112 protein-coding genes, 2 tRNA genes and 1 pseudogene (1 of these 115 cut by a window edge) are annotated in these 113,194 nt (G+C 60.1%); 65 read left to right on the top strand and 50 right to left on the bottom strand.

The features are described from left to right. From Q8K08_RS06845 to Q8K08_RS06825, 5 genes are all read left to right on the top strand, one after another. A protein-coding gene (locus Q8K08_RS06845) for an SLC13 family permease (protein ID WP_370654152.1) crosses the window boundary here: on the top strand, positions 1-432 show its end. 1,350 nt of this gene lie to the left of the window's left edge; only the last 432 of its 1,782 coding nucleotides appear in the window; the start codon falls outside the window, past its left edge; its stop codon occupies positions 430-432. An 11-nt stretch (positions 433-443) separates the two neighbouring features. Next, positions 444-800 carry a hypothetical protein gene (locus Q8K08_RS06840; RefSeq protein ID WP_305249597.1) on the top strand — a complete coding sequence of 119 codons (357 nt, stop codon included), beginning with the start codon at positions 444-446 and terminating at the stop codon, positions 798-800. Positions 801-804: 4 nt separating this feature from the next. Further along, positions 805-2,175, top strand: coding sequence for a phosphomannomutase (locus Q8K08_RS06835; protein ID WP_304797640.1), 1,371 nt, complete (start codon positions 805-807; stop codon positions 2,173-2,175). 70 nt (positions 2,176-2,245) lie between these two features. Then, positions 2,246-2,986 carry a YebC/PmpR family DNA-binding transcriptional regulator gene (locus tag Q8K08_RS06830; RefSeq protein ID WP_305249596.1) on the top strand — a complete coding sequence of 247 codons (741 nt, stop codon included), beginning with the start codon at positions 2,246-2,248 and terminating at the stop codon, positions 2,984-2,986. Between the two features lie 242 nt (positions 2,987-3,228). Beyond that, positions 3,229-3,435, top strand: coding sequence for a cold-shock protein (locus Q8K08_RS06825; protein WP_101922075.1), 207 nt, complete (start codon positions 3,229-3,231; stop codon positions 3,433-3,435). A 95-nt stretch (positions 3,436-3,530) separates the two neighbouring features. On the opposite strand, the gene Q8K08_RS06820 is transcribed toward Q8K08_RS06825, so the two are convergent. Further along, complete coding sequence (locus Q8K08_RS06820) at positions 3,531-4,133, bottom strand: LysE/ArgO family amino acid transporter (RefSeq protein WP_305249593.1); 603 nt, start codon at positions 4,131-4,133, stop codon at positions 3,531-3,533. A gap of 82 nt (positions 4,134-4,215) precedes the next feature. On the opposite strand from Q8K08_RS06820, the gene Q8K08_RS06815 reads away from it, so the two are divergent. The 5 genes from Q8K08_RS06815 to Q8K08_RS06795 all read left to right on the top strand — a co-directional run bounded on the left by Q8K08_RS06815 (position 4,216) and on the right by Q8K08_RS06795 (position 8,361). Beyond that, on the top strand, positions 4,216-5,103 hold the full coding sequence (locus Q8K08_RS06815) for a LysR family transcriptional regulator ArgP (RefSeq protein WP_322573301.1): 888 nt from the start codon (positions 4,216-4,218) through the stop codon (positions 5,101-5,103). Positions 5,104-5,149: 46 nt separating this feature from the next. Next, the gene (locus Q8K08_RS06810; protein WP_305249675.1) at positions 5,150-6,046 is read left to right on the top strand and encodes a DMT family transporter; all 897 of its coding nucleotides are present in this window, start codon (positions 5,150-5,152) and stop codon (positions 6,044-6,046) included. Between the two features lie 99 nt (positions 6,047-6,145). After that, on the top strand, positions 6,146-7,612 hold the full coding sequence (locus tag Q8K08_RS06805) for a DUF2793 domain-containing protein (RefSeq protein WP_305249592.1): 1,467 nt from the start codon (positions 6,146-6,148) through the stop codon (positions 7,610-7,612). Positions 7,613-7,622: 10 nt separating this feature from the next. After that, positions 7,623-7,946, top strand: coding sequence for a hypothetical protein (locus Q8K08_RS06800; protein ID WP_305249591.1), 324 nt, complete (start codon positions 7,623-7,625; stop codon positions 7,944-7,946). Further along, on the top strand, positions 7,933-8,361 hold the full coding sequence (locus tag Q8K08_RS06795; RefSeq protein WP_305249590.1) for a hypothetical protein: 429 nt from the start codon (positions 7,933-7,935) through the stop codon (positions 8,359-8,361). The genes Q8K08_RS06800 and Q8K08_RS06795 overlap by 14 nt, the downstream gene beginning before the upstream one ends. 116 nt (positions 8,362-8,477) lie before the next feature. Here Q8K08_RS06795 and Q8K08_RS06790 read toward each other — a convergent pair whose 3' ends face one another. The 9 genes from Q8K08_RS06790 to Q8K08_RS06750 all read right to left on the bottom strand — a co-directional run bounded on the left by Q8K08_RS06790 (position 8,478) and on the right by Q8K08_RS06750 (position 19,801). Next, on the bottom strand, positions 8,478-9,704 hold the full coding sequence (locus Q8K08_RS06790) for a glycosyltransferase (protein ID WP_305249588.1): 1,227 nt from the start codon (positions 9,702-9,704) through the stop codon (positions 8,478-8,480). Between the two features lie 4 nt (positions 9,705-9,708). Then, positions 9,709-11,028, bottom strand: coding sequence for a glycosyltransferase (locus Q8K08_RS06785; protein WP_305249587.1), 1,320 nt, complete (start codon positions 11,026-11,028; stop codon positions 9,709-9,711). Positions 11,029-11,032: 4 nt separating this feature from the next. After that, a complete protein-coding gene (locus Q8K08_RS06780) occupies positions 11,033-11,893 on the bottom strand; it encodes a sulfotransferase (protein WP_305249586.1) in 861 nt (286 codons plus the stop codon). Positions 11,894-12,035: 142 nt separating this feature from the next. Next, positions 12,036-14,957: a calcium-binding protein gene (locus tag Q8K08_RS06775; RefSeq protein WP_305249585.1), complete on the bottom strand. Its 2,922-nt coding sequence runs from the start codon at positions 14,955-14,957 to the stop codon at positions 12,036-12,038. 169 nt (positions 14,958-15,126) lie between these two features. Then, complete coding sequence (locus Q8K08_RS06770) at positions 15,127-16,680, bottom strand: M10 family metallopeptidase C-terminal domain-containing protein (protein WP_305249584.1); 1,554 nt, start codon at positions 16,678-16,680, stop codon at positions 15,127-15,129. Next, positions 16,620-17,588 (bottom strand): PPC domain-containing protein, encoded by a 969-nt coding sequence (locus Q8K08_RS06765; RefSeq protein WP_305249583.1) that lies wholly within the window; start codon positions 17,586-17,588, stop codon positions 16,620-16,622. Before Q8K08_RS06765 ends, Q8K08_RS06770 begins: the two co-directional genes overlap by 61 nt. Before the next feature lie 47 nt (positions 17,589-17,635). Beyond that, positions 17,636-17,986, bottom strand: coding sequence for a hypothetical protein (locus Q8K08_RS06760; RefSeq protein ID WP_304799954.1), 351 nt, complete (start codon positions 17,984-17,986; stop codon positions 17,636-17,638). A 93-nt stretch (positions 17,987-18,079) separates the two neighbouring features. Continuing rightward, a complete protein-coding gene (locus Q8K08_RS06755) occupies positions 18,080-19,024 on the bottom strand; it encodes a glycosyltransferase (RefSeq protein WP_304799952.1) in 945 nt (314 codons plus the stop codon). Between the two features lie 3 nt (positions 19,025-19,027). Then, positions 19,028-19,801 (bottom strand): ABC transporter permease, encoded by a 774-nt coding sequence (locus Q8K08_RS06750; protein WP_305249582.1) that lies wholly within the window; start codon positions 19,799-19,801, stop codon positions 19,028-19,030. Between the two features lie 804 nt (positions 19,802-20,605). On the opposite strand from Q8K08_RS06750, the gene Q8K08_RS06745 reads away from it, so the two are divergent. After that, a complete protein-coding gene (locus tag Q8K08_RS06745) occupies positions 20,606-21,589 on the top strand; it encodes a sugar transporter (protein WP_305249580.1) in 984 nt (327 codons plus the stop codon). A gap of 41 nt (positions 21,590-21,630) precedes the next feature. Beyond that, positions 21,631-22,287 (top strand): ABC transporter ATP-binding protein, encoded by a 657-nt coding sequence (locus tag Q8K08_RS06740; RefSeq protein ID WP_304800541.1) that lies wholly within the window; start codon positions 21,631-21,633, stop codon positions 22,285-22,287. Between the two features lie 17 nt (positions 22,288-22,304). Here the strand turns inward: Q8K08_RS06740 and galE are convergent. The 11 genes and pseudogenes from galE to rimO all read right to left on the bottom strand — a co-directional run bounded on the left by galE (position 22,305) and on the right by rimO (position 34,106). Next, positions 22,305-23,294 (bottom strand): annotated as a pseudogene (gene galE, locus Q8K08_RS06735) (UDP-glucose 4-epimerase GalE). Positions 23,295-23,369: 75 nt separating this feature from the next. Further along, positions 23,370-24,770 (bottom strand): sulfotransferase family protein, encoded by a 1,401-nt coding sequence (locus tag Q8K08_RS06730; protein ID WP_304800545.1) that lies wholly within the window; start codon positions 24,768-24,770, stop codon positions 23,370-23,372. Between the two features lie 227 nt (positions 24,771-24,997). Beyond that, positions 24,998-26,164 (bottom strand): nucleotide sugar dehydrogenase, encoded by a 1,167-nt coding sequence (locus Q8K08_RS06725; RefSeq protein WP_304800547.1) that lies wholly within the window; start codon positions 26,162-26,164, stop codon positions 24,998-25,000. 31 nt (positions 26,165-26,195) lie between these two features. Next, the gene (rfbA, locus tag Q8K08_RS06720; protein WP_304800549.1) at positions 26,196-27,074 is read right to left on the bottom strand and encodes a glucose-1-phosphate thymidylyltransferase RfbA; all 879 of its coding nucleotides are present in this window, start codon (positions 27,072-27,074) and stop codon (positions 26,196-26,198) included. Next, positions 27,071-27,916, bottom strand: a complete 846-nt coding sequence (gene rfbD, locus Q8K08_RS06715; RefSeq protein ID WP_304800551.1) for a dTDP-4-dehydrorhamnose reductase — start codon at positions 27,914-27,916, stop codon at positions 27,071-27,073. Before rfbD ends, rfbA begins: the two co-directional genes overlap by 4 nt. Further along, entirely contained in the window at positions 27,916-28,176 is a 261-nt protein-coding gene (locus tag Q8K08_RS06710; RefSeq protein ID WP_305249579.1) for a hypothetical protein, read from the bottom strand. The genes rfbD and Q8K08_RS06710 overlap by 1 nt, the downstream gene beginning before the upstream one ends. Beyond that, positions 28,173-29,216 (bottom strand): dTDP-glucose 4,6-dehydratase, encoded by a 1,044-nt coding sequence (rfbB, locus tag Q8K08_RS06705; protein WP_305249578.1) that lies wholly within the window; start codon positions 29,214-29,216, stop codon positions 28,173-28,175. Before rfbB ends, Q8K08_RS06710 begins: the two co-directional genes overlap by 4 nt. Continuing rightward, positions 29,213-29,794: a dTDP-4-dehydrorhamnose 3,5-epimerase gene (rfbC, locus tag Q8K08_RS06700; RefSeq protein WP_305249577.1), complete on the bottom strand. Its 582-nt coding sequence runs from the start codon at positions 29,792-29,794 to the stop codon at positions 29,213-29,215. Before rfbC ends, rfbB begins: the two co-directional genes overlap by 4 nt. Before the next feature lie 78 nt (positions 29,795-29,872). After that, positions 29,873-30,889: a polysaccharide biosynthesis/export family protein gene (locus Q8K08_RS06695; RefSeq protein ID WP_305249575.1), complete on the bottom strand. Its 1,017-nt coding sequence runs from the start codon at positions 30,887-30,889 to the stop codon at positions 29,873-29,875. A 284-nt stretch (positions 30,890-31,173) separates the two neighbouring features. After that, a complete protein-coding gene (locus Q8K08_RS06690; protein WP_304796601.1) occupies positions 31,174-32,589 on the bottom strand; it encodes a mannose-1-phosphate guanylyltransferase/mannose-6-phosphate isomerase in 1,416 nt (471 codons plus the stop codon). Between the two features lie 131 nt (positions 32,590-32,720). Continuing rightward, positions 32,721-34,106: a 30S ribosomal protein S12 methylthiotransferase RimO gene (gene rimO, locus Q8K08_RS06685; RefSeq protein ID WP_305249574.1), complete on the bottom strand. Its 1,386-nt coding sequence runs from the start codon at positions 34,104-34,106 to the stop codon at positions 32,721-32,723. Positions 34,107-34,341: 235 nt separating this feature from the next. Between rimO and Q8K08_RS06680 the strand changes: the two genes are divergently transcribed. Further along, the gene (locus Q8K08_RS06680) at positions 34,342-35,373 is read left to right on the top strand and encodes a hydroxyacid dehydrogenase (protein WP_305249573.1); all 1,032 of its coding nucleotides are present in this window, start codon (positions 34,342-34,344) and stop codon (positions 35,371-35,373) included. Between the two features lie 118 nt (positions 35,374-35,491). Next, a complete protein-coding gene (locus Q8K08_RS06675) occupies positions 35,492-37,510 on the top strand; it encodes an AsmA family protein (RefSeq protein WP_305249572.1) in 2,019 nt (672 codons plus the stop codon). Positions 37,511-37,554: 44 nt separating this feature from the next. Here Q8K08_RS06675 and Q8K08_RS06670 read toward each other — a convergent pair whose 3' ends face one another. Then, positions 37,555-38,592 carry a cytochrome-c peroxidase gene (locus tag Q8K08_RS06670; RefSeq protein ID WP_304800455.1) on the bottom strand — a complete coding sequence of 346 codons (1,038 nt, stop codon included), beginning with the start codon at positions 38,590-38,592 and terminating at the stop codon, positions 37,555-37,557. A 352-nt stretch (positions 38,593-38,944) separates the two neighbouring features. Further along, entirely contained in the window at positions 38,945-39,550 is a 606-nt protein-coding gene (locus Q8K08_RS06665) for a GcrA family cell cycle regulator (protein ID WP_304800453.1), read from the bottom strand. Positions 39,551-39,894: 344 nt separating this feature from the next. On the opposite strand from Q8K08_RS06665, the gene Q8K08_RS06660 reads away from it, so the two are divergent. After that, positions 39,895-41,073, top strand: coding sequence for an aspartate aminotransferase family protein (locus tag Q8K08_RS06660; protein WP_305249571.1), 1,179 nt, complete (start codon positions 39,895-39,897; stop codon positions 41,071-41,073). 118 nt (positions 41,074-41,191) lie between these two features. Further along, positions 41,192-42,118 carry an ornithine carbamoyltransferase gene (gene argF / locus Q8K08_RS06655; protein WP_304801489.1) on the top strand — a complete coding sequence of 309 codons (927 nt, stop codon included), beginning with the start codon at positions 41,192-41,194 and terminating at the stop codon, positions 42,116-42,118. Positions 42,119-42,140: 22 nt separating this feature from the next. Here the strand turns inward: argF and Q8K08_RS06650 are convergent, their stop codons facing one another. From Q8K08_RS06650 to meaB, 4 genes are all read right to left on the bottom strand, one after another. Then, positions 42,141-42,686 (bottom strand): hemerythrin domain-containing protein, encoded by a 546-nt coding sequence (locus Q8K08_RS06650; protein ID WP_305249570.1) that lies wholly within the window; start codon positions 42,684-42,686, stop codon positions 42,141-42,143. A 54-nt stretch (positions 42,687-42,740) separates the two neighbouring features. Continuing rightward, positions 42,741-43,916 (bottom strand): MFS transporter, encoded by a 1,176-nt coding sequence (locus tag Q8K08_RS06645; RefSeq protein ID WP_304801485.1) that lies wholly within the window; start codon positions 43,914-43,916, stop codon positions 42,741-42,743. Positions 43,917-44,152: 236 nt separating this feature from the next. Further along, on the bottom strand, positions 44,153-44,368 hold the full coding sequence (locus tag Q8K08_RS06640) for a DUF1127 domain-containing protein (protein ID WP_304800083.1): 216 nt from the start codon (positions 44,366-44,368) through the stop codon (positions 44,153-44,155). A gap of 263 nt (positions 44,369-44,631) precedes the next feature. Continuing rightward, on the bottom strand, positions 44,632-45,609 hold the full coding sequence (meaB, locus tag Q8K08_RS06635) for a methylmalonyl Co-A mutase-associated GTPase MeaB (RefSeq protein WP_304800081.1): 978 nt from the start codon (positions 45,607-45,609) through the stop codon (positions 44,632-44,634). 160 nt (positions 45,610-45,769) lie between these two features. Here meaB and Q8K08_RS06630 point away from each other — a divergent pair, with 160 nt between their 5' ends. From Q8K08_RS06630 to rpmB, 3 genes are all read left to right on the top strand, one after another. Then, positions 45,770-46,489 carry a DUF3108 domain-containing protein gene (locus tag Q8K08_RS06630; RefSeq protein ID WP_305249569.1) on the top strand — a complete coding sequence of 240 codons (720 nt, stop codon included), beginning with the start codon at positions 45,770-45,772 and terminating at the stop codon, positions 46,487-46,489. Positions 46,490-46,552: 63 nt separating this feature from the next. Continuing rightward, positions 46,553-48,982 carry an ATP-dependent helicase HrpB gene (gene hrpB, locus Q8K08_RS06625; RefSeq protein ID WP_305249568.1) on the top strand — a complete coding sequence of 810 codons (2,430 nt, stop codon included), beginning with the start codon at positions 46,553-46,555 and terminating at the stop codon, positions 48,980-48,982. A gap of 312 nt (positions 48,983-49,294) precedes the next feature. After that, positions 49,295-49,582 (top strand): 50S ribosomal protein L28, encoded by a 288-nt coding sequence (gene rpmB, locus Q8K08_RS06620; RefSeq protein WP_305249567.1) that lies wholly within the window; start codon positions 49,295-49,297, stop codon positions 49,580-49,582. Between the two features lie 198 nt (positions 49,583-49,780). Here rpmB and Q8K08_RS06615 read toward each other — a convergent pair whose 3' ends face one another. Next, positions 49,781-50,092, bottom strand: coding sequence for a hypothetical protein (locus Q8K08_RS06615; RefSeq protein ID WP_304799843.1), 312 nt, complete (start codon positions 50,090-50,092; stop codon positions 49,781-49,783). Positions 50,093-50,460: 368 nt separating this feature from the next. Between Q8K08_RS06615 and lepA the strand changes: the two genes are divergently transcribed. Continuing rightward, positions 50,461-52,260 (top strand): translation elongation factor 4, encoded by a 1,800-nt coding sequence (lepA, locus tag Q8K08_RS06610; protein WP_304799829.1) that lies wholly within the window; start codon positions 50,461-50,463, stop codon positions 52,258-52,260. A 322-nt stretch (positions 52,261-52,582) separates the two neighbouring features. On the opposite strand, the gene Q8K08_RS06605 is transcribed toward lepA, so the two are convergent. Continuing rightward, positions 52,583-53,167 carry a hypothetical protein gene (locus tag Q8K08_RS06605; protein ID WP_305249565.1) on the bottom strand — a complete coding sequence of 195 codons (585 nt, stop codon included), beginning with the start codon at positions 53,165-53,167 and terminating at the stop codon, positions 52,583-52,585. 217 nt (positions 53,168-53,384) lie between these two features. Further along, positions 53,385-53,519, bottom strand: coding sequence for an entericidin A/B family lipoprotein (locus Q8K08_RS06600; protein ID WP_304799833.1), 135 nt, complete (start codon positions 53,517-53,519; stop codon positions 53,385-53,387). Between the two features lie 109 nt (positions 53,520-53,628). Between Q8K08_RS06600 and Q8K08_RS06595 the strand changes: the two genes are divergently transcribed. From Q8K08_RS06595 to Q8K08_RS06540, 12 genes are all read left to right on the top strand, one after another. Beyond that, entirely contained in the window at positions 53,629-53,940 is a 312-nt protein-coding gene (locus tag Q8K08_RS06595) for a hypothetical protein (protein WP_304799835.1), read from the top strand. Between the two features lie 54 nt (positions 53,941-53,994). Continuing rightward, the gene (locus tag Q8K08_RS06590) at positions 53,995-55,245 is read left to right on the top strand and encodes a glycerate kinase (protein ID WP_305249564.1); all 1,251 of its coding nucleotides are present in this window, start codon (positions 53,995-53,997) and stop codon (positions 55,243-55,245) included. 56 nt (positions 55,246-55,301) lie between these two features. Beyond that, a complete protein-coding gene (locus tag Q8K08_RS06585) occupies positions 55,302-56,339 on the top strand; it encodes a LacI family DNA-binding transcriptional regulator (protein ID WP_304799839.1) in 1,038 nt (345 codons plus the stop codon). Between the two features lie 164 nt (positions 56,340-56,503). Continuing rightward, on the top strand, positions 56,504-57,820 hold the full coding sequence (locus Q8K08_RS06580) for an ABC transporter substrate-binding protein (RefSeq protein ID WP_305249563.1): 1,317 nt from the start codon (positions 56,504-56,506) through the stop codon (positions 57,818-57,820). A gap of 69 nt (positions 57,821-57,889) precedes the next feature. Further along, positions 57,890-58,837: a carbohydrate ABC transporter permease gene (locus Q8K08_RS06575; RefSeq protein ID WP_305249562.1), complete on the top strand. Its 948-nt coding sequence runs from the start codon at positions 57,890-57,892 to the stop codon at positions 58,835-58,837. Beyond that, complete coding sequence (locus Q8K08_RS06570) at positions 58,834-59,775, top strand: carbohydrate ABC transporter permease (protein WP_304804877.1); 942 nt, start codon at positions 58,834-58,836, stop codon at positions 59,773-59,775. Before Q8K08_RS06575 ends, Q8K08_RS06570 begins: the two co-directional genes overlap by 4 nt. A 106-nt stretch (positions 59,776-59,881) precedes the next feature. After that, positions 59,882-60,070, top strand: a complete 189-nt coding sequence (locus tag Q8K08_RS06565; RefSeq protein WP_304797225.1) for a hypothetical protein — start codon at positions 59,882-59,884, stop codon at positions 60,068-60,070. A gap of 4 nt (positions 60,071-60,074) precedes the next feature. Then, positions 60,075-61,172 (top strand): ABC transporter ATP-binding protein, encoded by a 1,098-nt coding sequence (locus Q8K08_RS06560; protein ID WP_305249561.1) that lies wholly within the window; start codon positions 60,075-60,077, stop codon positions 61,170-61,172. Then, on the top strand, positions 61,165-62,160 hold the full coding sequence (locus tag Q8K08_RS06555; protein WP_305249560.1) for an ABC transporter ATP-binding protein: 996 nt from the start codon (positions 61,165-61,167) through the stop codon (positions 62,158-62,160). The genes Q8K08_RS06560 and Q8K08_RS06555 overlap by 8 nt, the downstream gene beginning before the upstream one ends. An 11-nt stretch (positions 62,161-62,171) precedes the next feature. Continuing rightward, positions 62,172-63,797, top strand: coding sequence for a dihydroxyacetone kinase subunit DhaK (locus Q8K08_RS06550; protein ID WP_305249559.1), 1,626 nt, complete (start codon positions 62,172-62,174; stop codon positions 63,795-63,797). Positions 63,798-63,903: 106 nt separating this feature from the next. Continuing rightward, the gene (locus Q8K08_RS06545; protein ID WP_370654094.1) at positions 63,904-64,368 is read left to right on the top strand and encodes a GNAT family N-acetyltransferase; all 465 of its coding nucleotides are present in this window, start codon (positions 63,904-63,906) and stop codon (positions 64,366-64,368) included. 30 nt (positions 64,369-64,398) lie between these two features. Further along, positions 64,399-64,475: transfer RNA gene (locus tag Q8K08_RS06540), tRNA-Arg, on the top strand. Positions 64,476-64,734: 259 nt separating this feature from the next. Here the strand turns inward: Q8K08_RS06540 and Q8K08_RS06535 are convergent. Next, the gene (locus Q8K08_RS06535) at positions 64,735-65,250 is read right to left on the bottom strand and encodes a hypothetical protein (protein WP_305249558.1); all 516 of its coding nucleotides are present in this window, start codon (positions 65,248-65,250) and stop codon (positions 64,735-64,737) included. 23 nt (positions 65,251-65,273) lie between these two features. On the opposite strand from Q8K08_RS06535, the gene Q8K08_RS06530 reads away from it, so the two are divergent. Both Q8K08_RS06530 and Q8K08_RS06525 read left to right on the top strand, forming a co-directional pair. Next, positions 65,274-65,612 (top strand): TRAP transporter large permease subunit, encoded by a 339-nt coding sequence (locus tag Q8K08_RS06530; protein ID WP_305249557.1) that lies wholly within the window; start codon positions 65,274-65,276, stop codon positions 65,610-65,612. A gap of 2 nt (positions 65,613-65,614) precedes the next feature. Continuing rightward, on the top strand, positions 65,615-66,346 hold the full coding sequence (locus Q8K08_RS06525) for an aspartate/glutamate racemase family protein (protein WP_305249556.1): 732 nt from the start codon (positions 65,615-65,617) through the stop codon (positions 66,344-66,346). A 319-nt stretch (positions 66,347-66,665) separates the two neighbouring features. Here Q8K08_RS06525 and Q8K08_RS06520 read toward each other — a convergent pair whose 3' ends face one another. Then, a complete protein-coding gene (locus tag Q8K08_RS06520) occupies positions 66,666-68,102 on the bottom strand; it encodes a YfcC family protein (RefSeq protein ID WP_304800630.1) in 1,437 nt (478 codons plus the stop codon). Positions 68,103-68,281: 179 nt separating this feature from the next. Between Q8K08_RS06520 and Q8K08_RS06515 the strand changes: the two genes are divergently transcribed. The 6 genes from Q8K08_RS06515 (at position 68,282) to Q8K08_RS06490 (ending at position 75,427) form a co-directional block, all read left to right on the top strand. Next, a complete protein-coding gene (locus Q8K08_RS06515) occupies positions 68,282-68,938 on the top strand; it encodes a GntR family transcriptional regulator (RefSeq protein ID WP_304800632.1) in 657 nt (218 codons plus the stop codon). Positions 68,939-69,342: 404 nt separating this feature from the next. Continuing rightward, positions 69,343-70,875, top strand: coding sequence for an acyl-CoA carboxylase subunit beta (locus tag Q8K08_RS06510; protein ID WP_305249555.1), 1,533 nt, complete (start codon positions 69,343-69,345; stop codon positions 70,873-70,875). Between the two features lie 62 nt (positions 70,876-70,937). Next, entirely contained in the window at positions 70,938-71,348 is a 411-nt protein-coding gene (locus Q8K08_RS06505; RefSeq protein ID WP_305249553.1) for a DUF6497 family protein, read from the top strand. 979 nt (positions 71,349-72,327) lie between these two features. Continuing rightward, positions 72,328-72,726, top strand: coding sequence for a hypothetical protein (locus Q8K08_RS06500; RefSeq protein WP_304802886.1), 399 nt, complete (start codon positions 72,328-72,330; stop codon positions 72,724-72,726). A gap of 319 nt (positions 72,727-73,045) precedes the next feature. Then, positions 73,046-73,288: a hypothetical protein gene (locus tag Q8K08_RS06495; RefSeq protein ID WP_304802889.1), complete on the top strand. Its 243-nt coding sequence runs from the start codon at positions 73,046-73,048 to the stop codon at positions 73,286-73,288. 138 nt (positions 73,289-73,426) lie between these two features. Next, on the top strand, positions 73,427-75,427 hold the full coding sequence (locus Q8K08_RS06490; RefSeq protein ID WP_305249552.1) for an acetyl/propionyl/methylcrotonyl-CoA carboxylase subunit alpha: 2,001 nt from the start codon (positions 73,427-73,429) through the stop codon (positions 75,425-75,427). 29 nt (positions 75,428-75,456) lie between these two features. Here Q8K08_RS06490 and Q8K08_RS06485 read toward each other — a convergent pair whose 3' ends face one another. Further along, entirely contained in the window at positions 75,457-75,945 is a 489-nt protein-coding gene (locus Q8K08_RS06485) for a DUF4174 domain-containing protein (RefSeq protein ID WP_304798287.1), read from the bottom strand. Between the two features lie 69 nt (positions 75,946-76,014). On the opposite strand from Q8K08_RS06485, the gene scpA reads away from it, so the two are divergent. Continuing rightward, positions 76,015-78,144 carry a methylmalonyl-CoA mutase gene (gene scpA, locus Q8K08_RS06480; protein WP_305249551.1) on the top strand — a complete coding sequence of 710 codons (2,130 nt, stop codon included), beginning with the start codon at positions 76,015-76,017 and terminating at the stop codon, positions 78,142-78,144. 145 nt (positions 78,145-78,289) lie between these two features. On the opposite strand, the gene Q8K08_RS06475 is transcribed toward scpA, so the two are convergent. The 9 genes from Q8K08_RS06475 to Q8K08_RS06435 form a co-directional block, all read right to left on the bottom strand. Further along, a complete protein-coding gene (locus Q8K08_RS06475; RefSeq protein ID WP_304798281.1) occupies positions 78,290-78,655 on the bottom strand; it encodes an AAA+ family ATPase in 366 nt (121 codons plus the stop codon). Between the two features lie 43 nt (positions 78,656-78,698). Continuing rightward, positions 78,699-79,751, bottom strand: a complete 1,053-nt coding sequence (locus Q8K08_RS06470; RefSeq protein WP_304798278.1) for an endonuclease/exonuclease/phosphatase family protein — start codon at positions 79,749-79,751, stop codon at positions 78,699-78,701. Continuing rightward, positions 79,751-80,467, bottom strand: a complete 717-nt coding sequence (locus Q8K08_RS06465; protein ID WP_305249550.1) for a molecular chaperone DjiA — start codon at positions 80,465-80,467, stop codon at positions 79,751-79,753. Before Q8K08_RS06465 ends, Q8K08_RS06470 begins: the two co-directional genes overlap by 1 nt. Positions 80,468-80,498: 31 nt before the next feature. Further along, entirely contained in the window at positions 80,499-80,984 is a 486-nt protein-coding gene (locus tag Q8K08_RS06460) for a GNAT family N-acetyltransferase (protein WP_304802716.1), read from the bottom strand. Continuing rightward, on the bottom strand, positions 80,981-81,589 hold the full coding sequence (locus Q8K08_RS06455) for a VOC family protein (protein ID WP_305249549.1): 609 nt from the start codon (positions 81,587-81,589) through the stop codon (positions 80,981-80,983). Before Q8K08_RS06455 ends, Q8K08_RS06460 begins: the two co-directional genes overlap by 4 nt. Then, on the bottom strand, positions 81,586-83,160 hold the full coding sequence (locus tag Q8K08_RS06450; protein WP_305249548.1) for a Ppx/GppA family phosphatase: 1,575 nt from the start codon (positions 83,158-83,160) through the stop codon (positions 81,586-81,588). Before Q8K08_RS06450 ends, Q8K08_RS06455 begins: the two co-directional genes overlap by 4 nt. Positions 83,161-83,256: 96 nt before the next feature. Then, positions 83,257-85,431: an RNA degradosome polyphosphate kinase gene (locus Q8K08_RS06445; RefSeq protein WP_304802710.1), complete on the bottom strand. Its 2,175-nt coding sequence runs from the start codon at positions 85,429-85,431 to the stop codon at positions 83,257-83,259. 46 nt (positions 85,432-85,477) lie between these two features. Then, positions 85,478-86,155 carry a chromosomal replication initiator DnaA gene (locus Q8K08_RS06440; protein ID WP_304802708.1) on the bottom strand — a complete coding sequence of 226 codons (678 nt, stop codon included), beginning with the start codon at positions 86,153-86,155 and terminating at the stop codon, positions 85,478-85,480. Next, positions 86,152-87,252 carry an AI-2E family transporter gene (locus Q8K08_RS06435; protein ID WP_304802705.1) on the bottom strand — a complete coding sequence of 367 codons (1,101 nt, stop codon included), beginning with the start codon at positions 87,250-87,252 and terminating at the stop codon, positions 86,152-86,154. The genes Q8K08_RS06440 and Q8K08_RS06435 overlap by 4 nt, the downstream gene beginning before the upstream one ends. Positions 87,253-87,840: 588 nt before the next feature. Between Q8K08_RS06435 and proS the strand changes: the two genes are divergently transcribed. The 6 genes from proS (at position 87,841) to Q8K08_RS06405 (ending at position 93,143) form a co-directional block, all read left to right on the top strand. Next, positions 87,841-89,181, top strand: a complete 1,341-nt coding sequence (gene proS / locus Q8K08_RS06430; protein ID WP_304802703.1) for a proline--tRNA ligase — start codon at positions 87,841-87,843, stop codon at positions 89,179-89,181. A gap of 43 nt (positions 89,182-89,224) precedes the next feature. Next, on the top strand, positions 89,225-89,875 hold the full coding sequence (locus Q8K08_RS06425; protein ID WP_305249547.1) for a ThuA domain-containing protein: 651 nt from the start codon (positions 89,225-89,227) through the stop codon (positions 89,873-89,875). Between the two features lie 108 nt (positions 89,876-89,983). Then, positions 89,984-90,616, top strand: coding sequence for a hemolysin III family protein (locus Q8K08_RS06420; RefSeq protein WP_305249546.1), 633 nt, complete (start codon positions 89,984-89,986; stop codon positions 90,614-90,616). A 98-nt stretch (positions 90,617-90,714) separates the two neighbouring features. After that, complete coding sequence (locus tag Q8K08_RS06415; protein WP_304802697.1) at positions 90,715-91,998, top strand: lipoprotein-releasing ABC transporter permease subunit; 1,284 nt, start codon at positions 90,715-90,717, stop codon at positions 91,996-91,998. Then, positions 91,991-92,668: an ABC transporter ATP-binding protein gene (locus Q8K08_RS06410; RefSeq protein WP_304802695.1), complete on the top strand. Its 678-nt coding sequence runs from the start codon at positions 91,991-91,993 to the stop codon at positions 92,666-92,668. The genes Q8K08_RS06415 and Q8K08_RS06410 overlap by 8 nt, the downstream gene beginning before the upstream one ends. Before the next feature lie 61 nt (positions 92,669-92,729). Continuing rightward, positions 92,730-93,143: a cytochrome c gene (locus Q8K08_RS06405; RefSeq protein ID WP_304802693.1), complete on the top strand. Its 414-nt coding sequence runs from the start codon at positions 92,730-92,732 to the stop codon at positions 93,141-93,143. Here Q8K08_RS06405 and Q8K08_RS06400 read toward each other — a convergent pair whose 3' ends face one another. From Q8K08_RS06400 to parE, 4 genes are all read right to left on the bottom strand, one after another. Beyond that, entirely contained in the window at positions 93,144-93,836 is a 693-nt protein-coding gene (locus Q8K08_RS06400; protein WP_305249544.1) for a DUF1194 domain-containing protein, read from the bottom strand. A 108-nt stretch (positions 93,837-93,944) separates the two neighbouring features. Further along, positions 93,945-94,076 (bottom strand): hypothetical protein, encoded by a 132-nt coding sequence (locus Q8K08_RS06395; RefSeq protein WP_304802689.1) that lies wholly within the window; start codon positions 94,074-94,076, stop codon positions 93,945-93,947. A 334-nt stretch (positions 94,077-94,410) separates the two neighbouring features. Beyond that, on the bottom strand, positions 94,411-95,055 hold the full coding sequence (locus tag Q8K08_RS06390; protein WP_305249543.1) for a hypothetical protein: 645 nt from the start codon (positions 95,053-95,055) through the stop codon (positions 94,411-94,413). A gap of 12 nt (positions 95,056-95,067) precedes the next feature. Continuing rightward, positions 95,068-97,023 (bottom strand): DNA topoisomerase IV subunit B, encoded by a 1,956-nt coding sequence (gene parE, locus Q8K08_RS06385; RefSeq protein WP_304802684.1) that lies wholly within the window; start codon positions 97,021-97,023, stop codon positions 95,068-95,070. Between the two features lie 136 nt (positions 97,024-97,159). On the opposite strand from parE, the gene Q8K08_RS06380 reads away from it, so the two are divergent. Then, positions 97,160-98,056 (top strand): NAD(P)-dependent oxidoreductase, encoded by an 897-nt coding sequence (locus tag Q8K08_RS06380; protein ID WP_304802682.1) that lies wholly within the window; start codon positions 97,160-97,162, stop codon positions 98,054-98,056. A 199-nt stretch (positions 98,057-98,255) separates the two neighbouring features. Here Q8K08_RS06380 and Q8K08_RS06375 read toward each other — a convergent pair whose 3' ends face one another. Next, positions 98,256-98,912 (bottom strand): glutathione S-transferase family protein, encoded by a 657-nt coding sequence (locus Q8K08_RS06375; RefSeq protein WP_304802680.1) that lies wholly within the window; start codon positions 98,910-98,912, stop codon positions 98,256-98,258. Between the two features lie 217 nt (positions 98,913-99,129). Between Q8K08_RS06375 and ppk2 the strand changes: the two genes are divergently transcribed. The 7 genes from ppk2 to Q8K08_RS06340 all read left to right on the top strand — a co-directional run bounded on the left by ppk2 (position 99,130) and on the right by Q8K08_RS06340 (position 105,701). Further along, the gene (gene ppk2, locus Q8K08_RS06370; RefSeq protein ID WP_305249542.1) at positions 99,130-100,125 is read left to right on the top strand and encodes a polyphosphate kinase 2; all 996 of its coding nucleotides are present in this window, start codon (positions 99,130-99,132) and stop codon (positions 100,123-100,125) included. A 95-nt stretch (positions 100,126-100,220) separates the two neighbouring features. Next, complete coding sequence (locus Q8K08_RS06365; protein WP_305249541.1) at positions 100,221-100,874, top strand: DUF1007 family protein; 654 nt, start codon at positions 100,221-100,223, stop codon at positions 100,872-100,874. Continuing rightward, positions 100,862-101,827 (top strand): nickel/cobalt transporter, encoded by a 966-nt coding sequence (locus Q8K08_RS06360; protein ID WP_304804028.1) that lies wholly within the window; start codon positions 100,862-100,864, stop codon positions 101,825-101,827. Before Q8K08_RS06365 ends, Q8K08_RS06360 begins: the two co-directional genes overlap by 13 nt. Positions 101,828-101,902: 75 nt before the next feature. After that, positions 101,903-103,240: an MATE family efflux transporter gene (locus Q8K08_RS06355; RefSeq protein ID WP_305249540.1), complete on the top strand. Its 1,338-nt coding sequence runs from the start codon at positions 101,903-101,905 to the stop codon at positions 103,238-103,240. A 120-nt stretch (positions 103,241-103,360) separates the two neighbouring features. Further along, positions 103,361-104,662, top strand: a complete 1,302-nt coding sequence (gene hisD, locus Q8K08_RS06350) for a histidinol dehydrogenase (RefSeq protein ID WP_304804251.1) — start codon at positions 103,361-103,363, stop codon at positions 104,660-104,662. A gap of 72 nt (positions 104,663-104,734) precedes the next feature. Then, entirely contained in the window at positions 104,735-105,226 is a 492-nt protein-coding gene (locus Q8K08_RS06345; protein ID WP_305249539.1) for a UPF0262 family protein, read from the top strand. A 4-nt stretch (positions 105,227-105,230) separates the two neighbouring features. Further along, a complete protein-coding gene (locus Q8K08_RS06340) occupies positions 105,231-105,701 on the top strand; it encodes a low molecular weight phosphatase family protein (protein ID WP_304804247.1) in 471 nt (156 codons plus the stop codon). A 22-nt stretch (positions 105,702-105,723) separates the two neighbouring features. Here Q8K08_RS06340 and Q8K08_RS21955 read toward each other — a convergent pair whose 3' ends face one another. Both Q8K08_RS21955 and Q8K08_RS06330 read right to left on the bottom strand, forming a co-directional pair. Further along, complete coding sequence (locus Q8K08_RS21955) at positions 105,724-106,137, bottom strand: DUF6636 domain-containing protein (protein ID WP_322573296.1); 414 nt, start codon at positions 106,135-106,137, stop codon at positions 105,724-105,726. Positions 106,138-106,183: 46 nt separating this feature from the next. Further along, positions 106,184-106,609: a helix-turn-helix domain-containing protein gene (locus Q8K08_RS06330; RefSeq protein ID WP_304804243.1), complete on the bottom strand. Its 426-nt coding sequence runs from the start codon at positions 106,607-106,609 to the stop codon at positions 106,184-106,186. A 100-nt stretch (positions 106,610-106,709) separates the two neighbouring features. Between Q8K08_RS06330 and Q8K08_RS06325 the strand changes: the two genes are divergently transcribed. The 10 genes from Q8K08_RS06325 (at position 106,710) to Q8K08_RS06280 (ending at position 112,822) form a co-directional block, all read left to right on the top strand. Beyond that, complete coding sequence (locus tag Q8K08_RS06325; protein ID WP_305249537.1) at positions 106,710-107,552, top strand: SDR family oxidoreductase; 843 nt, start codon at positions 106,710-106,712, stop codon at positions 107,550-107,552. Positions 107,553-107,673: 121 nt separating this feature from the next. Next, entirely contained in the window at positions 107,674-108,078 is a 405-nt protein-coding gene (locus Q8K08_RS06320) for a ketosteroid isomerase-related protein (RefSeq protein ID WP_304797878.1), read from the top strand. Further along, positions 108,075-108,683: a GNAT family N-acetyltransferase gene (locus tag Q8K08_RS06315; RefSeq protein WP_305249536.1), complete on the top strand. Its 609-nt coding sequence runs from the start codon at positions 108,075-108,077 to the stop codon at positions 108,681-108,683. Before Q8K08_RS06320 ends, Q8K08_RS06315 begins: the two co-directional genes overlap by 4 nt. Beyond that, positions 108,680-109,561 (top strand): carbon-nitrogen hydrolase family protein, encoded by an 882-nt coding sequence (locus Q8K08_RS06310; protein WP_305249535.1) that lies wholly within the window; start codon positions 108,680-108,682, stop codon positions 109,559-109,561. The genes Q8K08_RS06315 and Q8K08_RS06310 overlap by 4 nt, the downstream gene beginning before the upstream one ends. Positions 109,562-109,727: 166 nt before the next feature. Beyond that, entirely contained in the window at positions 109,728-109,946 is a 219-nt protein-coding gene (gene infA / locus Q8K08_RS06305) for a translation initiation factor IF-1 (protein ID WP_054005112.1), read from the top strand. Position 109,947: 1 nt separating this feature from the next. Continuing rightward, a complete protein-coding gene (locus Q8K08_RS06300; protein WP_304797889.1) occupies positions 109,948-110,523 on the top strand; it encodes a nucleoside triphosphate pyrophosphatase in 576 nt (191 codons plus the stop codon). Then, complete coding sequence (locus Q8K08_RS06295; protein WP_304797891.1) at positions 110,520-111,569, top strand: ribonuclease E/G; 1,050 nt, start codon at positions 110,520-110,522, stop codon at positions 111,567-111,569. Before Q8K08_RS06300 ends, Q8K08_RS06295 begins: the two co-directional genes overlap by 4 nt. After that, positions 111,566-111,745: a DNA gyrase inhibitor YacG gene (locus Q8K08_RS06290; protein ID WP_304797893.1), complete on the top strand. Its 180-nt coding sequence runs from the start codon at positions 111,566-111,568 to the stop codon at positions 111,743-111,745. The genes Q8K08_RS06295 and Q8K08_RS06290 overlap by 4 nt, the downstream gene beginning before the upstream one ends. A gap of 104 nt (positions 111,746-111,849) precedes the next feature. Beyond that, positions 111,850-111,925 (top strand) — tRNA-Phe (locus Q8K08_RS06285). 198 nt (positions 111,926-112,123) lie between these two features. Continuing rightward, the gene (locus tag Q8K08_RS06280) at positions 112,124-112,822 is read left to right on the top strand and encodes a hypothetical protein (protein WP_305249534.1); all 699 of its coding nucleotides are present in this window, start codon (positions 112,124-112,126) and stop codon (positions 112,820-112,822) included. A 263-nt stretch (positions 112,823-113,085) separates the two neighbouring features. On the opposite strand, the gene Q8K08_RS06275 is transcribed toward Q8K08_RS06280, so the two are convergent. Next, on the bottom strand, positions 113,086-113,194 hold a 109-nt coding region (locus Q8K08_RS06275), incomplete at its 5' end, for a transposase domain-containing protein (RefSeq protein ID WP_305249673.1).

The following is a 113,194-nucleotide window of genomic DNA, read 5'->3' as shown; positions in this document are numbered from 1 at the left end:
CGCTTGATGGCGCTGATCTTTGCCATGCTGGCGGTGGGCGCGGGGCTGGATCATTCGGGCGCGGTGCAGCTGATCGTGGGGGCGGTGGCCCCGTTCATGCAGGGCTTGCCACCGTTTTTGCTGATCTTTGTGGTCTACGCCCTGACCTCGATCCTGACCGAAATTGTGTCGAACAATGCGGTGGCGGTGATCCTGACACCGATTGTGATTGGACTTGCGGCGCAGATCGGGGTTGATCCAAGGCCATTCGTGGTGGCAGTGATGTTTGGGGCCTCGGCCTCTTTTGCGACGCCGATCGGGTATCAGACCAACACGCTGGTCTATGGTCCGGGGGGCTATCGGTTCAGCGACTTTCTGCGGATCGGTGTGCCGCTCAATCTGGTGATGATGGTGGCGATTTCGGCTTTGATCCCGCTGTTCTTTCCGTTCTGAAGGGAAAACTGATGCGTTATCTGGTGCTTTTTCTGGCCTTGGCGGGTTGTGTTTCTACCGTGCCGGGCAACCCGGTGCCGCAAGCGGCGCGGCTGTCGGCCGAGGTGCTGACGCTGACCCTGTCGGATGGCACGGTCTGCCGCGCGAACTGGGCGGCGTCCCCTGTCGGGCGGATGGAGACCTGCGGGCCGGGCTATGGTTATGCGGTGCGGGTGATCGACAATCCCAATATCCTGCGGCAAATCTGGACAGAGCTTACAACAGCGCTGGGGGCCGAGGGCGTGGTGGCACCGCTGGCAGAGGTGGTGATCACCGATCCGGCGGGTGTGGACCGGGTTTTTGCATCCCCTCCACCGGTGAAGGAGTGATCTTGTGGCCCCGAAATTTGGAACAAGTGGTCTGCGGGGGCTGGTCACAGAGCTGACCCCGGCGCTGGTGGCCGATTATACGCGCAGTTTTCTGACGGTCTGTCCGGTGGGCACGGGTCTGTGGGTGGGGCGGGATCTGCGTGACAGCTCGCCCATGCTGGCCGAGGTGGTAATTGCTGCGGCGCGCGCCGAAGGGGTCGCGGTGACGGATTGTGGTGCCGTGCCAACGCCCGCACTGGCGATGGCGGCGATGGAGGCGGGAGCGGCGGCCATCATGGTGACAGGCAGCCATATTCCTGCCGATCGCAACGGGCTGAAATTCTATGTGCCAGGGGGAGAAATCACCAAGGCGGAAGAAACCGCCATTCTGAGCGGTCTGGGGCGCGCAGCGGCGGAGCTGACGGGATTGCGGCGCGGCACGTTTCAGACGACTGGCGATTGGGCGGCGCGGTATCGCGGGGCTTTTGGGCGCTGTCTGGATGGGCTACGGGTTGGCGTCTGGGCACATTCGGCGGTGAGCCGTGAGGGGATAGTCGCTTGTCTGGAGGCGCTGGGCGCGCGGGTTGCAGTGCTGGGCCGGTCAGACGTGTTTGTGCCGGTGGATACCGAAGCCGTGCCGTCGGATGTGCGGGCGCAGTTCGTGGCCTGGGCCACAGCAGAGTCTGGTGGGCTGGACGCGATTGTATCGACCGATGGCGATGGTGACCGTCCTTTGGTCGCGGATGCCACCGGGCAGATCGTGCCGGGTGATGTGCTGGGCCAGATCACGGCGGCGCTGGTGGGGGCCGATGTGGTGGTGACTACGGTATCGGCCAATACGGGCGTCGATCTGTCGGGACGGTTTGGCCGGGTGGTGCGCACGCGCATCGGGTCGCCCTTTGTGATTGCCGCGATGGATGAGGCGGGGGGCCGCGTGGTTGGCTATGAACCGAACGGAGGGTTCTTGTTGGGCTTTGACGCGGCGGGGCCTGACGGGCCGTTGCCGCGTCTGATGACGCGCGACAGCCTGCTGCCGATTGTGGCAGCGCTGATTGAGGCAAAGCGGACCGGGTCACTGGCGGCGCGGGTGGCCGAGGAGCCTGCACGGTTCACCGTGACTGACCGGCTGGAGCATGTGCCGGTGGAGGTGTCGCAGGCATTGCTGGCGCGGTTGGCGGCAGGCGGGCTGGACGCGTTTCTGGCCCCGCTTGGCCGGGTTGCGTCGGTGGACCGGACGGACGGTCTGCGAGCCACACTGGCGGGTGGTGGGGTTGTGCATCTGCGCCCATCTGGCAACGCGCCGGAATTCCGGGTCTATGCTGAGGCGGGAACGTTTGAGTCAGCGCAGGCGCTGATGGGGCTGGCCTTTGCTCAGGTAAAGGCCGCGCTGGGCTGAGCCTTGCGGCGGGCAGGCGGGCTGGTGTAAGGGAAACCATCACCGATCAGACGGTTTAGGAGACAGGGTCATGGCTGGCCATTCAAAATGGGCGAACATTCAGCATCGCAAGGGCAAGCAGGACAAGCTGCGCTCTAAGATGTTTTCGAAGCTGGCAAAGGAAATCACCGTTGCGGCCAAGATGGGGATGCCCGACCCGGACATGAACCCGCGCCTGCGTCTGGCCGTGAAGGCTGCGAAAGCGGTTTCGATGCCCAAGGATGTGATCGACCGGGCCATCAAGAAAAGCCAGATGGGCGACGGGGCCGATTACACCGAAATCCGCTACGAGGGTTACGGCGTGAACGGTATTGCGATCATCGTTGAGGCGATGACTGACAACGTGAACCGCACCGCCAGCAATGTGCGGTCGTATTTCAGCAAGGCTGGCGGCAATCTGGGCACCACCGGATCGGTCGCGCACAGCTTTGACCGGGTGGGCGAGATCTCATATCCGGCGTCGGTCGGGGACGCTGATACGGTGCTGATGGCCGCGCTGGAGGCGGGGGCGGATGATGTCGAGTCGGATGAGGACGGGCATTGGATTTACTGTTCGGTCGAGGCGCTGAACGATGTATCGGACGCTTTGGAAAAGGCGCTGGGCGAGTCGACCGAGTCAAAACTGATCTGGAAAGCGCAGTCTTTGACCGAAGTGGATCTGGACACCGCGCAAAAGCTGATGCGGTTGATTGATCTGCTGGAAGAAGATGACGACGTGCAGACGGTCACGCATAATTTCGACATTCCTGAATACGTGGCGGCGCAGCTTTAAGCGCCGATCTGCGGGCCCTTCGGGGACTTTTCTTGGCGGAAGATGGCCGAAGATCGGGGGGCGGATCCCCGAGGCTGCAGACATGTGCCCTTGTAATTACGGCAAAAAGAGCGTAGGTTCGAAGGGCAAAGCTTCTTCTCTTTCGGTCTTCTGTCTGCTTCGGCCCACAGTCACACGATCTAGACGACTCTGGGCCGGGCCACCGCATGTTGTGGGTGGCGTATACTACAGGAGATCTCACGATGGCTAATGGCACCGTGAAATGGTTTAACGCAACCAAAGGCTTCGGTTTTATCGCGCCAGAAGGCGGCCAGAAAGACGTGTTCGTGCACATCACCGCGCTGGAACGCGCTGGTATCCGTGCCCTGAACGACGGTCAGGCTGTGACCTTCGATCTGGAGCGTGACCGCAATGGTCGCGAATCGGCAACCAACCTGGCTCTGGCCTGATTTATCAGGTCGAACCGTTCGGTTTGACATTTGAAGCGGGGGTAGCGCGAGCTGCCCCCGTTTTGCATTTGACGCCAAACGCTCCAGCGCCGCGTTCATGCGCCGAAGATCAACGCTGCTGCGATGATCCACATGGTCAGGCCCACAATCATCTCTAACCAGACCCAAGCCCTTGGGTTGGCAAAAAGTGGGGCCAAAAGGCGCGCGCCAAAGCCAAGGGCGGTGAAGAACGCAAAGCTGCCGGCAATGGCCCCGGTCGCGAAGATCCAGTGTTGTGGTGCATATTGCGCCGAAATCGCACCCAGCAGCACGACCGTATCCAGATACACATGCGGGTTGGCCCATGTCAGCACCAGCACGGTGGTTAAGGTGCGGCCAAGGCTGACCACGGTGCCGTGGGCAGGGCGCAGCGCCTCGCCGCCCCTGAGCGCGGCTTTGAAGCGCAATGCACCATAGACGATGAGAAATGCGGCCCCGGCGTAAAGCATTGCCGTGGTGATCCACGGCGCGAGGGTTGCGAGGGTGCCAAAGCCCGCGACCCCGGCGGCGATCAGCAGGGCATCAGACAGCGCGCAGGCCAGCACCACGAACAGCACATGTTCGCGCCGTAGACCCTGACGCAGAACAAAGGCGTTTTGCGCGCCGATGGCGGCAATCAGGGACAGGGCGGTGAAAAATCCGGCAAAGAGGGCGGTCATGGCTGGGCCTTTTCTGAGATAGCTTGACATAGCCCTTGGCGAACAGATTAATCCAGTTCATCTTTCTGATGATGGATAAGCTGTGCTGATCTTTGATCCCCTGCAACTGGCGGCGCTGGCGGCTGTGCATCGGCGCGGGTCATTCGATCTGGCCGCCGCCGATCTGGGGGTGACGCAATCGGCGGTGTCACAGCGGCTGCGCGGGCTGGAAGATCGGGCAGGGGCCCTGTTGATCCGGCGGGGCAGTCCAAGTGTAGCGACGGATGCAGGATTGCGGCTGATCCGGCATTTTGATGACATCGTTTTGCTGGAGCAGCAGGTTGCCGTGGATTTGCCGGGGGTGCAGGCGGGCAAGGTCGCCCTTCGGATCGCGGTGAATGCCGACAGTCTGGCGACTTGGGTGATGCCCGCGCTGGCGCAGGTGCCGGGTGTGCTGTTTGATCTGGTCATTGATGATCAGGATTTCAGCCAGGACTGGTTGCGGCGGGGTGAGGTGGTGGCGGCGGTGACCGCCCATGCTGGACCGTTGCAGGGCTGTGATACACTGCCGCTTGGGGCGCTGCGCTATATTGCGACCGCCAGCCCCGGCTATATGGATCGGTGCTTTCCTGCTGGCGTGACGGCCGAGGCGCTGGCCCATGCGCCCGCGCTGACGTTTTCGGACAAGGACAGGTTGCAGGCGCAGTGGGTGGCGGCACGGCGGCTGGGGCTGCGCGCCGGGTTTCCCAGTCACCGGATTGCGTCAACTCATGGCTTTGTGGATGCCTGTTTGCTGGGTCTGGGCTGGGGGTTGAACCCGGAGCCGCTGGTGGCCGCGCATCTGGCGGCGGGCCGTCTGGTCGAGATGGTGCCGGACTCGGCATATGATGTGGCGTTGCACTGGCAGTTTGCGCGGCTGACAGCCGGGGCGATCCGGCCCTTGACGCAGGCGATGCGGACTGCGGCGGGCCAGATGTTACGGATACAATAACGCGCTTGTCTCTGGCGTGGCAGGACCGCAGGGTATGGCGATGATCATGCCAAAAACCGATGCCCGCCCCCTGTCGGCAATTCTGTGGATGCTTGGCTCGGGCCTTTGTTTCGTGGGGGTAACCGGAATTGTGCGCTATTTGGGCACCGATCTGCCTGCGGTGCAATCTGCCTTTGTGCGCTTTGCGTGGGGGGCGGCGTTTCTGGCGCCCACCTTGATTGCGATGCTTCGGACGGGCGTGCCGGGCGTGCATGTCCGGCTGCATCTGGGGCGTGGTGTGGTGCATGTGGCGGCGGTGGTGTGCTGGTTTTATGCAATGGCACGCATTCCCGTGGCCGAGGTGACGGCGATTGGATATCTGAACCCGGTCTTGCTGACGCTGGGTACGGTGGTGTTCTTTGGCGAGCGGCTGGCCACGCGCCGGGTGGTCGCGATTGTGGTTGCATTGATCGGAGCGCTGATCATTTTGCGACCCGGCCTGCGTGAGGTGACAGACGGCCATCTGGCACAGGTTTTTGCGGCGGTGTTCTTTGCGGGTTCGTATCTGTTTGCCAAGCGTCTGGCCTCGCTTGCCAGTGCAGGGCAGATTGTGGCGATGCTATCTTTGGTGGTGACGCTGGCGTTGGCGCCGTTGGCCTATTGGGTCTGGGTGCCGATCAGCTTGTCACAACTGGCATGGCTGGCCGTGGTTGCGGCCTGTGCAACGGGTGGCCATTACTGCATGAGCCGCGCCTTTGCCGCCGCTCCGATTGCGGTGTCGCAACCCGTTGTGTTCTTGCAATTGGTCTGGGCCACGATCCTTGGATCGGCGGTGTTTGGCGAGGCGATTGACCCGTTCGTGCTTTTGGGCGGTGCGGTGATCGTGGGCGCGGTCAGTTTCATCGCATGGCGCGAGGCGGTTCTGGCGCGGCGGTCAACGCTTGGAGTGCCGGGGCCGATTTAGGGGCGTGTTGCGGTTCGGGCCGGACCAGCGCGCGGACGGGTCAGAGTGTATTGAGCAGTTCGAAGTAGCGTCCGTCTCAGCCCAATTGTGGAGATGACGATGCCCGATGACAGCCCGATTTTGTCGATGCCTTATATCCTGCCTGCTCAGGCACAGAAACATGTGACACATAACGAAGCCCTGCGCATTCTTGATGTGATCGTGCAAATGGTGGTTCAGGACCGAACGCGCACCGAACCACCTGCCACGCCGCTGGAAGGCGACCGGCATATCGTGGCAATGGCAGCGACAGGCGCATGGTCGGGGCAGGTCGGCAAGATTGCCTTGCGTGAGCATGGGCAATGGTCGTTCTTTGCGCCCTTGGCGGGGTGGCGGGCGCATGTTCTGGCGGAATCGCATCTGGTTACCTTTGATGGCACAGACTGGCGGTCAGCGGCGCAGCAGCCGCTGGAGGTGACGCAACTGGGGATCTCGGCGACAGCGGATCCTGTCAACCGTTTGTCTGTCAATGCGGCGGCAACATTGCTGAACCATGCAGGCGGCGGGCATCAGGTAAAGATAAACAAGGCTGCTGCGGTGGACACGGCCAGCCTGCTGTTTCAAAGCGGGTTTTCCGGGCATGCTGAAATGGGGCTGGCCGGGACCAATGATTTTGCGCTCAAGGTCAGCGCCGATGGGGCAAGCTGGACCGAGGCCTTGCGCACCGATGCCCTGTCGGGGCGGGTCAACCTGCCTGCGGGGGCATCGGTGCCAAATGGCAGTGCAGCGGTCCCGTCGGTCAGTTTTGTCGGTGATGGTGATATGGGGCTGTTTCGTCCTGCGGATGACCAGATCGGCATGGTTGCTGGCGGCGTGACGCGGGCGCTTTTGTCGGCTTCAGCGTTCCAGATTAGTGTGCCGGTTTCAGGATCAGCCGTGACGCAGAGCACGACTGACATTGCCGCCGGACGGCTGCTGAAGGTGGGGGATTATGGGCTGGGGGCATCTTCGGCAGTCTATGCGACAGACATCGACGCCATCACAGTCAACGGCGGGTATCGCCTGAGCACAGGGGCCTTTTCGACGGCCTCGCCTACACCGTCCTTGGGCGCGGGGTGGTATCTTGATCACAGGCAGTGGGACGGAAACACCGCGTTTCAAACGTTGGAGATTCCGAGCGGGGACCGTTTTTCCCGGCGCAAGACAGGCGGCACATGGCAGCCATGGCGTCGCAGATATAACGCGCAGACAATCGTTGGTGCGGTCAGTCATGCGGGCGGGGTGCCTGACGGGCGGATTGTCGAGCGCGGGGCCAACTCTAATGGTGACTATGTGCGCTTTGCCGATGGCACGCAAACATGCTGGCGCACATTGGCAGCTTCGTCGAGTGCGGGTGTCAACTGGACGTTTCCTGTCGCCTTTATTGTGGCCCCGGTTGTCACGGGCAATGCCTTTGCGGCGGTGCAATCCGTCGTGATGCTGGACGCGGCCCCAAGCGCCACTGCTGTCACGGTGTCGGCGCGTGGCACAAATGACGCCCGTCGCGCCGATGTAATGCACATTATGGCCATTGGTCGCTGGGTCTGAGGAGATGACGATGAAACTTACCCTTTCCCCGGTGCGTATGGACGTGCCTTTGACTGCCTCTGTCGTGGGCGATGTTCTGACCTTGAATGGTGAGGACTTTGATTTTTCGCCCTTGCCGGAGGGTGCCGTTCTGCCGCGCGATGCGGTGGATTGCGAATGGCTTGCTTCGGATGTGAAGCGGCACGCTGGCAGGTTGGAGATGACGCTTATTTTGCCGCACGGGGCAAATGCGCCATCTGACACGCTGTTTCCCACCCCGTTGGACGTTGAGGCGGACGGCGTGCTGGAGTTGCCGCTGTATGAAATTGAGGAGGTCTGCAATGTCGAAGATTGATTTCAAGCGCATTATTTCGGCGGATGAGGTGGAAACCGGCTTGCTGTTAGCGGCGCGTCAGGATGCTGTCCAGACTGTGACCAAAGCCGTCGAGGTGGCTATGGCACGGCACACTGCGCAGGTGCCCTTGGCGGAAATGCTGTCTTGGGGGGAAAAGGAACAGTCGGCCCGCGCCGTCTTGGCAGACCCGGATGCACAGCCGGATGCTCTGTTGATTTCCGAGGCTGCGTTTACGGACGAGACCGTTACGGATCTGGCCCTGCGCATCGTGAACACCGCCGAGACGCAGAGGGCTATGGTTGGCGCATTGACCGGATTGCGCCGCAAGGCGCTGGCCGAAATTGCGGCGGCCAAGGGGCCAGAGGCAATCGCCACTGTGCTGGAGGATGCCCGTCGCCGGATTGCCGCAGTCTAGCGCGTGTCGCATTCGATTTTATACCGCCCCCCGATTGCTTTGCCTTGGGGGGGCGGTGTGCGTGTCTGAACCCAAGCAAACGCGATGAAGCTTGGCTGGACCTGTGACAGCCCCTGTCAGGTGTTGGCACCTTTGGCGGCGGTCATCACACTCTGCGCCAGCCTGACCAGAGCATCCGACTGTTGCCGGTATGTGTGGACAGCAACCGGCGCCGGATGGGCATCTGGCGTATCAAGAACGCGGATGAGTTCTGCCTTTAGCCGGTTGGTCTGCTGGCCCAGCGGGATCAGGCGCAGTGGATCGGCCATAGGGTGATCAACGGTGCCACCGCTGTCGGTCTGGATCACGCGGATCCCGCGGGAGATTGCCTTGCGTATGGTAAGGCCAAATGTTTCTTTCCATTGCGAAAGAAACAAAAGGCAATCTATTCCGGCGAAGAAATCGTCGATCCGGTCTTGCGAAAAACGTGGGATGATGCGGGTTGTGCCATGCAGTTTGGACAGATCATGGCCGTCCCACCAGTTGCTCCAAGGGGAGCCATTGACGATGTGGAACTCAAAATCGTCGCGGCCCAGTTCCAGCATCGCGCGCCGCAACATAGGCCAGCCCTTTGCATCTGAAGGCCCCCCGAGATAGCCGAAGGTAAAGGGCTTGCCCGCTGCGCGATGCGCGGCCTGCTTTGCGGCGAAATCCGGGCCGGGGGGCTTGATGCCATTTTCCAGCACCACAGAGCGCGACGGATCACCAAGACCGGACCGAAGACACAGATCCATGGCGAAATGGGTAGGATAGGTGATCAGATCGCAGGACGCAGCCACCTGGCCCAGCATTGCGTTTCGGGCATGCGTGCGGGTCACATCGTCAACGCAGCCCCGGCAACGGTCAATCCTGATCGGATCCTGGCCGCAATACTGGCCGTTGGGGCGTATCATGAACTGGCGCTCGCAGACCCACCAGAAATCATGCACCGAAAGGACCACCGGAATCCCGGCCGCCTTGAGCGCGGCCAAGCTGGCGGCGCCAAGGTCTTGCACGCAATGCACATGTGCAATGTCTGGTTGCACGAATTGCACGATCTGGGAAACCCGTTCCGCAACGCGCGGATTTGACTCGATTTCCTGAATGGTCCGCGCCCAAGGCAGGTTGATCATGAAATGGGCCATGCCCTGCACTTCAACGCGCTGAATGGCATATGCCGGAAGATCCGGACGCGAGACGGAGGAAATCACAAAAACCTCGGCCCCGTGATGGGTACGAAGCGCGAAGGCGAGCTCTTCGGCAACCACGGTCGCCCCACCATAGGTGTAGGGTGTGAAGTGGACGTTCATCACAAGAATACGCATGCCGCTATTCCTTTACCCAGCCCACCAGTTCCGTATCTATGATTGGCTGCGACGCTCGGGCCGACCAAAGGTCTTCGAGGACAAGACGAGCGTTGCGCCCCATTTGGGCTGTGACAGCTTTATCGGTCGCCAGTGTCTCAAGCGCACCTGTCCAATCATCAGGCGTTGCCGCAATATACCCGGTCTTGCCGGGATTTATCATGGCGGCAAGGTCGCCTGTGGCGCTGACAATTGACGGAACACCCGCGGCGGCCGCGTCAATGACCCGGACCGCACTTTTGCAGCGGTTGAACAGATCATCAGCCAAGGGCATCACGGCCACATCGGCGCGGGCCAGGTGGCCAAGGTATGTTGCGTAATCGGAAAACGGTCGGGTTTCGATCTGGCTTTGCAGTTTTTCTGACAGCAGCTCTGACTGGAAATGCCCCAGGATAAGCAGCTTGCGGTTGGGGGCGGCACCCAAAAACGCCTCAACCTGCGGCGCGATGGTCTGGAAATCAGCCTCATGGCCCTGTGAACCAGAGGCAAAGCACAGGGTGAAACCGTCGGCGGCGGATTTTTCCGCAAAAGAAGACTGGAGTGCCGTTCTGCCCGCCTCCAGCGTCTCGCGGTCAGCAAAATTCCGGCGCACAAAGGCAGGTCGTGGTGACAGTGACATGGCGTGGTCGCGCAAGCCGGGGGTGGAAAAACTGAGGATATCGGCTGCATTCAGGATATCGAGGTAAAGCGGGGCCTGTGCCAGAAAATGCTGTTTCACTTCGGTCGGCAGGACGGCCATGTTGCCATAAGTGGCATAAGCCTCGACCGAGAACAGCGGGTCGTCGATATCGTAAAGCACCGGCAAGCGCAGGCGGCGGGCTTCATACAGATAGCTGGTGACGATATCGTGCCGCTGAAGCCGATACAGCATCAAATGTGTTGCAGCTTGCATAATAGCAATGCAACGCGGAATGTCTTCAAAATGGGCATACTGATAGTCAACTCCGACCGTGCCCCACAGCTCGGTCAGCTGTTCAATCCGGTATTTCTTGCATTGCTGAAGGTTCAGGTCGCCGATCATGGCGATCGTGCGCCGCCGCGTCAGCAATGCGGGGACCTTTTGAGTAGACATCGCATTTGCAACTGACATGTCCGACCAGAATTGAATGAGCGGAAACTGGTGGTTGAGAGCGGACACAGAGTTGTCATGTGCCGCCGCCCTCGCGCGCCGAAGAAAAGCCCAGCCCCGACGCCATGTCCCGACTGGTCCGTCGGTTTTCAGCACCCTGAAGAATGCGCGCACCGTTGCGCGGTTGAACAGGATTTCTCTGAGTTTTGCTGCCATGGTTTTACAGCCAGGTCTCTGGTGGATTTATTCCGGCATCACGCATTTCGTCTTTGATCCGATCAACATCTGTGCGGAACAGGTCTGGAAAGAAGTCCGGCATTGGCAGTGGGTCTGACTGATTGACCTTGTCGCGCAGAACCCACGGTGGATAGGCGGCCTCTTGCACACCGACAAAGTGTTCAATCTCGCGCAAAAAGCCAAGCGCATCGGTATGCTTTTCCGGCAGGAACATGAATTTGAGCTCGGGTCCGGTCAAACCAGATTGAAGTCGGCGGATGATCTCTCCGTATTCAGCATTATACCAGATATGCGGTTGGCGCAGATAGTCGCTGACTTGGTGGGGTGACCAATTTGGCAACTGATCCAGTTGCCCGTTATATGTCAGATCGAACTTCAGGTGGCTCCAAAGCCGGTGCAATGGATCGCGCAACAACAACAGCACCCGCAATTGCGCACAAGACGTTGCAATGTCCTTCCACGCCCATGCCGGAAGCTGGGCGTACAGGTTTGAGAAATCACATGACCAGCTCTGATCCTGCGGTGGACGGATGACTTCTGCATACCAATCATCATCCATCGGGCTGCGCAAATAGAGCGTAAGCCAGCGCGCATATTCGCGCATTTCCTCAATTCCGGTCTTATCACTCGTCAGTTCGTGAACGTAAAGGTTCTTGATCTGGGCAATTCGATGCACATCATTCAGGATAGACGAGTCGATATATTTGCGATGGAAATAGTGGACTTCTTTTTCAAGAGAGAAGTATAGATTTTTGTTAAACCGCAGCGCCCAGTACAGCCAAGTTGTGCCCGACTTCATTGCACCAGCGTTAATGAACAAATTTCCAAAGGGTGTTCGGGTCAATACGCTCTCCTGAATTCCAATCGTGCAAGCATTTGACCGCAGTCTGTGGCAGGGTCGGACGCAAGACAGGCCTTGTTACCCCGGTCTATACTGATCGCAAAGGATGGGGCAAGGGTGGAGAGCCGTGCCGTGCGGGTGACCGCTAGAAAACGAAATCGTCGCTTGAGAGCTGAGCGATTGTAAGGCCAGCCAAAACGACACTATGTCCTTGGCCAAGATCGATAAAGACGCCTTCGGCCGTGTCCGTCATGCGGGTGCTGCGCAGTTCGGTCCAACCGCCAGCGATTCCATATCCGTTGATAACGATGACTTCGCCAACCTGAGCCGGATTGAAATCCATGATGTGGTTGTTGCCACCGCCGTTCACATTGAAGCGGTCTGCCCCGTCTCCACCGTAAAGAATGTCATTGCCTTCCCCCCCGCGCAGCGTGTCATTCCCCGCCCCGCCATAGAGAACGTCGTCGCCCCAGGCTCCACTCAGATCATCATTTCCGTCCTCACCGTAGGCGGTATCATCACCTGTTCCGCAAAAGATAAAGTCGTCACCCGCAGCGCCATAGATCAAGTCGTTGTCCCAGCCGCCAAACATCCAGTCCTGACCGTTTCCGCCAAACAGAACGTCATCGCCTGCATTTCCAGAAACCACATTAAACCCCTGGCCACCAAAGATCGTGTCGTTGCCATCGTCACCGTGCAGAAGATCAGCACCGTCCCCGCCCTGGATCTGGTCGTTCCCGGCGCCGCCGTAAATTGTGTCAAAGCCTACGCCGCCAAACAACCAGTCATCGCCATCGCCGCCATAAATCGTGTCGTTGTTCCAACCGCCGAAGATCCAGTCTTGCTCTGATCCACCGTAAAGCAGGTCGTTCCCCGCATTGCCTGAGATCACATCAAAGCCCTGACCGCCATAGATGGTGTCGTCACCATCGTCGCCATGCAGGAAATCGGCCTGAAAGCCGCCTTCGATATAGTCGTTCCCGGCACCGCCGTAGATGGTATCAAAGCCTTCGTCACCAAACAGGCGGTCGTGACCCGCGCCACCATACAGCGTGTCGTTGTGCGGACCGCCGTAAAGCGTGTCGTCGCCGTCGTCACCGTGCAGCATGTCTGCGCCGTCGCCGCCATACAGCTGGTCGTTGGACGTTCCGCCAAACAGGCTGTCGCTGCCAGAGCCGCCAAAAAGCTGATCGTTGGCTGCCCCGCCGTAGAGGGTATCATTGCCCGCATCACCGTGGAGGGTGTCATTGCCATTTTCGCCGGTCAGATAGTCGTCGCCAACTCCGCCGAACAACAGGTCATGGTCGCGCCCGCCTTGCAAAGTATCGTTGCCCTCCTCGCCATACAGCGTGTCATTGCCAATACCTCCGAACAGCAGGTCATTTTCCGAGCCGCCGTTCATGAAATCATTGCCTTCACCGCCGTACAGATGATCGGCCCCTGCGCCACCATAGAGGGTGTCATCGCCGGGGCTTCCGGTAATGGTGTCATCGCCGCCTTCGCCAGAGACAGAGGCCGCCGTCAGGCCCAAAACCAAAGCATCGGCTGCGTCGGTGCCCTGCAGCGGCAGCGTGGTGCGAAAGTCACCAAGCCGGTCCACGGGCAAGACGATATGGTCAGAAAAGGTGGTCAGCGCCAGTGTTGCCCCATTCGCGCTGGTGATCTGGATGACGGTCGTGCCGATAGTCAGCACCACACCCGTGGCGGTTGACCGGATGGCAACCTGATCCAGACTGCGCAGCATCGGAAACAGGGTCAGGTCGAGCCTGTCCTGAGACGGGTCAAAATCTGTGATGTGGATGGTGCCGTCAACCGGAGAAAGTACAAAAATATCGGCGCCCGCGCCCCCCGTCAGGGAAACGGCCTGTCCGTTTGAGCCAAGCATGTCATCGCCTGCGCCGCCGACCAGTCTTGTCGTGCCTGTGCCCGCGATCAGCACATCGTTGCCCGCCGTCCCGTCAATCTGGCCCGTGCCACTGGTGCGTTCCACGCCAACCGTGCCGATGTCGAAATCAAGCCGGGTGACGCCCTCGCCATTTCCGCCCGAGACATAGACTGAAAGCGTTGTTCCGCTGCTGGACAGGGCGATTGCTCCGCCAGAATCGAGCGTGGTGTGCAGGCTGTCTACTTGTGTCGAAAGGTGCACAAGGCGGCCGTCTGGCAAAAGTGTAAAAAGCGAAAATCCGTTATCCGAACCGGCGACCACGACAAAGATGCGCCCGTCAATCTCGATGGCTTCCAGAACTGTGATGCCGCCAAAGCGGGTGGTGCGGGTATCGAGAATATGATCGACCACCACCAGTTCTGAGCCGACAAGGCGCAGAACGGCCAGCGATGAACTGCCCGATCCGGCGGCCAGCACAAAGCTTGTTCCGGCGCCAGTGGTGACGAGTGCGACCGAGGAAATCTCGGCCAGTCCAAGCCCGCTGATCTGAGGCAAGGCGCTGCGTAGGGTCAGACCTTCGTTTGCGGTGATGGTGTGGATATACAGCCCAGATCCGGTGGCCGTCAGCAGAACAGGCCCATCCGGAGTGATCGCAGCTGTCATGGTCGTTACGACAGCAGGCGTCGTGCCGGGCAGCGCCACATCGGCGGTTGGGGTAAATGTGCCATCGGTCCCCAACCGGAATGCCGTGATCCGGCCCGTGAGGGGGGCGGTTCCGAATACCAGTGTGCCACTGTCAAGCTGAAGCGATGTGACTTGCCGCAGATCGACCGGCAAGGCGCCGCCGCTTGCATAGCTGATCAAGCCCAAGAGATCACCCGCAGCATTCACCTGCAATACGCCCGACCGGCTGTTGGAAAGACCGAAAGGCACCGCAAGGGACATGGTCCCGGCGGTCAGCACCTCCAGTTGCGCAGTGGTCAAATACCCAAGCGAGCTGGGCAGGACCGCGCTGGACACAAGCCGCCCGTCCAGGTCATACACCAGCAGTCGTCCCCCACCCGCAGTCAGAGCGTAAAGTCGGGTTTGGCCGTTTATGATGACGATATCCAGATCCACAATCGCAGGGGACCCCCCCGCCTGCGCTGCACCGAAAACGGTGACAGACGTCAGTCTGACCATGTCGCACCCCACACATCCGCACACCCCTGTGCAGGGTTGATATTGGGGTCATGCGGTTAATGGTGGTTTTCGCGACTGTGGCAGCTTTGCGGCTTTTGCCCCGCAGTTTTGCCAGTGCCCGGGCCAGATGCGTAAACGCTCTGGCCCGGGCACTGTTAGGTTTCAGATCTCATGCAAAGACGAAATCGTCGGCTGACAGAGCGGTTGGGGTGACGTTGATCAGGGTGATGCTGTTGCCGCCGCCCAGATCAATCACGGTATTGCCGCCTGATGCGGTGGTTGCCGCCTGTACATCGGCAAAGCTGGACATGCCGCTGATGCCGATAAGCGCGATGACTTCGCCCGCGGTGGTGGGGGAAAAGTCGCCGATCACATCGACGCCGCTGCCGGTGCCAAAGACAAAGCGATCTGCCCCGTCCCCGCCATACAGGGTGTCATTGCCGCTGCCTCCGATCAGCGTGTCGTTCTGGGTTCCACCATACAGCACGTCGTTGCCATTGCCGCCGTTCAGCAGATCGACGCCCTGACCGCCAAAGAGAGAGTCATTGCCATCGCCACCAAAGAGCTGATCGGCATTGTCGCCGCCTTCAATACGGTCATTGCCAGCGTCGCCGTGGAGGGTGTCAAAGCCAAGCCCGCCGAATATGAAGTCATTGCCGTCACCGCCAAAGACCAGATCGTTGCCAATGCCGGCGAACATCCAGTCTTCTTCAGTGCCGCCGTAAAGCACATCATCGCCGGCGTTGCCCGACACCACATCAAAGCCCTGGCCGCCAAAAATGGTGTCATTGCCATCGCCGCCACTAAGCAGGTCGGCATTGTTTCCGCCTTCGATCCGGTCATCGCCAGCGTCACCGTTTATGGTGTCAAATCCAAGCCCGCCGAATATGAAGTCATTGCCGTCACCACCAAAGACCAGATCGTTGCCCGTACCGCCGAACATCCAGTCTTCTTGGGTGCCGCCGTAAAGCACATCATCACCGGCATTGCCCGACACCACATCAAAGCCCTGACCGCCAAAAATGGTGTCATTGCCATCGCCGCCATGAAGTTGATCAGCCTGACCGCCGCCCTCGATGTAATCGTCGCCGACGTCGCCATATATCGTGTCGAAGCCAAAGCCACCAAACAGCGAGTCATTGCCATCGCCACCATAGATGGTGTCGTTGCCGTCATCGCCATGAACTGTGTCGTTGCCAGCGAAGCTTTGGATCAAGTTATCGGCAGCGTTGCCGGTGATCTGGTCATCACCTGACCCTGACATGACATTTTCAATAATGGTCCCAAGGGCAATGCTTAGTGTTCCACGATGCCCATACACGTCAGATGTCTCGCCGGGGCGCAGGTCGATGCGTTGGTTGTTCGTGTCCCTGCGGAAATCAAGCGTATCGATACCGCCATTGTCAACGATCGTCATTGTGACGGTTTCGTTTGGATTGCCGTCGTTGTTGATTTCGCTGAAACGATCAAAGACGCTGCCCGCTGTCGAATTCTCACCATAGGTGGTGTTGCCCGTCCGCAGTGTGGTTGCGACGCCGTAAAGTGACTGGATGGCCAGAATGTCGGCGGTCATCGGCGTGATCACAGATGCAAGCGTTGCATCAATGGTCCAGTTGTCGGACTGATCGAAATAGGACATGACCGACAATTGCCAGCTATCGTTTACAAAGGTCTGGTCCCGACCGTAAACCGCAAAGCCGTTGTAGGCTCCGGCGTGACCCAAGCCAAGGGCATGGCCGATTTCGTGCACATAGGTCTGGAAGCTATAGCTAGACAGCCCGGTGCCATTGTCTGCCAGCCATGCGGTAGAAATGTTGACAAATGCCGAGGTGATGACGTTGCCATCGTCTGGAACGATGCAAATGCACCTGACTGATTGTCGTCAAACGTGATATGCGCAGTACGTCCGGCCGGAATTTGCGTGCTGAAATTTATCCCTGTCACTTGTGTCCAGGCATCCAGCGCCTGAAGCGCAAGGCGTTGGCCGTCGGCGGTCAGGCCCCTGATATCGACGTAAAGAGTCCCGCCGGGCGCGACGTCAAACGCGCGCGGGGCACCATTGTAACCCGTGCTGGCCCAATATCCTTGGGTCAAATATGTGGCCATATCCTGAATGGATGCGACTTGTCCTGACGGGGCGGGCGGGGGGAGTGGCGTGGTCCCGACCGCAACACCAACGGCATACGACCCTGCAACACCTGAATCCGTGCCGGTACCAGAGCTGACGCCAAATTGGCTGACCTGAATATAGTGATAGCCGGTTGTGGTTGCGGTAAAGGTGATCTGCGAATTGTATCCGGGCCCGCCGTCATCGTCAAAGTGGATGACGGTTCCGTTTCCGTTCAGGATCCGCAAATACGTGTCAGGAGCGGGGTTGGTTGCGTTCGCTATTCCGGTCAGAGAGACCGTGTAGGTTTGGCCTGCGACGACATTGACGGCAATGACATCAACATCTGATCCATTGCTGTATGTCCCCGCGAAAGAGTCGCCAGGGTTGATCACATACATCGTTGATGGCGTGGAGGGCGCGTCGGTTGTCTCGGTGTAAGACGCCAAAAGCGGAAAATCTGTGAACTCTGCGTAGTCACAATCCGGCTGATAAGGGCGAAGGGTGCTGCAAATGATGCACATCGGTAATAGCTCCGGTCTTGGTTGGCAGGGGCGTTCAGGCGAAAGGTTTACGGCGCAGCAGAGATGCTTGACACCAGACTGGCAGCGAACTGAGTCAGAACTTGGTCAGGGAAAGAGTCGCGATCCATTATGGAAACCGTCATCTCTGGCCCATCGACCCGTTTTTTCGCAACGGTATGCGACAATCGGGCCTGCAAGAAGGTTTGGCTTGATTGAAGCACCTGAAGATCGAACTGACCACTTGCGCTGCTATCAAGTCTGGCTTGCACCGCATCACAGAGCCGTTGGCTTGCAGATGGGTCTCCGGCCAGCAAAGTACACGTTAGATTAGTCGCCATGGCGCCCCCAGCAGATACCAAAGAAATAAAGACGGCAGCGCCCATAAAACGCAAGATCATGCCTGTTCGCTCACAAAAAACCACGTATCACCGATCATGCACATCCTCTTGAGGTTGACCGCACATATCAAGGAAAGATGGCAGGATTAGGGTCTATAGTCGGCCAAAAGCCACAGCGACCCGAAGCGCCATGTCATCCGCACGCCCTTGGCGGTACAGACCGATGGCCCGAAATGCCTTGAGCCGTACCGCGGCTCTTTCCGAGCGAATTGCCGGAAACTGGCCCAGAATTGTCTGCGCGTCTGGTTCGAGAAACTGCGGTACCGCCATGAGGGCCTGACAATTTGCATCGATCCAGCGCGAAAATGTGCCGTCCAGTATTTGCTTGAGCCGATCCAGCCGGGCGGACGCCGTGTCATTCCGGCCCATCGTGTTGCGGTCATGCTGGCGATAGTGAAGGACGGGCTGATCATCTTGCACGATCTGCGCGCCGCTGGCGCTGGCGAGTTGGTAAAGCCACCAGTCATGTGCCGCGATCCCGGCAGTCTGTGCGGCAGGAGCGGCTTCGGCGGCGATGTCCGCCATTGCCCGGTTCAGCATGATCGTATTGCCCGAGGCCACATTCTGCACCATGGCATTGCGCAGCGAAAAGGGGCGCGGCCATTTCGGCGAGACGTGCAGCGGGTTCAGATCCACATCACAGACAAGCGTGCGCGCGCAATAAAGCGCAGGGCGGCCGACAAAGCTGCGCAGCGCGTCAAGGCCCCGGCCAAGGCGCATCGGCAGCCATGTGTCATCCTGATCGCATAACGCCACATGGCTGCATTGTCGGGTTAAAGGATGGCGCAGCAAGGACAAATAATTCTGCGCAAACCCCTTGCCCGGCCCCTGAACAAGCGAGACCCGGCCCTGACCTGGGCCGCTGGCAAACCGCCGCACCTGATCTGCGCTGGTGTCAGTAGAGCCATCGTCACTGATGATCAGCGACCAGTTGGCATGGTCCTGCGCAGCGACAGAGGCCAGTTGCTCGTCCAGATGGAGCCCGCCGTTATAGAGGCCCATGGCGATGGCCACACTTTCACCCTGCGCCGCTTTCACGGATCACGCCTCCAACAGGCTGCGATGGTGGCGGTACAACAGCATCAACCCGAACACAGCTGTTGTCAGAGCAATCAAAAGGACAAAGGTTACAGATACATAATCCGCGGAATAGTTTGCGAAAAATCCTGCCCTTGTCAGCCCGACAATATGGACCAGCGGGTTCCAGATCAGGATCTCCTGCCCAAATTCCGGCAAGCTGTCAAAGGTCATGAACACGCCTGAGATCAGGAACAGCGGGCGCGTTGCGATTTGCCATGCGCGTTCCCACAGTGGAAAAGACGTCATCAGATAGCTGTTAAGAGAGCCAATCCCAAACCCCAACGCAACCGCCAAGCCATAGGCAAGTGCAATCGTCGCCATATCAAGTCTTACTGTCGCGCCAAGCACAAAGATTATGAAGCTGAAGACGATGATCGACACCAGAGTGTTGGTCAAAGTGTGCAGGATCAACCGAGCCAGCATCGCATCAAGAAAGGTGACGGATGGGTAAGCAAGCAGCGGGCGTGAAAAGTTGATGGCGGTGGCCATGCGGTTTGCGGTGTCGTTGAAGAGCATGAACGGCAAAAAGCCCGTGGCGAAGAACAGCGGAAAATTGTCACCAATAGGTGGCGTTGTGATAAACGCTGAAAAAAGCGCGGTCATGATTGCCAAAGCCAGCGTGGGCTCAAGGATTTCCCACACATACCCGCCCGGCGACCGGCCGTAACTGGTCGCCATTTCGCGTAGCATCAGGGCCGAAATCGTGCGGCCCATCCGATATTTCCGGGCGCGCATTGTATCGGCGTCAAGCGTTCGCTTGGGCCATTGGCCGGGCTTTGCCGTCATAAGTGCCTCGGTAACAGAGCGTCTGGAAGTTCTTGACCGGGTTATGTATGATAAGAGGGACAAGCGCAATTCAGGATTGGGTATGATGGTGTGTGTGGGGTTTGTCCGAAGTCCTGCAACTGGACAGGGCTTTGCCTGTTCCGTTCTGGCCTTGTCGGCTGAAAGGCCTGCAGTCGAGCATTCCATCGGCTGTGGTCTGGACAAAGGGATTTTTGATTGACCAACTTACCCGCCGCTGGGGCCGGACCGGTCCCGCCTGCAACTAAGCCCTCTGCGCAACCCCCAGTTGATTCGGGGGCTTTGGTTCAGGCGCCTCCTGTTCCTCGCACGGCAGCGCAACCGCTTGCCGGGCAAGCGGGCGCTTCGGCGGCAGCTGCCCCTCCCCCATCAGCGCCCTCTGTCGGGCAGCCCAAGCCGATCGTTCCTGCGGCCCGTGTGGCTGCGCCCAACGCTGTGCCGTCTGGGCAGGTTGTTCAGATAAAAGCGCCATCCGCAGCACCGCCACCCGCTCATCCGGCAGCCAAGATCGGGTCTGCGACGCAACCCCTTCACGCGCCGGCCCATGCTCCAAAAGCACCCGCACCTGCTGCTGCCAATCCGAGAAATCCGTCAATCCCAGCCGCAGTAGGCCCCGCGCGGTTGCAAAACCGGCATTACGGAATCGGGATCAGCTTTATTGCGGTTGTGATCATTCCAACCATCTTGTCCGTCTTTTATCTGCTCGCTCTGGCGCGCGATCAGTATGCGTCAAGCATGTCGTTTTCGGTTCGGACAGAGGAAATCCAGTCCTCGCTTGGTCTGCTGGGAGGGCTTACCAAGCTGTCGGGTTCGGCTGGCAATGACATTGAAATTCTGTCCGAGTACATCATGAGCCAACAGATGGTTCAAAGAGTCGCCCAAGACGTAGATCTGATTGCGGCCTTTTCAGCCGGGTGGCCTTGGGATTTCGTGTTTTCTTTCGATGAAAGCGGCTCGATCGAGGATCTCCACAAGCATTGGCGCAGGCAGGTTGAGCTGAACACACATTCGGGTTTGGTTCAGATCCGGGTTTACAGTCATGATCCGCTTCTCTCGAACGCCATCAACGAAGCGATCTTCCGGCGCTCTAGCGAGTTGGTGAACACGCTTTCGGCCGAAGCGCGACGGGACGCCACAAGGTATACCGCTGAAGAACTGAAACGCTCCGAAGAACGACTATCATCTGCGCGCGAAACCATGACAGCGTTTCGTTTGCGGACGCAAATCGTGGACCCGGCCAGCGCTGCGCAAAGCCAGCTTGGAGTGCTGAACACGCTTAACGCCCAGTTGGCCGACGAACTTATCAAGCTTGATTTGCTGAAGCTTCAAGGCCAGTCGACAGACCCGCGCACGTTGGAAAGTGAACGCCGCATTCAGGCGATCCGCAACCGGGTCGATGAGGAGCAGGCAAAGTTCGGGCCCGGCGGCCAGGGCCCCGGCGGTGAGAACTATTCGGCTCTTTTCGCGCAATATGAGCGTTTCGCTGCCGAGCGGCAGTTTGCAGAAGAAGCTTACCGGGTCTCGCAGGTCGCGCATGATGGTGCGCTGAGTGAGGCACAACGCAAGTCGCGTTATATTGTCGCCCATGTGCCGGCAACATTTGCAGAGACCAGCATCTATCCCATGCGCTTTCAGATGTCGTTGCTGACCTTGATTTTCATGACATTGGCCTGGGCGATGGGTCTGCTGGTGTATTACAGCGTGCGCGACCGGCGCTGAGCACAAAAGAGGGTGGCCCCAAAGGTCATCGGAACAACCGCATGATCGTTCTGGATAAAGTCACCAAGACATTTCGCGTACGGGGCGAAGAAAAGACGGTTGCCCGCGAAATCAGCGCCGTGATCCCGACAGGAACGTCGGTTGCCCTGCTTGGTCGCAATGGCGCAGGTAAGTCCACGCTGCTGCAGATGATCGCCGGAACACAGGTGCCCACCTCGGGAAAAATCTGGTCGGATGGTACGATTTCCTTTCCGGTCGGGTTTGCAGGATCGTTTCATCCAGAACTGACGGGCGCGCAGAACGTGCTCTTTGTGGCGCGCATCTATGGTGTTGAAACCGATGCTCTGGTCGAATTCGTCGAAAACTTTGCCGAGTTGGGTCGGCATTACTACATGCCCGTGCGGACCTATTCGTCGGGGATGCGGTCGCGACTGGCGTTTGGTTTGTCGATGGGAATTCGTTTTGACACCTATCTGGTGGACGAGGTCACGTCGGTCGGCGATGCCGGGTTCAAGGTCAAAAGCGAAGCCCTGTTCATGGAGCGGATGAGCCAATCCGGTGCGATTGTCGTGTCGCACTCGATGGAGTTCGTGAAGCGCATCTGCAACCTCGCCATTGTGCTGGAGAACGGCGAAATTCAAACCTATGAGGACGTCTCGGAAGGCGTTGCGAGGCATCTCAAAAATATGAACGTCTGACCGCCAATGCGTATGCGCTAGCGATTAAAGCCCCGGCCCAGGTGCCACTTCCACGCGTCGCCAATCATGTCGGGCAGGGTGGACCTTACTGCCGACCAACCCAATTCTTCCTGTGCGCGCTTGCTGCCTGACACAAGAGATGTGGCATCCCCTTCGCGGCGTGCACCTTCGATGACAGGAACAGTGCCGTTCGATACAAGGCGGGCGGCGTCGATGACTTCGCGCACGGAAAACCCGTGCCCGGAGCCAAGGTTGAACGCGCGGTTGCCCCGCCCGTCCAAAAGCCAACGCAAGCCTTTTATATGCGCATCGACCAGATCCGTTACATGCACATAATCACGCACGCAGGTGCCGTCGGGGGTCGGATAATCGGTGCCGTAGATGGTCAAGGCGGCGCGCCTGCCAAGAGCAGCGGCGATCAAAAGCGGGATCAGGTGGGTTTCAGGATCGTGCTGTTCCCCCAGTTCGCCCTCTGGATCCGCCCCCGCCACGTTGAAATAGCGAAAGATCACATGATCCAGCCCGTGACTTGCGCTGAAATCCCGCAAGATGTCTTCAATGGCCCGCTTTGACTTGCCATAAGCATTGATCGGCGCCTGAGGCGTGTCTTCGGTCAATTCAAGGCTGTCCGGATCACCATAGGTTGCGCATGTCGATGAAAAGACGATCTTTTTGCAATCAGCTTCTAGTGCGCATTCGATCAGGTTCAATGCACCCGTCACGTTGACACGCTAATAGCGTCCGGGGTCTTTCATGCTGTCCCCGACCAGCGAGAGGGCCGCGAAATGCATGACAGCAACGGGTTGATGTTCGGCAAACGCGGCACGAACCGCGTCCTGATCCAACAGGTCGCCCACCACCAATGGCCCGAATTTGACTGCCTCGGCCCAACCGGTGGACAGGTTGTCAAACACCACTGGCACAAAGCCGGCCTTGGCAAGCGCCTTGCAAGCGTGTGAACCGATGTATCCCGCGCCGCCGGTAACCAGCACCTTTTGCACTGTCATTTGCATCGCCTCCATGTGACCTCCATACTTTGCTGCACCTAACGATTTTTGCCACGCATTTTTGCTATGTGTCGCTTAATCGCTTTTGCGAAACAGATGCATGATGCGGCGCAAAGGTGCTGTCAGCTTCCAGGACGTGCTGTTCAGAAGTGCGTCGCGGACATGGCTTAACTGCGCAATGTGAAGGGCCTGATCCGCCATTTGCCTCTGCTGCTCCTCCACGTCTTGCCGCAAGATCTCTGCCGAGTCTGCGGTTTGCTGCAGCAGCGCGCCTTGCGACGTCAGGCCACGTTCCAGCTCTGCCGTGGTGTTGCGCAGCATTGCCCGTTCATCCGCCCAGAGTGCGCGCTGTTGTTGGTGAATGTCCAGATCTTGACCTTGCCGCGCAAGTCTTGCGGCGAGTTCAGTGATTTCGGACGCAAACCTTGCCTCGACCAAAGCCTTCGCTTTCAGGTCGGTCTCTGCCTTCTGAGTGCGGTCTGCCCATTCCTGTGCTTCATGCTGGCGTTGCAAAAGGGCGCTGCGCAACTGGGCAACCTCATGTAAAAGCGCCTGAACTTTGCCCGCCTGCTGCGTGGCATCGAGGCCATGGTCAATCAATCGGCTAAAGGTGGTGGCCCCGCGTGAGAATTCTGCGGCGATGGTGTCCAGTTCGGATCGGTCCGCTTCGGTTTCGCCATGGTCCGCCCAGCGTTGCAAGATAGCGTAAGTGTCGCGGATCCACGCAGAGGCTTGCGGGTTCTCCAACACCTGTTCTTTCGCGGCCTCGTGGTGGCGCAGATCCGGCGTCAGAAAACTGTCTATTTCGGCGGCCGCCAAAGACGAAAGGCGTGGCCAGCTGACTTTCAGCTCTTTGCCCAGCCGATCAACCACGCCGCCCCAGTTCTGGATCAACTGATCATAGGACAGGAAACTGCGTCTCAGTCCACGGCTGTTGCGTTCCGCGTCCAGAACATGCCGCAACCAGATCAACAGACCGAGTTCAGGATCCAGTCCGTCACGGGCATGCAGCGACGCCGCCACATCCAGCGGGTTCCGATGCACATGTGCGATGACGGGGCGGACGTCTATCTGTTTGAAAACATCAAGATAAAGCGGCAAAAGCCGACACATGCGGGGGTCTTTCAAAACAAACAGCCGCGAATCGGGAAATTCAGAGAGGACCGAAGTTTTGACCTGCTCTGCGAAGGCATCCGCTTTGGACGAGGCAAGCCAGCCGGAATTGAAAGGCAGCCAATCCTTCCAGGATGAGCCTGCGGCTTCTAGGATATCGTCGTTAAGACCCCACAGGGCCTTGGATTCGAAAAAGCCTTTGGGATTTGTCGGATGCGGCGGCATCAGTGTGGCTGGCGCATCGCAACCCAGCATGGTCAAAACGCCGCCCAAAGCCGAGGTGCCAGAGCGGTGCATGCCAAGCACGATCACCCCAACTTTTCGAGGCGCTTCCTTGGGCTTCTTCTTCGCGGTCTTGGCCATTGGGTCTCTGCAATCTGGAGGCAAGTGGTATTTCAGGTTTATAATGCCTTGGCAGGTGATTACAGGACCTATTTCACGGAAAACTTCGCGTCACACCGTCGCCCGATGAAATGAAGCCACCCAAAGGTTCACAGCAGGCATCAGACCTTTATCCAACCGATACGCCACCTCAAACGCCGATTGGGCTAATTGCGGCGGTGTTTTAGTGTGAACCCAGAGTGCCGGGATCAATCGCCACCAAACAAATCACGCGTAAAGACTTTTTCCGACACATCTTCCAGATCGCCGGTCAGGCGGTTTGCGACAATCAGATCGCAGGTATTTTTGAAAACATCCAAGCGTTTTTCGACCGGCGAGTTGAAGAAAGTTTCGGCCGGAAGGCTGGGTTCATAAACGGTTACTGCAATGCCCTTGGCCTTGATGCGCTTCATGATGCCCTGAATGGAGCTATCCCGAAAATTATCAGAGCCAGCTTTCATTGTCAGCCTGTAGATGCCAACATGCGTTGGCCGTCTTGCTAGAATTTGCTCGGTAATGAAATCTTTTCGGGTGCTGTTCGCATCCACAATCGCCCGAATAAGATTCTGAGGCACCTCAGAGTAATTCGCAAGAAGTTGGCGCGTGTCTTTTGGCAGGCAATAGCCACCATAGCCAAAAGAGGGATTATTATAGTGAGACCCAATGCGCGGGTCGAGACTGACGCCATCAATAATCTCGCGCGCATCAAGTCCGAAGGACATGGCATAACTGTCAAGTTCATTGAAAAAGGCCACTCGCATGGCGAGATAGGTATTCGCAAAAAGTTTGATCGCCTCAGCTTCACCGGAGCCAGTATACTGAATAGGTGTATTCGGTTCTTTGCTGCCGTCGCGCAGCATCTCTGCAAAAACTATTGCTTCAGAGGTTTGCGCCCCAATGATTATTCGCGATGGATGCAGGTTGTCCTGCAACGCGCGACCTTCGCGCAAAAATTCAGGCGAAAAGATAATCTTGTCCGTCGCCATTTCGGCGCGCATGCGATCAACGAAACCAACCGGGATGGTTGATTTTATGACAATGGTCGCATCCACATTGACCTTGCGCACATCTGAGATGACAGATTCCACCGAGCGCGTGTCAAAATGATTTGTCTTGCTGTCGTAATTGGTGGGCGTTGCTATAATCACAAAAGCCGCGTCGGAATAGGCATCTTCAATGGAAAGCGTTGCGCGCAGTCGGAGAGGCACGTTTGCAAGAAAATGCTCAATCTCGGGATCTACGATCGGAGATTGCCGCGCGTTGATCATGTCAATCCGTTGCGGGACAACATCGACGGCGACAACCTCATGGTGCTGCGCCAGCAGGATCGCATTGGACAGACCCACATATCCCAAACCTGCTACGGCAATCTTCATCACGCTCTCCTTTGCACAAGCGGTCTGTGACTCACGTGTGGCTTTTGACGAGTTGCATAAGGTAATTTCCATAGTCGTTCTTGGCAAAAATCTTTGCGCGCGCAGACAGGTCATCGCGACTGATCCAGCCTTGAACAAAGGCAATCTCATCCGGGCACCCGACCTGAAGGCCCTGTCGCATTTGCAGGGTGCGGACAAAGTTTGACGCATCCAGCAAGCTGCCATGTGTGCCGGTATCCAGCCACGCAAAGCCGCGCCCCATTTGTTCGACCTGCAGCGTTCCTTCTTGCAGATACATCTGCAAAAGCTCGGTGATTTCCAGCTCACCCCGCGGGGAGGGCTGAACCTTGGCCGCCAGCTCAGGCGCGCGGCCATCCAGAAAATACAGTCCGGTCACAGCGTAATTTGACGGCGGCACGTCGGGCTTTTCAACGATCTCTTGCGCCTTGCCATCGGCATCAAATGCCACCACGCCATAGCGTTCAGGGTCTGCCACGCGGTAGCCAAAAACAGTGCCGCCAATGGTCTGTGCATCCGCACTGGCCAGCATTTCCGGCAATCCGTGGCCAAAAAAGATATTGTCCCCCAGCACCATAGCAGAAGGCGCGCCATCCAGAAAATCGCGCGCGAGCAAATAGGCTTGTGCCAGTCCGTCCGGCGAGGGCTGGATGATATAGGTGAGGGTCAGCCCCCATTGGGTGCCATCGCCAAGCAAACGCATAAACTGTGATTGATCTTCTGGTGTCGTGATAATGGCAATTTCGCGGACGCCACCAAGCATCAGGACAGACAGTGGATAATAGATCATCGGCTTGTCATAGATTGGCAAGAGTTGTTTGGACACACCCATGGTGATTGGCCAAAGCCTTGTCCCCGATCCGCCAGCCAGAATGATACCTTTGCGTGTCATGCGCCAAGCTCCGTCAAAATATTGTCCAAGCCAAGGCGCCAATCCGGTCGATCAATGCCAAAGGCGCTTTTCAGTGCGCTGCAATCCATCCGGCTGTTTGCAGGACGGCGCGCGGGCGTGGGATAGGCGCTGGTCGGAATATCGGTGATCTGACAGGTGAGCCCGGCACGCGCCATGATCTCACGCGCAAAATCGGCCCAGGATGTATCGGGTGCGCCGCTGAAATGATGGGTGCCGCCCTGTTGACCTGCCTGCATCGCTTTGGCGGCTGTCAGCAAAGCCTGTGCTATCGCGGCTGCCGGCGTCGGGCCGCCAATCTGATCGCCCACAACGGTCAGGCCGTCCCGTTCGCGACCCAAGCGCAGCATGGTCTTCACAAAATTTGCGCCATGGGCTGAAACAACCCAACTTGTGCGCAAGATCAGATGATTGCCACCCGCCGAACGCACGCCGTTTTCGCCTTTCAGCTTGGAGCGACCATAAGCGCCAAGCGGGGCCGTCGGATGATCCGGGGTAAAAGGCGCATCGCCCGCGCCGTCAAAGACGTAATCGGTCGAGATGTGCAGGAACGGGATTTGCAGCGCCGCACAGGCCTGCGCCATCGCGGTCGGTGCATCGCCGTTCACCACCGTCGCCGCCGCTTCTTCGGTCTCGGCCTTATCCACCGCCGTCCATGCGGCGGCATTGATCACAACAGAGGGTCGGTGCGCCCGAATGGCCGCCGCACAGGCGGCCGGATCGGCAAGATCGGCCTGATCACGGCCAAGAAATGTGGCATCCGGTGCCAGACGCCTAAGTTCCGTAGCCACCTGGCCGGTAGAACCAAAAGTGAGAAGGGTCATCACCAAGCCATTTCCTTTTTCTTCTGCGCCTCTGCAAACCGGCGCAACACCGTATCGTGCAACATCGCACGTTTCGTCAGGGTTCGCAGGATGGCCCTCGTTGCCCCTTCGCGAAGGCACCTGCCGTAATCGGCAGAAGTGTCCAGTTCACAGACCAGCCAGCGCGAGGGCAGCTTTGGCAAAAGACGGTTCAGACTGGCATTCCGCAGGTCAAAGAACTTGAGCAGTTGAAGACGTTTTGGCCAGATCTCTTCGATCACGCTTTGATCCCCAGCCGCTCGCCCACTCCCTGCCGGGTTTGTAGCGGGCGCCACCATGCCTCATTGGCCAGATACCAGTCTACGGTGCGTTCCAGCCCCTGTTCCACCGTCACCGACGGGCGCCAGCCCAGTTCTTCGCGGATGCGGCTTGGGTCAATTGCATAGCGGGCGTCGTGGCCGGGGCGGTCGGTGACAAAGGTGATCTGGTCAGCATAGGCCCCAGACGATTTCGGGCGCTTGGCATCAAGAATGGCGCAGAGGGTGTTAACCAGCTCCAGATTGGTACGCTCATTTTCGCCACCGATGTTGTAGCTGCGTCCAACCACGCCCTTTTGTACGACCAGCAAGAGCGCGTCGGCGTGATCTTCGACAAACAGCCAATCCCGCACATTCGCGCCGTTGCCGTAAATTGGCAGCGGCTTTCCAGCAAGAGCGTTGAGGATAATGACCGGCACCAGCTTTTCGGGGAAGTGGTAGGGGCCGTAATTGTTTGAGCAATTGGTCATCACCACGGGCAGGCCGTAGGTTTCATGCCATGCCCGCACCAGATGATCACTGGATGCCTTGCTGGCCGAATAGGGGCTGCGCGGGTCATAGGGCGTGGTCTCGGTGAACTGTCCTTCGGCCCCAAGAGAGCCAAAAACTTCATCCGTCGAGATGTGGTGAAACCGAAACCCTGCGGGGCGGCCTTCGGTTTGCCAATAGGCCCGAGCGGCTTCGAGCATATTGAACGTGCCGGTGATATTGGTTTCGATGAAATCAGCCGGACCGTCAATCGAGCGGTCAACATGGCTTTCAGCGGCCAGATGCATCACCGCATCAGGCCGGTGGCGTGCAAAGATCACATCAAGCGCGGCACGGTCCCGAATGTCAGCCTTTTCAAAGGTATAAAGGTTCGAGTGTGCAGCTTCGGCGACATTCTCAAGGCAGGCGGCATAGGTCAGGGCGTCCAGATTGACGACCTCATGCCCGCGTGCGACGGCCAGACGTACGACGGCCGAACCGATAAATCCAGCGCCGCCGGTGACAAGAAGTTTCATTCGGCAGCCTCATAGCGGAAGGGAGATGCGACATCAGCAAAGAGCGGCGCGATGGCGTCTTTCGCTGAAAGCTGCGGCCCTTCGTCGGGCAAGGGGCCGCACATTGCCCAGTCAATTCCGATTGTCGGATCATCCCAACGTACGTTCCCGTCGCAATCGGGAGCATAAACATCGGTGCATTTATACTGAACCTCGACATCTTCGGTCAGGGTCACGAAGCCGTGCAAAAAGCCTTTGGGAACCAGCAATTGCGTTCCATTTGCAGCCGTCAGCTCTACCCCCAGCCACTTGCCAAACGTTGGCGAGCCTGCGCGGAAATCAACGGCGACATCCAGAATCGCGCCGCGCGTGCAGCGCACCAGTTTGTCCTGAGCGCGCGGGGGCGACTGATAGTGCAGGCCGCGCAATGTGCCTTTGCGCGCAGAAAATGAGTGATTGTCCTGCACAAAGGGAAGGTCGAGACCCGCCTCTTTCATGCGGTCCGCATTCCAGCTTTCGGTGAACCAGCCACGGTCATCGCCAAAGCGCTTCGGGCTTATCGTAAAGACGCCCTCTAAAAAGGTGCTTTCAATCGTCATTGTCGCCTACTCATTTACAACTTGGCGCAAGGCTTACCCACTCAACCGCCGTTGCTCAACCCGCTAAACGTGCAAAGCTCAGTTTGCTGATGCCGCGTTGCGCAAACCAATTGCGCTGCCCAACAAACCGGCAACTGATTGCAATGCAACCACTGGGGATTCCGTGGCCATCACGGTATCTTTTGGATAGATGCGGAACGTGCGCGCTGAGAACAGGCCGTCGGCTGTGGTCAGATCAATGGTAAAGACCACCCGCGTTTTCGCCGGACCAGATCCGTCGGTGCGCAAGGCATTGGCAGGATAGTCGCGCAACACAAGAACCCCCTTGGGGTTTGCGCGGCCGTCCGAGATGCCGCCCGCAATCGAGATTGCTTCCAGCGCTGTCAGCGTATCTTTTTCGAAATGGATCAACCGTTCAGTTCCGGTTGCGCCGAGCGCGGTGTAATAGCGTTCATCCGCCACCACGAGGACTTTGTCGCCACCCCGCATCGAAGTGTTCTGCGCCCCGTCTGCCAGCAGGCGATCCGCCGCGATCTCGTAGGTTTTGCCGTCGCGAATCAGCCGGACAATCGGGTTGCGCAGCCCACTTTGAATGCCGCCACCCTCGGCCAGCACCGACAGGATGGTCTGTTGCCGCCCGTCCATCGGGTAAACCCCCGGCCTTGCCACGCCAGTCACAAGATCGACCGCGCTTTGCTTGCCGGCCCCGCGTGCAAGGACCACCTGAGCCGAAGGGGCAACTGTCACCACTTTGCTTTCGATGGTGCGCCGGGCCTGATCAGGGGTTTGACCGTTGATCGAAACTTCACCCACATACGGCACGAAGATACTTCCCGCCGAGGAAACAACGGTGCCTACAAGCTCGATCCGTTTTGTTCCGGGCGGCACAAGCAGGGAATTTTCTTCGTTGTCCCAGATCGTGATGTTCACGGCATCACCCGCACGGATCAGGCCGCCATCCGACCCGCGACCCGCGCCGATCCAACCGGCCAATCCACCACCGCCGGTTCCGGGCCATTTGGTAATCGCCGCCAAAGTTTCGCGCGTCACCGGCACAACACTAAAGGTGCTGTCTTGCGCATCGGCGTTGCGCACAATTTCTGACTGCAGCGCAGCGCCCCGTGGCAAAGTGCAGCCAACAAGGGAAAGCGACCCAATGACGGCCAAACAGATACTGACAGACTTACCCACGCGCGGTTCCTGACGTGCAATCTTCCGGTTAATCCGGTCTAACCGTGGCAGCGTGACAGGGACAGTACCTAAATACAATTAGGTCGGGCTTATCCACAGTTTTGCGCCGGTCTTGCCGATGATCTCGGCAAAAACCCCCCAGATATACCCGGAAAACGCCAAGGTGCCCCTATATCCGGTGCCGCCCTTTAGCTGCGGGCATAGATATCGTCATAGCGCTGAATGTCATCTTCGCCCAGGTAGGTGCCGGTCTGCACTTCGATCATCATCACAGGCACCTTGCCCGGATTCTCCAGACGGTGAACCGCCCCAAGCGGCACATAGACAGATTCGTTTTCGCTCAGCAGGCGAACGGTGTCGCCGATTGTGACGCGCGCCGTGCCCTCGACGACGATCCAGTGTTCGGCTCGATGATGGTGGGATTGCAACGACAGTGCCCCGCCCGGCTTGACGCAAATGCGCTTGACCTGAAAGCGGGTGCCCAAGGTCAGGCTTTCGAACCACCCCCAAGGACGATGGTCGCGGGGAAATTCGGTTGCCTGAATGGTTCCGGCCGATTTCAACGCTTCGACCGCAGCTTTGACATCTTGCGCGCGGGATTTGTCGGCCACCAGCACGGCGTCAGGCATGGCGACAACGATCATGTTTGACAGACCAATGCCCACAACGGCCATCCGGTCAGAGTCTGAGCGCAGCAAAGTATCGGTACAATCCATCTGGATCGCGCCGCCGGTTGTGACATTGCCCGACGCATCCGGCCCGCTTTCCAGCCAGACCGCTTCCCAGCCCCCCAGATCAGACCAGCGCCCGGCGTAGGGCACGGCCATCAGACCTTTGGCATGTTCCATGATGGCATAATCGACTGAAATATCACGCAAACGCTCCCAAGGGGCAGAGGCAAGGCGGGTGAGGCCAAGGTCGGCCACCGCGCCATCTACGGCCGCCTGTGCATCGGGCAGCATGTCGGGCGCATGGTCGGCAAATGCCGCGATCAGGCTTTTGGCACTGGCAAGGAAAATCCCGGCGTTCCACAAATGCCGACCGCTTTCCAGCAGGATCTGCGCGGTCGCGGCATCAGGCTTTTCAACAAAGCTGCGCAGCGCAACGGGGGTATTGGGGGCCGAGGGCACGTCAAGTTCGAGATAGCCATAGCCGGTCTCGGCGCGGGTGGGTGTGATACCAAATGTTACAATCTGCCCGGCCTGTGCGGCAGGCCGCCCGGCTTGGACCGCCTTGCGAAACTCTGCGTCATCGGGGATCACATGGTCAGAGGGTAGCACCAAAAGCAGCGCGTTGGTGTCACGTGCGGCAAGCCAGAGCGCCGCGGACAGGATGGCAGCGGCGGTGTTGCGCGCCGATGGTTCGACCAGAATGGCGGCAGGGTCCACCCGGTTTTGGGCCAGTTGTTCCACAACGATAAAGCGGAACTGATCGCCCGTGACAATCAACGGGCGCGCAAAGCCATCTGCCTGAACGCGGCTGACCGTTTGCTGAAACAGGCTGCTTTGGCCCATCAGCGGCGAGAACTGCTTTGGATAGGACTTGCGCGACACCGGCCACAACCGCGTTCCGGCACCGCCACACAAGATGACTGGCGTGATCATCAACTCTGTCATGGCAGCAAGCCCCTTTTTTTGATCAGCCCTGTTTGTGCGGGCAACCCATGCGCGCTTGGTTTGTGTCATTGAAACGGCAAACAAATAAGGCAGAACGATGGCAAGTTCGGGTCTGGTCTTCAGCGCTGCAGATGGCCCCACAGGTCGTAGTCGCCCGCTTCATCAACAGTGACAGAGACTATGTCGCCGGGGGTCAACCCGTCAAACCCGTCGTCAATGAACAGGTTTCCATCAATTTCCGGGGCATCAGCCATAGTGCGGCAGGTGGCGCCTTCGCTGTCGACCTCATCGACGATGACCTGAAGGGTGCGGCCAACCTTTGCCGCCAGCTTTGTCTCTGAAATGGCTTGGGCCTTTTCCATGAAACGGTCCCAGCGATTCTGCTTTTCGTCGGCAGGAATGTGATCGGGCAGATCGTTGCTGCGCGCGCCTGCAACGTTTTCATATTGAAAGCAGCCAACCCGGTCGAGTTGTGCTTCATCCATCCAGTCAAGCAGGGTCTGAAACTCGGCCTCGGTTTCGCCGGGGTAGCCGACGATAAATGTAGAGCGCAGGGTGATGTCGGGGCAGGCTGCCCGCCATGCGGCGATTTCGTCCAGCGTTTTTGCGGCGGCGGCAGGACGGGCCATGCGGCGCAGCGTGTCGGGGTGTGCGTGCTGAAACGGGATGTCGAGGTAGGGCAGGATCAGCCCGTCCGCCATCAGCGGGATCAGGTCACGCACATGGGGGTAGGGATAGACGTAATGCAGCCGGACCCAAGCACCCAACTTGCCCATTTCGCGCGCAAGATCAGTGATATGCGCGCGCACCTGACCGTCTTTCCAAGGCGAGAGGTCATGCTTGCGGTCAACGCCGTAAGCCGATGTGTCTTGTGAGATCACCAGCAATTCGCGCACCCCGGCCTCGACCAACTTTTCCGCCTCGCGCAGAACAGCGTGGGCCGGGCGGCTGACCAGACGGCCGCGCATGTCGGGGATGATGCAGAATTTGCACTTGTGATTGCAGCCTTCGGAAATCTTCAGATAGCTGTAATGGCGCGGGGTCAGGCTGACAGCACTTGCGGGCAAAAGGTCGATGAACGGATCGGGCTTCGCGGGCACGGCGGCGTGAACAGCATCAAGCACTGCTGCGTATTGATGGGGGCCGGTGACAGCCAGCACCTTTGGATGCGCGCCGGTGATGTATTCGGGTTCCGCCCCAAGGCAGCCGGTTACGATCACTCGGCCGTTTTCCTGCAAAGCCTCGCCAATGGCCTCAAGGCTTTCGGCCTTGGCGCTGTCAAGAAAACCGCAGGTGTTGACGATCACCGCATCGGCCCCTTTGTAATCGGGGCTGATTGCATAGCCTTCGGCGCGCAGGCGGGTCAGGATGCGTTCGGAATCCACCAGTGCCTTGGGGCAGCCAAGGCTGACCATGCCAATGGTCGGCTGGCCCGGGCGGGGGGCCTCGGAGAATGTGGCTTTAGGGGCCAGATCGGGGCGAAGGTTTGGTGGATTTTGAGACATGGCGCGCTCTATATCCCTGTTTTGCGCGGGCGGATAGGGGGTAAGACCCGCCTCAGGCACCTCCCTCACGCCCACCCCGGCGCCCTCGGCGGGTCTTTTGGGCTGCGCTGGCGGGCGGTGGGTCGGGGGCAGGTGTGGGAGCGCTCCGCGCGGGAGTATTTGGAAAGCAGCAATGGCAGGGGGTTGTGGTTTGCAGCGGAGCACGGAAGGGTGTGGAAAAGGGGAGGATTTGACCATGCAGGATGTGGAACGGCCATTGGTGCTGTGCTGTCCGTTGCCGCGCACTTTGGAATTGATTTTCACGCCGGCACGGCTGGACGATTTGCGGGCGCGCTATCGGTTGGTGGAGACCACCGATGAGGCATTGCCGGGGTTGGACGATGCGGTGCTGGGCGCGGCGCGCTACATTATCGGACAGCCGCCGTTGGACGCAGAACTTTTGGCGCGGCTGACGTCTTTGCGCTGCATTTTCAATGTGGAATCCAATCTGATCAACAACATGCCCTATGATTTGGTTTTTTCGCGCGGCATTCATGTTGTGACGACTGGGGCGGTGTTTGCCGAGCCGGTGGCCGAGATCGGACTGGGCTTTGCGTTGTCGCTGCTGCGCAATATCCACGGGGCCGATGCGGATTTCCGCGCCGGGCGCGAGGCTTGGGGCGGGGCGGGCAATGGCCGCGCGCGCCTGTTGTCGGGGGCGGAGGTCGGGATCATCGGTTTTGGCGATCTGGGGCAGGCGGTGGCGCGGGTGTTACAGGGCTTTCGACCCCGTCTGCGCATTCATGACCCGTGGTTGCCAGATGCGCGGATTCTGGACGCGGGCGCGGCACCTGCCACGCTGGACAGTGTGATGACGCAGTCGGATGTGGTCTTTGTGACTGCGGCGGTCACATCGGAAAACCGGGGCTTTCTGGGGGCAGATGCTTTTGGTGCAATGCGCAAGGGGGCGGCCTTTATCTTGCTGAGCCGGGCTGATGTGGTGGAGTTCCCGGCGCTGATGGCGGCGGTGGCCTCGGGGCATATCCGGGCGGCATCTGATGTGTTTCCCGAGGAGCCTTTGGCGGCGGATCATCCGGTCCGGTCACTGCCGGGGTTTCTTCTTTCGGCGCATCGCGCGGGCGCGTTGGATGTGGCATTTCAACGGATGGGGGAGATGGTCTGGCAGGATCTGGCCCTGTTGGAAAAGGGCTTGCCGCCCAATCTGTGCAAGCGGGCCGAACGCGAAACGGTGGCGCGGATGCGGTCACGTCCTGTGACGATGAACTGAGCCGATCGGCGACCTGCCGCTGATGGGGGTGGCTGTGTCGGCGCGGTGGCGCTGATCCGTTGCGAGCAAGGGGCTTTGAGGCGTAGATTCCGAGTAGCCCCGTGAAAAAGGTTGTGCGATGCGCTGGTTGATCCGTTCCGTTCTTGCCCTGTCACTGCTGGTGTTTCTGGCTGTGGCCGCAGTGTTCATGATCCCGTCAGAGCGAATTGCCGCACTGGCTGCGGAACGCTTTGCCGAAATCACCGGACGCAGGCTGGTGATCGAAGGCGCTGTGCGGCCCAGTTTCTTTCCCACGCTTGGGGTACAGACCGGGCCGGTATCGGTGTCAAACGCTGACTGGTCTGGAGAAGGCGACATGTTGCGGGCGGAAGGGCTGAGCATATCTTTGGATATGGCAGCGCTGATGGCGGGAGAGGTCAAGATCACCGGTATCCGGGCGCAGGCGCCTCAGGTCATTCTGGAACGCGCGCGGGACGGCCGTGAGAATTGGGTGTTCGGGGGGCGAAACGACGGAAGCGCCGAGGCTGGAATGGCGGGAGAGGGTACCCCCTTTACGCTGGATATGGCAGAAGTTTCGGACGGGCGATTCACCTATATTGACCATGGCGCAGGCCATCGCGTGACGGTGTCAGCGGTCAATGGGCAGGCGCGCATACCAGCCTTTCTGGGAACGGCAGATTTCACTTTTGACGCAATTCTGAATGGGCAGCCGTTTGAAGCGGCCCTGAAAATTGCAGAGTTCGCACCTTTTCTGCAAGGTCGGCTAGGGGGTGTCGATCTGGCGTTGACCGCTGGGAGCGCCGATGTGCGTTTTGCGGGGCGTGCGGGGTGGAAGCCCCTGACGGCCGAAGGGGAGCTTGCCGCAACGCTTGCGGATTTGTCTGCCATCACCCGGCTTGCCGGTGTGGCCCGGCCCACTTTGCCACAAGGGCTTGGCGCAGGCCGGGTGGAGGCGTCGGGTCGGGTGACGCTGACGGACAAGCTGTCGGTGCATCTGCGCGGTGGGGCGCTTCGGCTGGATGACAACCGGCTGACGCTGGACGCGGACCTGACCACGGCGGGGGATCGACCGAAGTTGTCGGCGCAAGTCTCGGCCGGGGCTTTGTCGCTGGCGGTGGCGATGGGCGGACAGGGGGGCGATATAGGCGGCGGCGCGCGTGGGGGCACGCAAGCGGCTGGTTGGCCCACATCGACCATTGATGTGTCGGCTTTGGGGGTGATGGATGCATCGATTGCCCTCACGGCGGACAGCCTTGATCTGGGGGTGGCGAAGTTTGGCACAACGCGGGTTGTGACCACGATAGACAGGTCGCGGGCCGTTTTTGATCTGCGCCAGATTGCGGCCTATCAGGGCACTGTCAGCGGTCAATTCGTGGTGAACGGGCGTGGTGGCCTGTCTGTGGGCGGGGATCTGGTGCTGGCCGGACTGGCGATGCAGCCTCTGCTGATTGATCTGGGGGGCTATGACCGGCTGATCGGAAACGGTGATCTGCGGCTGAAATTCCTTGGGGTTGGTAATTCGATTGACGCAATCATGCGGAGTTTTTCAGGCTCGGGCAGTGTGAGTCTTGGCAAGGGCGAATTGCGGGGTCTCGATCTTGCCGGAATGTTGCGCACTCTTGATACGGGCTATGTGGGTGCAGGTCAGAAGACAATTTTTGAAACCGTTTCTGCCAGCTTTGTGATCGATAAGGGGGTGCTGACCAACAACGACATGGTGTTCAAAGCGCCCTATGTGACAGCCTCTGGCAATGGCGCCGTTAATCTGGGGGCGCGGACCCTGGATTATCGGTTGCGCCCAGTGGCCCTTGCTGCGGTTGATGGGTCGGGCGGGGTGATGGTGCCGTTGTTGATCACCGGCACCTGGGCAAATCCAAAATTCCGGCTGGATCTGGAAGCCCTTGCGCGCGAGCGGTTTGAAGAACAGGCCAAGGAACTTGAAGCGCGGGCCAAGGCGGAGGCCGCCGCAGCAGAGGCACGAGCGCGCGTCGAACTTGCGCGGAAGGCCGAGCAAGAACTTGGTATCGTGCGGCAGAATGGCGAAAGTCTGGAAGATGCCGCCCGCCGCCGCGCACAAGAGGCGATTGATGCCGAAGCCGGGCGTTTGCTGGAAAGGCTTCTGGGGGGGGGCAACTGAAACAGGCGGCCCTTTTGGCCGCCTGTTTGATTGTGCCGGATGGCTTACTTTATTTCGGATGACGGGCGCGGCGTATCGCCTGTCTCTGGGGGCAATACGGGAAGCGTGACCGGTGGCAATATGCCGGTCAGGCTGTCCAGAAACGCCACAAGCTGCAGGGTTTCCTCGGGTTGCAGTGATTCGCCCAGTTGGCTTTCGGCCATGATCTCGACCGCGACCGACAAATCCCAGACCTTGCCCGAGTGGAAATAGGGCGCGGTCAGCGCGATGTTGCGCAAGGGTGAGGCGCGGAAGACGTATTCGTCATCCACCGTTTCGGTCACGGCAAAGCGGCCCTTGTCGTTGACGGGCAAAATCTCGGCACCGGGCTTTTCGATCAGGCCAAAGGGATAATAGCCATGGCCGCCCACGTTGACACCCGAATGGCAAGACGAACAGCCCTTGTCCATGAACAGGGTCAGGCCAGCTTTGGCGTCGTCGGTCAGGGCGTTGTCATCGCCGTTCAGCCAGGCATCGAATGGCGCGGGCGTGATCAGGGTGGCCTCAAACGCCTCAATCGCCTTGGCCATGTTGTCAAAATTCACCGGAGAGTCTTCGCCTGGAAAGGCCGTCGTGAACCAGGTGACATATTGCGGCATTGATTTCAGCGTGATCTCTACCTGCAACGGAGTGTTGGCCATCTCTACCCCGGCCTGAATTGGCCCTTTTGCCTGCGCCGCAAGGTCATCGGCCCGCCCGTCCCAAAACTGTGCTTCGTTCAGAACCGCGTTCAACACGGTGGGCGCATTGCGCGGCCCCTTTTGCCAGCCATGGCCGACGCTGGTTTCCATGTTGTCATCGCCGCCCGTCGCAAGGTTATGGCAAGACGCGCAGGAAAACACCCCCGACGCCGACAGGCGGGGGTCAAAGAACAGAGCTTTGCCAAGCTCGATCTTTTCGGGGGTAACCGGGTTATCCTTGACAGCGGGAATGGTCGAGGGCAGGGGCTTGAACTCACCCGCGGCCCGATCACGCAGCGCATCGGCCATGACAGGCCCCGCAAGCGCCGAGGTGAGAAGGGCAAGGAACATCGTCTGTTTCATGGTAGATCTCACTTTGTCTGATGATGGCACCGTGAGTATTAGAATGGTTCCAATTGCGAATCCGTGATCTGGATCAATTATAAATCATGGATATTGAATATGTATTTCAATGATCAACCCGATCCAAGGCGCGCTGCGCCGGAGCCGGGTGGGTGAATCCAAGGGAAAGTTCGTTGTTATAGGGGTGGCCATGCCACCAATGGGGGAAACCGCCACAGCCGGGCCAGACACAGCTAGGTGTTATCAAATGCCCCGGACCGCTTGGCCTTGTACATTCTGCCAGAGATCACATCAGGGGCGGTTGTACTGACCCATCGGCAGGGCGGCGCTTTGTGCCCGCCCCGCCCTTTGGTCAGCGGCGACGGTCGCGCCGCGCGCTCATTGGTTGGAAGGCGACTCCGACATGCGCCTCGCAATAAGGTTTGCCGGGCAGACTTGGCAGACCACAGAACCAGAAATCATCAGTCGCAGGGTCGCCGATTGGCCATTTGCAGGTGCGCTCGGTCAGCTCCATCAGCGTCAGGCGCTTGGCGTGTTTTTCCACCTCGCGCACCGAAGCCAATGCTTCCGGGCTGATTTCATTGGCCGAGGGCTGCGGCGGCAGAGGCTGACCAGCAGGAATAATCGCCTTGCGGATCGGCAGCGGCGTCACGTTGGACGGTGCTGACGGGGCCGCTGCTGCCGGGCGATCTGGTGCCGGGCGCGGGGCCGCGGCCACAGGCTCGGGGCGCGGTTCCGGCGCGGGCTTGGACGCTGGCTCGGGTTTTGTGGCAACGGGTGCCTCATCCTCGGTCTCGTCCTTGCCGCTGCCAACGCGGTTCGACAGGCCCAGACGATGCACCTTGCCGATTACTGCATTGCGCGTCACACCGCCCAATTCCTTGGCGATCTGGCTGGCCGACTGGCCTTCGGCCCACATCTTCTTGAGCGTTTCAACCCGCTCATCCGTCCAGGACATGGTGATCTCCGCTGTTGGGCTGCCGACTGGTCTATCGCCGCGCATTCTAACCGCGACGGCACGGGATACAAGCTGGCAGGGTGAAGATCAAGCGCTGCCCGCTGTCTGTGTGCCCCAGATTTCCATTTACAGGCGGCAAATCTTGACCTAACCAAGCCCCATGACCATGCGGCACGCCCTTATCCGACGTCCCCGACGCTTCTGAGCGGTTGGCTTCGCGTGGCCCGGCGTTCTGGGCCTCCCCCACATTGACACCCCCCTCGGCCACCCGTTACGCCTTGGCTTCCCCTGTGTTCAGGGCAGACCATCGCCCCGGTTCCGCCAGATCCCGAAAGGCTTGTGCCATGATCCCCGCCGTTCTACCCACCTACAACCGCGCGCCCCTTGCCTTTGTCTCGGGCAAAGGCAGCTGGCTGACATCCGAGGACGGGTCGCGATACCTTGATCTGGGGGCGGGCATTGCGGTCAACGCGCTTGGCCATGCGCACCCCGCGCTGGTCGAGACCCTGAGCGCGCAGGCGCAAAAGCTGTGGCATGTGTCCAACATCTACAAGATCCCCGAACAGGAACGTCTGGCCGAGATGTTGGTGGACCGCACCTTTGCCGACACCGTGTTTTTCACAAACTCCGGCACCGAAGCGGCGGAACTGGCGATCAAGATGGCGCGCAAGCACCACTATGAGGCTGGCCATCCCGAGCGCACCCAGATCATCGCGTTTGAGGGTGCTTTTCATGGCCGCTCCACCGGCGCAATTGCCGCAGCCGGGTCTGAGAAGATGACTAAAGGCTACGGCCCGCTGATGCCTGGCTTTACGCAGATCAAATGGGCCGATCATGACGCAATCCGCGCCGCGATCACCGACCAGACCTGTGCCGTCATCATCGAGCCTATTCAGGGCGAGGGCGGTATCCGCCCGGTGCCTGATCAATGCCTGAAGGGCCTGCGCGATCTGTGCGACAGCACGGGCACCTTGCTGATCTTTGACGAAGTGCAATGCGGCATGGGCCGCACCGGAAAACTGTTCGCGCATGAATGGGCCGGGGTGACACCTGATATCATGATGGTTGCCAAAGGCATCGGCGGGGGGTTCCCCCTTGGCGCTGTGCTGGCCACTGAACACGCCGCAAGCGGTATGACGGCGGGCAGCCACGGCTCCACCTATGGCGGCAACCCCTTGGGCTGCGCCATCGGCGCGAAAGTTACCGAAATCGTATCAGACCCCGCTTTCCTCGATGCCGTCAGCCAAAAGGCCGCGCAGTTCCGCCAGGGGTTGGAGGGTCTTGTCGCCAGCCATCCCAAGGTCTTCGAGGCCGTCCGGGGCCAAGGCCTGATCCTTGGCCTGAAATGTGTGGTTTCCAACGCCGACGTGGTCAAGGCGGGCTATGGCCGTCACATTCTGACCGTCGCCGCCGCTGACAATGTGCTGCGCCTGTTGCCCGCCCTTAACATCCCCGACGCTGATATCACCGAGGCCCTGTCCCGCCTCTACGCCATCGCCTCTGATCTCGAAGCAACCCTCTGATCCGTGTTCATCCGGTTAAAAATACGCCGGGGTGCGACAGGGGTTGCGCCATCGGTTCTAGAAATCGCCGGAGCGGGGGCCAGCGCCCTCGGAATCTCCGCCAAACAAACGAAATGATATGAAACACTTCCTTGATATCCACAAAACCGACGCTGCCGAGCTCAGATCCATGATCGATTCGGCCCATGCGATGAAATCTGCCCGCAATGGTCGTCCGCGCGGCGCGCCGGATGATGACCAGCCGCTTGCCGGGCATATGGTGGCGCTAATCTTCGAGAAACCTTCGACCCGCACCCGCGTGTCATTTGACGTTGGCGTCCGGCAAATGGGCGGGCAGACCATGGTGCTGTCGGGCAAGGAAATGCAACTGGGCCATGGCGAGACGATTGCCGACACTGCCCGCGTGCTGTCGCGCTATGTCGATCTGATCATGATCCGTACGTTTGAAGAAGCAACGCTGCTGGAAATGGCTGAACATGCCACTGTCCCGGTGATCAACGGCCTGACCAATCGCACGCACCCGTGCCAGATCATGGCGGACGTTATGACCTATGAAGAACATCGTGGGCCGATTGCCGGGAAAAAGGTGGTCTGGTGTGGCGATGGCAACAATGTTGCGGCCTCTTTCCTGCATGCCGCCGGACAGTTCGGCTTTGATTTCACCTTCACCGGACCAGAACCCTTGGACCCGGAGGATAAATTCGTGCAATTCGCCCGCGCCAAAGGGTCGGATGTGCAGATCGAGCGCGATCCGCATACTGCCGTGATCGGGGCCGATCTGGTGGTCACCGATACCTGGGTCAGCATGCATGACCCCGAATCCGCCAAGGAACGCCGCCACAACCAGTTGCGCGGCTATCAGGTCAATGAAGCGCTGATGGCGAAGGCCAAGCCTGACAGCCTGTTCATGCATTGCCTGCCGGCGCATCGCAACGACGAGGCGTCCAGCGCTGTCATGGATGGCCCGCATTCGGTGATCTTTGACGAGGCCGAGAATCGGCTGCACGCGCAAAAGGCGATCATGCGCTGGTGCCTTGGCAAGTAACGGGTGGCTTTTCGCGCCCGGTTCAGCCCATCTGGTGTTTGAGGATGACGGGGATGATCAGATCTTCCTCATCCTCCAGATGCCGGATCAGCTGACGCTCAAACGGGGCCAGCGAGGCGTGAAAGGCCAAGGCGGCTTCGCGTAGATCTTCGGCCTGCAAGGCAGCATTGGCTGAGGTCACAAACCCATCCAGCAACCCATCCAGCGCATGGTGGTCCCTGTCCAGAATGTCAAACCCGCGTGCAAGCCGGGGTTCCAGCTTGACCATGGCGGGGAAGTAGCTGGCATCTTCAATCTGATGATGCCCGATCAGCCCCTGCACCAGTTGCTCGCCGCCGCGCAGCAGGCGGCCCTGCCAGCGGTTTGGGTCGATCTTGCCTTCGGCCATATGTTCGGCATCCTGGCGCAGACCCGACATCAGATCGCGAAAACCAAGGTGACGGTCCAGCCAAAACGCTGCCAGCCCCTCAAACCCCGGCACGTCAGACCATCCCGCGCGCGGCCAGTCGGCCAGCAGGGTCACAAGATCGGGCGGCAGGCGGTCGCGGTGGGCAAGGTTTTGCGTCATAGAGCGTTAAATAGCCGAGTGGCGAACGACCGCAATCCTTGAATGCGGGTCTGGCTAAGCAACGGCGCGCAACTCATCTGCGCCTGCGGTGCGCCCTGACAGCAAGGCCACCACGATCAGCAACAGCGACAGCACCGCATAGGTGACACGAAAGCCAATGACCTCGGCCACAAAGCCGATGCTGGCCGGGGCCACAAGAATGCCTGCGTAGCCTATCATCGTGACCGCAGCTATCGCCGTGCCAGAGGCCACACCCGGATAGTTGCCGGCCGCCGAGAACAGGATCGGCACCATATTGGCGACCCCAAGCCCGGTGATGAAAAACGCGGCAATCGCCAGTGTATCACCGGGGGCGACCGCCGCCAGCATCATGCCTGCCGCCGCCACCAGCCCTGATATACGCAGGGTCAGCACCGCGCCAAAGCGGTTGCGCACGCCATCACCCGCAAAGCGCATGATCGCCATGGCACCTGCGAAAAACGCAAAGCCAAGGCCCGAGCGGAACACGTCTGACCCCATATCCTTTTGCAGATACAGTGCCGCCCAATCCAGCACCGCACCTTCGGGCACCATCGACAGCAGTGCCATCGCGCCTAACAGCCAAAGCCCTGCATCGCGCGGCAACAGAATGCGCTTTTCCCTTGTGCCAATGGTCGGGATCGCCGGGGCAGGGGCCTCGCCGCGCAAAATCGGCATCACAGCCACCACCATTGCAGCCGTGACCATGGCCACAAGGATCGCCTGCACTTCGGCCCCCCAATGCGCGATCACCCAAGCCCCGGCAGAGCCGCCGACAAAGCCGCCAAGGCTCCAGAACCCGTGTGACGATGACATGATGGCCCGGCCCAGCCGGCGTTCGACTTCGACCGCATTGGCGTTCATTGCCACATCCATGCAGCCGATCAACGCGCCAAGCAGAGCCATGGCCGGAACCAGCACCGGCATCGAAGGGGAAAACACCACCACGGGCAGCGCGGCCGAGGCCGACAGCGCAAAGCCGCGCAACACCGCCACAGACCCGAACCGCCCGATCAGCCGCCCGGTGAACAGCATCGCCCCCACCGCGCCTACGCCCAGCACCAGTATCAGAATGCCCAGCGTGAATTCGGTGATCTCATGGCGTGGTAACAGCAGCGGGATCTGCGGCGCCCATGCCCCCATGACAAACCCGGCCGCCGTAAACATTACCGCCACCGCCCACCGTGCGCGCCGTGCTTCTGTCATGGTCATGCCGGCTCTCCCTGTCTTGCGTGCTTTGCGTAAACCGGGCGCGGGGGCGGAACCAGCCCCCCGATCTTCACAGATTGTGTCAGCGCTAACGGCGCCGCCCGTCGCACAAAAGAAAACGGCGAACCGGGGGAGGACCGGTTCGCCGCAAAACCTGTTGGCGCAGGGAGGAGGAGAGCGCCTTCAGGAGGTCGGTATCGCTGCGAATGACGTCTTGTGTCGTCATCGACAGCGACGTGTTATTTGCCGTAAGCGGCTTCGTGTGCGATGTCTTCGATCGACACGCGGGCGACATTGATGTCTGCCAGATCGCGGTCAGACATTGCCGACAATTCGTTCAGGGTTTGCAGATAGACCGCACGACGTTCGCGGGCCACATTCCACTTGGCCAGAACATCGCCCATCCATCCGCCGACTTGAATGCCAGCAATCGTTTGCGTGTTCGTATAAGCCATAATCGTATCCTCTTCATCATCTTCGGATCGGTCAAGGCGGCCCATCCGCCCCTTCCGTTGATCATAAGATGGAGCAAATGCTGCGCCTGCACAATCCGCAGATTGGCCAAAGCCGATATGCAAAAAATGCATAGCTTTTCCGGGTCAATTTCATCAGAAGCGTACCTTTTTCCCTATTTTAGGCACAATTCGGGTGGTACGGGCCAAAAAAGCCGCAAAGCCCCCCTGTTTGCGCCGTGCCGTGCCTGATCGCTGAACTGTTGTCAGCCCCGGCCCAGCAGGGCCAGCATCTGCGTTGCGGCTTCTTCGGGGGACAAGGCTCCGGCTTCGACCTTTGTGCCAAGGGCAGCCATGGACCCTTTTGCCGGCTCGCGGTCCAACACCGAAAGCAAGCCCTGTCGGACTTCTTCGCGGAACCAGTGCCGGGCCTGATGCGCGCGGCGGGTTTCCCAATGCCCATGCTGCCTGCGCCAGTCTGCCAGTGCCTGCATGTCGGCCCAAGCCTCGGTCAAGCCGCTGTCAGTGATGGCTGACACGCACAGGGCGCGGGGAAAGCCTTCGGGGTCTTGTGGCCTGCGCCGCAACAGATGCAGTGCCCCGGCATAATCGGCCCGCGTGCGCATGGCGGCAGGCTTCAGATCGCCGTCGGCCTTGTTCACAAGAATCATGTCAGCCATTTCCATGATGCCGCGCTTGACGCCCTGCAACTCATCGCCCCCCGCTGGGGCCAACAACAGGATGAACAGATCACAGATTTCAGCCACCACGGTTTCTGACTGGCCTACACCCACGGTTTCTACCAGAATCACATCAAACCCTGCCGCCTCGCACAGCGCCACCGCCTCACGCGTGCGGCGCGCGACACCGCCCATCTGTGCCTGCGAAGGGGACGGTCGGATGAACGCGGCAGGCTCACGGCTTAGCCGTTCCATCCGGGTTTTGTCGCCAAGGATTGACCCACCCGACCGGGCCGAAGACGGGTCCACCGCCAGCACGGCCACGCGCAGGCCCTGTGCCACCAGCATCATGCCAAAGGTTTCGATAAAGGTGGACTTCCCCACCCCCGGCGTACCCGACAGCCCGATGCGCAGGGCCTGCCGCCCTGCTGCGCGCGCCTGTGCAACCAGTTCCACCGCCTCGGTCCGGTGATCGGCGCGCGCGCTTTCCACCCGCGTGATCGCGCGTGCCAAGGCGCGACGGTCCCCGGCGATTACGGCTTTGGCCAGTTCGGTCATTTCCATTTGCGCGCCCATCCGTCACATCTGCTTGATCTGGCACCGCTTGCGGCAGTTTCCCGCCACTTTGGCCACCCAGATCGTTTCATCTGCCTTTCATGCCCTATAGTTTAGTCCTATGCCAGACCGTCCCCTGTATGCCGACCCTTCCCGCAAGGAGCCTGCCATGTTGCCGCGATATGTTGTTTCCGGGCTTATCGCCCTTTGGCTTGCCGCGCCTGTTGCCGCGCAAGAAACATCATCAGCGCAGTACACGATTTCAGTCAGCGGCCTGACGGCGGGCAAGATGACGCTTGCGGCCAACCATGATGGGGCAAGCTATGCGCTGACCTCCAACACCGCCTCGGCCGGGTTGGCAGGGCTGTTTCGGTCGTTCAGCGTGATCACACGCGCGCAAGGAGCAGAGCGCGATGGCCGCCTGATACCTGCCCGCTATTCCGCGCAAGCCGACGGCGCACGCGAGGGGCGGGGGGCCGAACTGGCGTTCAAAGGCGGTGTCGCAACAGTGGTCAAGGCGGATGCACCCGCGCCTGAGGCCCCTGTGGTCGATCCCGCGCAACACAACGGCGCAATTGATCCGCTGACAGGGCTATATGCCATTCTGCGTGACACAGACCCCGCCCGCGCCTGCCAGTTGGATTTCAAAATGTTTGACGGGCATCGCATCAGTCGGGTGACCTTGTCATCGCCTGCGGCAGTTGGTGATGGCCTGATGTGTCAGGGTGTATATCGTCGGATTGACGGGTATCCGGCCGAGGAACTGGCCAAGCGCGGCTCTTTTCCGTTTGCGGTGACCTATCGCCCTGCCGAAAATGGCAAATTGCGGGTGACAGAGGTGTCTATGGACAGCTTGTTTGGCCCCGCGCGCATGACCCGCGACAACTGATCCCCGTGGCACGGGATGCGCTGGCCCCTTGATCTGCGTGGCTGCTGGCCCTAACCCCGGCACATGTCCGATACGCTGCCCCCCTCAGACCCGCTTCCGATTGATGAGGTGATCCCGGCCCTACAAGCCGCGATGGCAAAGCAGGGCATTGCCGTGCTGCAAGCCCCGCCCGGCGCGGGCAAGACAACCCGCGTGCCATTGGCGTTGCTGGCGCAGACAGCAGGCCGCATCCTGATGCTGGAGCCGCGCCGCCTTGCCACCCGCGCTGCCGCTGCCCGCATGTCCGACACACTGGGTGACCCCTTGGGCCAGACCGTCGGCTACCGCATGCGGGGCGAGGCCAAGGTCAGCCAGAAGACCCGGATCGAGGTGGTGACCGAAGGTATTCTGACCCGGATGATCCAGTCAGATGCCGAACTGCCCGGTATCGGGCTGATCATCTTTGATGAATTTCATGAACGCTCTGTGCAGGCCGATCTGGGTTTGGCGCTTGCGCTGGAAATCCGGGGCGCTCTGCGTGCGGACCTGCAATTGCTGGTGATGTCGGCCACGTTGGACGCAGGCCCCGTTGCTGCGTTGATGGGGGATGCACCGCTTATCACCTCTGAGGGCCGCGCGTTTCCGGTGGAAACCCGCTGGCTGCCCCGCCCGCCTGATGCCTCGCTGCGCTATGAAGCTGCAGTCGCAGCGCTGGTCCGGCAGGCGCTGGACGAGGTGTCCGACGGCGATGTGCTGGTGTTCTTGCCCGGTGAGGGTGAAATTCGCCGGGTTGAGGCGCAATTGCAGGGTACCTCTGGACTGACAATCCGGCCGCTGTTCGGCGCGATGGAGTTTGCGGCGCAGCAGGCTGCCCTTGGCCCCGCGGAAGGCCGCAAAGTGGTGCTTGCGACATCTATTGCAGAAACCTCACTGACGATCCCCGGCGTGCGGGTGGTGGTAGATGGCGGGCGGGCGCGGCGGGCGCGGTTTGATCCGGCCTCTGGCATGTCGCGGCTGGTGACGGAACGGGTGACACGGGCCGAGGCCGAACAACGCCGGGGCCGGGCAGGGCGCGTGGCGCCGGGTGTGTGCTACCGTCTGTGGACGCGCGGCGAAGAGGGCGGCCTTGCCGCCTTTCCCCCGGCCGAGATCGAAGCTGCCGATCTGACCCCGCTGGCGCTGGAACTGGCGCTGTGGGGCGCGACTGATCTGCCGTTCCTTACCCCGCCGCATCCCGGTGGGCTGGCCGAGGCGCAAGCCCTGTTGCAAGGCTTGGGTGCCCTGGATGCAAAGGGCGGTATCACGGCCCATGGTCGCGCGCTGGCGGCGTTGCCGCTGCACCCTCGGCTTGCACATATGCTGGTGATTGCAGGGCCGAACGCGGCCCCGCTGGCAGCGCTTTTGGCCGAGCGTGACCCGTTGCGCGGGGTGGGGGTGGATATGTTGACCCGACTGAAAGCGATCGACAAACCGCCAGCCGAGGCGCACCGCCCGACCATTGAGCGCATCCGGCTTGAGGCGCGCCGGCTTGCGCGCATGGTGCCAACGGCCCGGATGCCAGACCTGTCACCCGCCCAGATGGCGGCGCTTGCCTACCCCGACCGCATTGGCCTGCGCCGAACAGGCGATGTGCCGCGCTGGCTGCTGTCGGGCGGCAAGGGGGCGGCAATGGCGGCGGGTCAGATGTTGTCTGGCGCGCGGTTGATCGTGGCGACCGATCTGGACGGCGACCCGCGTGAGGCGCAGCTCAGGCAGGCAGTGGCGATCCCGGAGGCCGAAATACGCGCGCTGTTCACCGACCAGATCACTTGGGTCGATGTCTGCGAATGGTCTCGCCGGGATGGCAAGGTGCTTGCCCGCAAGCAGGAACGCTTTGGCACGCTGGTGCTGGCCGAGCGGCACTGGACCGATCCACCATCTGACATTCTTGCCCGCGCGGCCCTCGATGGTGTGCGCCAGATCGGCCTGACATGGTCTGCGGCGGCCCGTCGCCTTCGGGCCCGATTGCGGCTGGCGCAAGGCGATGGCTGGCCCGATCTTGACGACGCCGCATTGCTGGCCAGCGCTGAAGACTGGCTGCTTCCCTATCTGAGCAACAAACGCAGCGAGGCCGATCTGCGCGCACTGGATCTGACCGACCCGTTGAAGGCGCTGATCGGCTGGGAACGGATGGCGCATACCGATGCACAGGTTCCGGCAAGTTTCGAGACACCCTTGGGCCGCAAGGTGCCGATTGATTATGACGGCGATCACCCGTCAATTGAACTGCGCTTGCAAGAAATGTTCGGGGTGACGCGGCACCCGACTGTCGGTCCCAGACACCTGCCGCTGCGAATCACCCTGCTGTCGCCCGCGCAGCGTCCTGTGCAGGTCACGCTGGATTTGCCGGGCTTCTGGGCAAACAGTTATTCTGACGTGCGCAAGGATATGCGGGGCCAATATCCACGCCACCCATGGCCCGAAGACCCAACCGCCGCTGATCCGACTTTGCGTGCAAAGCCCCGCGGAACGTGACGCAAAATGAGCGCGCTACGCGCGCGTTATTTATGTCTCGGCTCTGGCCTGCGGCCGACCGCCTCGGCTGTGCGCTCCACGCGGGAGTATTTGGAAAGCGGCAATGACAAGCACAGGCCTTTGGCATTGCTGCTTTCCATACACTCCGGGGTTTGGGGCAGCGCCCCAATACTTGGCTGGGGCATGGGTGAATCGCTTGACGAGGGGGACAATCGCGCGTAAACGCAGCCATCGAATTCGAGGTCGCGCCTGCGCGGCCTTGCTCATTTTGCACATTACGCCGTGTTGGCGTTGACTTGAAGGATAGTGACGATGTCGCGCGTCTGCGAACTCTCGGGCAAGGGCCCGATGACCGGTAACACCATCAGCCACGCGAACAACAAGTCGCGTCGCCGTTTCTTGCCGAACCTGAACGAAGTCACCCTGATTTCGGACACGCTTGGCCAGTCGTTCAAGCTGCGCATCTCGGCGGCAGCTTTGCGCACGGTTGATCATCGTGGCGGGCTGGATGCGTTTCTGGCCAAAGCCAAGGATGTCGAGTTGTCCGGTGCTGCGTTGAAGATCAAAAAAGACATTGCAAAGGCTCAGGCCGCCGCCTGATCTTTTACTGATTGAACTGCAACACCCGTCCGCAGATTTGCGCGGCGGGTTTTGCTTTTGATGTGAGCGCGGGCGACTTTGTGTTGCTGGGGCCATACGCTGTTCCGCACGTGCGCAGGCAAGAAATAACGAAGCCCCACCTGTCGGGGACGGGCAGGGCTGCTTTCGCTGGGATGGCTTTGACGGGTGCGCTTTGCACTATCTGGCGCAAGTGGCCTCGGCCTGTTGGCCAAAGCTTTTGTAGCGACGCCAGAATTCATTGTCGTTGTCCGACTTTGACATGCGCACCTTTTGAGCGCGGTCCGGATCCTTGAAGAAGGCTGCTGCTTTGCGTTGGTCTGGCCCGCGCAGGGTCATGTTGGCGACCTGCTGCACACAGGCACAGACCGAGCGGTTGGCGGCTTTGCGATCAGAGTTCATGCAGGCCCGCTCAATTGGACCGGCCAATGCAATGCCGCTTGAAATGGAGAGCACCACGGCAGCACAGGCTGCTAGGACAACAGGTTTCATCATCGTTTTCTGCCTCATTGCCGGGGACGGGGAAAACCTCCGCCACTGGTCGTTTTTCTGTCACCCATCATGCCGATTCGTCCGGGGTTTTTCAATGCCGCAGCGCGGCTGGGCGGAGGATTGCCCAAAGCGGCCACCCCTTGCGGCAAGAGCGCAAATGGCCACAAGATCATGCGGCATTCAGGCCGCTTTCGGCCCTGCATCAACGCAGGGTTCTTTGGTAGCCGTGGCGCAATTGGCCAGCGAAGCCCTCAAAGGCAGAGAATCATTCGGGCAGATCCGTCACAAGGCGGCAGATTGCGCCAGGGCCTGCCTGCAAACGCCTCAACCCTCTTCCCGGCCCCATATTTCCAAGCTATATGCCGCGCATGACCCAACTTGATCTCATCCGCAATTTCTCCATCGTGGCCCATATTGACCACGGTAAATCCACCCTCGCTGACCGGCTCATTCAGATGACCGGCACAGTGGCTGCGCGCGATATGAAGGCGCAGATGCTGGACAGTATGGATATCGAGCGCGAGCGCGGGATCACGATCAAGGCCAACACGGTGCGGATCGAGTATCCGGCCAAGGATGGCAAGACCTATATTCTGAACCTGATTGACACCCCCGGCCACGTTGACTTTGCCTATGAGGTCAGCCGCTCGATGCGCGCGGTTGAGGGCAGTTTGCTGGTGGTTGATGCGTCGCAAGGGGTTGAGGCGCAGACCCTGGCCAACGTTTATCAGGCGCTGGACGCCGGGCATGAGATTGTGCCGGTCTTGAACAAGATCGACTTGCCGGCCGCCGAACCCGAGCGGGTCAAGGCGCAGATTGAGGATGTGATCGGGCTGGATGCCTCAAACGCGATCAACATTTCGGCCAAATCCGGCCTTGGCATTCCCGATGTGCTGGAGGCGATTGTTACACGTCTGCCCGCGCCAAAGGGTGACCGCAACGCGCCGCTCAAGGCGATGCTGGTGGATTCGTGGTACGACGCCTATCTGGGTGTGGTTGTGATGATCCGTGTCATCGACGGCACGATCCGCAAGGGCGACCGCATCCGCATGATGCAGACCAACGCGGTGTATGGTGTTGACAAGCTGGCGGTGCTGAAACCGCAGATGGTGGATATTGAAGAGCTGGGACCGGGCGAGATCGGGATCTGGACCGGGTCGATCAAGCAGGTCCGCGATACGCGTGTGGGCGACACCATCACGTCCGAGAAAAAGGGCTGTGAGACGGCATTGCCGGGCTTTAAACCTGCGCAGCCTGTGGTGTTCTGCGGCCTGTTCCCGGTGGATGCCGCCGATTTTGAAGACCTGCGCGATGCGATTGAAAAGCTGCAACTGAACGACGCGTCTTTCAGCTCCGAGATGGAAACCAGCGCCGCCCTTGGCTTTGGCTTTCGCTGCGGCTTCCTCGGGCTGCTGCACCTTGAGGTGATCCGCGACCGGTTGGAGCGGGAATATGACCTTGATCTGATCACCACCGCGCCAAGCGTTGTGTTCAAGCTGCACATGAAAGACGGCGAGGTGCGCGATCTGCACAACCCCGCCGACATGCCCGACCTGACCTATATTGACCACATCACCGAGCCGCGCATCAAGGCCACCATCATGGTGCCTGATGAATATCTGGGCGATATCCTGAAGCTGTGTCAGGACCGGCGCGGCATTCAGCTTGACCTGTCCTATGCCGGCAGTCGCGCGATGGTGGTTTATGACCTGCCGCTGGCCGAGGTGGTGTTCGACTTCTACGACCGTCTGAAATCGGTGACCAAGGGCTATGCCAGCTTTGACTATGTGATCAGCGAATACCGCGAGGATTTTCTGGTCAAGATGTCGATCCTTGTGAACGAAGAACCCGTCGACGCGCTGTCGATGATGGTGCACCGCGACCGGGCCGAGGCACGGGGCCGCGCGATGGTGGAAAAGCTGAAAGAGCTGATCCCCCGGCACATGTTCAAAATCCCGATTCAGGCGGCGATTGGCGCGCGGGTGATTGCACGTGAGACGCTCAGCGCGATGCGCAAGGATGTGACGGCGAAATGCTACGGCGGCGACGCGTCGCGCAAGCGCAAGCTGCTGGACAAGCAGAAAGCCGGCAAGAAGAAGATGCGGCAGTTTGGTAAGGTGGAGATTCCCCAGGAGGCGTTTATTTCGGCGCTTAAGATGGATGGGTGAGCGCCTTGCGCCGCTCACCCACGGCGCTACTTGTCTACGAGCATCGGAAATGCTGTCTTAGCGTAAATTTTTCTGCCGGTTATCTGGCAGATCCGCCACTTTCGGAAAATGAGTTTTTTTCCTGGCGGAACTACAAAACTAGGTACCATGCTTGTCTCCTTTTCTCTCAGTCAGCGTGTCTTGCTAATCAAGGAGTTTTGCTCTAGCTTTGACTTGCTTAAAGTGTGGCTAGTTCTCTTTGACAGTTCGGCGACGTCGGGCTGACTCAGTTTTTACGACGCCAAATCTCGAGAGGCTCCCGACGAAGTCGGGAGCCTTTTGTTTACGTAGCCCCTCTTTGCGCTGTCAGGAGCTTTTGGGTGTCCAGATGCCACCTGCGGCCCACTGATTTGAAAAATGAGGTCCGCGAGAGAATTGCCGATAGGTTTGCAACCTCGTTCTCTTGTGCGACGCGGAAGCCGAGTTGCGCAAATTCGTCTATGAGTTCAGATGTGGAGCGCGGTCCAGTGCGCAATGTAATCAAGACTGCATAGCGGCGAACATCAATCGTATGTTGCCTTACTTTAGGCTCTCCATCGCTAAGGTCAAATTTTCTTAAATCATACGACGTCTTCTCTGACGTGTCTGGATTTTCAACGCGCACTTCAAGATCATCGCCAGTATACTGCGCCATCGACGGTTTATCGGGAAGTTCATTTGGGATGTCGCCGATCGCCTGCATTAACATTGCTTTCTCGTCTGAGGTAGTGGCCCTCAAATGTTCAAGCTCACTAAGTTGACGTTTGAGGGCTTCGACCTTTAGGGCTACCTCACGTAGTTGATGACTTACTGCAGGGATTTCGTGCGACAAAGCGGACAATTTTTCGTCTTTCATCGCAATCAGTTTTCTCAAGATATTGGTATCCACAGTAGTTACCCTCGAATCGCACGCGCTTATCCGTTAATCGATACTATTATCAGCGGTCCCCTTGGTCAACCGTGCGTCATAATGACGTGCCACAAATTTATTTAACGTGCCGTGTGAATATTTGGGGTCGGAATGAAGGTGCTGAGGGGGCTCCTACACAACGTAAACAAAAAGGCAGGGTAAATGCCCTGCCTTTCCCATACACGTCTCAATCGGATCAGCGCGAAGCCGCCCGCGCTTCCTGTGTGATCGCAGCGCCTGCCACTTGCAGATCACGGCCCGCTCCGGCGACGGTGCCGCAGGCGGAGAGGGTGAGGGCGGCGAGCAGGGACAGGGTGGTGATGCGGGGCATGGGGTATCCTCTCGGGTGATGTCGTCTGCCAACGTTTGACCGCAGCTTTGGTTCCCTGCGCCACCACCGGCTTAACGCGGTGTTAACCATGGGTCGGCACAGTGGCGGGATGAAAATACTCCCGCTTCTCCTTTTCATCCTCCTCGGCGCCTGTGGTGCCCAGCCCGCGCCGCAGTTCTTTGGGGCGCAGCGCACCGATGTGACCCGCGACGGGCGCAGCTATACGGTCTATCAAAAGGGCAGTGCGGTCGAAATCATCCGCCTTGGCTATGCCCGCCGGGGCGAGCATCAGGGCATTCGCGCCACCATGATCACCCTGATCCCCGAGGTCACTGGCTGCACCCTGATCGACAGCAGCCTGCAAGGCGACAGTGGCGAGATGCGCGGCCGATTGCGTTGCCCGGACAAAGCCAAGGATTGATTGCCGGGTTCGCCCCGCCTTATACAGGCGGGCGCACTGACCCGAGGATGCCAGATGATCACCGACCCCGCCGCATTTCTCCGCCGCCTGTTTGACCGCGCGGTTGAAGTGGCCGACCCGATGCGCAGTCTGGCCCAACATTTGCCGCCCCGCCCAAAGGGACGCGTGGTGGTGATCGGCGCAGGCAAGGCCAGCGCCCGGATGGCCGAGGCGGTCGAGGCGGCCTGGGGCCCCTGCGACGGGCTGGTGATCACCCGCTACGGCTATGCGCGGCCCTGCGCCGGGATCGAGATTGTCGAAGCCGCCCATCCGGTGCCCGATGCCGCAGGGCAGGCGGCCACCACGCGGATGCTGGAACTGCTGACCAGCCTTGGAGCCGATGATTTCGTGCTGGCCCTGATTTCGGGCGGCGCGTCGGCGCTTCTTGTGGCCCCGGTTGAGGGCGTCAGTCTGGCGGAAAAGCAGGCGGTGAATGCTGCGCTTCTGGCCTCGGGCGCGCCGATTGACCGGATGAACACGGTGCGCAAACACCTTAGCCGGGTCAAGGGCGGGCAGCTGGCCGCCGCTGCCTATCCGGCGCAGATGTTGGCGCTGATGATTTCGGATGTGCCGGGCGATGATCCGGCGTTTATCGGCTCTGGCCCCACGGTGGGCGATGCCAGCACCCCCGCAGATGCCATGGCCATTCTTGACCAATGGCAGATCGCGGTGCCTGCTTCGGTGCGTGCGGCGCTGGAACGCGGCTCGTGCGTGGTGTCGCCGGATGATCCGCGCATGTCACAGGTGGTCAACCAGATCTACGCAGCCCCGCTGCAATCGCTGAACGCTGCCGCTGCCCTTGCGCAAGCGGCGGGCTGCGAGGTGCGGCTGCTGGGTGATGCGCTGGAAGGTGAGGCGCGCGCAGTGGCCGCGGATCACGCGGCCATGGCTTTGACGATCAGGGATGGCCTGCACCCCGGCGCCAAGCCGGTGCTGCTTTTGTCAGGCGGAGAGTTGACGGTGACGCGGCGCGGTGATGGCATTGGCGGACCAAATGCGGAATATGCGCTGGCGCTGGCCATTGCGCTGAACGCAGCGCGCGGCATTCATGCCATTGCCTGTGACACTGATGGTGTTGACGGCGCGGCAGAGGTGGCGGGCGCGCTGATCTCGCCCGAAACCCTGTCGCGCGCAGGTGCAAGCTCCGCAGCTGCGCTTGACAGGAACGATGCGCACAGCTTTTTTGCCAGTGTGGATGGTCAGGTTGTGACTGGCCCCACCCTGACCAATGTCAATGATTTTCGCGCCATCCTGATCATGGCATGAGCCAGACAGAATACATCTGATTGACGTACCTCAGATTTTGGCGCTATGCCTGAATTATGGGCAGGCCAACCGTCACAGATATCGCACGAGAGGCCGGGGTTAGCCTTGCCACAGTGGACCGTGTGTTGAACGCACGCCCTGGTGTGCGGGACAAGACCATCGCCGCTGTGAATGACGCCATCGCCCGATTGGGCTATGTGCGCGACATGGCGGCCGCAAATCTGGCGCGGGGTCGCAATTCGCGGGTCGCCATTTTGCTGCCGGACACGCAAAGCCAGTTCGTGGATACGTTGCATGATGCGATTGGGCAGGAGGCCACACTTGCCTCGGCAGCCCGCATGCAGGTCGAGCTTGTGCGCTACCCCGGCGCAAACATGCACGTACTTGCCGCGATCCTGTCGGATCTGGTGGCGGGGGGGATCTCTGGTGTTGCGCTGATGGCGCCGGAAACGCCGGTGGTGCGCGATGCCTTGCGCAGCGTGAATGCGGCGGGTGTTCCGGTCGTCGCCATGGTGTCTGATCTGCCCAACAGCGGTGCTGCGCATTATGTCGGGATCGACGGCTATGCCGCGGGGCGCACAGCGGGCCTGCTGATGGGGCGCTTTCTTGGGGCCCAAACCCCCCGTGTCATGGTTATAGCGCAATCCATGCTGTTGCGCGACAGTATCGAACGGAGGCGCGGTTTTGATGCGGTGATGCTGCGCGACTTTCCCGGTATCGAGGTGGGGCAGACCCTGGAATCACATGGCGCCCCCGAAATCTTGCAGCAGGTGATGCGCGAGGCGCTTTCCTCCAGCGGGCCGATTGGCGGCATTTACCTTTTGGGCAGCGGTCACCGGGCCTTGGCGCAGGTCTTGTCGGAAATGGGCCTGCTTGGTCGTGTCGTCACAATCGGGCACGAACTGACGCCGCACACGATTGCAGCGTTGCAGGCGGGGTGGCTGGATGCGGTGATCGCCCAGAATGTCGGGCATCTGGCCCGCAGCACCTTGCGGGTCTTGCAGGCCAAGGTGGATCAGCAACCCATAAACGAATCGCAAGAACGCCTCAGGCTAGAGATTATCTTGCGCGAAAATCTGCCCCTGACCCCCTGACGGGCGCTATCAAAGCGGTTTGAAATGCCGTTTTTCGCCAAATGATGTGCGTACCTCAAAAATGATGGACAGCAGCAGTTTCGCTGCCTATCGTCAGGCCAGCAATCCCGATGGCGGCCAAAGGAGGGGCGTCCTTGTGCGTTTGCATTCAGGGAGGAAAACCAATGAAGGTAAGACTTTTGACCGCAACCGCGGTTGGCGCTTTGTTGTCTGCCGGCGTCGCCTCGGCTCAATCCAATGAACTGACCTTGTGCTGGGCCGCTTGGGATCCGGCCAACGCACTTGTCGAATTGTCCAAGGATTTTGAGGCACAATCCGGCATCAAGATGAAATTCGAATTCGTGCCTTGGCCGAATTTTGCCGACCGGATGCTGAACGAACTCAATTCCGGTGGCCAGCTTTGTGACCTGTTGATCGGTGACAGCCAGTGGATTGGCGGCGGGGCGGAAAACGGCCATTACATCAAGCTGAACGATTTCTTTGCCGCAGAATCCATCAGCATGGACGACTTTGCCCCGGCGACCGTTTATGCCTATTCAACTTGGCCCAAGGGTGAACCGAACTATTACGCCTTGCCTGCGATGGGCGACGCAAACGGCTGGTTCTACCGCAAGGACTGGTTCGAGCGCGACGACATCCGTGCCGCTTTCCTTGAAGCAACCGGACGCGAGCTGGGAGAGCCGCAGACCCAGAAGGAACTGCTTGAAATTGCGCAATTCTTCCAAGGGCGTGAAATTGACGGCCAGACCGTTTACGGCGCGTCGATCTTTACCGAGCGCGGGTCCGAGGGCATTACGATGGGGGCCACTGGCGCGCTTTATGCTTGGGGCTTCAAGTATGAAAACACCCCGGGCCAATATGATATGGAGGGCGCGGTAAACTCGCCTGAAGCGGTCGAGGCATTGGAGTTCTACAAGGAACTTTACAAGACCGGCACCCCGCCCGGCTATGACAATGCCTATATGGAACAGTCGCTTGATGCGTTCAAATCCGGTCAGGTTGCAATGGCGATGAACTGGTTTGCGTTCTTTCCGGGGCTTGCCGCTGACCCGACCGTGGGCGGCGACAAGATCGACTTTTTCGTGAACCCGGCGCAGAACCAGCCCGCATCGACCCTAGGTGGTCAGGGCATTTCGGTTGTCAGCTACTCCGACAATGTTGAGGGCGCCCTGCAATACGTGAAATGGTTCGCACAGCCGGATGTGCAGCAGAAATGGTGGTCGATGGGCGGCTATTCCTGCCATGTTTCGGTGCTGAATGACCCCGGTTTCAAGGACAGTGCCCCCTTTGCCGCCGACTTTCTGGCAGCGATGGATAACGTCTACGACTTCTGGCAGGAACCGGCCTATGCCTCACTTCTGCTTGCGATGCAGGACAGGCTGCACAACTACGTGGTGGCCGATCAGGGCACCGCACAAGAGGCGCTGGATGGTCTGATCGCTGATTGGACCGAAGTATTTGAAGACGAAGGCAAATTGTAAGTTGCCTTTCGGGTGCGCCGGGGTCTTCCCGACGCACCCACCCCCTTTTGTCCCCGCAGGACCGTTCCCATGACCGATACGCCGATCGACCGAATGGCGCGTGCCACACCGCGCATCGTGGCACGCCGCGTGCGCGGGTTGTCAGACCGCGCCATCGCTTGGCTGTTTGTGGCCCCCACGATCTTTTTGCTGCTGGCGATCAACATTTTCCCGCTGATCTGGACCGTGCGGTTGTCCTTCACCAACTATGCAGCCAACCGTCCGGGGCGCGAGGTGGAATGGGTGGGACTGCGCAACTATGAGCGTATCCTGACCAGTGAAGGCATCTGGGCCAATATGCAGACCACAGCGCATTTTCTGATCTGGACCATCACGTTGCAGGTGCTGATCGGGTTCACTCTGGCCTGGCTGATCAACCGCAAGTTCAAGGGCAATGACCTTTTGACCACGCTGATCGTGCTGCCGATGATGCTGTCGCCCGCCGTGGTGGGCAATTTCTGGACGTTTCTGTATCAGCCGCAGATCGGGTTGTTCAATTACATGATCGAACTTGTTACCGGCACACCTGCCAGCTCGTTCTCGATGCTGGGGCCGGGGGGACTGGCGAAATGGTCGATCATCATCGTGGATACCTGGATGTGGACGCCCTTTGTCATGCTGATCTGTCTGGCAGGCTTACGGTCGATCCCGGACTATATTTATGAGGCGGCCGAAGTGGACCGCGCCAGCAAGTGGCGGCAGTTCTGGACCATCACCGTGCCAATGGTGCTGCCGTTTTTGATGCTGGCGGTGCTGTTCCGTGGCATCGAGAATTTCAAGATGTTCGATATGGTGGTGCTGCTGACAGGCGGGGGGCCGGGCAATGAAACCTTGCTGGCCTCCATCGATCTGAAGCGCGAAGCGTTTGAGAAGTGGCGCACCGGCTATTCCAGCGCCTATGCGATCATCCTGTTCGTCACCGTCTTTGGTCTGGCCTCGGTCTATGTCAAAGCCCTGAACAAGGTTAAGCAAAGATGAGCGCTTATTCCGTCACCGAGCCTTCGCGCGCGTCAAAATCCGTCGCTGCCGTGCTGGTCGTGGTCTATGCGATCATCACGCTGCTGCCGCTGCTGTGGATTATCTCGACTGGCTTCAAATCTGGCCCCGACAGCATAAGTTACCCGCCACGCGTGCTGTTCGAGCCAAGTCTTGAAGGCTACGTCAACCTGTTTACTACCCGCACCCGCATTGGGGCCGAGCAATTCGCGGCCCTGCCGCCGCCCGAGACCTGGTATGACAAGATCGTCCGCCAAAGCGGCACTGTCATCGCCGGGCAAAGCCGGTTTGGCGAGCGGTTCATGAATTCGGTGATCATCGGCTTTGGCTCTACTGCGCTGTCGATCTTTCTGGGGACGCTGGCGGCCTATGCGTTCTCGCGCTTCAAGGTGCCGCTGAAAGACGACCTTTTGTTCTTCATCCTCTCCACCCGGATGATGCCCCCCATTGCGGTCGCGATCCCGATTTATCTGATGTATCGAGAACTGGGGCTGTCAGACACCCATCTGGGCATGATCCTGCTGTATACGGCGGTGAACATCAGCCTTGCGGTCTGGCTTCTCAAAGGCTTCATCGACGAGATCCCGCGCGAATACGAAGAAGCCGCGCTGATTGACGGCTACACACGGTTTCAGGCGTTCCGCAAAGTGGTGCTGCCGCAGGCGGCCACCGGGATTGCCTCAACCGCCATTTTCTGCCTGATCTTCGCTTGGAACGAATATGCCTTCGCCGTCCTGCTGACGAGCGGCAAGGCCCAGACCGCGCCACCCTTCATCCCCACGATCATCGGGGTCGGCGGTCAGGACTGGCCGGCCGTGGCCGCTGGTGCCACCCTGTTCCTGCTGCCGGTGATGATCTTCACCATCCTGCTGCGCAAACACCTGCTGCGCGGAATCACCTTCGGCGCGGTGCGCAAATGAGGGCGCACTGCATTTTCTGTTGGAAAATACCCCCGCCGGAGGCTCCCAGCCTTGGCCGGGGGTGCCTCCGGCGGGGATATTTAAGAACAGGTAGTGAGGCAAAATCATGAGCAGTTTTGTGACCGGACTTCTGCGATTGCGGCGTGGGTCGTGGGAAAATTTGTCGACGGTTTTGATCGCGCTGGGTGTGGTGATGCTGATGCAGCCGTTCTTTCTGTGGGCGTTTACCTACAGCTTTATCGTGACCCTTATTGGCACAGTGATGTTCATCATCACGAGCCATTTCCCGGAGTAGAGCCTTGGCCGAAATCGTGATCCGCAATCTGCGCAAGGAATTCGGTGCCTTTACCGCAGTGCAGGGCTCGTCTTTCACCATTGGCAACGGTGAATTCTTCATGCTGTTGGGGCCGTCGGGCTGTGGCAAGACCACCACCTTGCGGATGATCGCCGGGCTGGAACTGCCGACCAGTGGCGAGATTTTGATGGACGGCGAGGACGTGTCGCAGCGCCCGGCCTCACAGCGCGACATTGCCATGGTGTTTCAGATGTTCGCGCTTTACCCGCATATGAACGTGCGGCGCAACATCAGCTATCCGCTGGTGAGCCAAGGCGTGCCTCGCGCTCAGGTGCAGGCCAAGGTGGCCGAGGTGGCGCGCATTCTGGGTATCACCGACATTCTGGAAAAGCCGGTGGGCGGACTGTCGGGCGGCGACCGGCAGCGGGTGGCTCTGGGCCGGGCGATAGTGCGCAACCCCAAGGCCTTCATGATGGACGAGCCGCTTGGCGCGCTTGATGCCGAGTTCCGCGAGCACATGGCCGAGGAATTGCGCGCCCTGCATGACCGGATGGGGGCGACCACGGTTTATGTCACGCATGACCAACTGGAGGCGATGCAGATGGGCGACAAGATCGTGGTGATGAATCATGGGGTGGTTGAGCAGTTCGGCACGCCACAGGATATCTATGACCACCCCGCCACACTGTTTGTTGCCGATTTCATTGGCAGCCCGTCGATGAATTTCCTGCGCTTTCAGGGGGCTGTGCGGGCGGGCGATACATCAGTCAATCTGGGCGGGGTGACCATCGCCATGTCTGAAGTGCAGCAAGAGGCCAGCCCGCGCGATCTGGTGCTGGGTGTGCGCCCCGAGCATGTCACCCTGTCAGACAGTGGCCCTTATCGCGGACGCATTCTGGCCAGCGAATATCTTGGCACGTCGCAGATCATCACGCTTGACTGCGCGCATGGTGTGGTCAAGGCCCGCGCGCCTTCGGGTCAGGTGGTGCGCAGTGGAGATACGGTAGGACTTTCGTTCCGAGCGGGCACGCTGGCGCTGTTTGATGCAGCGTCCGGGCGGGCGTTCCGCACGGCGGCGAATGCGGCGGTGCAGCATGGCTGAGGTTGTTCTGAGCGGTGTAACGAAGTCCTTTGGCGCCACGCAGGCGCTGCGCGATGTGTCGCTGACCATCCCGGATGGTGCTTTTGTGGTTTTGCTTGGGCCCACTGGCGCGGGTAAGACCACCACGCTGCGGCTGATTGCCGGGCTGGAGCGGCCCGACAGCGGCGCCATTGCCATCGGGGGTGCATCGGTTGTGAACGACATGCCCGCACAGCGCGATGTGGCGATGGTGTTCCAGCAATACTCGCTTTATCCGCATCTGTCGGTGCGCGACAATCTGGCCTTTCCGTTGCGCAGTCCGGTGATCAACATGCCCGAGCCGGAGATTGCCTCTCGCGTGCAGGCAGTGGCCGAGGCGCTGCGGATCGGGCATAAACTGGACAACAAGGCCACGGCTCTGTCGGGCGGCGAGATGCAGCGCGTGTCGATCGGGCGGGCGCTGGTGCGCCAGCCGCGGATCTATCTGATGGACGAGCCGCTCAGCAGCCTTGATGCGAAACTTCGCGCTGATCTGCGGGTAGAGCTGAAACGCATTCATGCCGAGCTTGGCGCGACCTTCCTTTATGTCACGCACGACCAGATCGAGGCGATGACCATGGCCACCCATGTCGGCGTGCTAGATCAGGGCAGTCTGGTGCAGTTCGGCACCCCGCGCGAAATCTATGAGGATCCGGTCAGCACCTATGTCGCCAGCCGACTGGGCCAGCCGCGCATGATCTTGTTGCCGGCTGATACTTTCGGCCCCGGTGCGCCGCCCAATGCAACACAGATGGGGCTGCGTCCTGAACATATCTTGATCGGCGAAGGCCACCCCGCGACCGTGCGGCGGGTCGAGCGGCTGGGCGACCAGACCCGGCTGCATCTTGCCTTTGGCCCGCATGACATCATTACCCTTGCAGACCCTCACACGCCATTGGCTTCGGGGGACACGATCGCCATCCGTCCGCAAAGCCCGTTGTGGTTTGACGCGGACGGCAACCGCCTCTGAGGAGTCGCCGCATGAAACAGTTCATGAATGCCAAAGAAACTTTGATCACTGAGGCGATTGACGGCGTGCTGCGCGCGTCGGGTGGTGCTTTGGTGCGACTGGATGGCTTTCCGCATATCAAGGTGGTGCTGCGGGCGGATTGGGACAGATCAAAGGTCGCGCTGGTTTCTGGCGGTGGGTCCGGTCATGAGCCCAGCCATGCGGGCTTTGTCGGGCAGGGGCTGTTGACGGCGGCGGTGTGTGGGGATGTCTTTGCCAGCCCTTCGGTCGACGCGGTTCTGGCGGGAATTCTTGCGGTGACCGGGTCTGCCGGTTGTTTGTTGATCGTGAAGAATTACACCGGAGACCGGCTGAATTTTGGCCTTGCCGCCGAGCGCGCCCGCGCCTTTGGGCTAAAGGTGGCCATGGTTGTTGTCGATGACGACATCGCCTTGCCCGAGCTTCCGCAGGCGCGCGGCGTTGCGGGCACGCTGTTTGTTCACAAGATCGCCGGTGCCATGGCCGAGGCGGGGGCCGACCTTGAAAGGATCGCTACCGCTGCGCAGGCCGTGATCCGCGGGGCAATCTCGATTGGTATGTCGCTCGACACCTGCACGGTGCCGGGCAGCCCGAAGGAAGACCGGATCAACCCCGGAAAGGCCGAACTGGGTCTTGGCATCCATGGCGAGGCGGGGATCGAGCAGGTGGCATTTACCGGTGCCAAGGCGGCGATGGCCATGGTGGTGGATCGGCTGTTGCCACATATGGCCAGTTGTGACCATGTGGCGATGCTGAACAACCTTGGCGGCACCACGCCGCTTGAAATGAGCGTGCTGGCCGAAGAACTGGGGCGCTCAGCGCTTGGCTCTCGGGTGAAATGGATCATCGGGCCGGCGGCCTTGATGACCTCGCTGGATATGCACGGCTTTTCGGTTTCGCTGCTGCCGGTCACGCCCGAGCAGGAACTCGCCCTTGCCGCGCCGGTGGCGCCCGCAGCCTGGCCGGGGCTGCACCGGTTTGGGCCGGTCGGCGTGCGGCCTTTGCCCGATGGGCTGACCCCGATAAAGCCTGAGCCGTCGCCGCATCCGCAGCGCGCCGATCTGATCGCGAGATGTTGCCGCGCGTTGATTGCAGCCGAGGTGGACCTGAATGCGCTGGATGCGAAATCGGGCGATGGTGACACTGGGTCAACCCTTGCGGGCGCGGCGCGGGCACTGGCTGCAGCGCTGGACCGGCTGCCGCTGGCCGATACCACGCAGATGTACCGCGCGATCGGCACCGAGCTTAGTCAGACGATGGGCGGGTCATCGGGTGTCTTGCTGGCGATCTTTTTTACCGCAGCGGGGGACGCGGCGGCGGGTGGCAAGAATTGGGTCGGTGCCTTGTCGGCTGGACTGGACCGCGTGCAACAGGTGGGCGGCGCTTCAGCGGGCGACCGCACCATGATAGATGCCTTGGCGCCTGCGCTTGCCGCATTGCCCGACGGGGTTGCGGCTGCCGCCGCTGCGGCCCGTCAGGGGGCGGATGGCACTTCCGCGATGACGCGCGCAAAGGCCGGACGCTCCAGCTATCTTTCGGCGGACAAGCTGAGCGGTCACAATGATCCGGGTGCCGAAGCCGTGGCGCGATTGCTTGAAGATCTGGCGCAAAAGCTTTGAAAACGCCCGGCATTTCTGGCGAAACTGTCGGGCGTGATCAATGATGTATTGATTGTGCAGGAAAGTTGGGTCTCTGTAAGGGCAAAGCCCGAACCGAGTCTCCCATATGATCGCCACTATTGCGCTGGAATCGCCCCTTGGCTCCGATCTTGGCCTGCTGATGCAGCGCCATACCGCAGACATGCATGCCGACACGCCCCCCGAAAGCATTCACATGATGGATGCGAGCCAATTGGCGAACCCCGGAATCTGGTTTTTTGTGATGCGCGAAGAAGGGGATCCGGTGGGCATGGGGGCTTTCAAGCGGATCGACGACACCCATGCGGAAATCAAATCCATGCATATCCTGGCAGAGGTGCGGGGCAGGGGTCTGTCTCGCCGGATGCTGGAACATCTGGTCGATGCCGCCCGCGCCGAGGGCTTTACCCGCGTATCGCTGGAAACCGGGGTCCAGCCCACCTTTGTGGCCGCCCGTGCGCTGTATGCAAATGCGGGCTTCACCGAATGCCCGCCTTTTGAAGGCTACACCGACGATCCCAATTCGGTTTTCATGACGCGCAGCCTTGTCTAAAGCGCTCGCTTCGCGCAAAAAGAGCGCATCGGTCCCGTAGCTCAGCTGGATAGAGCAGCTGCCTTCTAAGCAGCGGGTCGGGGGTTCGAGTCCCTCCGGGATCGCCAACACCTTTTCAGTTTCTTGTATAAGGGGCATATGAATGCGCAAGGCGGCAGTTTTTGCTGCGCACCGTGTCAATAGTTATTTTTGAACCCTGCCGGATTTTCTTACAAGCACCTGTTTTTAAAACATATACTTGAGATTCCCCGCTCGTGGTCGATCACGCCCGTTAGGAAACTGCCGAAAGATCGCGATCAGACGCGGGAACGCCAATGAGACTGATGGGAATGCCGGAGGAAGCCCCCCGTCCAGAAACTCTGGTCCTCAGGATTCGCGGACTTCCACACAAATCACCTCTGTCCGCACGCCGGCATAGGCAAAGGCGGCTTTCGCCAGCCTCCCCGCACCCTTTTCAAAAGTGATGAAAGCCGCACAGCGGCTCGCGGCCTCGATGTGTTCGCAATCTCGAAACTGACCCAGAAAGTGCTTCTCGCGTCGTACCCTTCCCTTTTTGCTGACACGCGGGTCTCGGACAATCCCCAGTATGAACAGAAGGAAAGCGAACCCCGCCAGACTTCCCTCCTCACGTCCATCTACATCCGCCCAAAACCCGCGAGGAAAGAGATTCTCGAACTGTTCCTGGTCGGCATGCTCCAACCTGTTGAACACCCATTCGACGACCTGATCGACCGGGACTGCATCGAGTTGCGCATAGTTGTCGGGCAACCGGGCGCGGAGGCGATCGAACCAATCATTCCGTTCGCCCCTGTTTTGTTCGAGAGGCATTCCGTTTATCGCCTCGAGAATGGTTCTTTTACCCTCGCTCAACCAGTCGTGCATTTCTGACGGCAGCTCCCCCTCAAGTGCCCCCCAGAATTCCTCAATGCCCTGAACCTGGCTGTTTTCTCGACGCGCTGGCCATGATGATCGCGACCATTCGAATCGTGCTGCCAATCGTTACCCTGCTGGGCTATGATCTAGTCTGGTTCGGCATCTTTCTGGTGCTCATGTGTGAACCGGCGCTGATCACGCCGCCTGTGGGGATAAACCTCTATATCGTGCAAAGTGTGCGGGGGCGGGGCTCTATCGAGACGGTGATCCTTGGCGTGCTGCCGTTCCTGGCGTGTATCCTGCTTATGGTGGCACTGATCAGCATTTTTCCGGGTCTCGTGGGCTGGTTGCCCAACCTGTGGCACGGGTAAACATGATGCGCATCCTTTGTCTCAACCCAAACCGCACCGCCTTTGTCATAGCCACTGTCGCGGCAGAAATACGCGCGATCCTCGGGCTTGCGGCCACGGTGATCGAGGCCACCGCCGATTTCGGGCCCGACGTGATCCGCACCCATTTGGATGAAGCGGTGGCAACCCATGCTGCCGTTGATCTTGCCGCGCGTCATGCCGGGAAGGTGGACGCGGTGCTGATGGCCGCGTCCTATGACCCTGCCACCGAAGCGATCCGCGCGCTGCTTGGCGTCCCCGTTCTGGGGATCAGTCAGGCGGCCATTGCCTTTGCCCGGCTTGTGGGCAAGCGGATCGGGTATGTCAGCGCCGGGGCGGTGTCGGTGCCGCTCTACCGCGACACGCTGGCCCGATACGATTTTGACCGTGACCGCGTTGACTGGCAGGTCATCGAGACCCCTGCCGCCTATGCGCTGGGCGACAAGACCGGGGTCGAGACGATGTTGACCGAGGCTGTCGAACGGCTTGCAGGGAATGGTGCCGATGTCGCCGTGCTGCTTGGCGAGGTCTACGCCGGTCTTGCGCGCCGCCTTGGCCCAAAAAGTCCGATTCCGCTGGTGGACGGCGGTCTTGCGGGGGCACTCATGATCGAGTCGCTGCTTAGCGCCGGGCCACTCGCATCGCCGCGTGCTCTGGTTCCAAGCCGGTTCGAAAGTGTTTCTGCCCCGTTGACGGCATTGGCGGCGCGGGATTGATCGCACACCCGGATGAAACGGATCATGATGACGGACGGGAATTGCTGGTTTGCCCAGACCTCCTAGCACACAAAAGCTGTCATTTCCAGCTTCAGGGGGGCCATTGCCTGCCATTGGCCCAAGTATAGTGGCGAGGCGCGGTGGCGGATGCGGCGGGCTGACGGGCCGTTTGTGCTTCATGCCGTGATCGGGGATCTGGCGTCGGAAGATCAAGGATCGGAACAACATACGCCCGCACCTTTGGCGAAAGGTGCGGGCATATGCCCCTTTTTTTGATGGCGATGGTTGGGGGCGGCTTCGATCCGGGAATAAGGGCCGGTCAGCCGATCCAGTCCACCATTTGCGCATAGATCAGGAATGCCGAAGCAATCGCGACCCAGATACCGAACAGTGGCAGAAAGAAGCGCACCCAACGATCCCAGCTGACCCCTGCAAGCGCCAGCGTCGCCATAAAATACCCAGAAGTGGGATAGAGGATGTTCGACAGACCATCGCCAAGCTGATATGCCAGAACCGCATTCTGCCGGGTGACACCGATCAGATCCGACAGAGGTGCCATGATCGGCATCGTCACCAGCGCCTGACCACTGCCCGATGGCACGACAAAATTGAATCCCAGCTGCGCTGTGAACATTCCAAGTGCAGAAAAGGTTGCGGGGATGCTGCCAACAAGGTTGCCCAGCCCATGGACCAGAGTATCCATCACCTGGCCCTGTTCCAGCATGATGGCGACAGCCCGAGCAAGGCCAACAATGATGGCGCCGACCAGAACATCCTGAAAGCCCTTGTTAAAGGCCGCGCAAATCTTGGCCGTGTTCAGCCCGGCGATCAGGCCGACACTGATGCCCATGACCACGAAAAGACCCGCCATTTCTGTCATGAACCAACCACGGGACAGAACGCCCCACACCATGACCGCAAAAAAGCCGATGACTGCAAGCCCGCCCCACATCTGCCGGGTTGTGAAACGCATGGCAGGTGTCTCAAGGTCATGCACAAATGCCATGCGCTTTTCGTGTTCAATCACGTCACCCGCCATCAGGCTGGCCTCAGGATTGGCCCGCACTTTCAGCGCATAACGCATGAGATAGGCGATGGCCGCACCAAGCAGGCAAAGAAACAGCAGGGACCGTAGCCCGAAACCGGAATACAGTGGCAATTCCGCGATGGTCTGCCCCAGCCCGGTGTTGATCGGGTTCAGAACGCCAGCGGTAAATCCGGCTGTTGTCGCCAATAGTGCCGTGGCAACTGCGGTGACAGAGTCAAAGCGCAGTGCAATCATCAGGGGCAGAATGACCGGAACGTAGACCAGCGCCAGTTCCTGTGTGCCGATCAGTGTAGCGATGACCGCAAATGTCGCCATCAGCACTGGAATCATCAGAACACTATGGCCCGCAAACCGGCGGGTGAGTTTGTCGACCGCAACGTCAATGATGCCGGTGTGCCGGATCACCATGAACATACCGCCGATTATAAGCGTAAAGAACACCACCTGCGAGGCCCCCATCAGCCCGAGCGGCACGGCCATCATGAACTTTTCAAACCCTACCGGGCTTGCATCGACATAGCGGAACGTCTCGGCGTCTACCGCAACACGCCCGTTGGGCAATGTGATGCGGTCATAAACCCCAGCCGGAATAATATGCGTCAGAAGCGCGGCGATAGCTGTGAAGACAAACAAGATTACATAGATATGCGGCATGCGGGACCGTTGGGCGGCATCTTCTGCGGTTTGATCAGTCGTTACGTCAGACATTGTCTTCTCCCATGTAAGGGCGCGGGGCGCCGGCTGTGCAATGCGTCCTTTACAGACATCTTAGTTGCTATCCTTTGTAAAATGTTACATGATAGGTTACGATGTTACTCATCTTATATATCAGAAGGTCTATTGCGGATTTTTTGAAAGCCGATCAGCGTAAGAATGAGAGAGGTGCTATGAAATTACCGGATGATCTTCAATCAGAGCAGGCGTTTACCGCATTGTTGGCGGCACTGCGGATGGGAAAGTTGCGCAGCAGCGAGTTTCACACCATGCCGGCGCTGGCTGAGGCTCTGGGCTTTCCGGTTGCCGCGACCCGAGAGGCAATCAAGCGCGCTGAGGCACAGTCTTTGGTCGAAGTTCTCCCCAAGCGTGGCTTCGTTATCATGTCGACTGGTCCCGAAACAACACGAGCCTGTATGGATATGCGTGCCGCTCTGGAAGCTGAAGGTGTGCGCCGATTGCTGAGCGCTGGAAGGCCCGCATTGTCACATCTGCGGGCGACGCATGAAGCCCTTCTGGACGAAGCGCGCACTCATCCGGGCGCCGACCTGTCGCGCCGGGCCTTGGCAACTGACCTGTCGTTACATGATTTCATGGCGGGCGGTCTCGACAACATATTCCTGCGGCAGGCCTATGAGGCGAACCGCAACCGGATCACCGTTATCCAGAACGCGCGCGCGTTCCTGCCTGACAGGGTCATTCCGGCAATGGAAGAGCATCTGGCGATTATTGATGCAATCGACAGCGCAAGCGCCGAGGCGTCGGTAATCGAGATTGAGCGCCATCTCAGACAAACGCTGCGGTGGTGGGGCATCTCAGCTGTAGGCTGAGGCCTGGCGGGAAATTTCGAGAATGATGCGATTGGCGTCCGATTACATGATAGCGCGAGTGTTTTGTTGAGCTGACGACCACAGTCGGGACGCTTTTGGCAGGGCTGACGGCGGCCGTGGCTCGGCCACAACGGATGAGGTCATACCAAGATATTGAACAAGAACGGATATTCATGCTTCATGGCAGCGTTGGGCGCTGGCGCCATGCCTTGGCGGACAAAACCCCGCCAATTGGACATTCAGACAAGATTCCGACAAAAAGACGCAGTTCAGCGTCGCAAACTTTTCAAGTTTGCAATTTGCATCAGTCATCCATCTAAAATTATGCAAATTTTCCCAAATCCGCTTTGCGACTGACAGTCCGCCTTCTATGGTGCCCCAAATCTGCAGGGGGAGTCGGCGCGATGAAAGATATTTTGGCCCAACTTGAAAGCCGCCGCGAAACTGCGCGTCAGGGGGGCGGGCAGCGCCGGATTGATGCGCAGCACGCAAAGGGCAAACTGACCGCGCGTGAACGCATCGACCTTTTGCTCGACGAGGGCAGCTTTGAGGAATTCGACATGTTCGTCGCCCATCGCTGCACCGATTTCGGCATGGCGGAGGACCGCCCCGCAGGGGATGGCGTCGTCACCGGCTGGGGCACAATCAACGGTCGTCAGGTCTATGTGTTTTCGCAAGACTTCACCGTGATGGGCGGCTCCGTCAGCGAGACCCATGGCGCCAAGATCTGCAAGATCATGGATATGGCAATCCAGAACGGTGCTCCGGTCATCGGCATAAACGATTCAGGTGGTGCACGGATCCAGGAAGGCGTTGCCAGTCTTGCTGCCTACGGCGAGGTATTCCAGCGCAATGTCACCGCCTCGGGCGTCGTGCCGCAGATCAGTCTGATCATGGGGCCTTGCGCCGGGGGGGCGGTCTATTCCCCTGCGATGACCGACTTTATCTTCATGGTCAAAGATTCCAGCTATATGTTCGTGACTGGCCCGGATGTGGTGAAAACAGTTACCAATGAAGTAGTCACCGCCGAAGAACTCGGCGGGGCGTCGACCCACACCCGCAAATCTTCAGTCGCCGACGGCGCGTTCGAAAATGATGTGGAAGCGTTGGCCGAAACGCGTCGCCTTATCGACTTTTTGCCGCTGAACAACCGCGAAAAGGCTCCGGTACGCCCGTTCTTCGACGACCCCGGCCGCATAGACAAGAGCCTTGATACGCTGATACCCGACAATCCGAACCAGCCCTACGACATGAAAGAGCTGATCACCAAGATTGCGGATGAGGGTGACTTTTTCGAGATCCAGGCTGCGTTTGCCGCCAATATCATCACGGGTTTCATCCGGTTGGAGGGGCAGTCGGTCGGGGTTGTCGCCAACCAGCCCACGGTTTTGGCCGGATGTCTTGATATCGACGCCAGCCGCAAGGCGGCGCGCTTTGTCCGCTTTTGCGATGCCTTCGAGATTCCGATCCTGACATTGGTCGATGTGCCGGGCTTCCTTCCTGGCACCGGGCAGGAATATGGTGGCGTCATCAAACACGGTGCGAAACTGCTGTTCGCATATGCCGAGGCTACGGTGCCCAAAGTCACCGTTCTGACCCGGAAAACCTATGGTGGTGCCTATGTGGTGATGGCGTCCAAACACCTGCGTGCCGATTTCAACTATGCTTGGCCCACGGCCGAAGTGGCAGTGATGGGGGCAAAGGGTGCGGTGGAGATTCTCTATCGCAGCGAGTTGGGTGACAAAGACAAGATCGCGTCCCGGGTCAAGGACTATGAAGACCGTTTCGCCAACCCCTTCGTCGCCGCCGAAAAGGGCTTTATCGACGAAGTGATCATGCCATCATCAACCCGCCGCCGCATTTGCCGGGCCTTTGCGTCGCTGCGCACGAAGAAATTGGCGAACCCGTGGAAGAAGCACGATAACATCCCTCTTTGACAGCGGCAGGACACAGAGGGTGCAGACATGGCAGATTCAACCGGGGCAACGGCCACCAGAGCATGGCAGGGCAGGTCATGACCGACCCGATGCCAGAGCAGCAGAGCGATCAACAGATCGAACTTGGCAACGAGACGTTGATCCCGGTCCCCTCCGGCCAGCCGGTTTTTTTGCAAGACGTGGTCTGGAATGTGCCTGGCCCCGAAGGGTTGGCCGTGCGCTTTCGTTTTATTGCGCCGCAAATCGCGCGGGACACCGGAACCGTCGGCTACGAAGAGGCGTCAGAGGATATTTTCCATCTGTGCCAGACCTTTGCGCTGCCCCGGTTATCCGATTTCGGCCCGCAACCAACGCAGGTCATCATATCCTTTTCCGATCAGCCCGTGCCCTTTGGAGAAACGGCCCCAGAAGCAACGCAGTTCTTCGAGGCTTTTACGCATCAGGACGGCATCTGTATGTGGGAGATTTATTGATGCCAGCCCTAGATATGGTTGTTTCCCTGTCGTCATTTGACCTGCCTGATGTAGCAGAGTCACAGCCGACAATCTTGGCAAACAGCCCATGTCAAACACGGCGGCAATCCGCTACAGTCAGCTCAGGCCGGACCCAAGCGGCCTTTGCCTCGGATGAAGGGTATGCTATCGGGACTTCGGTAGCACCCTTCCAAGAATATAGGAGTAGAGGATGTCGAAGAGCACGAAAACTTTCCTGGCCCTGTGCATGGTTGCCTTCGTGGCAGCATGTGGCGGTTCCAAGCAGTCTGAAGTCGTTTACGTGGACGAACCGGTTTCGGTCGAGCCAAGCTACACCGGCAAATACAAATAAGTCGGTCGGGCGGGCTTTCGGCCATGTGTCGGACTGTCCCGCCCACACCTACCCTTGTCGCCATCTCTTTTGGCCAAATGTAGGGAAATCCCCCCGTTCACACGCAAAAAAATCGGTAGGCGAGCAGAGAAGCTTGATCTACCCTAATTCCGTTCACAAACTCTTGATAGGAGAGTCGGAATGGAATTTAGATCACTACTCCCCTTTGCGATCATCGGAATTGGTCTTGCTGGCTGTGCGCCAGCACCCGCGCCACAGCCCATCATGCCAGAACCCATCTACGACAAGTTCGGCTATGCAGAGGTCGGTGGGCCAGTGTGCATCCCGTCAGGCCAGACTCAGACGCCCGGCACGACTTACAATCCGAACCTGCCAACTTGTGAATCGCGCTGCCCGCCGGGCACCCAACTGGACGGGCGTCAGTCTTCTGCGACCCATGCCAATTCGGTCCGGCCTTTGTGCGTTCCAATCCCGCGCGATTCATCCACTGATCGACAGCCAAATCCTCAACGCCCAAATACAAACCCAACCAGAGGGTGAGGCGACACGATTCTTGTTGGCGTCGGCCCTTGGCCTGACGCCAACACAAGCCTATGGCTGTGCCCATCCATTCACAGGGGGCACACCATGCTGAAACACCGCGGCTTTCCTGGCCGTCTTCCGGGAACCGACTTTCAATTCACCATCCGCCGCGCCAACAAAAAGGATGGCCCGGCCAAGCTGATCAAGCGCGAACGCTATCGCGACCGCAAACTTGCCGACCGCAAGGCCGATGAAGGTTTCATGGCCGCGCTGTGGCAATGCTTTGGCGAAGAGCCGTTTGAGCGGGGCAATCTGGATGCCGGTCGCCTGTCCTGGTTGCTTGGGCGTGAGGTTATTCCCGCCGAAGATCCGTTCGACCCCGAAAGCTATGAGGCCCTGCTCCAGATCAATCTGAAGATCGCGCAAGTCTCCTTTCCGGCTGTTTTCGCAGCTGATGCCGAAGATGTGATCTGGGACGATGAAGATGACGGGGATGACGACTGATGCGCGCCATTCCGCCGACCCTTTCGTTGCACTGGCAAATGCCCGCGCATGATGCAGGGCGCGGCGGAATAGTGTTTGAATTCAATGCATCCAGCGCGCAGGCTGCGGGTTATCCGGTCCGGCGACCTTGTGTTCGGCCCGGTCTCCACATGACGACCCTTTCTATTGCCTTGCGGTCCGGCCCCATTGGGACCGGACCGTCCTTTTGCCAGTGGCAAAGGCTTGCCGATGGGGCTGATCACGGAAAATTCCCCTTTTCCACAGCTACGGATGCAGTAGAGTCAGCGTTAATAAAAACCCTGACACGAGGCAGTCAAAAATGGTCAAGAAACATATCCTTATTGCGTCGCTCCTTGCGCTCTCGCTTGCGGGTTGCGTCCAAGGCGGCGGTTATGGCAATTCGTCGCCCACCAACAGCGCGATGGTTCGCACTGTCGGCGGTGCTGCCGCGGGTGCGCTCATTGCTGATGCAACCGGCGGCTCAAAAACCAAAGGCGCGCTTATTGGCGCAGTTGCAGGCGGCGTGTCCTGCGGCATTCCGGGCTTGCCTGCCTGCTATTGATCTGCCTGCCGCCACTGCGCGGCGCGGCCTGATCTTTGATAATTCGAAAACAGGGTCTTTCAGCCATACCGGCTGGGAGGCCCTTTTCATTTGCGGCGCAGGGTCTGGCCCGACCCTGTCCGAGGGGAGAGAGAGCCGATGTTCAAGAAAATCCTGATCGCAAACCGGGGTGAAATTGCCTGCCGGGTGATTAAATCCGCGCAGAAAATGGGGATCAAGACCGTTGCCGTCTATTCTGATGCCGACCGCAACGCGCTGCATGTCCGCATGGCGGATGAGGCGGTCCATATCGGCCCGTCGCCTGCCAACCAGTCCTATATCGTCATCGACAAGATATTGGACGCCGTTCGCCAGACCGGGGCCGAGGCGGTGCATCCGGGGTATGGCTTTCTGTCGGAGAACATGAACTTCGCCGCCGCGCTAGAGGCGGCAGGTGTGGTCTTCATAGGCCCGCCTTCCCCGGCGATTGAAGCGATGGGCGACAAGATTACCTCGAAAAAACTGGCGATGGAGGCGGGCGTCTCTACCGTTCCCGGTTACATGGGCCTTATTGCCGATGGCGATGAAGCGATCAAGATCAGTGGCGAAATCGGCTATCCGGTTATGATCAAGGCATCAGCGGGCGGCGGCGGCAAGGGTATGCGCATTGCATGGTCCGAATCCGAAGTGCGCGAAGGCTTCCAGTCGTCGAAGAACGAAGCGGCTGCCAGCTTTGGCGATGACCGTATCTTTATCGAGAAATTCGTCACCCAACCGCGCCACATCGAAATTCAGGTGCTGGGCGATAAGCACGGCAACATCGTTTACCTGCACGAACGTGAATGCAGCATTCAGCGCCGCAACCAGAAGGTCATTGAAGAGGCCCCGTCGCCCTTCCTCGATGAAGCCACTCGTAAGGCAATGGGCGAACAGGCCTGCGCTTTGGCCCGTGCTGTCGGATATACCTCGGCAGGCACCGTTGAATTCATCGTGGATGGCAACCGCAATTTCTACTTCCTTGAGATGAACACCCGTTTGCAGGTCGAACATCCGGTGACAGAACTGATCACCGGCGTCGATCTGGTCGAACAGATGATACGCGTGGCGGCGGGAGAGCCTTTGCCGTTCCGTCAGGAAGACCTGAAAATCAATGGTTGGGCGATGGAAAGCCGGCTTTACGCCGAAGACCCATATCGCAACTTCCTGCCCTCCATTGGCCGTCTGACCCGTTATCGCCCACCCGTTGAAGGCGCGACCGAAACCGGTATCGTGCGCAACGATACCGGTGTGTATGAGGGCGGTGAGATCAGCATGTTCTACGACCCGATGATCGCCAAGCTTTGCACTTGGGGGCCGACGCGGGCGGATGCGATCAACGAAATGCGCCTTGCCCTAGATACGTTCGAGGTCGAAGGCATCGGCCACAACCTGCCATTCTGTTCGGCGGTGATGGACCACCCGCGCTTTACCTCTGGCGATATCACCACCGCCTTTATCGCAGAAGAATTCCCTGACGGGTTTCAGGGCGCTACGCTGGATGCCCAGACCCTGCGCCGCGTTGGCGCCGCTTGCGCCGCGATGAACCGTGTGGCCGAAATTCGCCGCACCAAGATTTCTGGCACAATGGACAACCATCAGCGCCGGGTAGGGGATACTTGGGTTGTCAGCCTTCAGGGCGACCAGCACAAGGTGACGATCGCGGCCGACAAATCAGGATCGACCGTCACCTTTGGCGATGGCGAAGCCCTGCGGGTCGAATCCGACTGGACCCCCGGTGACAGTCTTGCGCGACTGACTGTCAATGGCACGCCCTTGGTGCTGAAGACCGGCAAGATCCCAATGGGGTTCCGCATCCGCTTGCGCGGCGCTGACCTGAAAGTGCTGGTGCAAAGCCCGCGTCAGGCAGAGCTGCACGCCCTGATGCCCGAAAAGCTGCCACCCGACACGTCAAAATTCCTGCTTTGCCCGATGCCCGGCCTGATTGTCAGCATCACTGTGGCCGAGGGTGACGAAGTGCAGGAGGGTCAGGCCCTTGCAACCGTTGAGGCGATGAAGATGGAAAACATCCTCAAAGCCGAACGCAAAGGCGTGGTCAAAAAGATCACCGCCAGCGCAGGCACCAGCCTGAAAGTGGACGAAGTCATCATGGAGTTTGAATGATGCTTGCCGGGGCGCAACATCAGCGTGGCCTAGCGTCCCGCCGGGCTGCGCTCCAGCATTTCTTGACGGCGCAACGGGAACTTGTCGATGGCGGCCACAATCTCGCGCACTTCCCACGGCAGGGGCTTGCGGATGACGGGCTTCAGGTCCTTGTCCATCAGCACCAGCGAAAAGCCGCGCGGGCGCAGCTTCAGCCGCCACTCGCCCCGCGCGTCGGGGTCAGTGTCGGTAATCAGCGCCACATCGCGCAATTCAAGCGCGGGCAGATCGCGCGCCAGAAGCTCCATCTGGCGCAGGAAGTTCGGATCATTGGGGCTGTCAGCGAAAATGACGACCGGGCGTTGCATGTAAAGCAGATCGGCAAAAACCACATCTGCCGCATCACGCGGGCCATAGGGCGTGATCACGGCTTCGGCCTGCGTCTCCGCCTGTGGTGAAGGATCAACGGCCCCTGCGTCCTGTGCAAAGGCAATAATTGGCAGCACAGCTGCAAGACCAAGAATGTAAAGCGGTTTCATGCGGTTCCCCATTCCCTGAACATAGGGCGGTGTTGCGCAAAACCCAAGGGTAGATGACGGAGAAGACAGATGACCGATGCGCTGAAAAACTGGGCCGCCCTTGCCACCAAGGAACTGAAGGGCAAAAATCCTGAAAGCCTGATCTGGAACACGCTTGAAGGTATTCCGGTCAAGCCGCTCTACACCGCCGAAGATACGGCGAACTTGCCTCATATGGGGGGTGTGCCGGGGGCTGCACCCTTTACGCGCGGGGTCAAAGCCACGATGTATGCGGGCCGCCCGTGGACCATCCGCCAATACGCAGGCTTCTCCACTGCCGAAGAGTCGAACAACTTCTACCGCAAGGCGCTTGCCGCCGGGCAACAAGGCGTGTCAGTCGCCTTTGATCTGGCCACACACCGCGGCTACGACTCTGACCACCCCCGCGTGGTGGGCGATGTTGGCAAGGCTGGCGTGGCGATTGACAGCGTCGAGGATATGAAAATCCTGTTCGACGGCATCCCGCTGGAAAAAGTAAGCGTTTCCATGACGATGAATGGCGCGGTGATCCCGATACTTGCCAATTTTATCGTGACGGGCGAAGAACAGGGTGTCGACCGCAGTCTGTTGTCAGGCACCATTCAGAATGATATTCTGAAGGAATTCATGGTCCGCAACACCTATGTATATCCGCCTGAACCCTCAATGCGGATCATTGCGGATATCATCGAATACACATCCGCGCAGATGCCAAAGTTCAATTCGATCTCGATTTCCGGCTATCACATGCAGGAAGCCGGGGCCAATCTGGTGCAGGAACTGGCCTTTACGCTAGCTGATGGGCGCGAATATGTCCGTGCAGCCATCGACCGGGGCATGGATGTTGATGCCTTCGCGGGCCGCCTGTCCTTCTTTTTCGCCATCGGCATGAACTTCTTTATGGAGGCCGCCAAACTGCGTGCCGCCCGCCTGCTGTGGCACCGGATCATGTCCGAATTTGAGCCCAAGAAAGAGGGCTCTTTGATCCTGCGCACCCATTGCCAGACTTCTGGCGTCAGCTTGCAAGAGGCCGACCCCTACAACAACGTGATCCGCACCGCCTATGAGGCGATGTCGGCCGTGCTGGGCGGCACGCAATCGCTGCACACAAATGCGCTTGATGAAGCCATTGCGTTGCCCACCGAATTCAGTGCCCGCATCGCCCGCAATACCCAGCTTATCTTGCAAGAGGAAACGGGCATCACCCATGTCGTCGATCCGCTGGCGGGCAGCTATTACGTCGAGACCCTCACACATCAGCTTGCCGAGGAGGCATGGAAACTGATCGAAGAAGTCGAGGCCATGGGCGGCATGACCAAAGCGGTCGCCACCGGCATGCCGAAACTGCGGATCGAGGAATCTGCCGCCCGCCGTCAGGCCGCGATTGACCGGGGCGAAGATGTGATCGTGGGCGTCAATAAATACCGCAAAGCCAAGGAAGACCTGATCGACTTTCTGGATATCGACAATGTTGCCGTGCGCGAAAGCCAGATCGCCCGGCTGCAAACCACCCGTGCCGCCCGCGATGAGGCCGCTTGTCAGGCCGCTCTGGCCGAGCTCACCCGCCGGTCCGCCGAAGGTGGCAACCTGCTCGACGCCGCCGTGACCGCTGCCCGCGCCCGTGCCACCGTAGGGGAAATATCAGACGCCATGGAAAAAACCTTTGGCCGCCACCGTGCAGAAGTCAAAACCCTCGCCGGTGTCTACGGTGCTGCCTATGAGGGGGATGCCGGGTTTGAGGCAATTCAGCGCGATGTCGAAGCCTTTGCGACTGAAGAAGGCCGCCGGCCCCGCATGCTGGTGGTGAAAATGGGTCAGGATGGCCACGACCGCGGCGCAAAGGTCATTGCTACCGCCTTTGCCGACATCGGCTTTGACGTTGATGTGGGCCCCTTGTTCCAGACCCCGGAAGAGGCCGCACAGGATGCTATCGACAATGATGTTCACGTCATCGGCATCTCGTCGCAGGCGGCGGGGCACAAAACCCTCGCCCCGAAACTGGTGCAGGCACTGAACGCTGCGGGCGCGGGGGACATTCTGGTGATCTGTGGCGGTGTGATCCCACAGCAGGATTACCAGTTCCTGTATGACAACGGTGTCAAAGCGATCTTCGGCCCCGGTACCAACATCCCCAATGCGGCCAAGGATATCCTCACCCTGATCCGCCAAACCCGCCGCTGATCCTGCCGCCCGTGCGCCCCGGTCTGGCCGGGGATGCCTCCGGCGGGAGTATTTGGGCCAAGATGAAGCCCATAGGGAAGATTCTGGTTTCTATCTTGGCAAACTACTCAGGGGGGCGCGCACCGCGCGGGGGATGGCCGCCCTCTTACAGCTCGATTTCACCCTCGGGCAGCGATGGAGTAGGGGGCAGAGGGCGGGGCACATCCTTGCGGCGCGGGATCAGGATGTCGCCATTGTCGAGCACGCGTGGCGCGTCGTAATTGCGGATATCGTCGATCAGCGCCATCAGATTTTGCAGGGCCGGTTCCATCTCGGACAGCGCTTTGCCCATCTCGTTCAAGGCCGGTTCCATTTCGCGCATCAGGCCGCGGAACAACAACTTGGCGCCTTCTTCCATCAGATCAAACCCCTTCTCCTCCTCGACCTGCGGGGCAGGCAAGGTTTGCGCGGCCAGAGGTGGGGCCATGGTCAGGATCAGAGCCAGGCAAAGGGACAGGGGCGACTTTTTCATGACCAGATATTGCCGCGCGCGCGTGACAAAAGCAAATCACGTCTCAGGGCAAGGTCAGATCAATCGTAACTGGAAAATGGTCTGACGCCTGAAGCAGCGCTTCGTGGAGTTCAGGCGTTTTCAGGCAGGCCGGATCGTTCCATGGGTGCCAGATCCGCCAGGCCGGGTGCAAGGTGGCAAGACCCGGCGAAACCATGATAAAATCCAGAAGCGCCTCGAAATAGCGTTTCTGCGGGTTCAGCCAGAAGCGCGCGGTCGTTGGGGTCAGGTTCATCCGCCCACCTTGGGCCATCGCGGCATGGGGGTCATACATCCGCGCTTCGGGCGGCACATCGACGCCCAGCACAATCTCTACCCCGGAATGGCCGAACAGGGCCTCAAAGGTATCCAGCCCCGGGCCGTCGTTGAAATCGCCCATCACCAGCAGGTCATCGCCCATGCTCAGGTGATCTTCCACCCGCGCGCGCAGCCAGATGCATTCGGCCAGTTGCTTGCGGCGGTTTTCAATCGACAGGCGGGTGATTTCTTCGGGCGTGCGCGCGCCATGCGGCGCTTTGGATTTCGCATGCACCCCGATCATCCGGAACTGCCGTCCTCCGGCTGTTGCAACCGCCAGTTCCAGTGGCGGTTTTGAAAACCGGATAAGCTCGGGGGCGGCATCTGAATTCAGGTCGTAGCGAAAGGTGCCATCAAACCGCGGAGCATCGCGGCTGCCCTTCTTGCCGACCGGGTCGCCGATTGGGTCATGACGCGGGGTCAGTCGGGCGGCGTCATAGAGCAGGGTGATCTCTTGCTCAGTTTCCGACATGAATCCGGTGATGGCCTTGTTGGCACGGATCCCGAAGGTTTGGGCAAATGTCTCCAGCGCCCGGACCGAGCTGCGCTTTGATCCGGTATCGGGGGCCTCGATCACCATGATGGCGTCGGCGTCCATCGCGGAAAACACGATCCCCAGCGCGCCCGCCTGTTCGGCGCGGCTGGTTTGATAGCGGGCCGAGAGTGTGGCATCGGCCAGAAGCCGCCCGTCATCATCAAAGAGCGCGTTGAACCATTCGACGTTATAGGTGGCGATGCGCAGCCTCTCTGGCGCGGACATCAGGCCGCCTGCCGGCTGGAAATCTCGCTCCAGGCGGCGTTGATGGCGATGAGGCGACGTTCCGCCAGCTTCACGGCCTCAACCGGGACGCCACGGGCGATCATAGAGTCGGGGTGGCTGTCCTTGACCGCTTGCCGCCATGCCGCGCGCACTGTGTCCAGAGGCGTGTCTGGTGTCACGCCCAGCACATCGTAGGGATCACGTGGCGCGCCCTCTACGAAACGGGCGCGCATGGTGGCGTAGCAGCGGTCGTCCAGACCAAAAATCGTCGCCACCTCGCGCAGAAACGCATCTTCGGCGGGGTGAAAATCACCGTCTGCCATGGCGATGTGAAACAGGCCTTCGAGCAGGTCGATCAGCACATTGCGGTCATCGGCGCACAGCGCCTGCCCCTCGGGGCGGAACATGGCGGCCACCTTGCGGGCATAGGCATCAAAGCCGGCCACATCCTGCCGTGCCAGATTGAAGACCCGCGCGGCATTGGCGGATTCCTCGTCGGGAATTGCGAATATTTGCCGGAATGTCGCGACCTCGTGCCGTGAAACCTGTCCGTCAGCCTTGGCCATCTTGGCCCCCAAGGCAATGACTGCAATGGTAAAGCCCACCGACTTTTCCGGCATGGATTGCACGCCGCGCAGCCGGTCAAACACAACCGAAAGGCCCTCGCCTTGTGCGAGGGCAGAAAGCGCGTCAGCGATGCGGATCCAGATCGACATGGGTAAAGGATAGCGCGGCGCGTGCGCGATGTCAGGAGAGGATTTTCTGCATCAGCAAAAGATCCATCCAGCGCCCGAATTTTCGCCCGACCTGCGGCATAAGACCCACCTGCACATAACCCATTCTCGCATGAAAATCACGCCCTGTTGCGTTTTCACCCGTCACCGCTGCAACCATCACATGTGCGCCAGCAATTGTTGCATGCGCCTCCAGCGCCGCCATAAGCGCCCGGCCAAAGCCGTTGCCGCCGGAATCCGGCGCAAGCTGGATCGTGTGTTCCATCGTTTTTGCGTAGCCGATGCCGCCGCGAAACTGGTCATAGGTGGCAAAGCCCTGCACGCGGCCCGCGTGTTCCGCGACCAGAAAGCAGCGGGTTTCCAGTCGGGTGGTGATGGTGGCGCGCACCTCCTCGACTGACTTTTCGGCCGAGTTGAAGGTGGCATTGGTGTCACGGATGTAGTGGTTCCAGATCAACGCCACGGCCACTGCATCAGCAGGCGTTGCATCTCGGATCATGCCAGCACGCGCCGCCCGTGAGGCGTGTCAATCTCGGCGCACAAGGTCAGAGACCCCGGCTCAATCACCATCCGCGCATCTGTCAGCCCGGACAGCGCGGCGCGCAAGGCGACGGCCTCTGGGTGTGACACGACGAGCCGCGCCAGCCGTGCGCCTGTATCGGGCAGGCGCGGGGCGGGGTGCGGACCTTGCCACTGGATCAGCGCCGGAAACGCGCCGCCAAACGGCAGCCGCCCGTTATCCGGCACACCCATCCGCCAGCGCAGATCGCCGCGCGCAAGATCCATCGCCCCACCCGCGCCATCCGGCGCGTGGAGCAAAGCCGCGTCCAGATCGTCGCAGGCTGCAACCCAGTTGGTCAGCCGTGGCGCACCGCTGAACCGGTCCAGATCAAACCAGCGCGGCCATGAGGGCGCAGCGGCGTCGGGGTCAATCGCGATGACCTCCAGATACAGATCGCCCAAGCGCAACAGGCGGTTGTGCGTGCCCATATGCGCGTGCCTGCCGCCCGACACCAGCGGCAGGCCAAGCGCGGCCTCGACCGCCGCTGCACCCGCGTCCAGCGCGGTGCAGCTTACCGCCAGATGATCAAGCCGCAGCTTCATGGGGCAGCATCATCAACTGGCTGTAGCACCCGCCCCTTGGCGCGCAGAGCCTGTGTCAGCGATGAGAGCCGTGCCTGTGCCACCTCACCGAACAGGCCGGCGCCAAGCTTGGTCAACTGCAGATCCAGCGTGCGCTTTTTCGGCTTCCAGATCAGATGCCCGGCTTCTGCAGGATCACCTGCCGCAAACATCGCGCCAAAGCGCATTGCTTTGCCCAGCACCTCGGCCTCTTGGATCTCATCTTCGGACAGCAGGCGGAACAACGGCTCCAGCCGTGTGCCGGATCGGTTGTTCTTGTAGCGGTGCAGCAAGGACAGCCCCAGAAACACCCGCCCCGGATGGTCAAGCCCGCCAAGGTTGGCACGGGTTGCGTTGTCGAAACACACATCGGCGCGGTAATCGGGGTGCGCGCGCCATGTGGTGTCATGCAACAGGCACGCCGCCTTGATCAGCCGCAGACGGTCCTTGGACTTGTCCTTGAACAGCGGCATCAGGAAATTATACAGCGCCTTGCCCGACCCCGGCAGGCGGGCGCTGGTCTGTTCCGCCGCCCGCGCCGCCTCGATCAGCGGGTCACGCGCGCGCAAACGATCCGGCATCTGCTCATACAGCAGCCCCTCGCGGATACCGTAGGACGAAATGTCGATTTCCGAAGGCTTGAACACCCGGATCAACTCGCGCAGCACCTCACAGGCCAGCGGCACCAGTTCCATCCGCTCTACCGATGTGCCAGTGCGGCCCCGCAGCATATTCAGATCAGCACCTTCCAGCCAGTCCAGCGTATCCAGCGCCGCTTTCGTAGGCATCCGGTATTCGTGCAACACGGTAAGCGGGTAATTCCGCCGCTCCATATCCAGCCGTGCGATCACCCGCCACGATCCGCCCACCATATAAAACCGCTCGCCCTCGGATTTGATCTGGCCCTGCACGCTGGTCAGCACCCGGTGGATCAGTGCACGGCGTTTGTCTGCGCCGCCCTCGACCTGCTGCAAACGGAACGGCCCCAACTGGGTAGAGACCCGCTTGCCAACCTTGCCATCGCCGATCCGCGCCAGTTCCATCGAGTTGCCGCCGATGTCGCAGACGATGCCCTTGGCCTCGGGCCAGCCGAGCAGCACGCCTTGGGCCGACAGACGCGCCTCTTCATCGCCGTCGATCACATGCAGCCGCAGCCCGGTTTCCGCCAGCACTTGCGCGGTGAATTCCGGCCCGTCCTTGGCTTCCCGCGTGGCAGCGGTGGCCACCACGGTCAAAGGCGCTGCCCCCATGCCTTCGGCCAGCAAGGAAAACCGTTTCAGCGCTGCCAGTGCGCGGATCTTGCCCGCCGGGTTCAGCATGCCCGACTCGCCCAGACCTTTGCCCAGACCACACAGGATTTTCTCGTTATAGAAATAGGCCGGGCTGCGTGCCGCCCCGTCAAACACCACCATCCGAACCGAGTTTGACCCTACATCCACTACACCAACGCGGCCTAAGGCCCGCACTGACGGGTCTTCGAACAAGGACCGCCCGAAAGGGCCAAAATCCTCATCCTCCGCGTCATGCGTGGTTTGGTCATGGTCACGAGTCATATGGTCCCCAGTGCAGTCGATGCCGGACCTTGGCGCAAGGTCCGGGTTGGCGTCAAGCAATCCGCCGCCCGAGGCCGGCACGTGCGTCGGTTTTGGTTACTCCTTCAAGGCCGCGAGCTTTGGCACATCTTTTGCCCCTGCCGTGCCCCGGCCTGACAATGACGGATTTTCCATAAAGAACGTGTGACAGGCAAACAGCTTGCCATCGCGCGGCTGCAATTCGCGAACTGTCGTGCCATCGGGGTGGAGTACCCAGGATTGTGCCTCATCAGCCAGATTGGCGGCCATGATCTGACTGACGATCTGTGCCTTGACCGTATCATTATGCACTTCGACCAGCGTTTCGACCCGCCGTGTCAGGTTGCGCCCCATCCAGTCTGCGCTGGAGAAAAACACCCGCGCCTGTTTGCTGGGAAGGCCATGACCCGACCCGAAACACACGATCCGGCTGTGTTCCAAAAATCGTCCGACAATGGATTTCACGCGGACATTCTCGCTTAACCCCTTGATGCCGGGCCGCAGTCCGCAAATGCCGCGGATCACGAGGCTGATCTTTACCCCGGCCTGTGATGCGGCATAGAGCGCGTCAATCACCTCGGGGTCGATCAGACTGTTCATCTTGGCCCAGATCTCGGCAGGCCGCCCCGCGCGGGCGTGATCCGCCTCTGCGCCGATCAGCTCCAGCAGGCGCGGTTTCAGGCTGATCGGGCTGATGGCCAGATTTTCCAAGCCCTCGGGCTGCACATAGCCCGACAGGTAGTTGAAAACCTTGGTCGCATCACGCCCCAGTGCCGGATCACACGTGAAAAACGACAGGTCTGTATAGATCCGCGCGGTGATCGGGTGATAATTTCCGGTGCCGTAATGGGTATAGGTCACAAGGTTTTCACCTTCACGCCGGACCACGGTGCTGATCTTGGCGTGGGTCTTGTAGTGGATGAAGCCATACACAACATGCGCGCCAGACCGCTCCAGACGGCGCGACTGGCGGATGTTTGCGGCCTCATCAAACCGCGCTTTCAACTCGACCAGCGCCGTTACCGATTTGCCGGCCTCTGCCGCCTCGCACAGGGCCGAGACAATCGGACTGTCCCAACTGGTGCGATACAGCGTCTGCTTGATCGCCAACACATTCGGGTCACGGGCGGCTTGTTCAAGGAAACGGATGACCAGATCAAACGTCTCATACGGGTGGTGCAGCAGCATATCCTTCTGCTTGATCGCGGCAAAAAGATCGCCTTCGTGGTCCTGCACCCGCTCTGGCACACGCGGAACGAACGGTGGCCACAATAGGTCGGGGCGGCTTGACAGCACCAGCTCTTTCAGATCGGCAATGCCCAGCAGACCCTTCACCTCGACCACCTCGGCTTCGGTAACGTGCAATTCTTCCATGATCAGTGCGCGCAGGTCGGCAGGCGCGCCGGCTGTCATCTTCAGCCGGATCACCTCTCCCCGCCTGCGCCGCTTGAGCGCGGTTTCAAACTCGCGCACCAGATCTTCGGCTTCGTCCTCGACTTCCAGATCGCTGTCGCGCAGCACCCGGAACGCGCAATGCCCCCGATCAGTATAGCCCGGAAACAGCATGTTCAGATGCAAAAGCAGCAGTTCTTCCAGTGGCAAGAACCGATGTGCCCCCGCTTTTGCAGGCAAGGGCACAAAGCGGGCAATCTGCTGCGGGATCGGCAACAAGGCTTTGAGCGTGCGGTGATCCGAAAGCCGCTCCAACTCCAGCGCGAGGGAAAACCCGGTGTTGGGGATAAAGGGAAACGGATGCGCCGGGTCAATCGCCAGCGGCGACAGCACCGGAAACACCTTGTGCAGGAAATGCGCCTCCAGATGGCGCAGATCCGCCGCCGTCAGCTTGGACCGGGTAACGATGCAGATGCCTGTGGCTTCCATCTCGCGCTTCAGCCCGTTCAGCACGGTTTGCTGGCGTTGCATCAGCTTGCGCGCATCGGCGTGTATCAGCACCAACTGTTCCGCAGGCTTGCGCCCGTCTTCGGAAAAACCCGCATTGCCGGTTCTGACCAAAGCCCGCAAGCCCGCCACCCGCACGGTAAAGAACTCATCCAGATTGGTGGCCGAAATCGACAGGAACCGCAGACGTTCCATCAACGGCACAAGTGGATTGGCCGCCTCATCCAGCACCCGCCAGTTGAACGCCAGCCAGCTTAGCTCACGATTGAAAAACCGGCCCGGCCCCGTGATCTCAGAGTCGGGCAGAGCTACGGGGGCGGGGAAGGGCGCTTTGAGGAAATCTGCCTGTGTCATGACCGGGTCTTATGCTGCGGAACTATTGCACTTTTGTGACACTGTCTCATTCGGCATCATCCGTGTCCAGCAACCCCTGCGCCGTCGTCTTGGTAATTGGCTTGCCTTGTGCCAGTGCGCGCGCATCCATCGCCGCAACCAGCGCGCGCGCTGCATCAATAGACCGCTCCATGCGCGCCACCAGCCACGGGATCAGCGCGGGTTGAACCACCGTCTGTCGGTCGGCAAACAGCTTGACCAGCACCGCAGACAACAGCGCATCATCGGGCGGGTCCAGTCGCGCAACTGACGCCGCCTCGACCCGGCTTTTCAGATCGGGCAAGGCCAGCCCCCAGTCGCGCGCAGGCGTGCGCGCGGTCAAAAGCAAAGATCCGCGCTGCACAACCAGATTGTGCAGATGAAACAGTGCCACTTCGGCCTCGGGCACACCTGCAACCGCGTCTGCATTTTCAACCGCGACAGCACCCGCCCCGGCCAGTCCCGGAAGATCGGCCCCCGGAAGATCAGCGGCCGACACAATCGCGGCCCCGGCATCTTCGGCCCACATATGTGCCAGATGGGTCTTGCCGGCCCCCGCAGGCCCCACCAAAAGCATTTTATGCCCCGGCCAGTCGTGCCAGCCCCCGATCACGGCCAAAGCATGCGCATTCGCGGGCGAGGCAAAGAAATCTTCCCGCCGGAACGCTTCGCGCGGGGGCAGATCAAAGGCCAGTTGCCGCGTCACCGCGCATCCTCATCCCGCACCACGGGCAGCGGAATTTCAGCGGTGGATGCCACGCCGCTATACAGCAGGCTGGCCTGATACTGAGCCGTCACAAACCGCATCAGCACCCCAAGCGCCGCAGCAACAGGCACCGCGATCAGCATGCCTGCGAACCCCAGAAGCGAGCCAAAGGCCGACAGTGCCAGCAAAAGCCAGACCGGATGCAGGCCCACCGAATTGCCCACCAGCTTGGGTGTCAGGATATTGCCCTCAATGAACTGCCCCATCACGAAGATTGCGACAACAATGCCAATCGCCAGCCAGTCGCCCCAAAACTGAAACAGCGCCAGACCAATGGCCAGAATCCCGCCGATGATCGCACCGACATAGGGGATAAAGCTGACCGCTCCGGCGATGGCCCCCACCACCAGACCAAACTGCAACCCCGCCAGCATCAGCGTGACCGAATAATAGGCGCCCACGATCAGACAGACCGTCAGCTGCCCGCGCACAAAACCTGCAAGCACTTTGTCAATCTCGCCCGCCAGCCGTCGCACAGTGGCTACATGGTCACGTGGGATCAGCGCATCAATGCGCGCCACCATCTTGTCCCAGTCCAGCAGCAGGTAGAACGCCACCACCGGCACCACGACAATGAAGATCACCGCCGACAGCACCGACATGGCCGAGCTGATCAGTCCCTGCGCCAGATCAGCGCCCTTTGACTGGATGAAATCGCCGATATCAGCCAGCGTTTTGCGCATGATGCTGGTTTCATCCAACAGGTCAGGGAAACGGTCGGTCAGAAATGTCTGCAGGTTGCGCGCAATCTCTGGCGCGGCATTCACCAGCGCGGCGGTCTGCTGGATCAGGGTCGGAATGACCGCGAGAACCAGCAGCACCACAACCAGAAACATGACAAGTGTGATCACCGCCGTTGCCGCCACCCGGCTCATGCCCATCCGCTCCAGCCGGTCTGCGATGGGGTCAAGGAAATAGGCAATCGCTCCGCCCACGAGAAACGGGACCAAGACGTTGCCCATCAGATACATCAGGACCAGAAACACCAAAGCGGCAAGGCCCCAGTATTTCGCCTGCTGTGAAATCGGAAGTCCCATCGCGCGCCCCTTGTGTGCCATCGCAAGATATCACCTTTGAGGCCGCGCTGTGCAAGGGCAGAGACAGAGAAGGATATAGTGCTGCGACATCACCCCCGGTAGGGCGGGGTTAACCCCGCCACTGTGCAAAAGGCGTCATCCCGGCCCCCATCGTATCAATCTTGTCTCGCACTGCAACCAAAGTGCAGATTGGCCGGGCGTTTCCAGCCCTTCACTCTCAGTTAACTGACTTGGGGCGATGATCATTCCTGCCCAACGGCTGCCCCCGCCACCAATCTGCCCCGCCAACAATCTGCCCCGCCACCGTGAACAATGTCTACGAAAGTCTGAGGTGCACTTGGCAGCGTCATCATGGGCACACTCATCCAAACCCCCGGACCCGCGATACTTGCGGCCTGCATCATCCCCGGTGCAAGGGCCGCCCCCTATTCCTCAAATCTTATCAATGGATTAAATTGATATGCGTAAGCCATTGATAACAAAAATGGCCATAGCGTGTAACACAAGGGGAACAGGCTGTGCCCTTGCCTGACTGTCGCGAAGCGGCTAGGAACCCTTGGACCCCATTTTAGCGATAGGCCGCCCCTCATGCGTCTCTCCCGATACTTCCTCCCCGTCCTCAAGGAAAACCCCTCCGAGGCCCAGATCGTCAGTCACCGCTACATGCTGCGGGCAGGCATGATCAAGCAGCAGGCGGCGGGCATCTATTCCTGGCTGCCGCTGGGGTATCGGGTGTTGAAGCGCATTGAGCAGATCGTGCATGAGGAACAGGCGCGTGCCGGGCATATTCCATTGTTGATGCCGACCCTGCAGCCCGCCGACCTGTGGCGCGAGTCCGGGCGCTATGATGATTACGGACAGGAAATGCTGCGGATCAAGGACCGGCATGACCGCGACATGCTGTTCGGGCCCACCAATGAGGAGATGATCACCGACATCTTCCGCTCCCATGTCGGAAGCTACAAAGACCTGCCGATGACACTGTATCACATCCAGTGGAAGTTCCGCGACGAGATGCGGCCCCGGTTTGGCGTGATGCGCGGGCGCGAGTTTCTGATGAAGGACGGCTATAACTTCGACATCGACAAGGATGCAGCCTTGCATGCCTATAACCGTCACATGGTCAGCTACCTGCGGACCTATGAACGCATGGGCCTGACCGCCATTCCGATGCGTGCGGCGAGCGGCCCGATCGGTGGCGACAACACCCATGAGTTCCTCGTGCTGGCCAGCACCGGCGAGTCCGAGGTGTTCTATGATGCTGCCGTGACTGATCTGAAGCTGGGCGAACGCGAGGTCGATTTCGACAATCGCGCCGAGGTGGCCGGGATTTGCGGCGAGTTCACCGCGCTATACGCCCGCACGGACGAGACCCACGATGCCGCCCTGTTCGACCAGATCCCGGAAGAGCGCCGCAAGGTGGGCCGAGGCATCGAGGTGGGGCAGATTTTCTACTTCGGCACAAAGTATTCAGAAGCAATGGGCGCCACTGTGGTCACGCCTGACGGGTCCAAAGTGCCAGTGGAAATGGGCTCGCATGGGATCGGCGTAAGCCGCCTGCTGGGCGCGATCATTGAGGCGAGCCATGACGACAAGGGCATTATCTGGCCCGAAGGCGTCACGCCGTTCCCGGTTGGGATTGTGAACCTCAAGCAAGGGGATGCCAGCACCGATCTGGCCTGCGAAGGGTTGTATAAGGCGCTGGCGGCCAAGGGGCTGGAGGCATTGTACGATGATCGCGAGGAACGCGCTGGCGCAAAGTTTGCCACGATGGACCTGATCGGCCTGCCGTGGCGCATCACCGTTGGCCCGCGCGGACTGGCCAATGGCGTGGTGGAACTGACCAACCGCCGCACAGGCGTTTCCGAGGAGATGTCGGCCGAGGCCGCTGTGGACCGGATCGCGCAGATTTACGAGGCGCATCGCTGAGGGCAGCCCCCGAGAGTATTCGGGCCAAGATGAAGGGGACAACATGGCACGCGCACTGATCACTTGGGGCGGATGGGACGGGCATCAGCCGGATGTGGTGGCGGCTCTGTTTGCCGGATGGCTGCGAGAGGCTGGCATGGAGGTAGAGGTCACCGACACGCTGACCTGCTTTGATGATCCGGCGCGGCTGGAGGAGCTTAGCCTGATCGTGCCGGTCTGGACGATGTCAGAGATCGGCAAAGAACAGGCAGAGCACGCCGCGGCTGCGGTCGCGGCGGGCGTTGGGCTGGCGGGATGTCATGGCGGGATGTGCGATGCCTTTCGTGCCAACGTGACATGGCAGTTCATGACCGGGGCGCAATGGGTGGCGCATCCGGGAGATGATGGCGTGCGCTACGATGTGCGGATGGTCAGCGACGATGCGCTGGTGGCGGGGATCGGTGATTTCGGGGTCGAGACAGAGCAATACTATCTGCACATCGACCCAGCGGTGAAGGTTCATGCCGTTTGCGACTTCCCGCTTGTCGAAGGCCCACATTCGCCCAACGGCCCGGTTCAGATGCCGGTGGTCTTTACCAAGCGTTGGGGGCAGGGGCGGGTTTATTACAACGCGCTGGGCCATCAGGCCAACGTCATCGAGCATGGCTCTGCGGCCGAACTGATGAAGCGCGGGCTGCTCTGGGCGGCGCGCTGACGCAACGTCAGACCACTGGTGGATTGACGCGGCACGCCTGAGGGCGATCTTAAAGAGCGCCCTTAACTCGGATTTGCCATGTCATTGCCCAGCGACCACCCCAGAATGATGAAACGCGCGTTCACTCTTGGCGAATTGGTGGCAGATGGTGTGGTGCACACGCTGGCCTTGCTGGTCGGCCTTATTTCTTTTTCAGCGCTGCTCTATCATGTGCTGGTGCGGGCCGAATTCGGCCTGTTTGCCGCGCTGGCGGTTTACGCAGCCGGATTTTTCCTGATGTTTGGTTTTTCGCTGGCCTATAACATGGCGCCGCCCTCTGCCTTGAAATGGATGTTGCGCAGGTTTGACCACTCGGCGATTTATGTCATGATTGCAGGGACATATACGGCGATTCTTGCGCAGTTTGATCCGTCATTGATGGTCTGGGCGCTGGGGGCCGTGGTTTGGGCCGGGGCGGTGCTGGGTGTTGTCGTCAAGCTGGCGCTGCCGGGACGGTATGACCGGCTGTCGGTGCTGGCCTATATTGCGCTGGGCTGGATGGGGGTGCTGGCCATCGGGCCCGCGCGCGAGTCTTTGCCGGGTGTGTCGCTGTGGCTGATCGTGCTGGGTGGGCTTGCCTATGTTGGTGGGGTCGCGTTTTACAAATGGCACCGGCTGCGGTTTCACAACGCAATTTGGCATCTGTGCGTGGCGGTTGCGGCGGGGCTGCACTTTGCCGCCATTGCAATTGCGGTGGGCTGAGGCGCGCATCCCGCCGAAGTGAGCGCGTACCGGGCCGCCAAGCCTTGACGCCGTCCGCGTCTGGCGACACTGTCCGCGCGAACAAAGACAGAGCAGATATGCCCCAGACAGCCCCCTTTTCCCGCTTTGAACGGATGATTGCATGGCGCTACTTGCGTGCCAAAAAAGCCGAAGGTGGGGTCAGCGTGATGACCTGGATCAGCTTGATCGGCATTACTTTGGCCGTGTTTGCGCTGATTGCCACGCTGTCGGTGCGGGCCGGGTTCAGGGCCGAGTTTGTTGACACCATCCTTGGCGCGAATGCCCATGTGACCGTCTATTCCGCTGGGCGGGCGGATGAATATGGCAATCTGATCAAGGGCTTTTCTGATTACACCGAACGGGCCGCCGCTTTGGCGGCTGTGCCGGGCGTCACCCGGGCCGCGCCGATGATCCGGGGCCAAGTCATGGTCGCCAGTCAAGGCGCGACCAACGGGGCCGAGGTTTACGGCCTGTCGGCGGATGACCTCAAATCCATTCCGCGTGTTGGTCTGGGCGCCGATGCCTATGGCGATATCGAGCGGTTTGACGAGGGCGTGGCCATCGGGTCGGTTCTCGCGCGCGAACTTGGGGTGACGGTGGGCGAACGGGTGCGTGTGATCTCTCCCGATGGGGTGAAAACCGCCTTTGGCAGCAGCCCGCGCGTCAATGCCTATGAAGTGGTCTATATCTTCACTGCTGGGCGCTATGACATCGACAAGACCCGGCTCTATATGCCCTTTGCCGAGGCGCAGAGCTATTTCAACCGAGAAGGCCTCGCCGATGAGTTTGAGGTGATGGTCAGTCAGCCCGATGCGATCGACCGCTATGCCGGGCCCTTGCTGCAAGCGGGGGGCGATGACGCGATCCTGTGGACATGGCGCGACTCATCGGGCGCGTTTTTGCGTGCGTTGGATGTCGAGGACAACATCATGTTCGTTATCCTGTCGATCCTTGTGCTGATCGCCACGATGAACATCATTTCGGGCCTGATCATGTTGGTGAAAAACAAAGGCCGCGACATTGGCATCTTGCGGACCATTGGCCTGACCGAAGGCGCTGTGTTGCGGATTTTCTTCATGTGCGGCGCGTTCACCGGGATTGTCGGCACCGTGCTTGGCGTGGTTCTGGGCTGCCTGTTCGCGCTGTATATCGACCCGATCTTTTCGGCGGTGAACTATCTGGCGGGCGGCGGGGTCTGGGATCCGTCGATCCGGGGCATTTATGCACTGCCCGCCAAGCTCCAGCTGGCTGATGTGCTGTCTGCCGTGTCGCTGTCGTTGGGCCTGTCGTTCATTGTCACGATCTTTCCGGCCCGCCGTGCCGCCCGGATGAACCCGGTGGAGGCGCTGCGCTATGAGTGAACTGGCACTGGATCTTTCGGGGATCGAGAAGACGTACAACGCAGGGAAACCGTCAGAAGTGATGGTCCTGCGCGGGGCGACGCTGGCGGTCAAGCCGGGTGAGGTGGTGGCGCTGGTGGCACCCTCGGGCGCGGGGAAGTCGACGTTGCTGCACATTGCTGGGCTTCTGGACACGCCCGATGCCGGGCAGGTGCGGCTTAACGGGCGCGAGATGAACGGGCTGGCCGACAAAACAAGGACCGAGGTGCGCCGCGCCGATGTCGGCTTTATCTACCAGTTCCACCACCTGCTGCCCGAGTTTTCGGCGCTGGAAAACATTGTGATTCCGCAGCTTGCCAATGGGGTGGATGAGGCAGTGGCAAAGGCCCGCGCGATGGATCTGCTGACCCGCGTTGGGGTGGGGCCGCGCGCCGATCACCGCCCGGCGGCCCTGTCTGGTGGCGAGCAGCAGCGGGTGGCGTTCTGCCGCGCCATGGCCAATGCGCCGCGCTTGTTGTTGGCCGATGAGCCGACGGGAAACCTTGATCCGGCAACCTCGGATCAGGTCTTCGGCGCGCTGATGGATCTGGTGCGCGCGACCGGGCTGGCGGCCCTGATCGCCACCCATAACATGGAGCTTGCGGCCCGGATGGACCGGATTGTGCGGCTTGATCAGGGGCGCGTCGCCTGAGGCCTTGTGCTAGGGCGGCGGCCCTGTCACCCTATGGGTCAATTCCGAAAAGGAGACCGCCATGGCGCAGTCGTTGCCCATCATTTCCACGTTCGCAGCGCTTGCCCTTGGGGCCTGTGTGATTGCAGCGACGCCAGAACCTGTGCCGACCGGGGAGCAGGACTTTACCGATTTCTGTGCCAGCTGTCATGGGATCTCTGGCAAGGGTAGTGGCGAGGTGGCAGCCACCCTGTCAAAACGCCCTGCCGATCTGACCCGGCTGGCGCGGCGCAATGGCGGCACCTTTCCGACGACGCAGGTCATGGCCAAGATCTGGGGATATACGGGCGGCAAGGCCGACGGCGTGATGCCAAACTTTGGCCCCCTGCTCGACAGCGAGACGGTGCCTTATGACGGGGGAGATGGCATCATGACGCCCACGCCGATCAGGCTGGTTCAGATTGCCGAGCATTTGCAAAGGCTTCAGGTCAAGTAATCAGGACTGATCCGCTTGGGCCAGGTCCATCCCCTTGGGCGTCCCTGCAATCTCCAGCACCAGTTTGCGACGAACGGCGGCGGCAAATGTGTCACGGCTGGTGGCAGCCACGACGAAAGCACCGGGGCCGCCGATGATCATGGCCTCATAGGCCAGCGCAAGATCCTGCGCGCGACCATCGCGCAGGATGGGCAGGCCGTTGATGGTGATGCCTGCCGCCAGCACCTCGGCGCGCGCATCCGCAATACGGGGGCCAGAGAAATTACCGACCGAGTCGCTGGAAAAGTCGATCACTTGGCGCAGGCTGGTGATCTGGTTGTCCTCGATCAGCCGCTTTCCCTCCAACAGCGCAGCACCAATCGCGTTGCGGCCAGTGGCAAGGCGCGGCGGTATCAGCAGGCGGGCGGCGAAGTCTTGCGCCGCCTCTGGCCCGTCAATCACCGCCCAGTCCACCACCACCACCTGGTTGGCCGCCCATTCGACATAGGTGACTGCAATGGTCCCGGTGAGGGTGGATGAGATGGCGTAAAGCACATCGGGGTGGGTGATTGCTGTGGCGTAGCCCTGACGCTGGAACTCGATCTCTTCCTGATCAATCGAGCCGGAGGCGTCGGCCAGCAGCACAAGCTCCAGATCCACCTCTTGCGCGAGGGCGGGCAGAGTCAGGAACAACAGGGGGATCATCCATCGCATGGCTCAAGGGTAGCGCGGTTGGGTGTGGCGCATGATCACGTTGGCGTGTGGCAGGGGGTGCATTGGTTGGGGGGAAGGCGGGGTAAACCCCGCCCTACCACACCGGGCCTATTTGACCCGCTTGCCCGCAATGGTGGTGCCATCCTTGGACAACCCCGAATTGGCGGTGGCCAGAACCTTGACAACCTCTTTCTTGGGCTTTTTGGTTTCCTTGTTGCCCTTGTTTTTCTCTTTTCCCATGGCGTTCCCTTTCCTGCCGAGGTTCCCGCCAGCCCATGCCGGAAGGATCGCTGCACACTGGCCCCATGGGCGCAGCAGGCATCAGGGGTGCCCCGGTGGTTGGGGCGGAGCCTGTGGGATTAAGATGGGGGTTTGGGGGAGGGAAGGCAAGGTGGAGCGGAGTTGGCGGTGGTTCGGTGGGTGCGTTTATCGGTGAAAGCTTAAGGACCCTTTCGAGGGCTGTGGCGTCAGCCCATAAAGCTTTTTCACTTTTTCCCCAAGGTGCCGCGAAGAGCGCAAAGGTGGCAGCGTGTGACCAGCCCGTCGCCACCACAAAATACAATGCATCTTTAATTTAATCATTCAGCCCCTTGAGTATGTCCGATATTTTATCAAAATTTGCTACAAAATGAGTTCCTGCGGCACCTAATACCAACCAAACTATCCGGTCCTTGTTTCGGCTCCAAAAATTATCTTGTTTTCTCGAAAATACTTTTGGTATAAATAAACGGTTTTCAAAAGTAAATGTGATTATAGTGACTAATATCACTCCAATTATAAGTGCGACCACAAACTCGGAGAAGGTGTAATTTGCGGAGAAAATCAGTAAAACGGCTGAACAAATCGAGATTGCACTCCAATACGTCCGGGCATCGTGGAAATTTTGCCACCACGGTTCGTGTGTCTCAAGTTCTGATGCAATCGAATATGCTAGAGCGCGATCATCCTCTTTAAACTCAATTTCCTTGGAATACTTATTTTTTTTAATTCTTACGCTTCCGATCGAAGCGGTAAAATTGAGGGAAAACAGGTGGTTGTTTTCCATGAAATCCTTGCTTCCCTCAAGCAAAATTATCTCATTGGGAATTTTTTCGATCTCTGCTTTGATTGGAGTGTCAGGAGATTCCGCTTTTATGAAGATTTCGACTAACTCTCGGCTATTGATCCAAAATTTCGGTAAGCGCATCGCGCTTGTATCTGATCGCTTTATTGTCCGCATTGGAGGCCCCCCTCAAACATCCAACTCCTCCACAAACCGAGCATTCTCCTGAATATACTGAAAGCGCAGTTCCGGTTTTTTGCCCATCAGGCGTTCCACCAGATCACCCGTCATCCCCGGTTCATCCTCGTCAATCGTCACGCGGATCAGTTTGCGGCTGGCGGGGTTCATCGTGGTTTCTTTCAGGTCTTTGGCGTCCATCTCGCCCAGACCTTTGAACCGTTGTACGTCGATTTTACCCTTTCCGCCCAACCCCTTGGCAAGCCAGATGTCTTTTTCGACGTCATCTGCCACATACATCCGGCGCGCGCCTTGGGTCAGCCGGTAAAGTGGGGGGCAGGCCAGATACAGGTGACCCTTGTCGATCAGCGGGCGCATCTGGGTAAAGAAAAACGTCATCAGCAGGCTGGCGATATGGGCGCCGTCAACATCGGCGTCAGTCATGATGATGATCTTGTCATAGCGCAGATCGTCGACGTTGAATTTGGTGCCCATCTGGACGCCAAGTGCCTCGCAGATGTCGCGGATCTCTGAATTGTCATGCAGCTTATTTGAGGCCGCGCCCAGCACGTTCAGGATCTTGCCCTTGAGCGGCAACAGCGCCTGCGTTTCGCGCGAGCGGGCGCCTTTGGCGGAGCCGCCCGCCGAGTCGCCCTCGACAATGAACAGCTCGGTGCCCTCGCGGTTTTTCGCGGTGCAATCGGTCAGCTTGCCGGGCAGGCGCAGTTTTTTGGTCGCGGATTTGCGGGCGGTTTCTTTCTCCATCCGGCGACGCAGACGCTCATCCGCGCGCAGGATCAGGAAATCGAGGATCGCGCCCGCCGATTTCGGATCTGCCGCCAGCCATGTATCAAAGTGGTCGCGCACGGCCAGTTCGACAAAGCGCGCGGCTTCCTCGGTCGCCAGGCGGTCCTTGGTCTGGCCCACGAATTGTGGCTCGCGGATGAAGCACGACACCAGGGCGCAGCCCCCGGTCAGGAGGTCGTCGCGGGTGATCTGATCGGCCTTGCGGTTCTTGACCCGCTCACCATAGGCACGGATGCCTTTGAGGATGGCGGCCCAGAAGCCGCTCTCGTGGGTGCCGCCTTCGGGGGTGGGGACGGTGTTACAGTAGGACTGGATGAAGCCGTCGCGGGCAGGGGTCCAGTTGATCGCCCATTCGACCGAGCCGGGGACGTTGAATTTCTCGGTAAAGCCGACTTTGCCGGCAAAGGGGCGGTCGGCGTAGGTGGTGGATTTCGCGAGTGTGTCGGTCAGGTAATCGGCAAGGCCGCCGGGGAAGTGGAAGGTGGCTTCCAGCGGGGTTTCCCCATCGTTGACAGCGGTTTTCCAGCGGATTTCCACGCCGGAGAACAAATAAGCCTTTGACCGCGCTGCCTTGAGCATGCGGGCGGGCTTTAGCATCAGGCTGCCGAAGATTTCCGGGTCGGGGTGGAAGGTAACTGTGGTACCGCGCCGGTTAGGGGCGGGGCCGACCTTTGTGACCGGGCCTTGCGGGATGCCGCGTGAAAACTCCTGCACGTAAAGCTCGCGGTTGCGGGCGACTTCCACCCGCATGTGGTCCGACAGCGCGTTGACCACTGATGCGCCCACTCCGTGCAGACCGCCCGAGGTGGCATAGGCGTCGCCGCCAAACTTGCCGCCTGCATGCAGGGTGCACAGAATGACTTCGAGTGCGGATTTGCCGGGGAATTTCGGGTGCGGATCTACCGGGATGCCGCGGCCGTTGTCGCGGATGGTGACGGTATTTCCGATCTGCAGTTCAATCTCGATGCGGGTGGCGTGACCTGCGACCGCCTCATCCATCGCGTTATCAAGGATTTCGGCGACAAGGTGGTGCAGGGCGCGCTCATCGGTGCCGCCGATATACATGCCAGGACGCTTGCGGACAGGCTCCAACCCTTCGAGCACCTCGATGGAGGACGCATCATAGGTGGGTGTCGCTGCGGACAGTAGGTCGTTGGCCATGGCATGCTCGATTCTTGTTCTGGGTCAGGGCGTGCGTGCATTAGATCACCTGCAGGGCGGGGGACGCAAGATGTTGGGGCATTGTCAGGGCAGTCCGCCTGCCCTAGGTCTTGGGGCGCAACAGGGAGGAAATGGCATGCGGGTATTTTTCACGGGCGGATCAGGCAAGGCGGGAAAACATGTGATCCCGTATCTGGTGGCGCAGGGGCACAGGGTGCTGAATTTTGACCGTGTGCCGTTGGGCGGGGCTGGGGTGCATGATCTGCTGGGCGATATCACCGATGCGGGCCAGGTCTATTCGGCGCTAAATTCCCATGCGGGGTATGACGAGCTGGAAACCGGGCAGGGCGCGCGGGCGTTTGATGCAGTTGTGCATTTTGCCGCCGTGCCGCGCATGATGATGTGCCCCGATACCGAAACGTGGCGGGTGAACGTGGTGGGCACCTATAACGTGATCGAGGCAGCGGTGAAGCTGGGCATCCGCAAGGTGATTGTAGCGTCATCCGAGACCACCTATGGCATCTGCTTTGCCGATGGGGTGACAGACCCGCATAGGCTCCCGCTGACCGAGGACTATGACATCGACCCGATGGATACCTACGGCACGTCAAAGAAGGTGAACGAAGTCACAGCGCGCAGCTTTGCCCAGCGGTCGGGTGCCGATATCTACGCGCTGCGGATTGGCAATGTGGTAGAACCCCACGAATATGAAACCCTGTTCCCGCAGTATTTTGCCACCCCCGAGGTGCGGCGCAGAAATGCGTTCAATTATGTCGATGCCCGCGATCTGGGGCAGATCGTTGATTTGTGCCTGAAAAATGATGGTCTGGGCTATCAGGTGTTTAACGCCTGCAACTCGACCAACGGCATGAACATTCCCAACGCAGACCTGCTGGCTCGGTTTTTCCCCAATGTGCCGGTTACCGAAAAGCTTGGCCCATGGGACAGCCTGATGTCGAACCGCAAGATCCGCGATGTGCTTGGTTTTCACGATGCCCACGACTGGCGCGAAGCCCTGCCTGACCACGGTTGATCTGCCTGACGACGCATGATCTGATTGAGCGGCTGCGCCGCATTGTTTTTATCTCGTCGCGCGGGCTGCGCCGCGTCTTCTCGGGGCTGCGCTCCGCTTGGGAGTATTTGCGCCAAGATGAAAGCGAGACTTTGTCTTGGTCATTCATCTTGGCAAGAATTCTCCGGGGAGAGGAGCGCGAAGCGCGGGGGGGGCCGCCCTACTCGGGTTCCGCTGCGCGCTTTGACCAGACAGTGTTGAACGCCGGTCGGCTTTGGGCTGCACTGAGCCAGCGGGCAGTTTTGGGGAAATCACTGAGCAGTGGGCCATAGGACTGGCCGTAGCGCAAGCATTCGGCGACCATGATGTCGGCGACGGTAAAGCGGTTCATCAGCCAGTCGCTGGTCGCCAGATGCGACTCCAGCCGGGCGAGGGGGCGTTTGAGTTTTTCGGCGGCGAGGCGGATGATGCCTTGGCCTGTTGGCGTGTCGGCTTGTCCATCGCGGCCAGTATACAGGATTTCGATAGCTGCGGGCTCCACGGCTGTTGCTGCAAACAGTGCCCATTGTTCCATCACCGAGGCCTCGTCATCCGATGCGGGGCCCAGGGTGCCTCCGTATTTGCGTGCGATATGCAGGCAGATAGCGAGGGATTCACTCAGCAGCAGGGCGCCGTCGCGCATGGCAGGCACCTGACCCAGCGGGTTGACGGCGAGGTAGTCCGGCATTGCTGTGTTCAGCGGGGCGCCCGGTGTGGATGTGCCTGTCAGGCGGTAGGCCTGTATCACCGGCACATGGGTAAAGGGTGCGCCACATTCTTCCAGCACCCAAAGCGGGCGGATCGCGCGGGAACGGTAAACGCCATAGATCGTCAGCATGAATAGTATCCTTTTGAGGTGGGGCGATAGCAGCACGCTGCGGGTGGGCGGGCAAGGCCAGAGTGGCCGGATATTGATGCGGTATGCTGCGGCCGTTTTCAATGTTCGGATGTTGACGCGCTGTGGTGCAGATCTGTGGGGCGGAGTTGACGGGGATCAAGGTCTGGAGGTGCAGCATCTGCTAGATTTGAGGGATCAGGAAAGCAAAGGATCAAGGATGACCGAGACAACCACCCCTTCCGGTTTTGTGACCGAGGCCGATGCGCCATTTGCCGATGTGCAGCAGGAGGCGCCGCTCCTTGCTCAGGAGGTGCCGCCAAGTGATGTTGCAGATTTGCCTGCAGGGCCACGCAGTTTTCCGGTGACCGAGGCCAGTATCGCGCGGGTGTTCGAGGCAGGGCGTTATCCTTATGCCCGCCCGATGGCGCGGCGGCAATATGAGGCGCAAAAGGCTCTGTTGCAGGCTGAGTTGCTGAAGGTGCAGATATGGGCGCAAGAGACTGGGCAGAAGTTTGTCATTCTTATGGAAGGGCGCGATGCGGCTGGCAAGGGCGGCACGATTAAGCGATTCATGGAGCATCTGAACCCCCGTTATGCGCGGGTTGTGGCCTTGACCAAGCCGTCTGACACCGAGCGGGGGCAGTGGTTTTTTCAGCGCTACATCCAGCACTTACCCACCAGTGGTGAGATCGTTTTCTTTGACCGCAGTTGGTATAACCGCGCCGGGGTAGAGCGGGTGATGGGGTTTTGCAGTCCGTCAGAGTATCTGGAATTCATGCGCGAAGTGCCGGAATTGGAGCGGATGCTGGCCCGGTCCGGCACGCAGCTTTACAAATACTGGTTTTCGGTCACCCAAGATGAGCAGCGCAGGCGGTTCAAGCAGCGCGAGACTGACCCCTTGAAGATGTGGAAACTGTCGCCGATCGACAAGGCGTCGTTGGACAAATGGGATGAGTATACCGAGGCCAAGGAGGCGATGTTCTTTTACACCGATACCGCTGATGCGCCTTGGGTCGTCGTCAAATCGGATGACAAAAAACGCGCGCGGCTTAATTGCATGCAGCACTTTTTGTCGACGCTGGAATATCCGGGCAAGGATCACGCAGTTGTTGGGGCCTTTGATCCGTTGATCATCGGGCGGGCGGCTCAGGTGATTGGCGGGGCTGGGCATAGCGCGGACCGGGTGGCGCATCCGGTTTTGCGCAAGGGCTAGGCAGGCGGTTTTGGCCGCGCGCCTTTCTGCCAAGGCCCGCAGCTTGTCACCGTCGACCCATGGCATGTGCTGCGGGCATGGTTTAGTCTGCCGAAATGCGCTGTGGTTTTGCCCTTTTGATCGGATTTGCCTGTTGTGGCCCTGTGGCTGCTGTGGCCCATCCGCATGTGTTCATTGATGCCACGATTGAGGTGATCTTTGACGCCGAAGGTCGGGCCGAGGCGGTGCGCATCGGCTGGAAATACGATTCGCTGTTTTCGATGACCTATGTGGCCGAGCAGGGGCTGGACCCTGACTTTGACGGGGAATTGACCCCGGAGGAAGAGGCAGCCTTGGCCGGGTTTGACATGGACTGGCATGCAGAGTTTGCGGGTGACACCTATGCGCTGCTGGGCGAGGTGCCTTTGGCATTGTCACGGCCGCAGGAACCGACAGCCGAATATCGCGACGGCAGTCTGATCTCGACCCATCTGCGACGGTTGGCCGAGCCTGTGGTGATGGGGGCCGAGGATCTGGTGGTGCAGGTTTATGATCCGTCGTTCTACACGTCCTATCTGATCGCAGACACTCCGGTTCTGACCGGGGCTGATGGGTGTCGGGTGCAGGTCTATGAGCCGGACCGCGAGGCGGCCGATGCGCGGTTGCAGGCGGCGCTGGATGAATTGGCGGGCGGCGAGGATGCCGAGAGTGAGTTTCCGGCAATCGGCAGTGCCTATGCCGAGGAGGCGCGGATCACATGCGCGCGCTGACCGGGCCATGGCGGGTGCTGGCGTTGGCTGGGCTGGCGGTGGCGCTGGTGCTGGCGGGGCTTTGGGCAACCGGGGCGATGGCGCCCGTCGCGCGCTGGGCGGGTGCGCAGCAACGTGAGGTGCAAGAGGCGCTGGCGGGCGCGGTGCGCGCGCTGCGGGCTGGGAAACCGGGGGCGTGGTCGGCGCTGCTGACGGTGTGTTTCGCCTATGGATTTTTCCACGCGGTCGGGCCGGGGCATGGCAAGGCGGTGATCGGCGGCTATGGCATGGCGCGGCGGGTGCGGTTTCGTACGCTGGCGGGGCTGGCTTTGGCCTCGTCCTTGGCGCAGGCGGCTGTGGCGGTGGTGCTGGTTGCGGGCGGGGCCTTTGCGCTGGGGTGGACCCGGCCCCGGATGGAGGGCTTTGCCGAAACCGCGATGATGCCTGTGTCTCATGCGCTGGTGGCGGGGTTGGGGCTATGGCTGGTCTGGCGCGGCGCGCGCGGGCTGACTGCGCTGAGTGTGTCGCAAGATGCCCATGGCCATCATCCTGCTGCACAGGGGCATGAGGACAACCTCCATCACGATCACCATCACCATCACGTTGAGGATGCCTGTGGCTGCGGCCATTCGCATGCACCGAGTGTGGCGCAGGTGGCGCAAGTCACATCCTTGCGTGATGCGGCAATGTTGATTGGCGCGATTGCGCTGCGGCCCTGTTCAGGCGCGCTGTTTTTGTTGATCCTGACCTTCGCGATGGGGATAGGCTGGGCCGGGGTCCTGGGCACTTTTGCCATGGGTCTGGGCACCGCAAGTGTGACGGTGATGGTGGCTGCCATGGCTTATTGGGCGCGTGAGGGGGCACTTGCGGCCCTGCCTGGCGCGGGCTTGGCGCGGCTGCTTCCGGGGGTGGAACTGGTGGCGGGGGCGGTGATTGCAGGGGTGTCGCTGATGCTGCTGGCCGGGTCGCTCTGACGCTTGCCTCTGGCAAGCGCGCGGCGTATCGCTGATGCCATGACATCCGCACCCTTCTTATCTCCCGCGCCGTCCATGACTGCGGCGGATCATGCCCGCGCCACGCTTGCGTTGGGCCTGCCGCTGATTGGCAGCCATGTTGCCCAGTTTGGTCTGCATGTGACCGACACGATCATGCTGGGGTGGTATGGTGTGGTGCCGCTGGCGGCGGGGGTTTTGGGGGCATCCAGCTTTTTTGTGCTGTTCATCATGGGATCTGGCTTTGCCAAGGCGGTGATGCCGATGGTCGCCAATGCCCAAGGGCAGGGCGACGAGGTGCAGGTGCGCCGGGTGGCCCGGATGGGGCTGTGGCTGTCGATCCTGTTCGGTTTGCTGATCTATCCGATGTTCTGGTGGTCCGAGGCGCTGTTGCTGGCGCTGGGGCAGGCGACGGATGTATCTGCTCTGGGGCAATCCTATCTGCGGATTGCCGGGCTGGGGATGATCCCTGCATTGCTGGTGATGGTGCTGAAAAGCTATCTGGCTGCGCTGGGCCGGACGCAGGTTGTGCTGTGGGTGACGGTGGTTGCCGTGCCGCTGAACGCCGCGATCAACTGGGCGCTGATCTTTGGCAATTGGGGCGCGCCCGAGATGGGGGTGGCAGGCGCCGCAGTGGCGACGGTGGTGATCCAGATCGCATCCTTGCTGTTCTTGTGCCTCTACGCGGGGTTTCTGCCAAGCCTGCGCCGGTATCAGCTGTTCATCCGCTTCTGGCGGCCCGATTGGGACGCGTTTGCATCGGTGTTCCGTCTGGGCTGGCCGATGGGACTTACCGGACTGGCGGAAAGTGGGCTGTTTCAGGCATCAGCCTTGATGATGGGCTGGATCGGCACGGTGGAGTTGGCCGCGCATGGCATCGCGCTGGAGATCACGGCGCTGACTTTCATGGTGCATGTGGGCCTGTCGAATGCGGTGACAGTGCGCACCGGGCGGTTTGATGGTGCGGCAGACTACGCCGGAATGCGGCTGGGGGCCAAGGTGGCGATTGGCCTGTCGGTGGTGTTTGCTGCCATTACGGTGGCGATTTTCCTGACGTTTCCCGAGCCGCTGATTTCGGTGTTCATCGATCCGGCAGAGCCCGCGCGGGCCACGATCCTTGCGGTTGGCACCGCTCTTCTGGTCTGTGCCGCGCTGTTCCAGATCGCGGATTCGATGCAGGTGATGGCGCTGGGTCTTCTTGCGGGGGTGCAAGATACCCGCGTGCCTATGATCTATGCCGCCATCAGCTATTGGCTGATCGGGATGCCCGCGAGTTACATTCTTGCCTTTCCGCTGGGGTTTGGCGCAGTGGGGCTGTGGTTGGGACTGGTCATTGGACTTGCCTGTGCGGCCATCAGTCTGATGGCGCGATTTTGGATGCGCCTGCCAAAGTAAGGGGCTTTGCCCCTCGCCTGCGGCTCCCCCCAGAGTAATTGGGCCAAGATTAAGGGGCTTTGCGCTTGAGAGCGGGCAGGGCGCGCGCTATCTGGGGCGGGTTCGTGAAGGAGTGCTGCCATGCCTATGTTCCTGTCCTCGCTGGATGCTGATTTCGAGCAGCACTTTGCCGAGCTGTTGGGGATGAAGCGCGAAGAGGCCGAAGATGTTGATCAGGCTGTGGCCGGGATCATTGCCGATGTGCGCGCGCGTGGGGATGCGGCGGTTCTGGAGCTGACGGCGCGCTATGACCGGCTGACGCTGACGGCGGAGGGCATGGCGTTTTCGGCGGCCGAGATTGCGGCTGAGATTGCACGCGTGTCGCGCGAGGACCGGGCGGCGCTGGAATTGGCGGCAGAGCGGATCTGGGCCTATCACGCGCGGCAGCGGCCCGAGGATGCAAGCTGGACAGATGCGGCGGGGGCCACGCTGGGCTGGCGTTGGACGCCGGTATCAGCTGCGGGGCTGTATGTGCCGGGGGGGCTGGCATCTTATCCGTCGAGCGTTTTGATGAACGCGATCCCGGCCAAGGTGGCGGGGGTCGGGCGGCTGGTGGTGACCTGCCCCACGCCGGACGGGGTGGTAAACCCGCTGGTGCTGCTGGCCGCACAAATTGCCGGGGTGGATGAGGTGTACCGCATTGGCGGCGCGCAGGCGATTGCGGCGCTGGCTTACGGCACGGCGACGATTGCGCCGGTCGACAAGATAACCGGACCGGGCAATGCGTTTGTGGCGGCGGCCAAGCGGCGGGTGTTTGGCCGGGTGGGTATCGACATGATCGCCGGGCCGTCCGAGATTCTGGTGATTGCCGATGCGGGCAATGACCCGGACTGGATCGCGCTGGACCTGTTGTCGCAAGCCGAGCATGACCAGAGCGCGCAGGCCATTTTGATCACCACTGATGCGGATTTGGGTGCTGCTGTGGTGGCGGCGGTTGAGGCGCGGCTGGAAACGCTGGAACGGCGCGCAATTGCCGGGGCGTCATGGCGTGACAACGGTGCGGTGATTGTGGTGGAGGATCTGGCGCAGGCGGCGGCGTTAGCCAATCGCATCGCGCCCGAGCATCTGGAGATCATGGTCGAGGATTGCGAGGCTTTGGCAGCACAGATCCCGCATGCGGGGGCGATTTTCCTAGGGCCGTGGACGCCTGAGGCGATTGGCGATTATGTCGGTGGGCCGAACCATGTGCTGCCCACAGCACGCTCGGCGCGGTTTTCCAGCGGGCTGAATGTGCTCGATTTCATGAAGCGCACCACCATGGCGCGGATGACCCCCGAGGCGCTGAAGGCGATTGGCCCCAGTGCCGAGCGGCTGGCGATCAGTGAGAGCCTTGAGGCGCATGGCCTGAGCGTGCGGGCGCGGTTGGACCGGCTGAACGGGTGAGAAACCGCAACAGGCTTGCGCCGCGTGCGCGGGTCGGGCATCACCAGAGCAACAGAGAGCAAGGCCGACCTCATGACCAACCCTGCGACCAACCGCATCTGCCAGATCGAGATCGACGACAAAGGTCTTGCCCGCCCGACACCAGAGATCGAGCAGGAGCGCCGGGTGGCGATCTTTGATTTGCTGGAGGAGAACGCCTTTGGCCTGCCTGCGCGGGAGGGCCGGCCGGTTCCGCCGGGGCCGTACCGGCTTGGCCTTGCGATCCGCGAAGGGCGGCTGGTGTTTGATGTAGGCTCGGAGTCGGGAGAGACGGTGGGGGCGTTCCACCTGTCTCTCGGGCCGTTCCGGCAAGTGGTGAAAGATTACTTCCAGATATGCGAGTCGTATTTTGAGGCGGTCAAGCGCTTGCCGCCCAGCCAGATCGAGGCGATCGATATGGCCCGGCGCGGCATCCACAATGAGGGCGCGCGGGTGTTGCAGGAACGTCTGGAGGGCAAGGCCGAGGTGGATACCGATACGGCCCGGCGCCTCTTTACGCTGATCTGCGTTTTGCACTGGGGGTAAGTCTTTGGACGGTTTTCCCCAGTCTGTATTGTTTTGCTGTGACCACAATGCCGTGCGGTCGCCCATGGCCGAAGGGTTGATGAAGAAGTTCTACGGCCAACGCGCCTATGTTCAGTCGGCCGGGGTCCGCAACGATATGGAGGTGGACGGCTTTTCTGTTGCCGTCTGTCAGGAGTTGGGGATCGAACTGGCGCGGCATCGCAGCCGCAGTTTTGATGAAATGCAGGAATGGGGGGATGATCTATCGCAATTTGACCTGATCATTGCGCTTTCGCCTGCCAGCCAGCGCATGGCGCTGGAGCTGACGCGGCATTTTCATCTGGATATCGAATACTGGCCTATCCTTGATCCAACAGGGCTTGGCGAGTCGCGTGATCATAAGCTGTCGGCCTATCGTCAGGCGCGCGATCAGATCCGCGACCGGATGATTGGCCGGTTCGGGGCCCCGACCGAAGACAGCACAGCATTGGCCTGAGCGGCGGTGGAGTTGGGGTCGATCACTGCACGGTGCGTTTCGCGCGCGACAGAAAGAAGCCATGGCCATCGGCATTCTTGCATGAAAAGCCGGTGCGCTCCGACAGGCAGGTGATGCCGTCAAAGCGGCCCGTAACCCCGTAATCTGCAATTTCAACATGGCGCGCGGTGTTCCTGGGACCGGGTCCACCGCATGTCATTGTCACCGGACCGCGTTCTGTCATTGAAAAATGATGGCCCCATGGGCCGCTGCACCCTGCCGGACGTGGTCGGGGGTCGGGCCCTGTTTTCTCATGAATGACGCAGAGGATATCAGAGGGGCCTTCGCCCATCCCGACACTACATTCTATGTTGCGGCTGGGCGTGCTGAAGGGAAGGACATCGGCCCCAGCAGGCGGCGTCAAAAGCAAAAACGGGATCAGGACGAAAGCGCGCATCTGTTTCCTCCTTTTTGAACTGCCGTACAACGTAATCTTGCCCCGGTCATGTGACCGCAATTAATGCACTCTGCACCGGGCTTTGCGCTGATTGCGGTGGAGACGGGCAGATTTTCGACAAATTCGCCTCAATCCATCCGGTCAGCGCCATGACTGGCACAGCCGCCTCTGTGCCAAGCGGTGTCAGGCTGTAGATGACATGCGGCGGCACCACATCGCGCGCGACGCGCAGCACAAAGCCATCTGCCTCCAGTTGCTGAAGGGTCTGGGCCAGCATCCGCTCGCTGACGCCCGCAATGCGACGGCGTAACTGGGCAAAGCGGTGCGGCCCTGTGGCAAGCGTCACCATGACAAGGGTGCCCCATTTGCTGGTCAAATGTTGCAAAATCACGCGAGACGGGCAGTCGGCGGCCAGAACATTGCCGGTTTTCCAACGCGAAATCAGGACATGTGCGGTGTCGGAAGGGGTCATGTGCGCCTCTGCGGTATACTAACAAAAATGTATGTACTTACGTTTCGTAAGTAAAGATTTATTCTGATGTCATCAATCAACCAAACACTGGATAGCCCCCATGACCACCATCGCCATCACCGGAGCCACCGGTCAACTTGGCCGCCTTGCCATTGCTGCCCTTCTCGCCCGTGGCATCTCGCCAATTGCTCTTGCCCGCAGCCCACAAAAGGCCGCAGACCTTGGAACAGAGGCGCGCACGTTTGACTACACCGCCCCGGATGCCGCAGCACTGAAGGGCGTCGATGTTCTGGTGCTGATCTCATCGAGCGACTTTGACGACCGTGCGGGCCAGCACCGAAATGTCATCGCGGCGGCAGAGGCGGCGGGGGTTGGCCGGGTGATCTACACCTCTTTGCTGAAAGGCGATGCCTCGCCTATGCAGCTTGCGGCAGACCACATTGCGACCGAGGCGGCGCTGAAGGCTTCGGGCCTGACGTATACCATCCTGCGCAATGGCTGGTATCTGGAAAACCTGACCGGATCATTGGGTGCGGTCCTGGCGCATGGCGCGGTGATCGGCTCTGCGGGTGAAGGCCGCCTTTCTGCCGCCGCGCGCGTTGACTATGCCGAGGCCATTGCGGCAACAGCCACGACGTCGGGCCATGACAATGCGGTCTACGAACTCGCAGGCGACAGCGCCTTTACAATGGCCGAATTTGCCGCCGAACTGGGCCGCCAGTCTGGCAAGACCCTGCGTTATGACAGCCTGCCAGAAGCAACCTATGCCGACATCCTCATCGGTTTTGGCCTGCCCGAAGGCTTTGCCCGCATCCTTGCCAACAGCGACGCCCATGCCGCCACGGGCGCGCTGCACGACGACAGCCGCACCTTGTCGCGCCTGATCGGTCGCCCGACCACCTCTCTTGCAGATGCGATCAAACAGGCACTCGCAAGCCTCTGATCATTGCTGCTTTTGCAATACTCCGGGGGTGTGGGGGCTGGCCCCCACCCCTCCGCCAGCCAAAAGCTGCTGGCCATCCGGAACAATGCCGTTATCGTGCGGTCAAAACCCGGAGCCTGCCATGTCTGATGCTGAAGCCACCCTCAAAGCCTATTACGCTGCGTTCAACGCGGGCGATCCTGCCGGAATGCTGGCGCTTGTCACCGATGATGTCGAGCATCGGGTGAATGAGGGTGGTATCCGCCTCGGGCGCGAGAAACTCGCCGAATTCTGCGCGCATATGGGGGTCAGCTACCGTGAGCAATTGCACGATCTGATGATCTTTACCTCTCCTGATGGCGCGCGCGGGGCGGCGGAATTCACCGTGCATGGTGAATATCTGCAGACCGATCCGGGCCTGCCCGAAGCGCGGGGCCAGCGCTATGTTCTGCCTGCGGGGGCTTTTTTTGATCTGCGGGATGGCAAGATTTCCCGCATCACCACGTTTTACAATCTGTCGGACTGGGTGGCGATGGTGTCGGCATGAGCAGAGACGACCTGCCGCCGGGAATCACCTTGCGCGCCTTGCAGGGCGCAGAGTTGGAGCGCCACCTTGATGCGGTGGCCGGGCTGCGGATCGCGGTATTCCGCGACTGGCCGTATCTGTACGACGGCTCGCTGGCCTATGAGCGTGACTATTTGCAGACCTACCGCGAGTCGGCGCAGGCTTTGCTGGTTGGCGCGTTTGACGGGGATCGGTTGGTCGGGGCCTCGACCTCGACCCCGATGGAGGATCACGCGGCGGAATTCGCGGCCCCCCTCGCTGGGCTTGGCCTGCCGTTGACCACAATCCTGTATGGCGCGGAATCGGTGGTGTTGCCCGACTATCGCGGGCTTGGACTGGGCCACCGGTTCTTTGATCTGCGCGAGGATCACGCCCGCGCCTTGGGGCGCAGCCATGTAGCCTATTGCTCGGTTCAGCGCCCCGAGCATCACCCGGCACGGCCCACGCAGTACCGCACCAATGATGCCTTCTGGCTGGGGCGTGGCTATGCACCCTTGCCCGGAGTGATTGCCGAATTTTCATGGCGTGATGTCGGCGATGCGGATGAGAGCAAGAAGCCCCTGCAATTCTGGATGCGTGAACTATGACAAGCTTTACCCTCGCTGCGGCGGCCTATGACCTGACATGGTTTGATCAGTTTGATGACCACGCCGCCAAGCTGTCCGCTTGGGTCGCGCAAGCTGCGGGGCAGGGGGCCAAGCTGCTGGTGTTCCCGGAATATGGCGCGATGGAGTTGTGCAGTCTGGGTGGCCGTGCGATTGCGGCGGATCTGGAGGCATCTTTGCACGAGGTGGCGCGCCATGGTCCGGCCACTGACGCGCTGCATCAGGAACTTGCGCGCCAGCACGATTGCCTGATCCTTGGCGCGTCGCGGCCGTTTTTCACGGGTGCGCGCCCAGTGAACCGCGCCACGCTCTATGCGCCGGACGGGATCATCGGGCATCAGGATAAGCAGATCATGACCCGGTTTGAACGAGAGCAGTGGGATGTGGTTGCGGGGCAGGGGTTGACTCCGTTTGACACCGATCTGGGCCGAATTGGGGTAATCATCTGTTACGACAGCGAGTTTCCGCTTTTGGGTCGGCATCTTGTGGATCAAGGGGCCGAGATTTTGCTGGCCCCGTCCTGCACCGACTCCCTTGCCGGGTTTTCGCGTGTTCGGATCGGGTCAATGGCGCGGGCGCTTGAAAATCAATGCGTGGTAGCGCATGCGCCCACGGTTGGCCCGTGTGATTTCTGCCCCGCGGTGGATGAAAATGTGGGTTCAGCCTCGATCTACGGGCCGCCCGATACCGGGTTTCCGCCCACCGGGATATTGGCGGAAACCACGTTGAACGCGCCCGGTTGGGCGGTGGCCGAAGTGAGCCTTGACGCCATTCGCCATGTGCGGCGCGATGGGCGGGTGCTGAACCATCTGCACTGGAAAGAACAGGCGGCACGCACGGGGGTCGATCTTCGCGCCTGACGGCGCTGCGCGCTTGGCGATACGCCCGGCTGGCCAAGCGAAGCGGTCTGTCACGGCCGATGAGCATTGCCAGACCGGAGAATCCTCTTGAAAACCCCGAGAATCAGGCGCATATGCGCCGCACATGGCCTGCGGTTCCCGCGGGCTCATATTTATTGGAGTGACCATGGCCAAGGAAGACATTCTCGAATTCCCCGGTGTCGTCAAGGAACTCCTGCCGAATGCGACATTCAAGGTTGAACTCGATAATGGCCATGAATTGATCGCAGTGATGGCAGGCAAGATGCGCAAGAACCGCATCCGGGTTCTTGCAGGCGACAAGGTGCAGGTGGAAATGACCCCGTATGACCTGTCAAAAGGCCGTATCAACTACCGCTTCAAGTAAATTGCGGTTGATCCTTGGTTCCGCAAGCCCGCGCCGGAAAGAGCTTCTGGCGCAGCTTGGACTGACGCCCGACGCCATCCTGCCCCCCGACATCGTTGAGGACCCGCACCCCCGCGAATTGCCACGCCCCTATTGCGCGCGGCTTGCGCGGGAAAAGGTGCTTGCGGTCGAGGCCGGGCCGGAAGATGTGGTCATCTGTGCGGATACCACGGTGGCGCTTGGCCGCCGCATCCTTGGCAAGCCCGCCAATGCGGGTGAGGCGGCGGCGTTTCTGACGCTGCTGGGCGGGCGTCGGCATGAGGTGATTACCGCCGTTGCCGTGCGTCGCGGCGACCGTATCCTGACGCGCGAGTCTGTAAGCGCAGTCAAGATGAAGCGGCTGTCGGATGCTGAATTGAATGCCTATCTTGCCTCGGGTGAGTGGCAGGGCAAGGCGGGCGGTTACGGCATTCAAGGGTTGGCCGGGGCATTCATGCCGTGGATTCAGGGAAGTTTCACCGGGATCATGGGGCTGCCCGTCGCAGAAACAGCGGTTTTGCTGGAGGCCATTGGCTATCCGGTCTGGAGGCAGGCATGAAGGGTCGGGTTGTTATCCTCGACGATATCGACGGGCGGCAGGTCGCGGCTTTGGTTGTTGATGGGCGGCTGGAAGAGCTGTCGGTGGACCCAGATACCGATGCGCCGCTGCCGGGGGCGATCTACCGCGCTATTGCGGATCGTCCGGTCAAAGGACAGGGCGGGATTTTCGTCAAGCTGCCCGAAGGATCGGGTTTCTTGCGCCAGATCAGTGGCATTGCGCCCGGTCAGCGCCTTTTGGTGCAGGTGTCCGGCCCCGCCGAACCCGGCAAGGCTATTCCGGTCACGGCACGCTTGTTGTTCAAGTCTCGCTTTGCAATCGTAACACCTGACGCACCAGGGCTGAACATCAGCCGCCGCATCCGGGACGAGGCGGTGCGTGACGCGCTGTCTGACATGGCCACTGCTGGCATGGTGGGCGCGTCAGAAACGCTGGGCCTGATCCTGCGGTCGTCCTGTGAAGGTGCCGAACCTGACGCGATTGCCGAAGACATCGCTGCGATGCGCGGGCTTGCCGAGGCGGTGCTGCTGGACATCAAAGGCGAGGCCGAACTGTTGGTCGATGGCCCCGGCGCGCATGACCTTGCGTTCCGCGAATGGCTGGACCCTGCCCCGGATGAAGCCGTGATGGAGCCGGGTGGCTTTGCCGAACATGGCGTGGATGAGATGGTGGCGGGCCTGTTGCACGCGCGCGTCGATCTGGTGGGCGGTGGTCACATGATGCTAGAGCCGACCCGCGCGCTGGTCGCCGTTGATGTGAACACCGGGCCGGATACCAGCCCGGCCGCCAGCCTCAAGGTGAATATCGCCGCTGCCCGTGATCTGCCGCGCCAGTTGCGCCTGCGCGGGCTTGGTGGACAGGTGGTGGTGGATTTTGCGCCGATGTCAAAGAAAGACCGCGCCATTCTGGATCAGGTGATCAAGGCCGCGTTCAAGGGCGACGGTGAGGCCAATCTGGCGGGCTGGACCACGCTGGGCCTGTATGAGCTGACCCGCAAGCGCGACCGCCTGCCGTTGGCAGAGGTGGCGGGGGGCATGTTCGCATGACCTGCCCGATCTGCAAGAAAGACACCGACCCGAAGTATCGCCCGTTCTGCTCGCGCCGCTGCGCCGACGTCGATCTGGGCCGTTGGCTCACCGAAAGCTATGCGATTCCAGCGCCGGAGGGCGAGGAAGACACCCCTCCGGAACTGGACGACGAGGACCGTCTTCCCCGACAGTAAGGCAGCAACTAGCCGCGCACGAAAAAGGCGAAAAAGCCTCTGGACAGCCCCGCGCGCCTGACGTATCACCCGCCAACCCAAGCAGAAATGCAGCGGGATCCGGTGCCCGGATAGCTCAGTTGGTAGAGCAGCGGATTGAAAATCCGCGTGTCGGCGGTTCAAATCCGTCTCCGGGCACCACTTAAAGATTTGATTTTTATAAGAGAAGTCACAGTGCAGTGTGTGTACTGGCTTGTTGCTGGGGGCACGATGGTCGACTCGCGAACAAAGCAGCCAATCGGAAGCATATCTTGAGTGCATTTGGCGTGTCGCGAGGATTTACAGTGTCGCCCCTGTACAGTCCTTCGTATCATGGTTCTATTGGCGGCATCTTTATAAATGCTCGAGGCTGTACAAAGGTCATCCAAATCGCCAAATTGGCAGCTGCTTTACAACTCAAAGTCGCGACTTGCTCAGAGAGACTGGGCCCAAGAGCTAGATGGCCGAACTTTGGATCGCCAGACAGCACTCAGGATGGTAGCAAATGTGCTACGCGACCAATGGCTGAGATTGCCCTCTCCTAGTGATGAAGGATTGGCGCTGCTTGAGGGCATGTTGGCCCTTGATCGATTTGTCAATGAACTACCTGCAAGTGAGAAGGAATACGCGGCAATCGTAGAGAAATCGAAGGATGACTACGGAGCGTTTCAGGCGCTACGGTTCCTTTTGGCAATCAATACGGATGCTTGGTCCGACGCAGTTCGGTCTTGGAAACAGCTATTGTCGATTGGTGCAGTGCAAATACCTCCTCGACCCAAAGGTCCTTCGAAAGCAAGTTACATTTGGCGAGATCGGATAATTCTGAGCCAAATTCAAAACCTTGTAAGTGTTGGGTTTCATGCACAGCGAAATCAAGAGACGGTTGGCGCTACTTCTGCATGTGACGTTATTTCAGAGGCGACTCACATGATTGGTACCGGCCATAGCATGAATTACGGAGCAGTCGAGGCGATCTGGAAAAAGCGAGCTGATCTTCAGCTGCCGATTGCGGCCGCAAGTCTTTTCAAAATCGATCCCGCCTCTTATCGGAAAAGTTAGACCTATATCGTTTTCCATGCGCCATTTGGGAGAAAGTGGCACTGCCTGATTACACATGATCAGGAGTGAAACATGTCCGCACCCCCAACCCGATTGGTGCCGCACGGAGCGAACAGGCAAAACGGCAGGAGGCAAGACGTAAAGCACGTCATGCGGAACGGAGTTGGCAGGAAGCCCGGCCCATCATTGGCACGGCAGCGGAACGCTATCTGCGTGGGGCGCACGGTATCATCTGTAAGCGTTCGCGGGGCATCACGGCTTGCCTAGCTTGACGGCTTGAAGTTCCACGGCATGAGATCATTGAGGCGGCTTTGGGGATGGCCGTTGGCAATCGCGGTCAGGGTGGCCTTGAGGTAGGCGAAGGGTTCGACG

The organism is Pseudotabrizicola sp. (assembly GCF_030684215.1).
Lineage (GTDB): Bacteria > Pseudomonadota > Alphaproteobacteria > Rhodobacterales > Rhodobacteraceae > Pseudotabrizicola.
Note: the sequence above shows the minus strand (reverse complement) of the source record. Positions and strands in the feature narration are given on the sequence as shown.

Excerpts from the sequence above, each read along its gene's own strand:
- Q8K08_RS06645 (WP_304801485.1), bottom strand. The coding sequence starts at position 43,916 with ATGACCATGACAGAAGCACGGCGCGCACGGTGGGCGGTGGCGGTAATG.
- Q8K08_RS06495 (WP_304802889.1), top strand. The coding sequence starts at position 73,046 with ATGGTCAAGAAACATATCCTTATTGCGTCGCTCCTTGCGCTCTCGCTT.
- Q8K08_RS06455 (WP_305249549.1), bottom strand. The coding sequence starts at position 81,589 with ATGAAGCTGCGGCTTGATCATCTGGCGGTAAGCTGCACCGCGCTGGAC.
- Q8K08_RS06725 (WP_304800547.1), bottom strand. The coding sequence starts at position 26,164 with ATGAAGATTGCCGTAGCAGGTTTGGGATATGTGGGTCTGTCCAATGCG.
- Q8K08_RS06670 (WP_304800455.1), bottom strand. The coding sequence starts at position 38,592 with ATGAAACAGACGATGTTCCTTGCCCTTCTCACCTCGGCGCTTGCGGGG.
- Q8K08_RS06630 (WP_305249569.1), top strand. The coding sequence starts at position 45,770 with ATGTTGCCGCGATATGTTGTTTCCGGGCTTATCGCCCTTTGGCTTGCC.
- Q8K08_RS21955 (WP_322573296.1), bottom strand. The coding sequence starts at position 106,137 with ATGCGCGCTTTCGTCCTGATCCCGTTTTTGCTTTTGACGCCGCCTGCT.
- Q8K08_RS06295 (WP_304797891.1), top strand. The coding sequence starts at position 110,520 with ATGAAGGGTCGGGTTGTTATCCTCGACGATATCGACGGGCGGCAGGTC.
- rimO (WP_305249574.1), bottom strand. The coding sequence starts at position 34,106 with ATGTCTCAAAATCCACCAAACCTTCGCCCCGATCTGGCCCCTAAAGCC.
- Q8K08_RS06810 (WP_305249675.1), top strand. The coding sequence starts at position 5,150 with ATGCCAAAAACCGATGCCCGCCCCCTGTCGGCAATTCTGTGGATGCTT.
- Q8K08_RS06800 (WP_305249591.1), top strand. The coding sequence starts at position 7,623 with ATGAAACTTACCCTTTCCCCGGTGCGTATGGACGTGCCTTTGACTGCC.
- Q8K08_RS06505 (WP_305249553.1), top strand. The coding sequence starts at position 70,938 with ATGGCAGGGCAGGTCATGACCGACCCGATGCCAGAGCAGCAGAGCGAT.
- Q8K08_RS06640 (WP_304800083.1), bottom strand. The coding sequence starts at position 44,368 with ATGGCTTATACGAACACGCAAACGATTGCTGGCATTCAAGTCGGCGGA.
- Q8K08_RS06470 (WP_304798278.1), bottom strand. The coding sequence starts at position 79,751 with ATGTCCGCGCCAGAGAGGCTGCGCATCGCCACCTATAACGTCGAATGG.
- Q8K08_RS06745 (WP_305249580.1), top strand. The coding sequence starts at position 20,606 with ATGTCGTTTTCGGTTCGGACAGAGGAAATCCAGTCCTCGCTTGGTCTG.
- Q8K08_RS06280 (WP_305249534.1), top strand. The coding sequence starts at position 112,124 with ATGCTCGAGGCTGTACAAAGGTCATCCAAATCGCCAAATTGGCAGCTG.
- Q8K08_RS06395 (WP_304802689.1), bottom strand. The coding sequence starts at position 94,076 with ATGGGAAAAGAGAAAAACAAGGGCAACAAGGAAACCAAAAAGCCCAAG.
- Q8K08_RS06775 (WP_305249585.1), bottom strand. The coding sequence starts at position 14,957 with ATGGTCAGACTGACGTCTGTCACCGTTTTCGGTGCAGCGCAGGCGGGG.
- Q8K08_RS06410 (WP_304802695.1), top strand. The coding sequence starts at position 91,991 with ATGAGTGAACTGGCACTGGATCTTTCGGGGATCGAGAAGACGTACAAC.
- Q8K08_RS06665 (WP_304800453.1), bottom strand. The coding sequence starts at position 39,550 with ATGTCCTGGACGGATGAGCGGGTTGAAACGCTCAAGAAGATGTGGGCC.
- Q8K08_RS06320 (WP_304797878.1), top strand. The coding sequence starts at position 107,674 with ATGTCTGATGCTGAAGCCACCCTCAAAGCCTATTACGCTGCGTTCAAC.
- Q8K08_RS06490 (WP_305249552.1), top strand. The coding sequence starts at position 73,427 with ATGTTCAAGAAAATCCTGATCGCAAACCGGGGTGAAATTGCCTGCCGG.
- Q8K08_RS06760 (WP_304799954.1), bottom strand. The coding sequence starts at position 17,986 with ATGATCTTGCGTTTTATGGGCGCTGCCGTCTTTATTTCTTTGGTATCT.
- Q8K08_RS06660 (WP_305249571.1), top strand. The coding sequence starts at position 39,895 with ATGATCCCCGCCGTTCTACCCACCTACAACCGCGCGCCCCTTGCCTTT.
- Q8K08_RS06550 (WP_305249559.1), top strand. The coding sequence starts at position 62,172 with ATGAAACAGTTCATGAATGCCAAAGAAACTTTGATCACTGAGGCGATT.
- Q8K08_RS06355 (WP_305249540.1), top strand. The coding sequence starts at position 101,903 with ATGACTGCGGCGGATCATGCCCGCGCCACGCTTGCGTTGGGCCTGCCG.
- Q8K08_RS06575 (WP_305249562.1), top strand. The coding sequence starts at position 57,890 with ATGACCGATACGCCGATCGACCGAATGGCGCGTGCCACACCGCGCATC.
- Q8K08_RS06785 (WP_305249587.1), bottom strand. The coding sequence starts at position 11,028 with ATGGCAGCAAAACTCAGAGAAATCCTGTTCAACCGCGCAACGGTGCGC.
- Q8K08_RS06555 (WP_305249560.1), top strand. The coding sequence starts at position 61,165 with ATGGCTGAGGTTGTTCTGAGCGGTGTAACGAAGTCCTTTGGCGCCACG.
- hisD (WP_304804251.1), top strand. The coding sequence starts at position 103,361 with ATGCCTATGTTCCTGTCCTCGCTGGATGCTGATTTCGAGCAGCACTTT.
- Q8K08_RS06405 (WP_304802693.1), top strand. The coding sequence starts at position 92,730 with ATGGCGCAGTCGTTGCCCATCATTTCCACGTTCGCAGCGCTTGCCCTT.
- Q8K08_RS06795 (WP_305249590.1), top strand. The coding sequence starts at position 7,933 with ATGTCGAAGATTGATTTCAAGCGCATTATTTCGGCGGATGAGGTGGAA.
- Q8K08_RS06600 (WP_304799833.1), bottom strand. The coding sequence starts at position 53,519 with ATGCCCCGCATCACCACCCTGTCCCTGCTCGCCGCCCTCACCCTCTCC.
- scpA (WP_305249551.1), top strand. The coding sequence starts at position 76,015 with ATGACCGATGCGCTGAAAAACTGGGCCGCCCTTGCCACCAAGGAACTG.
- Q8K08_RS06525 (WP_305249556.1), top strand. The coding sequence starts at position 65,615 with ATGATGCGCATCCTTTGTCTCAACCCAAACCGCACCGCCTTTGTCATA.
- Q8K08_RS06740 (WP_304800541.1), top strand. The coding sequence starts at position 21,631 with ATGATCGTTCTGGATAAAGTCACCAAGACATTTCGCGTACGGGGCGAA.
- rfbB (WP_305249578.1), bottom strand. The coding sequence starts at position 29,216 with ATGAAACTTCTTGTCACCGGCGGCGCTGGATTTATCGGTTCGGCCGTC.
- Q8K08_RS06590 (WP_305249564.1), top strand. The coding sequence starts at position 53,995 with ATGATCACCGACCCCGCCGCATTTCTCCGCCGCCTGTTTGACCGCGCG.
- Q8K08_RS06500 (WP_304802886.1), top strand. The coding sequence starts at position 72,328 with ATGCTGAAACACCGCGGCTTTCCTGGCCGTCTTCCGGGAACCGACTTT.
- Q8K08_RS06580 (WP_305249563.1), top strand. The coding sequence starts at position 56,504 with ATGAAGGTAAGACTTTTGACCGCAACCGCGGTTGGCGCTTTGTTGTCT.
- Q8K08_RS06805 (WP_305249592.1), top strand. The coding sequence starts at position 6,146 with ATGCCCGATGACAGCCCGATTTTGTCGATGCCTTATATCCTGCCTGCT.
- ppk2 (WP_305249542.1), top strand. The coding sequence starts at position 99,130 with ATGACCGAGACAACCACCCCTTCCGGTTTTGTGACCGAGGCCGATGCG.
- Q8K08_RS06475 (WP_304798281.1), bottom strand. The coding sequence starts at position 78,655 with ATGAAAAAGTCGCCCCTGTCCCTTTGCCTGGCTCTGATCCTGACCATG.
- Q8K08_RS06415 (WP_304802697.1), top strand. The coding sequence starts at position 90,715 with ATGCCCCAGACAGCCCCCTTTTCCCGCTTTGAACGGATGATTGCATGG.
- Q8K08_RS06460 (WP_304802716.1), bottom strand. The coding sequence starts at position 80,984 with ATGATCCGAGATGCAACGCCTGCTGATGCAGTGGCCGTGGCGTTGATC.
- Q8K08_RS06485 (WP_304798287.1), bottom strand. The coding sequence starts at position 75,945 with ATGAAACCGCTTTACATTCTTGGTCTTGCAGCTGTGCTGCCAATTATT.
- Q8K08_RS06615 (WP_304799843.1), bottom strand. The coding sequence starts at position 50,092 with ATGAAACCTGTTGTCCTAGCAGCCTGTGCTGCCGTGGTGCTCTCCATT.
- Q8K08_RS06820 (WP_305249593.1), bottom strand. The coding sequence starts at position 4,133 with ATGACCGCCCTCTTTGCCGGATTTTTCACCGCCCTGTCCCTGATTGCC.
- Q8K08_RS06510 (WP_305249555.1), top strand. The coding sequence starts at position 69,343 with ATGAAAGATATTTTGGCCCAACTTGAAAGCCGCCGCGAAACTGCGCGT.
- Q8K08_RS06750 (WP_305249582.1), bottom strand. The coding sequence starts at position 19,801 with ATGCGCGCCCGGAAATATCGGATGGGCCGCACGATTTCGGCCCTGATG.
- Q8K08_RS06790 (WP_305249588.1), bottom strand. The coding sequence starts at position 9,704 with ATGCGTATTCTTGTGATGAACGTCCACTTCACACCCTACACCTATGGT.
- meaB (WP_304800081.1), bottom strand. The coding sequence starts at position 45,609 with ATGGAAATGACCGAACTGGCCAAAGCCGTAATCGCCGGGGACCGTCGC.
- Q8K08_RS06380 (WP_304802682.1), top strand. The coding sequence starts at position 97,160 with ATGCGGGTATTTTTCACGGGCGGATCAGGCAAGGCGGGAAAACATGTG.
- Q8K08_RS06830 (WP_305249596.1), top strand. The coding sequence starts at position 2,246 with ATGGCTGGCCATTCAAAATGGGCGAACATTCAGCATCGCAAGGGCAAG.
- hrpB (WP_305249568.1), top strand. The coding sequence starts at position 46,553 with ATGTCCGATACGCTGCCCCCCTCAGACCCGCTTCCGATTGATGAGGTG.
- rfbC (WP_305249577.1), bottom strand. The coding sequence starts at position 29,794 with ATGACGATTGAAAGCACCTTTTTAGAGGGCGTCTTTACGATAAGCCCG.
- proS (WP_304802703.1), top strand. The coding sequence starts at position 87,841 with ATGCGTCTCTCCCGATACTTCCTCCCCGTCCTCAAGGAAAACCCCTCC.
- Q8K08_RS06825 (WP_101922075.1), top strand. The coding sequence starts at position 3,229 with ATGGCTAATGGCACCGTGAAATGGTTTAACGCAACCAAAGGCTTCGGT.
- Q8K08_RS06585 (WP_304799839.1), top strand. The coding sequence starts at position 55,302 with ATGGGCAGGCCAACCGTCACAGATATCGCACGAGAGGCCGGGGTTAGC.
- Q8K08_RS06650 (WP_305249570.1), bottom strand. The coding sequence starts at position 42,686 with ATGACGCAAAACCTTGCCCACCGCGACCGCCTGCCGCCCGATCTTGTG.
- Q8K08_RS06545 (WP_370654094.1), top strand. The coding sequence starts at position 63,904 with ATGATCGCCACTATTGCGCTGGAATCGCCCCTTGGCTCCGATCTTGGC.
- argF (WP_304801489.1), top strand. The coding sequence starts at position 41,192 with ATGAAACACTTCCTTGATATCCACAAAACCGACGCTGCCGAGCTCAGA.
- Q8K08_RS06535 (WP_305249558.1), bottom strand. The coding sequence starts at position 65,250 with ATGCACGACTGGTTGAGCGAGGGTAAAAGAACCATTCTCGAGGCGATA.
- rfbA (WP_304800549.1), bottom strand. The coding sequence starts at position 27,074 with ATGACACGCAAAGGTATCATTCTGGCTGGCGGATCGGGGACAAGGCTT.
- Q8K08_RS06390 (WP_305249543.1), bottom strand. The coding sequence starts at position 95,055 with ATGCGGACAATAAAGCGATCAGATACAAGCGCGATGCGCTTACCGAAA.
- Q8K08_RS06345 (WP_305249539.1), top strand. The coding sequence starts at position 104,735 with ATGACCAACCCTGCGACCAACCGCATCTGCCAGATCGAGATCGACGAC.
- parE (WP_304802684.1), bottom strand. The coding sequence starts at position 97,023 with ATGGCCAACGACCTACTGTCCGCAGCGACACCCACCTATGATGCGTCC.
- Q8K08_RS06325 (WP_305249537.1), top strand. The coding sequence starts at position 106,710 with ATGACCACCATCGCCATCACCGGAGCCACCGGTCAACTTGGCCGCCTT.
- Q8K08_RS06680 (WP_305249573.1), top strand. The coding sequence starts at position 34,342 with ATGCAGGATGTGGAACGGCCATTGGTGCTGTGCTGTCCGTTGCCGCGC.
- Q8K08_RS06290 (WP_304797893.1), top strand. The coding sequence starts at position 111,566 with ATGACCTGCCCGATCTGCAAGAAAGACACCGACCCGAAGTATCGCCCG.
- Q8K08_RS06315 (WP_305249536.1), top strand. The coding sequence starts at position 108,075 with ATGAGCAGAGACGACCTGCCGCCGGGAATCACCTTGCGCGCCTTGCAG.
- Q8K08_RS06765 (WP_305249583.1), bottom strand. The coding sequence starts at position 17,588 with ATGTGCATCATTTGCAGCACCCTTCGCCCTTATCAGCCGGATTGTGAC.
- Q8K08_RS06840 (WP_305249597.1), top strand. The coding sequence starts at position 444 with ATGCGTTATCTGGTGCTTTTTCTGGCCTTGGCGGGTTGTGTTTCTACC.
- Q8K08_RS06375 (WP_304802680.1), bottom strand. The coding sequence starts at position 98,912 with ATGCTGACGATCTATGGCGTTTACCGTTCCCGCGCGATCCGCCCGCTT.
- Q8K08_RS06675 (WP_305249572.1), top strand. The coding sequence starts at position 35,492 with ATGCGCTGGTTGATCCGTTCCGTTCTTGCCCTGTCACTGCTGGTGTTT.
- lepA (WP_304799829.1), top strand. The coding sequence starts at position 50,461 with ATGACCCAACTTGATCTCATCCGCAATTTCTCCATCGTGGCCCATATT.
- Q8K08_RS06515 (WP_304800632.1), top strand. The coding sequence starts at position 68,282 with ATGAAATTACCGGATGATCTTCAATCAGAGCAGGCGTTTACCGCATTG.
- Q8K08_RS06365 (WP_305249541.1), top strand. The coding sequence starts at position 100,221 with ATGCGCTGTGGTTTTGCCCTTTTGATCGGATTTGCCTGTTGTGGCCCT.
- Q8K08_RS06730 (WP_304800545.1), bottom strand. The coding sequence starts at position 24,770 with ATGGCCAAGACCGCGAAGAAGAAGCCCAAGGAAGCGCCTCGAAAAGTT.
- Q8K08_RS06445 (WP_304802710.1), bottom strand. The coding sequence starts at position 85,431 with ATGACACAGGCAGATTTCCTCAAAGCGCCCTTCCCCGCCCCCGTAGCT.
- Q8K08_RS06310 (WP_305249535.1), top strand. The coding sequence starts at position 108,680 with ATGACAAGCTTTACCCTCGCTGCGGCGGCCTATGACCTGACATGGTTT.
- Q8K08_RS06450 (WP_305249548.1), bottom strand. The coding sequence starts at position 83,160 with ATGACTCGTGACCATGACCAAACCACGCATGACGCGGAGGATGAGGAT.
- Q8K08_RS06520 (WP_304800630.1), bottom strand. The coding sequence starts at position 68,102 with ATGTCTGACGTAACGACTGATCAAACCGCAGAAGATGCCGCCCAACGG.
- Q8K08_RS06400 (WP_305249544.1), bottom strand. The coding sequence starts at position 93,836 with ATGCGATGGATGATCCCCCTGTTGTTCCTGACTCTGCCCGCCCTCGCG.
- Q8K08_RS06425 (WP_305249547.1), top strand. The coding sequence starts at position 89,225 with ATGGCACGCGCACTGATCACTTGGGGCGGATGGGACGGGCATCAGCCG.
- Q8K08_RS06420 (WP_305249546.1), top strand. The coding sequence starts at position 89,984 with ATGAAACGCGCGTTCACTCTTGGCGAATTGGTGGCAGATGGTGTGGTG.
- rpmB (WP_305249567.1), top strand. The coding sequence starts at position 49,295 with ATGTCGCGCGTCTGCGAACTCTCGGGCAAGGGCCCGATGACCGGTAAC.
- Q8K08_RS06595 (WP_304799835.1), top strand. The coding sequence starts at position 53,629 with ATGAAAATACTCCCGCTTCTCCTTTTCATCCTCCTCGGCGCCTGTGGT.
- Q8K08_RS06330 (WP_304804243.1), bottom strand. The coding sequence starts at position 106,609 with ATGACCCCTTCCGACACCGCACATGTCCTGATTTCGCGTTGGAAAACC.
- infA (WP_054005112.1), top strand. The coding sequence starts at position 109,728 with ATGGCCAAGGAAGACATTCTCGAATTCCCCGGTGTCGTCAAGGAACTC.
- Q8K08_RS06570 (WP_304804877.1), top strand. The coding sequence starts at position 58,834 with ATGAGCGCTTATTCCGTCACCGAGCCTTCGCGCGCGTCAAAATCCGTC.
- Q8K08_RS06690 (WP_304796601.1), bottom strand. The coding sequence starts at position 32,589 with ATGATCACGCCAGTCATCTTGTGTGGCGGTGCCGGAACGCGGTTGTGG.
- Q8K08_RS06360 (WP_304804028.1), top strand. The coding sequence starts at position 100,862 with ATGCGCGCGCTGACCGGGCCATGGCGGGTGCTGGCGTTGGCTGGGCTG.
- Q8K08_RS06435 (WP_304802705.1), bottom strand. The coding sequence starts at position 87,252 with ATGGGACTTCCGATTTCACAGCAGGCGAAATACTGGGGCCTTGCCGCT.
- rfbD (WP_304800551.1), bottom strand. The coding sequence starts at position 27,916 with ATGACCCTTCTCACTTTTGGTTCTACCGGCCAGGTGGCTACGGAACTT.
- Q8K08_RS06465 (WP_305249550.1), bottom strand. The coding sequence starts at position 80,467 with ATGTCGATCTGGATCCGCATCGCTGACGCGCTTTCTGCCCTCGCACAA.
- Q8K08_RS06565 (WP_304797225.1), top strand. The coding sequence starts at position 59,882 with ATGAGCAGTTTTGTGACCGGACTTCTGCGATTGCGGCGTGGGTCGTGG.